At 71.9% G+C, this 115343-nt stretch carries 92 protein-coding genes, 1 tRNA gene and 1 pseudogene (1 of these 94 running past the window's edge); 53 read left to right on the top strand and 41 right to left on the bottom strand.

All coding sequences use genetic code 11. The features are described 5' to 3' along the window. Positions 1 to 56: 56 nt before the first annotated feature. Entirely contained in the window at positions 57 to 1097 is a 1041-nt protein-coding gene (locus WME85_RS31860) for a phosphatase domain-containing protein (protein ID WP_437826792.1), read from the bottom strand. A 415-nt stretch (positions 1098 to 1512) separates the two neighbouring features. On the opposite strand from WME85_RS31860, the gene WME85_RS31855 reads away from it, so the two are divergent. Beyond that, positions 1513 to 3534 carry a M2 family metallopeptidase gene (locus WME85_RS31855; protein ID WP_437826791.1) on the top strand — a complete coding sequence of 674 codons (2022 nt, stop codon included), beginning with the start codon at positions 1513 to 1515 and terminating at the stop codon, positions 3532 to 3534. 17 nt (positions 3535 to 3551) lie between these two features. Continuing rightward, positions 3552 to 4139 carry an RNA 2',3'-cyclic phosphodiesterase gene (gene thpR, locus WME85_RS31850; RefSeq protein ID WP_437302776.1) on the top strand — a complete coding sequence of 196 codons (588 nt, stop codon included), beginning with the start codon at positions 3552 to 3554 and terminating at the stop codon, positions 4137 to 4139. A gap of 39 nt (positions 4140 to 4178) precedes the next feature. Here the strand turns inward: thpR and WME85_RS31845 are convergent, their stop codons facing one another. Beyond that, a complete protein-coding gene (locus tag WME85_RS31845) occupies positions 4179 to 5837 on the bottom strand; it encodes a sigma 54-interacting transcriptional regulator (protein ID WP_437826789.1) in 1659 nt (552 codons plus the stop codon). A gap of 404 nt (positions 5838 to 6241) precedes the next feature. Between WME85_RS31845 and WME85_RS31840 the strand changes: the two genes are divergently transcribed. Beyond that, positions 6242 to 6721: a globin domain-containing protein gene (locus WME85_RS31840; protein ID WP_437826787.1), complete on the top strand. Its 480-nt coding sequence runs from the start codon at positions 6242 to 6244 to the stop codon at positions 6719 to 6721. Here WME85_RS31840 and WME85_RS31835 read toward each other — a convergent pair. Further along, complete coding sequence (locus tag WME85_RS31835; RefSeq protein WP_437826784.1) at positions 6702 to 7115, bottom strand: secondary thiamine-phosphate synthase enzyme YjbQ; 414 nt, start codon at positions 7113 to 7115, stop codon at positions 6702 to 6704. The genes WME85_RS31840 and WME85_RS31835 overlap by 20 nt on opposite strands. A 160-nt stretch (positions 7116 to 7275) precedes the next feature. Here WME85_RS31835 and WME85_RS31830 point away from each other — a divergent pair, with 160 nt between their 5' ends. Further along, positions 7276 to 7638 (top strand): HNH endonuclease signature motif containing protein, encoded by a 363-nt coding sequence (locus tag WME85_RS31830; protein ID WP_437826783.1) that lies wholly within the window; start codon positions 7276 to 7278, stop codon positions 7636 to 7638. Positions 7639 to 7695: 57 nt separating this feature from the next. Here the strand turns inward: WME85_RS31830 and pdxH are convergent, their stop codons facing one another. After that, positions 7696 to 8283, bottom strand: a complete 588-nt coding sequence (pdxH, locus tag WME85_RS31825) for a pyridoxamine 5'-phosphate oxidase (protein WP_437826781.1) — start codon at positions 8281 to 8283, stop codon at positions 7696 to 7698. 276 nt (positions 8284 to 8559) lie between these two features. Here pdxH and WME85_RS31820 point away from each other — a divergent pair, with 276 nt between their 5' ends. The 8 genes from WME85_RS31820 (at position 8560) to WME85_RS31785 (ending at position 19024) form a co-directional block, all read left to right on the top strand. Beyond that, positions 8560 to 10128 (top strand): protein kinase domain-containing protein, encoded by a 1569-nt coding sequence (locus WME85_RS31820; RefSeq protein ID WP_437826780.1) that lies wholly within the window; start codon positions 8560 to 8562, stop codon positions 10126 to 10128. Between the two features lie 29 nt (positions 10129 to 10157). Further along, positions 10158 to 11291: a hypothetical protein gene (locus tag WME85_RS31815; protein ID WP_437826778.1), complete on the top strand. Its 1134-nt coding sequence runs from the start codon at positions 10158 to 10160 to the stop codon at positions 11289 to 11291. Positions 11292 to 11558: 267 nt separating this feature from the next. Further along, entirely contained in the window at positions 11559 to 11756 is a 198-nt protein-coding gene (locus WME85_RS31810; protein WP_437826776.1) for a hypothetical protein, read from the top strand. Positions 11757 to 11797: 41 nt separating this feature from the next. Then, positions 11798 to 13972, top strand: coding sequence for a hypothetical protein (locus WME85_RS31805; protein WP_437842401.1), 2175 nt, complete (start codon positions 11798 to 11800; stop codon positions 13970 to 13972). A gap of 85 nt (positions 13973 to 14057) precedes the next feature. Further along, entirely contained in the window at positions 14058 to 15566 is a 1509-nt protein-coding gene (locus WME85_RS31800; RefSeq protein WP_437826774.1) for an FAD-binding oxidoreductase, read from the top strand. 4 nt (positions 15567 to 15570) lie between these two features. After that, complete coding sequence (ruvC, locus tag WME85_RS31795; protein ID WP_437826772.1) at positions 15571 to 16110, top strand: crossover junction endodeoxyribonuclease RuvC; 540 nt, start codon at positions 15571 to 15573, stop codon at positions 16108 to 16110. A gap of 292 nt (positions 16111 to 16402) precedes the next feature. Next, positions 16403 to 17092 (top strand): LolA family protein, encoded by a 690-nt coding sequence (locus tag WME85_RS31790; protein ID WP_437302764.1) that lies wholly within the window; start codon positions 16403 to 16405, stop codon positions 17090 to 17092. A 330-nt stretch (positions 17093 to 17422) separates the two neighbouring features. After that, complete coding sequence (locus tag WME85_RS31785; protein ID WP_437826770.1) at positions 17423 to 19024, top strand: PrsW family glutamic-type intramembrane protease; 1602 nt, start codon at positions 17423 to 17425, stop codon at positions 19022 to 19024. Positions 19025 to 19189: 165 nt separating this feature from the next. On the opposite strand, the gene WME85_RS31780 is transcribed toward WME85_RS31785, so the two are convergent. Next, positions 19190 to 19759, bottom strand: a complete 570-nt coding sequence (locus WME85_RS31780) for a serine O-acetyltransferase (RefSeq protein WP_437302762.1) — start codon at positions 19757 to 19759, stop codon at positions 19190 to 19192. 237 nt (positions 19760 to 19996) lie between these two features. On the opposite strand from WME85_RS31780, the gene WME85_RS31775 reads away from it, so the two are divergent. The 7 genes from WME85_RS31775 (at position 19997) to WME85_RS31745 (ending at position 27912) form a co-directional block, all read left to right on the top strand. Next, positions 19997 to 20704, top strand: coding sequence for a response regulator (locus WME85_RS31775; RefSeq protein WP_437302761.1), 708 nt, complete (start codon positions 19997 to 19999; stop codon positions 20702 to 20704). A 177-nt stretch (positions 20705 to 20881) separates the two neighbouring features. Next, positions 20882 to 21652 carry an energy transducer TonB gene (locus WME85_RS31770; protein WP_437826769.1) on the top strand — a complete coding sequence of 257 codons (771 nt, stop codon included), beginning with the start codon at positions 20882 to 20884 and terminating at the stop codon, positions 21650 to 21652. A gap of 57 nt (positions 21653 to 21709) precedes the next feature. Beyond that, a complete protein-coding gene (locus tag WME85_RS31765; protein ID WP_437826767.1) occupies positions 21710 to 22420 on the top strand; it encodes a MotA/TolQ/ExbB proton channel family protein in 711 nt (236 codons plus the stop codon). Next, complete coding sequence (locus WME85_RS31760; protein WP_437826765.1) at positions 22371 to 22832, top strand: ExbD/TolR family protein; 462 nt, start codon at positions 22371 to 22373, stop codon at positions 22830 to 22832. Before WME85_RS31765 ends, WME85_RS31760 begins: the two co-directional genes overlap by 50 nt. Before the next feature lie 10 nt (positions 22833 to 22842). Beyond that, positions 22843 to 23274 carry an ExbD/TolR family protein gene (locus WME85_RS31755; RefSeq protein WP_437752057.1) on the top strand — a complete coding sequence of 144 codons (432 nt, stop codon included), beginning with the start codon at positions 22843 to 22845 and terminating at the stop codon, positions 23272 to 23274. A 214-nt stretch (positions 23275 to 23488) separates the two neighbouring features. Further along, complete coding sequence (locus WME85_RS31750) at positions 23489 to 26416, top strand: TonB-dependent receptor domain-containing protein (RefSeq protein WP_437826763.1); 2928 nt, start codon at positions 23489 to 23491, stop codon at positions 26414 to 26416. A gap of 101 nt (positions 26417 to 26517) precedes the next feature. Continuing rightward, on the top strand, positions 26518 to 27912 hold the full coding sequence (locus WME85_RS31745) for a T9SS C-terminal target domain-containing protein (RefSeq protein ID WP_437826761.1): 1395 nt from the start codon (positions 26518 to 26520) through the stop codon (positions 27910 to 27912). Between the two features lie 171 nt (positions 27913 to 28083). Here the strand turns inward: WME85_RS31745 and WME85_RS31740 are convergent, their stop codons facing one another. Then, positions 28084 to 28731 carry a hypothetical protein gene (locus WME85_RS31740; protein ID WP_437826759.1) on the bottom strand — a complete coding sequence of 216 codons (648 nt, stop codon included), beginning with the start codon at positions 28729 to 28731 and terminating at the stop codon, positions 28084 to 28086. 301 nt (positions 28732 to 29032) lie between these two features. Between WME85_RS31740 and WME85_RS31735 the strand changes: the two genes are divergently transcribed. Both WME85_RS31735 and WME85_RS31730 read left to right on the top strand, forming a co-directional pair. After that, complete coding sequence (locus WME85_RS31735) at positions 29033 to 30421, top strand: sigma 54-interacting transcriptional regulator (protein WP_437826757.1); 1389 nt, start codon at positions 29033 to 29035, stop codon at positions 30419 to 30421. A gap of 986 nt (positions 30422 to 31407) precedes the next feature. Next, positions 31408 to 32724: a GRAS family protein gene (locus WME85_RS31730; RefSeq protein WP_437826755.1), complete on the top strand. Its 1317-nt coding sequence runs from the start codon at positions 31408 to 31410 to the stop codon at positions 32722 to 32724. 46 nt (positions 32725 to 32770) lie between these two features. Here the strand turns inward: WME85_RS31730 and WME85_RS31725 are convergent, their stop codons facing one another. The 4 genes from WME85_RS31725 to gltB all read right to left on the bottom strand — a co-directional run bounded on the left by WME85_RS31725 (position 32771) and on the right by gltB (position 40728). Then, the gene (locus WME85_RS31725; RefSeq protein ID WP_437826754.1) at positions 32771 to 33193 is read right to left on the bottom strand and encodes a hypothetical protein; all 423 of its coding nucleotides are present in this window, start codon (positions 33191 to 33193) and stop codon (positions 32771 to 32773) included. Between the two features lie 492 nt (positions 33194 to 33685). Next, positions 33686 to 34681 (bottom strand): MDR/zinc-dependent alcohol dehydrogenase-like family protein, encoded by a 996-nt coding sequence (locus tag WME85_RS31720; RefSeq protein WP_437826752.1) that lies wholly within the window; start codon positions 34679 to 34681, stop codon positions 33686 to 33688. Positions 34682 to 34691: 10 nt separating this feature from the next. Then, on the bottom strand, positions 34692 to 36131 hold the full coding sequence (locus WME85_RS31715) for a glutamate synthase subunit beta (protein WP_437302749.1): 1440 nt from the start codon (positions 36129 to 36131) through the stop codon (positions 34692 to 34694). Then, a complete protein-coding gene (gltB, locus tag WME85_RS31710; RefSeq protein WP_437826750.1) occupies positions 36124 to 40728 on the bottom strand; it encodes a glutamate synthase large subunit in 4605 nt (1534 codons plus the stop codon). Before gltB ends, WME85_RS31715 begins: the two co-directional genes overlap by 8 nt. 230 nt (positions 40729 to 40958) lie before the next feature. Between gltB and WME85_RS31705 the strand changes: the two genes are divergently transcribed. Then, a complete protein-coding gene (locus WME85_RS31705; protein ID WP_437826748.1) occupies positions 40959 to 41807 on the top strand; it encodes a metallophosphoesterase family protein in 849 nt (282 codons plus the stop codon). Continuing rightward, positions 41808 to 42548, top strand: coding sequence for a 4'-phosphopantetheinyl transferase family protein (locus WME85_RS31700; RefSeq protein WP_437826746.1), 741 nt, complete (start codon positions 41808 to 41810; stop codon positions 42546 to 42548). A 27-nt stretch (positions 42549 to 42575) separates the two neighbouring features. Here the strand turns inward: WME85_RS31700 and WME85_RS31695 are convergent, their stop codons facing one another. After that, positions 42576 to 44192 carry a metallophosphoesterase gene (locus WME85_RS31695; RefSeq protein ID WP_437826744.1) on the bottom strand — a complete coding sequence of 539 codons (1617 nt, stop codon included), beginning with the start codon at positions 44190 to 44192 and terminating at the stop codon, positions 42576 to 42578. Positions 44193 to 44457: 265 nt separating this feature from the next. Here WME85_RS31695 and WME85_RS31690 point away from each other — a divergent pair, with 265 nt between their 5' ends. The 6 genes from WME85_RS31690 to WME85_RS31665 all read left to right on the top strand — a co-directional run bounded on the left by WME85_RS31690 (position 44458) and on the right by WME85_RS31665 (position 51508). Beyond that, complete coding sequence (locus tag WME85_RS31690; RefSeq protein ID WP_437826742.1) at positions 44458 to 45693, top strand: YncE family protein; 1236 nt, start codon at positions 44458 to 44460, stop codon at positions 45691 to 45693. Then, entirely contained in the window at positions 45690 to 46445 is a 756-nt protein-coding gene (locus tag WME85_RS31685) for a c-type cytochrome (RefSeq protein WP_437826741.1), read from the top strand. Before WME85_RS31690 ends, WME85_RS31685 begins: the two co-directional genes overlap by 4 nt. A 6-nt stretch (positions 46446 to 46451) precedes the next feature. Beyond that, entirely contained in the window at positions 46452 to 47078 is a 627-nt protein-coding gene (gene nth, locus WME85_RS31680; RefSeq protein ID WP_437826739.1) for an endonuclease III, read from the top strand. 250 nt (positions 47079 to 47328) lie between these two features. Beyond that, positions 47329 to 48381, top strand: coding sequence for a 3-oxoacyl-ACP synthase III family protein (locus tag WME85_RS31675; RefSeq protein WP_437826738.1), 1053 nt, complete (start codon positions 47329 to 47331; stop codon positions 48379 to 48381). 170 nt (positions 48382 to 48551) lie between these two features. Continuing rightward, positions 48552 to 49361, top strand: coding sequence for a class I SAM-dependent methyltransferase (locus tag WME85_RS31670; protein ID WP_437826736.1), 810 nt, complete (start codon positions 48552 to 48554; stop codon positions 49359 to 49361). A gap of 467 nt (positions 49362 to 49828) precedes the next feature. After that, positions 49829 to 51508, top strand: coding sequence for a protein kinase domain-containing protein (locus WME85_RS31665; RefSeq protein ID WP_437826734.1), 1680 nt, complete (start codon positions 49829 to 49831; stop codon positions 51506 to 51508). A 72-nt stretch (positions 51509 to 51580) separates the two neighbouring features. Here WME85_RS31665 and WME85_RS31660 read toward each other — a convergent pair whose 3' ends face one another. After that, entirely contained in the window at positions 51581 to 52525 is a 945-nt protein-coding gene (locus WME85_RS31660) for a BON domain-containing protein (RefSeq protein WP_437826732.1), read from the bottom strand. A 205-nt stretch (positions 52526 to 52730) separates the two neighbouring features. On the opposite strand from WME85_RS31660, the gene WME85_RS31655 reads away from it, so the two are divergent. Then, positions 52731 to 54449, top strand: a complete 1719-nt coding sequence (locus WME85_RS31655) for a MutS-related protein (RefSeq protein ID WP_437826730.1) — start codon at positions 52731 to 52733, stop codon at positions 54447 to 54449. Between the two features lie 55 nt (positions 54450 to 54504). Next, on the top strand, positions 54505 to 55488 hold the full coding sequence (locus tag WME85_RS31650) for an aldo/keto reductase (protein WP_437826728.1): 984 nt from the start codon (positions 54505 to 54507) through the stop codon (positions 55486 to 55488). Between the two features lie 18 nt (positions 55489 to 55506). Here the strand turns inward: WME85_RS31650 and WME85_RS31645 are convergent, their stop codons facing one another. Continuing rightward, positions 55507 to 55866 (bottom strand): phage holin family protein, encoded by a 360-nt coding sequence (locus tag WME85_RS31645; RefSeq protein ID WP_437826726.1) that lies wholly within the window; start codon positions 55864 to 55866, stop codon positions 55507 to 55509. A 228-nt stretch (positions 55867 to 56094) separates the two neighbouring features. Continuing rightward, entirely contained in the window at positions 56095 to 57447 is a 1353-nt protein-coding gene (gene argG / locus WME85_RS31640) for an argininosuccinate synthase (protein ID WP_437826725.1), read from the bottom strand. 182 nt (positions 57448 to 57629) lie between these two features. Here argG and WME85_RS31635 point away from each other — a divergent pair, with 182 nt between their 5' ends. Further along, positions 57630 to 58457, top strand: a complete 828-nt coding sequence (locus tag WME85_RS31635; protein WP_437826723.1) for a GNAT family N-acetyltransferase — start codon at positions 57630 to 57632, stop codon at positions 58455 to 58457. 474 nt (positions 58458 to 58931) lie between these two features. Here the strand turns inward: WME85_RS31635 and WME85_RS31630 are convergent, their stop codons facing one another. From WME85_RS31630 to WME85_RS31620, 3 genes are all read right to left on the bottom strand, one after another. Further along, positions 58932 to 61082 carry an anthranilate synthase component I gene (locus WME85_RS31630; protein WP_437826721.1) on the bottom strand — a complete coding sequence of 717 codons (2151 nt, stop codon included), beginning with the start codon at positions 61080 to 61082 and terminating at the stop codon, positions 58932 to 58934. An 82-nt stretch (positions 61083 to 61164) separates the two neighbouring features. Further along, complete coding sequence (locus tag WME85_RS31625) at positions 61165 to 63318, bottom strand: chorismate-binding protein (RefSeq protein WP_437826719.1); 2154 nt, start codon at positions 63316 to 63318, stop codon at positions 61165 to 61167. A gap of 112 nt (positions 63319 to 63430) precedes the next feature. Further along, positions 63431 to 64717: an isochorismate synthase gene (locus WME85_RS31620; RefSeq protein ID WP_437826717.1), complete on the bottom strand. Its 1287-nt coding sequence runs from the start codon at positions 64715 to 64717 to the stop codon at positions 63431 to 63433. A gap of 449 nt (positions 64718 to 65166) precedes the next feature. Between WME85_RS31620 and WME85_RS31615 the strand changes: the two genes are divergently transcribed. The 3 genes from WME85_RS31615 (at position 65167) to WME85_RS31605 (ending at position 68512) form a co-directional block, all read left to right on the top strand. Continuing rightward, positions 65167 to 66576, top strand: a complete 1410-nt coding sequence (locus WME85_RS31615; RefSeq protein WP_437826715.1) for an ABC transporter substrate-binding protein — start codon at positions 65167 to 65169, stop codon at positions 66574 to 66576. A gap of 114 nt (positions 66577 to 66690) precedes the next feature. Next, the gene (locus tag WME85_RS31610) at positions 66691 to 67632 is read left to right on the top strand and encodes a carbohydrate ABC transporter permease (RefSeq protein ID WP_437826713.1); all 942 of its coding nucleotides are present in this window, start codon (positions 66691 to 66693) and stop codon (positions 67630 to 67632) included. A gap of 1 nt (position 67633) precedes the next feature. Beyond that, on the top strand, positions 67634 to 68512 hold the full coding sequence (locus WME85_RS31605; protein ID WP_437826711.1) for a carbohydrate ABC transporter permease: 879 nt from the start codon (positions 67634 to 67636) through the stop codon (positions 68510 to 68512). Positions 68513 to 68534: 22 nt separating this feature from the next. On the opposite strand, the gene WME85_RS31600 is transcribed toward WME85_RS31605, so the two are convergent. The 3 genes from WME85_RS31600 to WME85_RS31590 all read right to left on the bottom strand — a co-directional run bounded on the left by WME85_RS31600 (position 68535) and on the right by WME85_RS31590 (position 70169). Beyond that, positions 68535 to 69071, bottom strand: a complete 537-nt coding sequence (locus WME85_RS31600) for a hypothetical protein (RefSeq protein ID WP_437826709.1) — start codon at positions 69069 to 69071, stop codon at positions 68535 to 68537. Further along, positions 69068 to 69694, bottom strand: a complete 627-nt coding sequence (locus WME85_RS31595; RefSeq protein WP_437826707.1) for a DUF4166 domain-containing protein — start codon at positions 69692 to 69694, stop codon at positions 69068 to 69070. The genes WME85_RS31600 and WME85_RS31595 overlap by 4 nt, the downstream gene beginning before the upstream one ends. Positions 69695 to 69791: 97 nt before the next feature. Further along, positions 69792 to 70169, bottom strand: a complete 378-nt coding sequence (locus WME85_RS31590; RefSeq protein WP_436622822.1) for a hypothetical protein — start codon at positions 70167 to 70169, stop codon at positions 69792 to 69794. A 404-nt stretch (positions 70170 to 70573) separates the two neighbouring features. Here WME85_RS31590 and WME85_RS31585 point away from each other — a divergent pair, with 404 nt between their 5' ends. From WME85_RS31585 to WME85_RS31565, 5 genes are all read left to right on the top strand, one after another. Beyond that, positions 70574 to 71899, top strand: a complete 1326-nt coding sequence (locus WME85_RS31585) for a hypothetical protein (protein WP_437826706.1) — start codon at positions 70574 to 70576, stop codon at positions 71897 to 71899. Positions 71900 to 71979: 80 nt separating this feature from the next. After that, positions 71980 to 72663 carry an RNA polymerase sigma factor gene (locus tag WME85_RS31580; protein ID WP_437826704.1) on the top strand — a complete coding sequence of 228 codons (684 nt, stop codon included), beginning with the start codon at positions 71980 to 71982 and terminating at the stop codon, positions 72661 to 72663. Then, positions 72660 to 73892 carry a hypothetical protein gene (locus WME85_RS31575; protein ID WP_437826702.1) on the top strand — a complete coding sequence of 411 codons (1233 nt, stop codon included), beginning with the start codon at positions 72660 to 72662 and terminating at the stop codon, positions 73890 to 73892. The genes WME85_RS31580 and WME85_RS31575 overlap by 4 nt, the downstream gene beginning before the upstream one ends. 494 nt (positions 73893 to 74386) lie before the next feature. Further along, positions 74387 to 76294, top strand: a complete 1908-nt coding sequence (locus tag WME85_RS31570; protein ID WP_437826700.1) for a hypothetical protein — start codon at positions 74387 to 74389, stop codon at positions 76292 to 76294. Between the two features lie 455 nt (positions 76295 to 76749). Continuing rightward, positions 76750 to 77478, top strand: coding sequence for a hypothetical protein (locus WME85_RS31565; protein ID WP_437842398.1), 729 nt, complete (start codon positions 76750 to 76752; stop codon positions 77476 to 77478). A 93-nt stretch (positions 77479 to 77571) separates the two neighbouring features. On the opposite strand, the gene WME85_RS31560 is transcribed toward WME85_RS31565, so the two are convergent. From WME85_RS31560 to WME85_RS31550, 3 genes are all read right to left on the bottom strand, one after another. Further along, the gene (locus WME85_RS31560; RefSeq protein ID WP_437826698.1) at positions 77572 to 82509 is read right to left on the bottom strand and encodes a translocation/assembly module TamB domain-containing protein; all 4938 of its coding nucleotides are present in this window, start codon (positions 82507 to 82509) and stop codon (positions 77572 to 77574) included. A gap of 244 nt (positions 82510 to 82753) precedes the next feature. Next, a complete protein-coding gene (locus WME85_RS31555; protein WP_437826697.1) occupies positions 82754 to 83038 on the bottom strand; it encodes a hypothetical protein in 285 nt (94 codons plus the stop codon). A gap of 21 nt (positions 83039 to 83059) precedes the next feature. Beyond that, a complete protein-coding gene (locus WME85_RS31550; protein ID WP_081426868.1) occupies positions 83060 to 83224 on the bottom strand; it encodes a DUF1328 family protein in 165 nt (54 codons plus the stop codon). A gap of 374 nt (positions 83225 to 83598) precedes the next feature. Here WME85_RS31550 and WME85_RS31545 point away from each other — a divergent pair, with 374 nt between their 5' ends. The 4 genes from WME85_RS31545 to WME85_RS31530 all read left to right on the top strand — a co-directional run bounded on the left by WME85_RS31545 (position 83599) and on the right by WME85_RS31530 (position 86507). Further along, positions 83599 to 84906 (top strand): DUF362 domain-containing protein, encoded by a 1308-nt coding sequence (locus WME85_RS31545; RefSeq protein WP_437302718.1) that lies wholly within the window; start codon positions 83599 to 83601, stop codon positions 84904 to 84906. Positions 84907 to 85064: 158 nt separating this feature from the next. After that, positions 85065 to 85331: a hypothetical protein gene (locus tag WME85_RS31540; RefSeq protein WP_437826695.1), complete on the top strand. Its 267-nt coding sequence runs from the start codon at positions 85065 to 85067 to the stop codon at positions 85329 to 85331. Then, the gene (locus WME85_RS31535) at positions 85312 to 85737 is read left to right on the top strand and encodes a type II toxin-antitoxin system VapC family toxin (RefSeq protein ID WP_437826693.1); all 426 of its coding nucleotides are present in this window, start codon (positions 85312 to 85314) and stop codon (positions 85735 to 85737) included. Before WME85_RS31540 ends, WME85_RS31535 begins: the two co-directional genes overlap by 20 nt. Before the next feature lie 410 nt (positions 85738 to 86147). Further along, complete coding sequence (locus tag WME85_RS31530; protein WP_437826691.1) at positions 86148 to 86507, top strand: VOC family protein; 360 nt, start codon at positions 86148 to 86150, stop codon at positions 86505 to 86507. Positions 86508 to 86745: 238 nt separating this feature from the next. Here WME85_RS31530 and WME85_RS31525 read toward each other — a convergent pair whose 3' ends face one another. Both WME85_RS31525 and WME85_RS31520 read right to left on the bottom strand, forming a co-directional pair. Continuing rightward, positions 86746 to 88815, bottom strand: coding sequence for a B12-binding domain-containing radical SAM protein (locus WME85_RS31525; protein WP_437826689.1), 2070 nt, complete (start codon positions 88813 to 88815; stop codon positions 86746 to 86748). After that, positions 88781 to 89803, bottom strand: a complete 1023-nt coding sequence (locus tag WME85_RS31520; RefSeq protein ID WP_437842623.1) for a hypothetical protein — start codon at positions 89801 to 89803, stop codon at positions 88781 to 88783. Before WME85_RS31520 ends, WME85_RS31525 begins: the two co-directional genes overlap by 35 nt. A gap of 4 nt (positions 89804 to 89807) precedes the next feature. Here WME85_RS31520 and WME85_RS31515 point away from each other — a divergent pair, with 4 nt between their 5' ends. After that, the gene (locus tag WME85_RS31515; protein ID WP_437842620.1) at positions 89808 to 90236 is read left to right on the top strand and encodes a hypothetical protein; all 429 of its coding nucleotides are present in this window, start codon (positions 89808 to 89810) and stop codon (positions 90234 to 90236) included. Here WME85_RS31515 and WME85_RS31510 read toward each other — a convergent pair. Then, a pseudogene (locus tag WME85_RS31510) lies at positions 90174 to 90299 on the bottom strand (DUF5615 family PIN-like protein); the annotation flags it as partial. The gene WME85_RS31515 and the pseudogene WME85_RS31510 overlap by 63 nt on opposite strands. A gap of 12 nt (positions 90300 to 90311) precedes the next feature. Next, the gene (locus WME85_RS31505) at positions 90312 to 90560 is read right to left on the bottom strand and encodes a DUF433 domain-containing protein (protein WP_437751996.1); all 249 of its coding nucleotides are present in this window, start codon (positions 90558 to 90560) and stop codon (positions 90312 to 90314) included. 381 nt (positions 90561 to 90941) lie between these two features. Here WME85_RS31505 and WME85_RS31500 point away from each other — a divergent pair, with 381 nt between their 5' ends. Beyond that, positions 90942 to 92774 (top strand): protein kinase domain-containing protein, encoded by a 1833-nt coding sequence (locus WME85_RS31500; RefSeq protein WP_437826686.1) that lies wholly within the window; start codon positions 90942 to 90944, stop codon positions 92772 to 92774. Between the two features lie 3 nt (positions 92775 to 92777). Next, a complete protein-coding gene (locus WME85_RS31495; RefSeq protein ID WP_437826684.1) occupies positions 92778 to 94040 on the top strand; it encodes a sigma 54-interacting transcriptional regulator in 1263 nt (420 codons plus the stop codon). Here WME85_RS31495 and WME85_RS31490 read toward each other — a convergent pair. The 5 genes from WME85_RS31490 to WME85_RS31470 all read right to left on the bottom strand — a co-directional run bounded on the left by WME85_RS31490 (position 93971) and on the right by WME85_RS31470 (position 98044). Beyond that, positions 93971 to 94648 (bottom strand): hypothetical protein, encoded by a 678-nt coding sequence (locus tag WME85_RS31490; RefSeq protein ID WP_437826682.1) that lies wholly within the window; start codon positions 94646 to 94648, stop codon positions 93971 to 93973. The genes WME85_RS31495 and WME85_RS31490 overlap by 70 nt on opposite strands. Then, positions 94645 to 95595: a nucleotidyltransferase domain-containing protein gene (locus tag WME85_RS31485; RefSeq protein ID WP_437826681.1), complete on the bottom strand. Its 951-nt coding sequence runs from the start codon at positions 95593 to 95595 to the stop codon at positions 94645 to 94647. The genes WME85_RS31490 and WME85_RS31485 overlap by 4 nt, the downstream gene beginning before the upstream one ends. 490 nt (positions 95596 to 96085) lie before the next feature. Continuing rightward, positions 96086 to 96157 (bottom strand) — tRNA-Thr (locus tag WME85_RS31480). A 149-nt stretch (positions 96158 to 96306) separates the two neighbouring features. Beyond that, positions 96307 to 97197, bottom strand: coding sequence for an alpha/beta fold hydrolase (locus WME85_RS31475; protein WP_437826679.1), 891 nt, complete (start codon positions 97195 to 97197; stop codon positions 96307 to 96309). Between the two features lie 61 nt (positions 97198 to 97258). After that, positions 97259 to 98044 (bottom strand): peroxiredoxin, encoded by a 786-nt coding sequence (locus WME85_RS31470; RefSeq protein WP_437826677.1) that lies wholly within the window; start codon positions 98042 to 98044, stop codon positions 97259 to 97261. 78 nt (positions 98045 to 98122) lie between these two features. Here WME85_RS31470 and deoC point away from each other — a divergent pair, with 78 nt between their 5' ends. The 3 genes from deoC (at position 98123) to WME85_RS31455 (ending at position 101735) form a co-directional block, all read left to right on the top strand. Then, positions 98123 to 99070: a deoxyribose-phosphate aldolase gene (gene deoC / locus WME85_RS31465; protein ID WP_437826675.1), complete on the top strand. Its 948-nt coding sequence runs from the start codon at positions 98123 to 98125 to the stop codon at positions 99068 to 99070. Between the two features lie 134 nt (positions 99071 to 99204). Continuing rightward, complete coding sequence (locus WME85_RS31460) at positions 99205 to 100749, top strand: aldehyde dehydrogenase family protein (RefSeq protein ID WP_437826673.1); 1545 nt, start codon at positions 99205 to 99207, stop codon at positions 100747 to 100749. Between the two features lie 146 nt (positions 100750 to 100895). Next, positions 100896 to 101735, top strand: a complete 840-nt coding sequence (locus WME85_RS31455) for an aldehyde dehydrogenase family protein (protein WP_437842397.1) — start codon at positions 100896 to 100898, stop codon at positions 101733 to 101735. 24 nt (positions 101736 to 101759) lie between these two features. Here the strand turns inward: WME85_RS31455 and fmt are convergent, their stop codons facing one another. Together fmt and WME85_RS31445 are read right to left on the bottom strand one after the other, a co-directional pair. Continuing rightward, positions 101760 to 102695 (bottom strand): methionyl-tRNA formyltransferase, encoded by a 936-nt coding sequence (fmt, locus tag WME85_RS31450; protein ID WP_437826671.1) that lies wholly within the window; start codon positions 102693 to 102695, stop codon positions 101760 to 101762. 100 nt (positions 102696 to 102795) lie between these two features. Beyond that, positions 102796 to 103620, bottom strand: a complete 825-nt coding sequence (locus WME85_RS31445) for a formylglycine-generating enzyme family protein (protein ID WP_437826669.1) — start codon at positions 103618 to 103620, stop codon at positions 102796 to 102798. Between the two features lie 442 nt (positions 103621 to 104062). On the opposite strand from WME85_RS31445, the gene lon reads away from it, so the two are divergent. Together lon and WME85_RS31435 are read left to right on the top strand one after the other, a co-directional pair. After that, positions 104063 to 106516, top strand: coding sequence for an endopeptidase La (lon, locus tag WME85_RS31440; protein ID WP_437302700.1), 2454 nt, complete (start codon positions 104063 to 104065; stop codon positions 106514 to 106516). A 207-nt stretch (positions 106517 to 106723) separates the two neighbouring features. Continuing rightward, positions 106724 to 107914, top strand: coding sequence for an FHA domain-containing protein (locus tag WME85_RS31435; RefSeq protein WP_437826667.1), 1191 nt, complete (start codon positions 106724 to 106726; stop codon positions 107912 to 107914). 52 nt (positions 107915 to 107966) lie between these two features. Here the strand turns inward: WME85_RS31435 and WME85_RS31430 are convergent, their stop codons facing one another. Together WME85_RS31430 and WME85_RS31425 are read right to left on the bottom strand one after the other, a co-directional pair. Next, positions 107967 to 109070, bottom strand: a complete 1104-nt coding sequence (locus WME85_RS31430; RefSeq protein ID WP_437826665.1) for a hypothetical protein — start codon at positions 109068 to 109070, stop codon at positions 107967 to 107969. 123 nt (positions 109071 to 109193) lie between these two features. Then, positions 109194 to 109901 carry a hypothetical protein gene (locus WME85_RS31425; protein ID WP_437826664.1) on the bottom strand — a complete coding sequence of 236 codons (708 nt, stop codon included), beginning with the start codon at positions 109899 to 109901 and terminating at the stop codon, positions 109194 to 109196. 147 nt (positions 109902 to 110048) lie between these two features. On the opposite strand from WME85_RS31425, the gene WME85_RS31420 reads away from it, so the two are divergent. After that, entirely contained in the window at positions 110049 to 110765 is a 717-nt protein-coding gene (locus WME85_RS31420) for a hypothetical protein (protein WP_437826662.1), read from the top strand. 104 nt (positions 110766 to 110869) lie between these two features. Here the strand turns inward: WME85_RS31420 and tssG are convergent, their stop codons facing one another. The 5 genes from tssG to tssD (WME85_RS31395) form a co-directional block, all read right to left on the bottom strand. Continuing rightward, positions 110870 to 111970, bottom strand: coding sequence for a type VI secretion system baseplate subunit TssG (tssG, locus tag WME85_RS31415; RefSeq protein ID WP_437826660.1), 1101 nt, complete (start codon positions 111968 to 111970; stop codon positions 110870 to 110872). Continuing rightward, positions 111967 to 113736: a type VI secretion system baseplate subunit TssF gene (tssF, locus tag WME85_RS31410; RefSeq protein WP_437302694.1), complete on the bottom strand. Its 1770-nt coding sequence runs from the start codon at positions 113734 to 113736 to the stop codon at positions 111967 to 111969. The genes tssG and tssF overlap by 4 nt, the downstream gene beginning before the upstream one ends. Positions 113737 to 113809: 73 nt before the next feature. After that, a complete protein-coding gene (tssE, locus tag WME85_RS31405; protein WP_437302693.1) occupies positions 113810 to 114229 on the bottom strand; it encodes a type VI secretion system baseplate subunit TssE in 420 nt (139 codons plus the stop codon). A 46-nt stretch (positions 114230 to 114275) separates the two neighbouring features. After that, positions 114276 to 114761, bottom strand: coding sequence for a type VI secretion system tube protein TssD (gene tssD / locus WME85_RS31400; RefSeq protein ID WP_437826657.1), 486 nt, complete (start codon positions 114759 to 114761; stop codon positions 114276 to 114278). A gap of 142 nt (positions 114762 to 114903) precedes the next feature. Beyond that, on the bottom strand, positions 114904 to 115343 hold the 3' portion of the coding sequence (gene tssD, locus WME85_RS31395; RefSeq protein WP_437826655.1) for a type VI secretion system tube protein TssD. Its footprint extends 67 nt past the window's final position; the window shows 440 of its 507 coding nt (coding positions 68-507); its start codon lies beyond the right edge, outside the window; its stop codon occupies positions 114904 to 114906.

The raw sequence follows: 115343 nt of genomic DNA, 5'->3' as shown, positions 1-115343 counted from the left end.
CCTGCCTTCAGCGGATCGCGGCGCGCGCCGAGGTCCCGCGCCGGCGGCGTTCGCGCTCAGCCGCGCGCCGGCACGCGCGCGAGCAGGTCCCGCACCGCCAGCCCTGCCTTCAGCGGATCGCGGCGCGCGCCGAAGTGCCGCGCGTGGTCCCGGACCGCCGCGATCGCCGCCTCGGGGGCGAGGCCGTGGCGGGCGCGCAGCCACGCCGCCAGCACGATGCCCGCGCGGCCGTCGCCGGAGCCGCAGTGCACCACGATGGGCGTGCCGCCGGTCTCCGCGCGCCGGAGCGCGGCGAGCGCGCGCTCCAGGGCCTCGGCCGTGGGGAGCGCGCCCTCCTCGAGCGGCACGTGCGTCACGCGGAGGAACTCGCGCTGGTAGCGGCCGAGGAGCGGGATCCGGTGCAGCGCCAGCTCTCCCTCGTCGAGCAGGCAGAGCACCTCGCGCATGCCCTGCCGCGCCATGAAGCCGAGCCACGCCTCGACGGGCGCGTCGCTCGGATCGGGGCTCGCCCCCGAGCTCGGCGGCACGACGACGGAAGAGCGGATCCCGGAGGTCGCCCAGTTCGCCATCCCGAAGCCGGGGCGCTCCGCGCCGTGCACGACGCGATCGAGCGGCGACGCGGGCGCGAAGTTGAAGGGGGCCGGCGTCGCCTGCTCCTGCTCGCTCCGGTAGAAGAGCTCGAACGCCTCGACCGACGCCTCGAGCTCCGGGTCGTCGATCGAGCCGGGCCGCGCGCGCCGCACCTCGGCGACGGCCTCGGCCGCCGAGCGGCCCAGCGACACGAGGCGGCACGCGAGCACGACGCCGGTGCGCCCGACGCCGCCCTCGCCGTGGACGGCGATCGGCCGCGGCGCCCGGCCGAGGAACGCCACGGCGCGCATCAGGTCCACGGTCGGGATGCGCGTGAAGTCCGCGAGCGGGCAGTGCAGGTGGACGAGCGACCCGAGCGCGTGCGGCGGCGGCGCGCGCCGCGAGAGCGACACGACGCTGCGGAAGCCGAGCTCCGCGAGCTCCTCGAGCGCCCGCTCCGCGTGGGGGTAGGCCATGCCCGCGAGCTCGCCGGGGATCACGAACGAGAAATTCTCGAGCTCACTCATGGCCGCCGCCCGGCGCGCACACGGTCGCGGCTCGCGCCTCGTGGTCGGGCATCAGCCCGCACCGGACCTGATCGCCGCAGCTCGCCGCCACGAGGGGCGCCGCCGCGTCGCGGGGCGACGCGGGCGGGCGCCGCGCCGGGCTCCCGGGCCGCGCTCGTCGCTGCGTCGGCTGGCAAGCGAGGCGGCGGCCGGGGCGGCGGAGGCGGCGAGGCCGAGGACTGCTGGAGGTCGTGGGCCTGGGCGCGAGAGCATTCCTCATGGTGGGGGCGCATTGTAACGGCAGTTCACGGCCGCTTGGCAGCCGTGAGCGCGGCCGGTTCGTCCTGGTCGCGGGTAGGGCGCCGCCGGAGGCGGGCGCGCCGATCGCACGTCGCTCCTGGTTCCCTCGGCACGGTCCGGCGTGTATGAAGGTCCCGTGGTCCGCTATGCCTTCGCCAGGACGGCCATCCAGCGCCCGGTGCTGCTCGTCGCGCTCGGGCTCGGCTCGGCGTGCAGCGGCGCGGCGTCCCCGGCGGCGCCGCCCCCTGCTGGCCAGGAGGCGTCCGCCGCGCTGGCCACGCCTGCGGCGCTGGCCTCGCCCGCGGCGCCGCGGCCCCAGGCCGCCCCTCGGCCGGCGGCGCCCCCCGGCCCGGCCGAGGCGCAGGCCTTCCTGGCCGGCGTGGACCGGGACCTGCGCGCCCTGCGGCTCCAGTCGGCGCGCGCCGGGTGGGTCAACCAGACCTTCATCACGGACGACACCGACGCGCTCTCCGCCTCCGCCGAGGAGGCGAGCATGGAGTACCTCAACCGCACGATGAAGGCGGCGAGGCGCTTCGACGGGCTCGCGCTGCCTCCGGAGCTCGCGCGCCAGCTGACGCTCCTCAAGATCTCGACCTCCCTGCCGGCCCCGAGCGACCCGGCGGAGCGCGCCGAGCTCGCCGCGCTCTCGGTCGAGATGACGAGCCTGTACGGCAAGGGCAAGTACTGCCCGAAGGGCAAGCTCGGGCAGGCCGTGGCCGCGCGGGGCGCAGCGGCGGGCGGCGCGGCGGCCGCAGGAGGCGCGGCGGCGGGCGGCGGGGCGGCGCCGAAGTGCCTGGCGCTGAACGACCTCTCCGACGTCCTGAAGACCAGCCGCAAATGGGACGAGCTGCTCGAGGCGTGGTCGGGCTGGCACGCGATCGCGCCGCCGCTCCGGCCGAAGTTCGAGCGCTATGTGGCCCTCGGCAACAAGGGGGCCGCGGAGATCGGCTTCCCGGACGTCGGCGCGCTCTGGCGGGCCGGGTACGACATGTCCCCGGAGGCGTTCGAGGCCGAGACCGAGCGGCTCTGGGGCAAGCTGAAGCCGCTCTACGACGAGCTGCACTGCTATGTGCGCTCGAAGCTGCGCGGGATCTACGGCAAGGAGAGGATCGGCGACAAGGCCCCGATCCCGGCCCACCTGCTCGGCAACATGTGGGCTCAGGAGTGGTCGAACGTCTACGCGCTCATGGAGCCGTACAAGGGCCAGCCGTCGCTCGACGTGACGCGGAAGATCAAGGCGAAGAAGCTCGACGAGAAGCAGATGGTCTCGCTCGGCGAGCGGTTCTTCACCTCGCTCGGGTTCGACCCGCTGCCGGCGACGTTCTGGGAGCGGTCGCTGCTCAAGAAGCCTGTCGATCACGAGGCCGTCTGCCACGCGAGCGCCTGGGACATCGGCGATCGGGACGATCTCCGCATCAAGATGTGCGTCGAGCCGACCGAGGAGGATCTCATCACGATCCACCACGAGCTCGGGCACGTGTATTACTATCACCAGTACTACAAGCTCCCGATCCTGTTCCAGTCGGGCGCCAACGACGGCTTCCACGAGGGGATCGGGGACACGCTGGCCCTCTCCGTGACGCCGAGCTACCTGAAGACGCTGGGGCTCATCGACAGGGTGCCTGAGGACGAGAAGGGGCTCATCAACTTCCTCTTCAAGAAGGCGCTCGACAAGATCGCGTTCCTGCCGTTCGGCAAGCTCATCGATCAGTGGCGCTGGGACGTGTTCTCGGGCAAGACGAGCCCGGCCGACTACAACAAGGCGTGGTGGGCGCTGCGGCTCAAGTACCAGGGGGTCGCGCCGCCCGTGGCCCGCAGCGAGGCCGACTTCGACCCGGGGGCGAAGTTCCATGTCCCGGCGAACGTGCCGTACACGCGCTACTTCTTCGCGCACATCTATCAGTTCCAGTTCCACCGCGCGCTGTGCAGGGCGGCCGGGCACACGGGGCCGCTCCACACGTGCTCGATCTACGGCAGCAAGGCCGCGGGCGAGAAGCTGCGCGCCATGCTGTCGCTCGGCGCGAGCCGCCCATGGCAGGAGGCGATGCAGGCGATGACCGGCGAGAGCGAGACCGATCCAGGGGCGGTGCTGGAGTACTTCGAGCCGCTCCGGCGGTGGCTGAAGGAGCAGAACAAGGGTGAAGTCTGTGGGTGGTAATCGGGCGTAGGTGAGCTGTGCGCGTCTTCGTCGCTGTCGATCCGGGAGCCGAGCTCCTCGCCAAGGCCGGAGAGCTCCTTCGGGAGCTCTCGCCCCGGGCTCCGTCCGCCAAGTGGGTGGAGCCTGCCGGGCTGCATATCACGCTCGCCTTCATGGGCGAGATCGGAGAGGAGCGCCTGCCGCTCGTCATCGCGGCGGCGGGGAGCGTCGCCGCCTTCCACAGGCCGCTCACGCTGCGCATCGAGAAGGGCGGCGCGTTCGGCACGCGCCGCCGCCCGCGCGTGCTCTGGCTCGGCGTGGGCGGCGCGGTCGGCGCCCTCACCGCGATCCACCGCGACCTGGAGCAGACGCTCTCGATGTCGACGGGCTACGTGCCCGAGGACCGGCCGTTCGAGCCCCACCTCACCCTCGCCCGCTCGCGCGACCCGCGCGGCGACCCGGCGCTCGACGCGTGCGCCCAGGCGATCGGCAACGTGGATTTCGGCGAGACGCGGGTCGAGGAGATCATCGTCTACCAGAGCGAGATGACCCCGAAGGGCGCGCGCTACACGGCGCTCGCGCGCGTCCCGCTCGAGGGCATCGGCAACCCGGAGCCGGGGCGCTGAGCGCCGGCCCGTGAGCGGGCGGGCGCCCTCCCGCGCGCCTCAGCGCCGGCGCGGCTCGGGCGCAGGGATGAGCCCGAGCCGCACCGCCTCCTTGTAGGCGAACGAGCGGCTCACCCCGAGCAGCCGGCCGGCCATCGCGGCGTTGCCGCCGGCCGCCCGGAAGGCGCGCGCGAACGCCTCGCGCCGGGCGCGCTCCAGCGCCTCGACCAGCGGCTCCACCGGCGCCCCTGGCGGCGCGCCCGCGGGCCACGGCCGCTCTCCGGGGAGCTCCCCCGCGGGCCACGGCCGCTCTCCGGGGAGCTCCCCCGCGGGCCACGGCCGCTCTCCGGGGAGCGCGATCCGCGGCGAGCGCGGCGCGCCTGAACGGGCCAGCGCGCCGTGCTGGTCGGCGTCGCCGGCGTCGTCGACGTCCTCGCGGCGGAGGACGAGCGTCCTGCCGGCGGCGCCGGTGCCCTCGGCCATCCTCCGGCGCAGCACGGCGCGCTCCACGGCGTTCTTGAGCTCGCGGACGTTGCCCGGCCAGCCGGCCTCGGTGAGCGCGCGCAGGGCCGGCTCGGCGAAGTCCACCCGCGCGGCGCCGAGCTCGGCCGCGATCTCCGCGGCGAAGCGCTCGCAGAGCGCCGGGATGTCCTCGCGCCGCTCGCGCAAGGGGGGCACGCAGATCGGGTAGACCCAGAGCCGGTGGAAGAGATCGGCGCGGAAGCGCCCCTCGGCGACCTCCCGCCGCAGATCGCGGTTCGTCGCCGCGACGACCCGCGCCTCGACGCGGCGCGCCCGGTCCTCGCCCACGGGCTGGATCTCGCCTTCCTGCAGCGCGCGCAGGAGCTGCGCCTGCGCCGCCAGCGGGAGCTCGCCGATCTCGTCGAGGAAGATCGTCCCGCCGTGGGCCGCCTCGAACCTGCCCGCGCGCGCCGCCGTCGCGCCGGTGAAGGCGCCCTTGCGGTGGCCGAAGAGCTCCGACTCGACGAGCTGCGCCGGTATCGCGGCGCAGTTGACGATGACGAGCGCCCGGCTCGCCCGGGGCGATCGCTCGTGCAGCGCGCGGGCGACGAGCTCCTTCCCCACGCCCGTCTCGCCCGTGACGAGCACCGGCACGGAGAGGGGGGCGAGCACCTCGATCTCGCGCTCGATGCGCCGCATCGCGGCCGAGCGGCCGGGCAGCGCTCCGCCGGACGCGGGGCCGGCCGCGCGGCCGGCCCCCACGGCGAGGGCGGGGCCGGGGCCGACGTCGAGCCGCAGCGCGCCGGCGCAGAGCCCGGCGAACACGCGCGCGTCGTCGTCGCGCAGGCCGCGGAGGCCGTGGGGATCGCAGGCGTCCAGCGTGAGCAGCCCGGCGAGGCGGCCCTGCACGCGGAGCGGGACGGCCATGCAGGCGTGGATCGGGTGGATCTCGCCGGCGCTGCCGAGCAGCCAGCCGCTGTACGGGTCGGGCTCGCTCGGGTCGAGGAACCGGATCGGCCCGGCGGCCAGGGTCGCCCGGCGGAGCCTCGGGTGCTCCGCGGGGTCGAAGCTGAGCCCCAGGGCGGCCGGCGACAGCCCGATCTGCGCGGCGACGCCCACCGACCCGTCCTCCGCGGCCGTGAGCACCGACAGCGCGTCCGCCGCCGTCGCGTGCGCGAGCGCGCGCAGGATCCGCTGCAGCGCCTCGTCGCGGGCGGGCGCTTCGGACAGGCTGAGCACGGCGTCGAGCAGGGTCACGCGGGTTCCTCGGACAGACGGGGGCGACGGCGGTTTCCTGTCGGAAACCACGGCAGGAAACACCGTGGGGTCGGGCGGGGCAAGCGCCCAGGCGGGGGCGGCGCGCGGTCGGGGGCGCCCGAGCGGCCGCGCTCGGCAGCGGGCCCGGTTTCCCCGAGGAGACCGTCGCGGGTCGCCTGGCGCGCTGATCCGGCGGGATCGGCGCGATCCACAGGCGAGGCGCGCCTGGCACGGCCCGTGCAAACCCCGTGCAAACGCCGAACGCCGAACGCCGAACGCCACGAGTCGACGGGCGACGACGACGGCGCGAGCTGACGTGAACGACGTCAGCTCACGTGAGCTGACCGCGACGTGGCGGTCGAGGACGACGCGCGCGCAGCGCAGCGCCCGCTGGGAGGTAGATCATGGGATTGAACGTTGGCTTGCTGCGGGAGAGCTTCGAGCTCGTGCTCGAGAGGGAGCCCAACCTCACGCACCGTTTCTATGGGATCCTGTTCTCGCGATACCCGCAGGTGAGGCCGCTCTTCGGGCGCAACAGCGGGGAGCACCAGGAGAAGATGCTCGCGGAGGCGCTCGTCGCGGTCATCGACCGGCTGGAGGACGCGTCCTGGCTCGAGGAGAAGCTCATGGCGATGGGGGCCAAGCACGTCGACTACGGCGTCACGGACGAGATGTACCCCTGGGTCGCCGACGCGCTGATCTCCGCCATGGCCGAGGTCGCCGGCGCGGACTGGTCCCCGGCGCACCGGCAGGCCTGGTCGGACGCGCTCGGCGCGATCGCCTCGCTCATGCAGCGCGGGGCGAGGGAGCACGGCGCCGGTCGGCCCGACGCGGCGCGCGCCGCGGGCCAAGCCGCCGGCGGCGTCACTCCCCCATCGCCTTGACGACCACGCGCTTGCGCCGCTTGCCGTCGAACTCCGCGTAGAAGATCTGCTGCCAGGGCCCGAGATCGAGCTTGCCCGCGGTGATGGGCACGATCACCTGGTGGTGCACGAGGATCGATTTGAGGTGGGCGTCGCCGTTGTCCTCGCCGGTCCGGTGGTGGTTGTAATCGGGCCCCTCGGGCGCGAGCTGCTGGAGCCACGCCCAGATGTCCTCCCAGAGGCCGGGCTCGTGGTCGTTCACGAACACGCCGGCCGTGATGTGCATGGCGCTCACGAGGACCATGCCCTCCTGGATGCCGCTCGCGGCGACGACGGCGGCGACGCGGTCGGTGACGTTGATGAGCTCGCGCTTGGCCTTCGTCTCGAAGTAGAAATACTCGGTCTTCGACTTCATCGCTCCTCCCGCGCGCGGCCACGGGGCGTGGCGCGCCATCGACATCCGCACGCGCGCCGAGGCCGCCTGTCGCCGCGGGCGCGCGCCGGTTCCGGGGCTCGCATAGCCCACCTTCCGGCCCGGCGCGAACCGCGTGCGGGCCCGGCGCCCCGGGGCTACGATGATCGCCGTGAAGGCCGCGCGGCGACGGTTGATCCTCGACATCGTGGCCGCCGACGCGACGTTCGAGCGCACCGAGATCCGCGGCGAGGCGGCGTGGGTGGGCAAGTGCATCCACTGCCTGTCGCACGTCGTCGTCGGCCTCGACGGCGAGCCGATCCAGCGCGCGACGATAGAGCACATCGTCCCGCGCGTGCACGGCGGCACGGACGCGCTCGACAACCTGGCGCTCGCGTGCGGCCGGTGCAACGCGCTGAAGGGCATGCGGCTCGACGTGCGGCGCCGCGACGACCCGAAGCTCGTCGCGGTCATCGAGCGGCTCAGGGAGCGCAAGGCGAGCCGCCGGCGCGGCGCCGCGACGTAGCCCCCCCGCGTCGCGGCGGCGGGGACGCGCGCCGCTCACCGCGCCGTCCTCGTCGCGTCAGGGGTAGAGCCGCTCGACGCGCCAGCCGTCGCCGTCGCGGTGGTAGACCACGCGGTCGTGCAGCCGGCTCTCCTGGCCGCGCCAGAGCTCGATGCGGTCCGGCACCACCCGGTAGCCGCCCCAGAACTCCGGCCGCGGCACGGGACGGCCGTCGAAGCGGGCCTCGATCTCGCGCACGCGCTCGATGAGCCGCTCGCGCGAGGGCAGCGGCGCGCTCTGCCGCGACGCCCACGCGCCGATCTGGCTGCCCCGCGGGCGGGTCGCGAAGTAGGCGTCCGACTCCGCCTCGGTGACCCGCTCGACGCGGCCCTCCACGCGGATCTGCTCGGCCGCCTTCGCCCAGTGGATGCACAGCGCGGCGAACGGGTTCGCCTCGAGCTCCGCCGCCTTGCGGCTGCCGTAGTTGGTGAAGAACACGAACCCGCGATCGTCGATGCCCTTCAGCAGCACCATCCGCGCCGAGGGGCGCCCGGACGCGTCCGCCGTGGCCAGCGTCATGGCGGTCGCGTCGGTCGGTTCAGTGGTTTGCCGCTGCTCGAGGAGCTCGCGCGCGAGGACGAAGGGATCGGTCGGCTCGGTGGTCATGGCGCAATCGCGGCATGCATATACAAGCAGGGCGCGCCGCTGGCGAACCCGAACGCCTCGTTTCGCCATGCAAGTGCTGGTGTCGCGGCGGCGCGGCGCGCGCGCTCGCCGCCGCGCGCCGGTCGGCAGGGCGCCCTCGCGCGCCCGCGCGCCCGCCGACCGACGCGGCTCCGAGCAGGCGCCGAGGGCAGCGCGGGAGCGCCCATTTCCGGGAAGGCTCGCGTTGTGGCCCACTCCCTGGTTTGATACTAGCGAGGACCCAGAGCGAGGGCGTGCATGGTCGTACCGGTCAGCGTGGGGGACGTCCTCGCGGAGAAATACGAGGTCGAGCGCGTCCTCGGAGAGGGCGGGATGGGCGTGGTCGTCGCCGCCCGCCATCTCCTGCTCGGCGAGCGGGTGGCCATCAAGTTCCTGCTGCCGCAGGCCCGCGAGCGCGCGGACCTCGTGGCGCGCTTCCTGCGCGAGGGGCAGGCCGCGGCGCGCATCCGGAGCGAGCACGTGACGCGCGTGTACGACGTCGGCACGCTCGCCCGGGGCGAGCCCTACCTCGTGATGGAGTACCTCGAGGGCACCGACCTGAAGGCCCTCCTGCGCAACCGCGGCCCGCTGCCGGTCGAGCTCGCCTGCGATTACCTGCTCCAGGCGTGCGAGGCGCTGGCTGAGGCGCACGCGCTCGGCATCATCCATCGGGACCTGAAGCCGGGCAACCTGTTCCTGAGCCAGCGGGCCGATGGCAGCCCGCTCATCAAGGTCATCGATTTCGGCATCTCAAAGATGGCCCTCGCGGCGGAGCCGGCGGCGCGCAAGGAGCGCGACATGACCGAGAGCTCGGCGATGCTGGGCTCGCCGCTCTACATGGCGCCCGAGCAGATGGTCTCGTCGAAGAGCGTCGACGCGCGCGCCGACGTCTGGTCGATGGGCGCCATCCTCTACCAGCTGCTCACGGGCGCCACCCCCTTCCATGGCGACTCCGTGATGGAGATCTACGACCGCATCCTGGAGGGGCCGCCGCGGGCCAGCGCCCTGCGCGTCGACGTGCCGGAGCGGCTCGAGTGGGTGGTGCAGCGCTGCCTCCAGAAGACCCCTGCCGATCGCTTCGGCAACATCGCCGAGCTCGCCGCCGAGCTCGCGCAGTTCGCTCCGCCGCACGCGCAGCACCTGGCCGAGCGCGCTGCGCGCGTGCTGCGGGTCCGCCCCGGCTCGCTCGCCGAGGGGGGCGGCGAGCTCGCGTCGCCGCGGCGCCCGCTGTCCACGTCGCCCGGGCCTCCCGGCGCGACGCCGGCGTCCGGCGGCAACTCCAGCGCGCGCGGCGCGGCAGCGGCCACGTGGGGCGCCCCCACCGAGGTCCTGACGGACGGCGCGGCGACGGATCGCTCGTGGGGCGGCACGCGCGCCTCGTCGGGCCAGCGCCGCGCCGGGGCGCGCGCCCTCGGGATCGTGGCGGCCATCGCCGCGGCGCTCCTCGGCGCCGCGGGGCTCGCGTGGTTCGCGCTCCGCCGCCCCGCGCCGGACGCGGCGTCCGGGGACGCGGCGGCGCCCTCGTCCTCGCTGGAGACGGCGCCCCGCGGCGAGCCTTCGCCGGAGGAGGATCACACGGCCGGCAAGCTCCCCGAGCGCCCCGGCGACGACGCCGCGCCGCAGGCGAGCGCGAGCGCGACGGTGCAGCCGGCGGCGAGCGCGACGGTGCAGCCGGCGGCGAGCGCGACGGTGCAGCCGGCGGCGAGCGGGCCCGCGGCGCCGCGGCCCGCCCCGTCCGTGAGGGGTACGCGGCCGCCGGGGCGGCCCTCGCCGCCGCCCCGGCCCACGTCGACCGCGCCCCAGGACTTCTTTTCCGATCCTCGATGAGATCACCTGAGCCCAGGAGAGGTCCCGCCTTGCGTTGCCATCGTCGTCCGTCGAGCATCAATCCGGGGGCCGGCCAGGTCGCGGCGGCCGGGGGCGCGCGCCGCCGGGCGCTCGCGGTCCTGTCGACGCTCGCCGCGCTCGCCGCCCTCGCGCCTGCCGCGCGCGCCGCCGAGCCCACGAGGGAGGAGCGCGCCGCCGCGGTCGCGCTGTTCGACGAGGGGCGCGCCCTGATGGTCGCGGGCAAGCACGCCGAGGCCTGCCCGAAGCTCGCGGAGAGCCACGCGATCGATCCGGGCATCGGCACCCTCTTCAACCTCTCCGACTGCTACGAGCGCATCGGCAGGACCGCGACGGCCTGGATCGGCTTCCGCGACGTCGCGGCCGCCGCGCTGTCGGCGGGGCAGACGGAGCGCGAGCGGGTGGCGCGCGCCCGTGCCGTCGCGATCGAGCCGCGGCTCTCGCGCCTGCAGATCGTGGTGCCGCCGGAGGCGGCGATCGCCGGGATGGAGCTCACGCGGGACGGCGTCCCCGTGGGGCGCGCGCTCTGGGGGACGGCGGTCCCGCTCGACCCGGGCGAGCATCGGGTCGCCGCCGCGGCGCCCGGACACAGGCCCTGGGAGGCGAAGGTCGCGCTCGACAAGCCGGGCGTGGTGAGCGTCACCGTGCCGGCGCTCGAGCGCGCGCCCGTGTCGAGCTCCGGCGCGGGCGCCGCGCCGAAGGCGGCCGCCGCGCCGCCGCCGGTGGAGCCGCCCGCGGCCGACACGCCCCGGTCGCAGGGCGGGAGCATCCGCAAGCCGATCGGCATCATCGGGGTCGGGCTCGGCGTGGTCGGCATCGGCGTCAGCACGGCGCTCGGCTTCATGGCCAAATCGACCTTCGACGAGGCCACGGAGGGCGGTCATTGCGACGAGGCGGGCAACTGCGTCGATCAGACGGGCCTCGATCTGCGCGATGACGCGGTCAGGACAGGCAACATCGGGACGGCGGTGTTCATCGCCGGGGCGGTCCTCGCCGCCGGCGGGGCGATCCTCTGGATCACGGCCCCCTCCGCGCCTCCGGCCGGGGCGGCGTCCGCGCGCGGGCGCGGGCTGGCCGGCGGCGCGCCCTGGAGCGCGCGCGTCGGGCTCGGCCCCGGGAGCGTGTGGATCGAGGGCAAGCTCTGAGCGGCGCCCCGTCGCCGCGCCGGCTCCAGGAGACGACTCGGCCTCATCCCGCGATCTCGCCTGCGGTCGCGTCCGTCCGGCCGAATCGCGGACGGCGTACGACGTCGCTCAGGGCGAGATCCATTCTCCAGCGCGCCGGAGAGCCGATGTCGCCGGCTCTCCCTGGCGCGAGATCGTTCGCTGCGTGAGGCGCGGGGCCGCTCGCCGCCCCCTACCGAGCGCCCGGTGGATGTGCTTGGCTTGGCCCGCTCATTCAGGAGGAGCCTCATGAAGAATGTATTGACGGTGCTCGTGGCGCTCGGCGCCGTGTGTCTCTTCGGCTGCGAGAACAAGCCCCAGCAGGTGACGCCCGAGCCGCCGAAGCCCGCGACGACGGCCGAGGCCGCGACGCCGGCGCCCAAGGCCGAGCCCGCGAAGCCCGCGCCGGCCGGGACCGCCAAGCCGGCGAGCACCGGCGGCTGGTGATCCGCGCGGCGGCCTCGCCCGCCGCCCTGCCTCCTCGACGCATGGACGCGGTGCGCCTCGCGCTTGCGCTCTCGCTCGGCCTCGCCGCCCTGGCCTGCGACGGCCGCCCCCCATCGCCGGCCCCCGCCGGCGGCGGCGCGCCGGATCCCCTCGAGCCGCTGCGGCAGTTCGAGGCGTCCCGCCGGGCCGCGGCCGATTTCTCCCGCCTGCCGAGCTCCGACCGCCTGCTCGGGCCCGACCCGATCGCGCTCCGCCCCGTGGATCCGCTGGGCCGCCCCGCCGCGCCGGGCGCGCCCGCGCTGCTCTCGCCGCTCCGCGGCCGCGACGCGCTCGTCCTGCTCGACGCGTCGCTGCGCGAGCTCTCCCGCGCCCCCGCGCCCGCCTCGCCGACGGGCGTCGCGGTGCTGCCCTCCGGCGAGGTCGTCGCGAGCGGCGAGGCGTCGCCCGCGCTCTTCCGCTACGCCGTCCGCGGCGCCTCGCTCGAGCCCGTGGGGCGCATCGAGCTCGCGGGGCTCCACGGCGTCCGCGACCTCGCGGCCGGCCCCGAGGGCGTCCTCTATGCGCTCGACGAGCGCGCCGGCGCGCTCCTCACGCTCCGCCCCGGCCGCGCGGGCGCGGACGGGCGCCTCGAGGTCGAGCGCTGGGACGAGCCGGTCGGCGCCGGCCCGTTCCGTGTCGTGCGCCTCGCGCGGCACCTGATCATCGACTGCCTCCTCGATCACACGCTGGTCGTGCTTCCGGTCGGCGCGGACGGCCGCCCGCTGCCAGGCGGCGCGGCGCGGATCCGCCACGACGGCCCGATCTGGAGCTTCGACGCGCTCGAGACGGCCGGTGCCGGAGGCGGGCTCCTGCTCGCCGCGGGCGGGGTCGAGGATCGCCCGCTCGACCGGACCGGCGGCTCGTTCGGCTACATCGACTCGTTCGTCTTCCTCTACCGCGTCGCCGCGGGCGCCCGGCCCGAGGTGACGCGGCTCTCGGCCGTGAACGTCTCGGAGCTCGGCGTCCTCACCCCGAAGGCGATCTCGCTCTCGACGCTCCCGGGCGCGGCCGGCGCGCGCGTGATCGCGACCGGCTACGGCGGCGATCGCCAGGCCGAGCTCCTCTTCCGCGCCACGGCGGCTGGCCTCCCGGCCGCGCCGGAGGTCTCGACCCGCCCGCTATCTCCTGGCGTCGCCGCGATGGCCGTCCTCGATGGCGGCGCGGTCGCCTACGCGAACCCCCTGCTCGACGCGTGGCTGCTCGACGCGGGCGGCGCGGTCGTGAAGAGGCCGGTCCAGGACGACGGCGAGGACGCCCGATCGGAGGAGCTCCGCCTCGGGGAGGCGCTCTTCTTCACGTCGCTGATGGCGCCCTGGAACAGGACCGACGGGCCGCTCAGCCGGTTCACGTGCGAGACGTGCCACTTCGAGGGCTATGTCGACGGCCGCACGCACCACACGGGCCGCGGCGACGTGCGCGCCACGACGAAGCCGCTGCTCGGCCTGTTCAACAACCGCCCCCACTTCTCCCGCGCCCTCGACCCGGATCTCACCTCGGTCGCGGACAACGAGTTCCGCGTCGCCGGCGCGCTGAGCGGTCACGACCCGTGGTTCGCCCTCTCGAGCGAGGGCGCGCCCTGGCTGGCCGACCTCGGGCTCTTCGGCGCCGATCGCGCCGATCTGCCGCCCGAGGCGCTCCGCCGCGCGCTCATGAGCTTTCTGATGGCGTTCTCGCACCGCAGGAACCCCGCCGTCCTCGGCCGCGCGCGCTTCACGCCGCTGGAGCGCGACGGCGCCCGGGTGTTCCAGGACCGCTGCGCGCGCTGCCACGCGCCCGTGCTCCGCAGCGACGACCCCGGCTCCGCGGTGCCTTTCGAGCGCTGGGAGGAGCTCGTGCTCGCGCCCGAAGGCCCGATCGTGTGGGGCAGGGCCGGCTACGAGAAGACCGGCGTCGTGCCGTATGTGCACGAGGACGGCGCGCGGGTGCCATCGCTCCGGCGGCTCTACAAGAAGCGGCCTTATTTCACGAACGGCTCGGCCAGGACGCTGCGGGACGTGCTCGAGCGGGCGCGCTTCGCCGCGCCGGGCAGCGAGCGCGCGACCGGCGCGCCGGGCAGCGAGCGCGCGACCGGCGCGCCAGCCGCTTTTTTTCACGACGGCGCGCCCGCGGGCGAGGGCCTCGCCGCGCTGGATCCCGGCGCGATCGAGGCGCTCCTCGCCTTTCTCGACCTGCTCTGATCCCGGTCCGCCGCGGACCACCGGCGCCGAGGTTGCTCGCGCGGATCCCGCAGCATCGCCGGGCGATCCGCGGTAAATAGGTGCCATGCGACTTCACCCCACGTTCCCCCGCCCGTCGGCGTCGGCCGTCGACAAGGCGCGCCGGCTCCTCGAGCGCGCGCTCGGCCCCTCGAAGGTCATCACGTCGGCCGAGGGCTGCGCCGCCTACGCGGGGGACGAGTCGGATCAGCCGCCGGTGAGCCCGGATGCGGTCGTGCTCGCTTCCTCGGCCGCCGACATCGAGAAGGCCGTGCGGGCGGCGAGCGAGGCGGAGGTGCCGGTCGTGCCGCGCGCGGCCGGCAGCGGCAAATCGGGCGGCGCCGTCCCCGTGGGGGGCGGGATCGTCATCGCCACGATCGGCATGAACTCCATCAAGGAGATCAGCCGCGAGGAGCAGGTAGCGGTCGTCGAGCCGGGCGTCATCCTCGCCGACCTGCACGCGGCGGTCGAGGCCGAGGGCCTCTTCTACCCGCCCGATCCGAACTCGCTGAAGATGTGCGCGCTCGGCGGCAACATCGCCGAGAACGCCGCCGGGCCGCGCGCCTTCAAGTACGGCGCCACGCGCGACTACGTGCTCGGGCTCGACGCGATCCTCATCGACGGCACGCGACTCCGCACCGGCCGGCGCACGGTCAAGGGCGTGACGGGCTACGACGTCACGGCGCTGCTCGTCGGCAGCGAGGGCACGCTGGCGATCACGACGGAGGCGACGCTCCGGCTCATCGCGAAGCCCCCGTCGGTCATGACCCTGCTCTGCCTCTTCCCGGACGTGCGCGCGAGCGGGCGCGCCGTGAGCGCCCTCGTCGCGGCGGGCGTCGTGCCGCGCTGCCTCGAGCTGCTGGACCGCTCGACGCTCGAGGCGGTCCGGGCGCGTGGCGTCGGGGTCGACGAGCGCGCGGGCGCGATGCTGATCATCGAGGTCGACGGCGAGCCCGCGGACTGCGAGGTCCAGACGGAGCGGGTGGGGCAGGTCTGCATGGACGCCGGGGCGCTCGACGTGCTCGTCGCGCAGGACAGGGCGCAGCGCGACCGGCTCTGGGAGGCGCGCCGCCAGCTCTCGCCGACGACGCGCGCGATGGCGCGCCACAAGATCTCGGAGGACGTCGTGGTCCCGCGCGACAAGATCCCGGCGCTGCTCGACGAGGTCGCGGAGATCTCGGCGGCGACCGGCGTCCGCATGCTGACGTACGGCCACGCCGGGGACGGCAACCTCCACGTCAACTTGCTGTGGAATGACCCCGACCTCGTCCCCCACGTTGAGACGGCGCTGTCGCGCCTGTTCCGCGCGGTGATCGGCATGCGCGGCACGCTGAGCGGCGAGCACGGCATCGGCACGTCGAAGGCCGAGTTCCTCGCGCTCGAGCAGTCCCCGGAGCTCATCGCGATCCAGAAGCGGATCAAGGCGGTGTTCGACCCGAAGGGCCTGCTCAACCCGCTCAAGATCTTCCCGCGGCGCGCGCTCGAGGCGGCCGAGCGCGGCGAGCGCGGCGGCGGGACCGAGCGCGCGCCGGGCTTCCCGACCCACGTCGCGGCGCCGTCGCACGGGGCGTGCTGAGCCGATGCGGGTCCTCGGCATCGATCCCGGGTCGCGCCACCTCGGCTGGGGCTTGCTCGTGCGGCACGGCACGCGCGTCGAGCACATCGCGCACGGCGTCATCGACATCGACACGAGCGGGACGTTCGCCGGCCGGCTGGTGGAGATCGACGATGAGCTCGGCAAGGTGATCGCCGCGCACGCGCCCGACGCGGCGGCGGTGGAGAGCCTGTTCTTCGCGAAGGACGCGCAGAGCGCGGCGAAGCTCGGCCACGCGCGCGGGGTCGTGCTGCTCCGGCTGGCGCGGGCCGGCGTGCCGATCTCGGAGTATGCGCCGGCGCTGGTGAAGCGGACCATCGTCGGCCGGGGCGCGGCCGAGAAGGCGCAGGTGGCGCAGGTGATGACCGCGGTCCTGCGCCTCGCCGCCCCGCCGCGGCCGGACGCCGCGGACGCGCTCGCCATCGCGATGACGCACCTCAGCGCCGCGGGCTTCGCGGCCGCGCTGGCGGCGTCCGGCGCGCCCGCCCCGTCCCGGGCGCGGCCGCGGCGCGCGCGCCTGGGCTGAACGTCGGCCCGGCGGGCGCGGTGCCGCGCCGCGCCTGTACGGAACGTCGGCCCGGCGGGCGCGGTGCCTCGCGTCAACCTGGGCCCGCCGGGCGGTCCGGGCGCGCACACCGTGTGCTATGGAGCCTGCATCGGACGCGCCCGCGCCGCGTCCAAGATGAAAAACGGTGCGGCGCGCCCCGGCTTCAGCGAGGGCGGCGGCCGCCAGGGGAACCGGCGATGCATCACTGGCGCCCCTGTCTCACGAAGAGCGGAGGCGACACGCCTCTGGACATCAAAGGAGATCGGGAAGGATGACGCGAACCTCACTTTACCGCCTCGCCGCCGCGTGCCTCATCGGGCTGACGGCGCCCCTCACGGTCGTGGTGGCGACCGAGGGCGAGTCCCAGGCCGCGGGCCCCACCGCCGAAGAGCTCGGCAGGCGCGTCCAGCAGTTCTACGACTCCACGAAGACCTTCAAGGCGAGCTTCACGCAGACGTACACGATCAAGGTCCAGGACGTGAAGAAGGTCTCCACCGGCAAGGTGACCTTCGAGAAGCCCGGGAAGATGAGCTGGACCTACGACGCCCCGAACGGCAATCGCGTCGTCTCCGACGGGGTCACGATCAAGGTCTACGAGAAGGACAACGAGCAGATGTTCGAGACGCCGGTGAAGGGCTCTCAGTACCCGGCGGCGCTCGCGTTCCTGATGGGCAAGGGGCAGCTCACGAAGGATTTCTCGCTGCGCCTGCTCGACCCTGCGCAGATGAAGTTCGAGGGCGGCTATGTCCTCGAGGGGACGCCGAAGGAGGCGACCCCTGCCTACCAGAAGATGCTCCTCTACGTCGACGGGCAGACCAACCAGGTCCGCCGCGTGCTCATCCTCGACGCGCAGGGCAACCGGAACCGGTTTGACTTCACGGCGCCGGTCGTCAACCAGCCTGTCGCGAAGGGCGAGTTCGATTTCACGCCGCCTCCCGGCACGCGCGTCGTCCGCCCCTGACGCCATCCGTCACGTTCCGTCCTCTCGCGCTGGATAGCAGCCGCCGCCTTCATCTCGCCGTCAGCTCAAGGAAGCGGAGCGTCACCGGGCCGTGCGCTCGTGCGGCGCTCGCGCCGTGCCGATGCCGCCGGGATATATGCCCGGCGCGTCTCCGGCGTGGTAGAAATATCGAGTGATGCTTCGATCCGACGGGTGTGCGCGACAGCTCCGAGGCTGCCGTCGCTCGCCGCGGATCGTGGCCGCTTCTGGCGGCTCCGCGTGTGGGGTGGGCATTCGTCGCGGCTGGACGGCCCCCCGCTGTCATGAGGGCATCGCGAGCGCGCTGGATCCATGAACAACCCTCACGGCCATCGTCCCGATTTCCCCGGCGTGCCGCAGCAACCCCGGCCGGCGGAGCGCCCGAGCGAGCACGCACAGCCTGGCAGCGGACAGGCCCCCCCGGGGTATCCGGCGCACGGCGCGAGGCAGATCCCTCCGGGCCAGCCGCCGCACTGGCCGCAGGGGCACGGACAGGGGCCGCAGCTGCACGGACAGGGGCCGCAGCTGCACGGACAGGGGCCGCAGCTGCACGGACAGGGGCCGCAGTTGCACGGACAGGGGCCGCAGCTGCACGGACAGGGGCCGCAGGGCTACTGGCCGCCGGGTCGCGCGCCGATGCCGGCGCAGAGCCATGTCCCGCAGCACGGCGCGCCCGCGCAGCACGCCCTCCCCGTGCGCCCGGGGGGCGGGCACGCGCCGCACGGCGTCCCTCATCCGGCGCAGGCGCACCAGCACGCGGGCTACCCTGCCGTCGTCCGGGTCGCTCGAAGGCCCGACCCGGACCGGCGCCGGCGCATCGTCGGGCTGTGGCTCTGGGCCAACGGCCTCATCGCGGGCGCGGTCCTCAACGTGATCTTCACGCTCTTCGGCGTGCTCGGGTCCGGGGGCAGCATGATGAGCGCCATGGTCGTCGGGGCGCTCTTCGCGTTCCCGCCGCTCGTCATCTACCTCTTCGTCCCGATGATCATCGATCGGTACGATCCGGAGCCGTGGTGGTGTCTGCTGATGGCGTTCCTCTGGGGCGCGCTCGCGGCGACAGGCTTCTCGATCCTGATCAACACCGGCGTCCACGTCGGCGTCTCCAGCAACTTCGGCGAGCCGGTGGGCGAGCTCGTGAGCGCGTCGGTCAGCGCGCCGTTCGCGGAGGAGCTCTTCAAGGGGCTCGGCGTGTTCGGCTTCTTCTACTTCCTGCGCCGGGAGTTCGACGGCATCGTCGACGGCATCATCTACGCCACCTTCTGCGCGCTCGGCTTCGCCGCGGTGGAGAACGTGCTCTATTACGCGCGCGCCTCCATGCAGGGCAGCGACGTGCTCGCGGGCACCTTCGTCCTGCGGGGGGTGTTCACGCCCTGGCTTCACCCGCTGTTCACGTCGATGACCGGCATCGGCTTCGGGCTCGCCCGGGAGTCGTCGAAGACCTGGGTGCGCGTCGCGGCCCCGATCGGCGGCTACCTGCTCGGCGTCGCCCTGCACGCCGTGTGGAACTTCCTCCCGACCGCGCTGGGGCGCGCGATGGGCGACATCTTCATGCCGTGGCTCCTGCTCTGGCTGTGCTTCGTCGCGTCGTTCTTCGGCATCATCGTGGCGCTCGTCATCCGCAAGGGCTGGGTGATCCGCGATCATCTGCGCGACGAGGTCGCGCTCGGCATGCTCACCCAGGACGAGCTCGAGCTCGTCTGCTCGCCGGTCGGCCGGCTCCGGTGCACGCTGGGCTGGCGCGGGGCCACCGGGCGGAGCTTCATCCGCGCCGGCGCGCGGCTCGCGCTGAGCAAGTGGCACACGGCGCGCGCGCTGGAGGGCCGGAACCGGACGCTGAGCGCCGATTTCATCGGCCCGCTCCGCCACGAGATCGCGCAGCTCCGGCAAGAGCTCCTCGCGCGAGCCCCTCGTTGAGCGGCGGGCACCTGCTGCGGATACGGGCCCATCTCGGCGTTTTCGGTGCTCAGCGCACTGGAGTGCGCCTCCGCGCCGAAAACGCCGATCTGGACCCGTCTCCTGTGCGGGTGACCGTCGCTCGGTGAGGGGCGTGCCAGGCGCGGCTGAGGGCGATCGCGCGGGTCAGCTGCGGGAGCCGTTCGTCTCGTCCGCGCTGGGGCGCGCGGCAGCCTGGGCCGCTCGGTCCTCGCGCCGCTGCACGGGCTTCGCAGGGATGCCGACGACCGTCGTGTTCGGCGCGACATCGTGAACGACGACGGCGTTGGCGCCGATGCGGGCGCCGTCGCCGACCGTGACGCCGCCGACGATCTTCGCCCCCGCGCCGATGAAGAGGTCGCTCCCGAGCACCGGCGTCTGCCGCCGATCCGCGCCGATCGTCACCTGGTGCTCGATGAGCACGTTCGAGCCGCCACGGACGTTGCCGTTGATGACGACGCCGTTCGAGTGGATGAGCACGAAGCCCGGCCCGAAATCCGCGCCACGACCGATCACGCAGCCGCCAGCGAGGTTCGTCGCCTTGTTGAGGAGCATCTCGACCACCGGCATCCGGTGGACCCGCGCGGCCTGCGTGAACCGGTAGAGGACCATCGCCGCCGTGCCGTCGGTCGCCAGCGTCTTCAGGATCGTCGGCAGTGGAGCGCTGCCGTAGCACCATGTGGCCTTCTGGCGCACGTCGGCCGCGATGAGTCGCAAGGTCCGCAACATCGCGACGAGGATAGCGCATCTCGCGCCGCCGGTGCGACCTTTCGCAGCCCGCCCGCGCGCCGCCCGCGTGCCGCGACGCCTGCCGCGCAGGCTCCCGCGCTCGTCCCCGGCCGGTCTCCCTTCACGAGAAAAGGCGGCTGTTTGCCGTCAAACGATCCGCCGCACCGCCCTGTTGCCATCCGGTCATCGGGCCGTCACATCGCTCGGGTACACGCGCTGTTCAGCATGGCGCGGATTTTGGTCATCGAAGACGAGCCGGCGCTCCAGAAGGTGCTCGACTACAACCTCAGGCAGGCCGGGCATGAGGTGCTCCTCGCGGGGCAGGGCGGTGAGGGGGTCCGGCTGGCTCTGGACCAGCGACCCGACCTCGTCCTGCTCGACATCATGTTGCCAGACATCTCGGGGACCGAGGTCTGCCGCGCTCTCCAGCAGAGCGAGGGCACCCAGCAGATCCCCGTGATGATCGTGTCGGCGCGCGGAGACGAGGTCGACCGCATCGTCGGCTTCGAGCTCGGGGCCGTCGACTACGTGGTCAAGCCGTTCAGCGTGCGGGAGCTCATCCTGCGCGTGCAGGCCGTGCTCCGGCGCGCCAAGTCCTCCGGGACGGGGGAGCGGAGCATCGAGTTCGGGTGCCTGCGGATCGACGAGGGCGCCCACCGCGTGTGGGTCGACCGCGAGGAGGTCGAGCTGACGCTCCTCGAGTTCAAGCTCCTCGTCGCGCTGTACGAGGCGCGCGAGCGCGTGCAGACGCGCACCGCGCTCCTCGACGGCGTCTGGGGCATCGACGTGAGCATCACGACGAGGACCGTGGACACCCACGTCAAGCGGCTGCGCGACAAGCTGCGCCGCGCGGGCGATTACATCCAGACCGTCCGCGGCATCGGCTATCGATTCGCCGCCTCGCCGGAAGTGCCCGAGAGCCGCAGCGCCTGAGCGCGGTGTCAGGAGATCCACGACAATCGTTGCCTCCACGTCATCTTGTCGCAACGCAACCGAGTTACGGTGCGGGCGTTGGCTCACGCTGTGAGTCACGCCGATGAAGCCCGCCTGTCTCTCGGATGAGATCCGGCGGAGCTCCGGTGTTTTCGCCAGCTGGCGCCGGGAGCCTCGATGCATCTGGAGACGTGGAGTGCGGGGGAGGCCGATCCTGACCGAGCGAGGCGGCTCGCGATCGGGTACGCGGCCGGGCTCCTGCTGTTCGCGGGCATCGCGCTCTTCGCCGCCCGCCTGAGCGGCGCGATCAAGCCTCCTCCGCCCGAGGAGGAGGTCGTCGACGTCAAGCTCGCCACCCAGATCCCCGAGACCCCTCCCGCCGCCCCGGCGCCAGCGCCCCCGCCGCCTGCGGCCGAGGCCCCGGCGCCTCGCGCCGCGGCGCCGCGCCGCCCGGCGCTCGTCGCGCCCACCGCGGTGCCGACGGAGGCGCCGGCCGAGGCGGACCCGGGCCAGGCCAAGGCGAGCGACGACGAGACCTACGGCGAGCCGGGCGGGTCGCCCGGCGGCGTGCCCGGCGGGGTCCCCGGCGGCACGGGGACGGCCGTCGCGGCGGCGCCCCCGCCGCCGCCTCCACCTCCGCCGCCCCCGCCGCCGAACGGGCCGATTCACCTCCCCGAGAACGCGACGCCGCCTGTCGCGCTGTCCAACGCGCTCCCGCCCATCCCCGAGGCGGCGCGGAGCGCGGGGATCGAGGCCACCGTGGTCGTCAGGTTCGTGGTGACCGAGTCGGGCGAGGTCACGAACGTCACCATCGTTCGCGGCCATCCGCTCTTCAACGACGTGGTGCTCGCGACGGTGAAGACGTGGCGCTACCGGCCGGCGATCCACGAGGGGAGGCCCGTGTCGACCTTCAAGACGGTGAGGATCCCCTTCAAGGCGAAGAGATGACGTCGAGCGCGCGGCCGCGGAGGCGGCTCGTCGCGAGAGGAACGAAGGAGTATTGCCATGATGCAGTTTGATCTCGGGCACATCTGGGCGACCATGGGGCTGCTGAGCAAGCTCGTCGCGTTCGCCCTCGTGCTCATGGCGCTGGCGAGCGTCGCTGTCGTGGTGGAGCGGCTCATCGCGCTCGCGCGTCAGGCGTCGGAGACCCGGCGCTTCGCGACGGAGGCGCGGCCGATGATGGAGGCGTGGGACACCGCGCAGCTCGTGGCGGTCGCCGACCGGTATCGCCGCTCGGCGCTCGCGCGCCTCGTCGCGGCGGCGGTGCGCCGCTTCCAGCGCGCCATCGACGCCGGCGAGGGCGGCGTACCCCCGGTGGAGCTCGCGCGCCGCGAGGTGTCGCGGCGCCGCGAGGCGATCTCCGCCGATCTGCGCCGCGGCCTCTCGGTGCTCGCGACCGTCGGCTCGGTGGCCCCGTTCGTCGGGCTGCTCGGGACGGTCGTCGGCATCATCACCGCCTTCCAGACCATCGCCTCGACGGGCTCGGGCGGCCTCGGCGCCGTGAGCGCCGGCATCGCCGAGGCGCTCATCGTCACCGCCCTCGGGCTCGGGGTCGCCATCCCGGCGGTGCTTTGCTTCAACTACCTCACCACCCGCATCGCCTCGGTGGAGCTCGCCCTCGAGCGCAGCGCGGGTGAGCTCATCGACGAGATGGAGAACGAGCATGGGCGTTCGAGCGGAGAGCAATCGCTCCGGTCGGCAGCAGCCGCCTGAGCCGGAGATCAACGTCACGCCGCTCGTCGACGTGGTGCTCGTCCTCCTCATCATCTTCATGGTCATCGCGCCCCAGATGGAGCACGGCGAGCGGGTCGAGCTCCCGGCCGTGTTTCAGCCGGATCCGAAATCGAGATCGAAGCTCGACCCCATCTATGTGACGATCACCGGCGCGGGCACCGTGTTCCTCGAAAAGGAGGCCGTCGCCGACCTCCCCTCGCTCGGAGCGCGGCTGCGGGCCATCCGCGCCGCGGAGCCGGAGCGCCGGGTGGTCATCAAGGGCGACTCCTCCGTGAAGTACGGCCGCGTGCGGGAGGCCTTCGCGCTGTGTCAGGACGTCGGCTTCGCCGGGATATCGCTGCAGGTGAGCCAGCGGGGCGGCGGCGCCTCCCCGGCGCCGGAGGAGGGATAGCGCCGTGGGGATGAGCGTTCCGCAGGGCGGAGGCAGGAAGGGCGGCGTCGCGCCGAGCATGAACGTCACGCCGCTCGTCGACGTGGTGCTCGTGCTCCTCATCATCTTCATGGTCGTGACCCCGCTGCTCGCGAAGCAGTTCTGGCTGAACCTGCCGAAGAAGGATGACTCGGCGAGGCTCGAGCCGCCCCCGGACGACGCCAGCAAGCCCGTGGTGCTCACGGTGGATCAGCGCGGCGTCATCCGCATCAACCAGGCGGAGGTGCAGCGCGGCGAGCTGAAGGAGCGGCTCGCCCGCATCTTCGCGGCGCGCTCGGACAACGTGCTTTATTTCGACGCGGACGACGACGCCGTCTACGCGGTCGCCGTGGAGGCCATGGACGCCGCGCGCATGGGCGGCGCCAGGACGATCGCCGTGCTGACAGAGAAGACCAGGCGCTAGGAAGCGCGGAGATCGGGCCCGGCGAGGCGCCGCCGCGGCGGGCGCCGTCGCCTCGCTACGGTCGCTCGGGCGCGCGCGACGGCGCGCGGCGCACAGGACAGGGCTCCGGGGAGCCGGCTTTCCGCTCTCCTCATCATGGGTCACGGGCGCACGCGCGCCCGGCCATCGACTCGACAGGCGCGCCCGAGCTCGGGACGCGCGAAGGGACAGGTGCATGATTCGCAGAAGGATCTCGGGGGTAGTCGCAGCGCTCGTGACACCGCTCTGCTGGGGGGCCACGGCCCTGGCGCAGGGCGACCCCGGAGCCGCCGCGCCGCCGGCGCCCCCGGGCGCTGCCGCCGAGGCCAGCGCCCCGGCGTCGGAGGACGTCGCGGGGCTCGACGAGCCCAGCCCGTCGCGCCCGCCTCCGGCGGGCAAAGGCGTCGTGTGGGGCGTCGTCACGGACTCCGCCACGCAGGAGCCCGTCCTCGACGCGCAGGTGTCGGTGGTCGGGACGAAGCTCAAGGCCATCGCGGATCTCGACGGGCGGTATCGCCTGGAGCTCCCGCCGGGGAACCATCAGCTCCGCGTCTGGTACGAGGCGCACAGGCCGCAGCGCGTGCAGGACGTGCGGGTGGCCGCCGGGCAGGTGATCCAGGTCGACGTCCGGCTCGAGCCGGAGCAGCAGGCCGAGGAGGTCATCGAGGTCGAGTTCGAGCCGGAGCGCGCGAGCGTCGCGGCGCAGCTGCTGATCCGCAAGAACGCGGCCCACGTGGGCGACGCCATCGGCGCGAAGGAGATCGCGAAGACGCCCGATCGCAACGCCGCGGAGGCCGCCAAGCGCGTCGTCGGCGCGACCGTGGTCGACGGCAGGTACGTGTACGTGCGTGGCCTCGGCGATCGCTACACGAACGCGCTGCTGAACGGCGCGCCGCTCCCGAGCCCGGAGCCCGACAGGCAGGCCGTCCCGCTCGATCTCTTCCCGTCGCTCGTCCTCAGCGACATCACCATCGTCAAGACATTCACGCCCGACATCCCCGGCGATTTCGTGGGCGGCTCGGTCCAGATCAACACGCGCGAGCTCCCGACCAGGTTCCTCCTCCAGGCATCGCTGTCGCTCGCGGCGAACACCCAGAGCACGTTTCGAGATCGCCTGACCTACTCCGGATCGAGCACCGACTGGCTCGGGATCGACGATGGCACACGCGCTCTCCCCGGAGAGATCCCCGACCACAAGGTGGCCCGCGGGATCCGACGGCCCGACGGCACGCTGATCACGAGGGATGAAATCGCGGCCTACGGCAGGGCGATCAACTCGTCGATGGCGACCCGCCGGTCGTTCACCCCGCCGAACGGGAGCGGCAGCGTCGTCGTCGGCGACACCCTGAAGCTCCGCGGCGAGCAGCGCCTCGGCTACCTCGCCACGCTGAGCTATGGCCGGAAGTTCGCCCCGCGCGCCGACGAGATCAGCCGGACCTACGCGTTCGATCCCACGAGCGAGAGCGGCCTGAGGCAGCTCAACGACTCCGCGGTGGACAGCATCCGCGATCAGGTGTCCTGGGGGAGCTTCGCGAGCGTCACCTACACGCCCGATCCGGATCACAAGGTGATGCTCACCGGGCTCCACAGCCGCTCATCGGACGACGTGGCGCTCCAGTCGAGGGAGGTCATCGAGGAGAGCGGCGGGGCGGTGTACCGCGACACGCTGCAGCGCTTCGTCTCCCGGGCGCTCACCCTGGGCCAGCTCTCGGGCGAGCACCGCATCGCGGCGCTCGGGAACGGCACGCTCGACTGGAAGGCGTCCGTCTCCCGGGCGACCTCGGACGAGCCCGACACGCGAGAGAACGTCTACGCCCGGGACGACACGAGCGGCGCCTGGTCGTGGGACGACGGCACGCTGAGCGGCTCGCACGTCTTCATCGACCTGGCGGACACGAACTACGGCGGGCAGCTCTCTTACGCGCTGCCGCTCATCCGTGGAGACGCCCCGACCCGCCTGAAGGTGGGCGGTCTGCTGAACTTCCGAGAGCGAGAGTTCGACGCGCGCCGGTTCCGGTTCAAGACGCTCCGGCTCGCCGACACGACCGTGCTGCGACAGGAGCCGGGCCCGCTGTTCTCGGACGAGAACATCGGCACCATCTTCGAGCTGGAGGAGACCACGCGCGACACGGACGACTACACGGCCAGCACCGATCTCTACGCGGGCTACGTGATGACCGACACCCACATCACGCGGTGGCTCCGGGTGATCCTCGGCGCCCGGGTCGAGGCCTCCACGCTGTCGATGGATGTCCCGGGTGATCCCGAGAAGAACGTCGACGACGACGACGTGGATCTCTTGCCCGCGGCCAGCTTCGTGGTCAAGACGACACCGAAATCGAACCTGAGGCTCAGCGTGACGAAGACGCTCGCTCGTCCCCAGCTGATCGAGCTCAGCCCGGCGCTGTCCCAGCCGGGATACAGCGCGAGGGAGGTGGAAGGCAATCCAGATCTTCAACGGACGAGCGTGATGAACGGTGATGTCCGCTTCGAGCTCTTTCCGACGGCCGGCGAGGTGGTCGCCGCCAGCCTCTTCTACAAGCACTTCGATGATCCGATCGAGGAGATCATCAAACCCAGCAGCGGCAAGGGACGGCTGAGCTGGACGAACGGGGACAGCGGCTATGCCGCGGGCCTCGAGCTCGAGATCAGGAAGAGCCTGGACTTCATCGATCCGCTTTTGCGAGACGTCACGGCGCTCGGCAACATCACGTTCGTGAGCTCGGAGGTCGAGATCAGCCCCGAGCCGAAGGAGGGCGGGGTCGCGATCCAGAGCACCGCGACGCACCCGCTCCAGGGGCAATCCCCCTTCGTCGTCAACCTGGGGCTCGACTACAGCGGCGAGTCGACCGGCACGAGCGCCAGGCTCCTCTACAACGTGTTCGGCGCCCGGCTCAGGACGGTGGGGAAGAACATGCCTGACGAGTACGAGCAGCCGCGGCACCAGCTCGATCTCACGGTCGCGCAGCGCTTCGGCGAGCACGTCGAGCTGAAGCTGGCTGGCGAGAACCTCATCGATGCTCCCGTCCGCGTCACGCAGGGTAAAGAGGGCACAGAGGACAACATCGTGCTCGAGTACAAGGCTGGCACGACCGTCACGTTGAGCGCGGCGCTGACCTATTGACGATATGCCACCCAATCTTCACGTGGCGCTGTTCACGATGTTGCCAGTCGGGACTAGCTTCACCCAGGAGGTGAAGGACCATGAGGACATCGAGGATTGCCTTGGTTTGCGCGTCGGCGCTCGCCGTCGCGATGGCTGCCGCTTGCGGCGATGACGACGGCGGGGCGAGCACGGCCAGCACGTCGACGGCGAGCGGCACCGGTGGCGGCGGCGACGGCGGTGGCGGCGACGGCGGTGGCGGCAAGGGCGGCGGCGGCGACGGCCCTGACTGCGCCGCCCCGGTGGAGATCGCCGAGTCGATCGAAGCAGACGCGACGTGGAGCGCTGACAGCTGCTACCTCATGAAGGGCACCATCTTCGTCGAGGAGGGCGCCACCCTCACCATCGAGCCTGGCACGACCATCATGGGCGACAAGGAGAGCCTCGCGACGCTCGTCGTGAAGCCCGGCGCGAAGATCAGCGCCAAGGGCACCGCCGACAAGCCCATCGTGTTCACGAGCCAGAGCCCGGAGGGCGAGCGCTCCGCGGGCGACTGGGGCGGCGTCATGCTGCTCGGCAATGCCCCCATCAACGTCCCTGGCGGCAAGGCGGAAGTCGAGGGCATCGTCGGCGTCGAGTACGGCGGTGATGTGGAGGACGACAACAGCGGTGTCCTCGAGTACGTCCGCATCGAGTACAGCGGGATCCTGCTCTCCCAGGACAACGAGGTGAACGGCCTCACGTTCGCCGGTGTGGGCTCCAGGACGACGGTCGACCACGTGATGGTGCACCACACGCTCGACGACTGCTTCGAGTTCTTCGGCGGCACCGTCAACGCGAAGCACCTCCTCTGCGCTCAGAACGGCGACGACGGGTTCGACTGGGACCTCGGCTACGTCGGGAAGCTCCAGTTCCTCGCGCTCCAGCAGGATCCCACGGTCGCGGACGACACGAACGGCTTCGAGGGCGACAACGACGCGGATGGGTCCGAGAACACGCCCGTCAGCGAGCCGACGATCTACAACGTCACCCTGTGCGGCAAGAACAAGGACGTCGACAAGCAGCAGTACGGCATGCTGCTCCGCCGCGCGACGAAGGCCCATATCTTCAACACGATCGTGACCGGCTTCGAGGCGGGCCTGGATCTCAGGAACGACGGAACCGAGGTGGAGCTCGCGAGCTCCATCATCTCGGGCAACGTCAACGCCGAGGCGAACATCGCTTACGAGGAGACCGACGCGAACGAGTCCACCGAGTCGACGCTCGACGACGATGACGACGGCGGCGTGGACGAGGTCGCGTGGTTCGAGGGCGAGGCGACCAACAGCGTCGTCGATCCGCAGCTCGCCGACTGCTTCGCGGCCACGCCGGACTTCCGCCCGGCAGCCACGCTCACCGAGAACGCGGCGACCCCGCCCGACGACGGCTTCTTCGACGCCGAGGCGACCTATATTGGCGCCTTCAAGGCGGATGACGACTGGGCGACGGGCGCCTGGGTCTCGTTCGACATGGAGTGAGGCGACGTGGAGCGAGGCGACATGGAGTGAGGCAACGTGGAGCGATGCCGCGCCGTCCGCTCCGGCTCACGGTCGCTCGGGGCGGACCGGATCCGTATCCATGCAAATGACGAAGGCCGGCGCTTCAGCCGGCCTTCATCGTCTCGAGCGTCGCTGCTCCGCCAGAGGCGCTCAGCGCACCCGCGGGGTGAACCCGGACACATGGCTCCGGTGCTCGGCGCATACGCCTCGCGCGTCCGGGCTGTCCTTGAATGACACCCTCCCGCACACTTCACAGATGCAGAGGTGTGCGCGATAGAACTCCCGATCGAGCAGGATGTCGGCAGCGAGCAAGCTGAGCACAATGTCACCGAGGAAGTCGATCTCGCGGGGCGAGGCGACCCAGACGGGACGGCCGCCGACCGCGGCCCGGCGGACCCTGCCCCCGTAGATCGCCGCGTTCAGGAACCGATCGTCGGCGACGGGCGCGATGAGCCCCCTCAGCGCCGTGATGACCCGGCCGCGGACCTTGTAGATCAGCTCCTCGAGGTTGCTGCCGCCGTCGGCGCGCGGGTCGAGCATGACGGGGGTCGCGCCGGGCTCGCGCACGATCTGCGGGCGCTTCATCAGGCCCGGGGTCACGAGGTGGTCGACGAACCAGTCCTGGAGGTCCTTGATGGTCCACTCGGACGCCGGCCACTCCAGGAACTCGAGCGCGCCGCGCAGGCCGGTGATGCTCTGGAGGCCGGGGTGGGTGGGGAAGCTCGGCAGGGTACGAGATGTGTGCAGACGTCGGGGAGAGCGGCGGCCCGCCTCGTCGATGTTGCGGCCGGAACCCATGTTCACCTCGAGGGCAGACCCCCGGTCCCGATGGATGCGAGCTCTTGCAGAGGCCACCATACCGTGCGAATGAAGCACAACTCGTGCCGAACCTGGCGAACGGGGTGACCTGGATTTACCGGGACTTATGCCCAGGAAAATCCGCGCGCTGACGCCGAGCTTGCCGCAAGAAACTCGCGCGGCGACGCTGAGCTTGCTCCCAGGAAACCCGCGCGGCGACGCTGAGCTGCCCCGAAAACCCCGGCGGCGCCGCGGAAGTGGCCGGCCATTGGCCGGCCAGGTTCGAGTAAGATAGCTCCCGATGGACCACTCCACTGTCCGCGTCTCGGTCCCCCCGGAACCCTCGGTCGCCGAGCCCGTTCCCGGAATCGTCCTGATTTTCTCGGGGAATCAGCCGCGATGCGCGCCGATCCCGCTGGACGGTGGCTCCGTGGTGCTGGGCCGCGGGGGCGTGGCCGGCGTGCCCCTCGTGGACGACTCGCTCATGTCGCGGCGGCACGCGCGCATCGCGTACGACGGGGCCGCCTGGACCGTGGAGGATCTCGGCAGCACCAACGGGACCTCGGTCAACGGCGAGCCGATCCGCGGCGAGATCCGGCGCGAGGCGATCCAGGTCGTCGGCGCGGGGACGTCGGTGTTCCTCGCCCTCTCGGACATCCGGCCCTTCTCGCGCGGGGGCGTGCGCGTCGAGAAGGAGAGCGTCCTCGGGCCCAGGCTGCAGCAGACCTACGACACCATCGTCCGCGCGGCCGCCGCGGGCGACAGCCTCCTCGTGACGGGCGAGAGCGGCACGGGCAAGGAGCTCGCGGCGCGCGCCTACCACGAGGCGGGGCCGCAGGCGCGCGGCCCGTTCGTGGCCGTCAATTGCGCGGCCATCCCCGAGGGACTCGCGGAGCGGCTCCTCTTCGGCGCCCGGCGCGGCGCCTACTCCGGCGCGACGCACGACACGGAGGGCTACGTGCAGGCCGCCCATGGGGGCACGCTCTTCCTCGACGAGGTGGCCGAGCTCGACGCGGCCGTCCAGGCGAAGCTGCTGCGCACCATCGACACGCGGCAGGTGCTCGAGCTCGGCGCGGTCGCGCCTCACCCGGTGCAGATCCGGATCTGTGCCGCGACGCACGACCTGCGCGCGCGCGTCGCCCAGGGCCGCTTCCGGGACGATCTCTATTATCGCATCGGCCGGCCCGAGGTCCGGCTCCCGCCGCTGCGCGAGCGGCTCGAGGAGATCCCCTGGCTGCTCGCGCAATGCGCGAAGGCCGTGGGCGCGGTCGGCGGAGGCGCGCCGCCGACGATTCACCATTCCCTGATCATCGCGTGCGCGATGCGGCGCTGGCCAGGGAACCTGCGCGAGTTCGTCGGCGAGGCGCGGCGCGCGGTGACGCGCGCGCTCGACGAGGGGCGGAGCACGGTCGAGGCGAAGGACCTGGACCCGCTCGCGGGCGTCGGGCTGAGCGGGGAAGCGCAAGAGCCGCACGTCCGGCAGACGGGGAGCGACGCCCGCCCGGCGCGCGCGAGCCAGACGCCGCCTGAAGATGAGATCGCCGAGGCGCTTCGCCTCGAGCGAGGCAATGTGTCTCGCGCGGCCAGCAGGCTCGGCGTGCACAGGAATCGAATTCGACGCTGGCTCGAGAAGAATGGCGTGGATCGCTCGCATTTCGCCGAAGGGAGCGATGTGTCCGATAACGACTGAGCCGGGCGCCCGCGGTATGCACAAGCACAGGAGCACGTCAATGCCGGCGCCTCGCGGCGGAGATCTCGCGCTCGCCGCGCGGCGCCTTGATGACGAAGTCTACCCGGGCGTAGGCTGCTGAGCCCGATAGGGCGGTCGTTCCATACATCGTCTCCAGCAATGGCGCTGTGCCTCCTGGAGCATCGGGACGGCCGGGGCGCCCGTCCTTGGACGAGGACGAGACCCGCCGTCGCAGGGTTGCCCTCATCCAGCGACGCAGCGCGGGCTCGATCGACCGAGCACCCATGTACAGGGTATTTACAGACCTGATTATGCAGGATGTAATATGGTGTGTAAGCCCCGTCGCTAGCGAGGTGCTGTCACGACCACGGCCAAGTCAATGAATCCGGCGCGCGCCACGCTGGATCGCGCCAGATTGACGCGCGCCAGCTCGAAGCGCGCGACGCGCTGTGACGCGCAATGCGCCCTATGAGATCAGCGGCGGTGTTCCCCGTCTCCCGCTGCCCGCGCGCTCGTGACGGCGCGCTGCGCGTGGCGGCGGCCGGGGACTGCCACCTGCCGCAAGGCCACCGCGGTCGTCCGGTTAGCCGCCTACGAGAGCCTACGTCTCCCGCCAGGGGGGCTCGGACGGCGCAACCGACACGAGGAAGGAGCGCCACACAGTATGACAATCTTGGACTTGACCGAGCGGGCGGCTTCATCGATGTACAGAGAGTTGTCTGTCGAGCCCTCGTGCGAGCTCAATTTCCATCGCGTCGTTGGCAGGCGCGTGCGCCGCGCCTCGCGGCCTCGCCGCGGGCGCGCTGCTGCCGAGCGTCCGCTCCCTCCTCGCCGTCAGGCTCTCCCGCAACGATGTCAGCAAACATTGAAACCCCCGGCTCCTGCGAGGCGGTCGACGTCATGCGTTCGCGCTTGACGTCTTCTGACCGTGTCGCGGAGAGCCCAGCCAGGACGGCGGGCTGCCTGGCTGAAGAGCCCTGGACACCATGAACGCGATCCGTAGACACGCATCGGCCGAAGAGGCGCCTGTCAGCCTACGAGCGCACGCCGAGGGGCCCACGAGCTCGGCGTCATCGAGTCCCGGGCTGGGACAGCAACCGAGCTCGGGTACGCGACAGACGCATTCCCGGCGCCGTCCGTTCCTGAGCCGCCTCCTGGCCGCGGGCGAGGCGATCGACGCGGGCGATAGCGAGCGCGCGAGGGCGCTTGTGGACGGCATCCTGCGGGCCGAGCCCGACACGGGCGACGCCTCCGAGCGGATCTCCGGCGTGTTCGGCCGGGCGCTGCTCGCCCGCCTGGACGGAGACCGCTCCGGCGACGGCAACCTCTATCTGCGCAGCGCCGGCCCGCGGGACATGCTCGCGGCGTTTCAGCTGCTCGTGCACGCGACGCCGCTCATCCGGTTCGGCTACCTGAGCGCGAACGCGGCCATCGTCGAGGCGTTCCAGGGTGAAGAGGAGGTCCACGTCATCGACATCGGCGTCGGTGGCGGTACGCAGTGGCCGTTCCTGCTACACCGGCTGGCGTCGCGGCCCGGCGGCCCGCCGCGGGTCCGTTTGACCGGGATCGACCTGCCGTGCCGCGGCCCCGATCCCGAGCAGCGGCTGCGCTGGGCCGGCGCGTTCATCGGGGGGTGGGCGGAGCGGCTGAAGGTCCCCTTCGAGTTCCACGGCGTCGCCTCCTCGGTCGAGCGCGTCGACTGGAACCGTATCGCGTCCCGCTCCACGGCCCCCATCGCTGTCAATGCGGCCTTCGCATTGCACCACGTCCCGGACGCGTCGGTGCACCCGACCGGGAACCGCGACACGATCCTCACGAGGATCCGCGCGCTGTCGCCGCGGGTGCTGACGCTCGTCGAGCCGGACGTCGAGCACAACGCGCTCCAGTTCCTGCCGCGGTTGTCCGAGGCGATCGGCCATTACTATGCGGTATTCCAGGCGCTCGAGGCGCTGCTGCCGCCGCATATCGCCGCGCGCGAGACCATCGAGCAGGTCTTCTTCGGGCAGGAGGTGATGAACGTGGTCGTGGGGGAGGGGGCGGCGCGGGTCGAGCGGCACGAGCGCCGGGGCGCGTGGCAGCGCCGCCTCCGCATGAACGGCTTCGAGCCGCTGCGCGTCTCGCCGCACGAGCCGCTCGTCCGCGGAGGGCTCCGCCTGAATCAGGGGTTCGATGTCCGGTCGGACGAGCCGGCGATCCTGCTCATGCGCAACGGGGTGTCCCTCGTGGCCGCGTCGGCGTGGCGACCGCGGCAGGTCCCGCCGCCGTCGCGGTTCATCTCCGGCCTGTTCCGCCGGCTCGGCTGAGCGATCCGCTGCCGGACCACGCCCGCGGCGCGAGCGGCGCCCGGCCTCAACGGCTCAGATGAGCGAGCGCCGCCCAGAGCACCAGCGCGCCGCTCACGAGCGCGACGGCCGCAAGGACGAGCCGCGCTGCGCGGCGGCGGCGCGGGGCGCTCGGCGGGCGGCCCAGAGGAAGCCCCGGCGCGCGCCCGACAGGGCCCTCGGCGTCGAGCGGGGCGCCCTGAGGGGGCAGCGGGCTCAGGCCATGACGCCTGACTATGTCGAAGAGCACCGAGCCGCGCTCCTGGGCTCGCGCGAGCCGCTCCAGCATCTCACGGCGGCAATGGAAGCAGAACATCGACGCATCCTCGTCGATGTCGTCGAGGCCGAGCTCCCGTAGCTTCTGCTGCTCCCAGCTCTCCCTTGCTTGCCGGGCCTCGTGCGGGCCGTCCGCTCGGCGGCCGTGGTGGTGTGGGCTGTCCTTGGCGCTCATCGCTGCTCCTGATTCCTGCCGCAACCTGCGACTCCTACCAGGATCTATTCCAGCTGGCCGGGTGAAATTCTCCTGCGGCGCGCGTGGACGCGTGTCGCGCGCCCCGAATCCCTGCGAGCAAAGCCGAGCATGCGCCTCTCATGAGAGTTCCTCCCTCGCCTTACGGATAGCAGGGGAATTTCGTCACGAAGAGATAGAGACTCTCTGGATCTCGCTCAGGCGTTTCGTGGCGCATCGTCGCCACGAGCTGTATCGCCGGCCGGACAACGACCAATCCCTCAGGCGGCGCCTCCTCGCCTCTGGCCGTCTGCGGGCGAGCGGGAGGTCCATTTCTCAAGGGTATCTTGAGAATTTATAGAAAATAGTTAGTTTTATTACTAATGCGGCCGAGCCACCCGAGACGGTGTGCCTGGCCTCGCGGAACGACGGGCGCGACGCGCCGGCCGGTGGCCCACCGTGAGGTACCGAGGCACCGGCGAGCTCGAGCCGGTCTCAGCGTGTGACGAGCACCTTGAGGGCGCCTGGCGCCGCCGCGGCCCGCAGCGCCTCCTCGGCGCGCTCTAGCGGGAGTCGGGCCGACACGAGCGAGCGGACGTCGACGCTGCGGTCCTCGAGGGCGCGCAGCGCTGGCTCGAACAGCCCGCAGCGGGACCCGACCACGGTGATCTCGTGGACCACGAGCTCCGCGAGGTGGACGCTGGAGAGCCCGGCGACCGTGCTCTTCAGCACCAGCGTGCCGCGCGGCCGGGTCGCGCGAACCGCCCTCGCGAACCCCTCGGCGGTCCCCGTGGCCTCGACCACGAGCTCGGCCGGCTCCCCGGCCCAGGCGGCCGCGGCGGGCGCGCCGCCGGCGTCGACCTGGCCCGCCGCCTCGGGACGGATGAGCTCGGTGGCGATGCCCCGCGCGCGCAGCAAGGCGAGCTTCTCCTCGTGCTTGCCGACCGCGAGGACGCGAGCGCCGGCCTGCTGGAGCACCTGCGCGATGAGCAGGCCGAGCTTCCCGTCGCCGAGCACGAGCGCCGAGGTGCCCGGCGCCACGCGCACCTGCTCCAGGATCGCGAACGCCGCCGCGAGCGGCTCGGTGAACACCGCCTCCTCGTCGCCCACGCGGTCGTCGACCGCGTGGAGGTTCGCGACGGGCACGGCGACGCGCTCCGCCAGCGCGCCGTCGGCGCCGACGATGCCCATCACCGTGCGCGCCGGGCAGTGCCTGCCCAGCCCGCGCGCGCAGGTGCTGCAGCGGCCGCACGCGAAGTTGATCTCGCCCACGACGCGGCGGCCGCGCCAGGCGGCAGGCCCGTCCACGACCTCGCCGACGAACTCGTGCCCGAGGGTGCCACGGAAGCCCATGTACCCTCGGACGATCTCGAGATCCGTGTTGCAGATCCCCGCGCACCGCACCTCGACCACCGCCATGCCGGCCGTGGTCGAGGGGGGGTCGCGGTCGACGACGCGCGCGGCCGTGCCGTCCCAGACGAGCGCTCGCACGGGCCGCGCTCTAGCTCGCCGCGAGCGCCAGCCGGCGCTTCGCCGGCTGCATCAGGTACGCATCGACCGCCTCGGCGGCCTTGCGCCCCTCCGCGATGGCCCAGACGACGAGGCTCTGGCCGCGCGACATGTCGCCCGCGGCGAAGACGCCCTCCACGCTCGTGCGCCCGCCCGGGGCCTTCACGTTGCCGCGCTGGTCCATCGCCACGCCGAGCTGCTCGAGCAGCCCCTCGCGCTCGGAGCCGACGAAGCCCATCGCGAGCAGGACGAGCTCGCACGGGATCTCGAACTCGCTCCCGGGGACGGGCACGAACCTCCCGCCTTCCAGGCTCACCCGCGTGGCCTGGAGGGCGCGGACGTTCCCGCGCTCGTCGCCGAGGAACGCGGTCGTCGACACCGACCAGTCCCGCTCGCCGCCCTCCTCGTGCGAGGACGACGAGCGGAGGATGAGCGGCCACGCGGGCCACGGGTTCGTCAGGGAGCGCTGCTCGGGCGGGCGGGGCAGGAGCTCCAGCTGCGTCACGTGCGCCGCGCGATGGCGGTGGCTCGTGCCGAGGCAGTCGGAGCCCGTGTCGCCGCCGCCGATGACGACCACGCGCTTGTCCGTCGCGAAGACCGCCTCGCTGTCGGGGATCACGTCGCCGGCGACCCGCTTGTTCTGCTGGGTCAGGAAATCCATGGCGAAGTAGATCCCCTTGAGCTCCCGGCCCGGCACCGGCAGGTCGCGCGGCCGGCGCGCCCCGCCGCAGAGCACGATGGCGTCGTACTGCTCGCGCAGCGCGTCGCCGGTGATGTCGACGCCGCAGTTGACGCCCGTGCGGAAGGTCACCCCCTCGGCCTGCATCTGCTCCATGCGCCGGTCGATGAGGTGCTTCTCCATCTTGAAGTCGGGGATGCCGTACCGGAGCAGGCCGCCGATGCGGTCGTCGCGCTCGAAGAGCGTGACGTCGTGCCCCTTGCGCGCGAGCTGCTGCGCGGCCGCGAGGCCGGCGGGCCCCGAGCCGATCACCGCGACCCGCTTGCCCGTCCGCTGCTTCGCGATGACCGGCACCACGAGGTTCCGCTCGAACGCGCGATCGGCGACGCCGCGCTCGACGTTCTTGATCGTGACCGGCTTGCCCTCGATGTTCAGCACGCACGCCGCCTCGCAGGGCGCCGGGCACACCCGCCCGGTGAACTCGGGGAAGTTGTTCGTCGCGTCGAGCGCCGCGATCGCCTCGGGGAGGCGCTCGCGGAACATGTGATCGTTCCAGTCGGGGATCAGGTTCCCGAGCGGGCAGCCGTCGTGACAGAACGGAATGCCGCAGTCCATGCACCGGGCTGCCTGGTCGCGCAGCTCGGCGTCGGGGATCGGGAGCTCGAACTCCTGCCAGTCGTTCAAACGCTCGGAGACGGGCCGCTTCTTGATGTCGACCCGCTGGATCTCGAGGAAGCCTCGTACCTTACCCATGGGCGGCCGACCTCTCTCCCGTGCTCGCGGGACCCGCGTTGGCGGGGATGTAACGTCCAGTGGAAACGTAGGGGGTGGAGGGTGAAAGGAGGGACACGATCCCGTCGGTCGCGTCCGCCCCGTTGGTCGCGGGCGCCGACGCTGCCTCGAGGGCGCGCCGGTACTCGCTCGGGACGACCTTCACGAACTTCGGCAGGACGGCCTGCCAGGAGTCGAGCAGCTCGGTCGCCTTGCGGCTGCCCGTGCGCCGCACGTGCTCCTCGAGCAGCGCCCGCACCGACTCGGCGTCGGCCGCGGTCATCGTCTCGAGCGCCACCATCTCCTTGTTGCAGCGCGCCTCGAAGAGCGCGTCCTCGTCGAAGACGTAGGCCAGACCGCCGCTCATGCCAGCCCCGAAGTTGCGGCCGGTGGTGCCGAGGATGATCACGGTGCCGCCCGTCATGTACTCGCAGCCGTGGTCGCCCACGCCCTCGACGACGGTGGTGGCCCCGCTGTTCCTGACCGCGAAGCGCTCGCCCGCGCGGCCGTTGAAGAACGCGCGGCCGTTCGTCGCGCCGTAGAGCACGACGTTGCCGACGATGACCTGGTCGTCCGGCTTGAACGGCGCCTCGCGCGGCGGGCGCACCGCCACGACGCCGCCCGAGAGGCCCTTGCCGACGTAGTCGTTCGCGTCGCCCTCGAGCTCGATCGTCATGCCCCGCGAGGCGAAGGCGCCGAAGCTCTGGCCGGCGCTGCCGGCGCACTTCACCACGATGCTGTCCTCGGGGAGCCCGGCGCTGCCGTGGCGGCGCGCGATCTCGCCGCTCAGCATCGCGCCGAGCGTCCGGTCCGAGTTCCTCACGCGGGTCTCGATGACGACGGGCGGGCCGCCGTCGATGGTCGCGCGCGCCTGCTCGATTAGCTTGAGGTCGAGCACCCGGTCGAGCTTGTGGTCCTGCGGCTCGACGCAGTGGGTCGGGCTCGTGAGGGCCTCCTTCGGGCGGTAGAGCACCTCGGAGCAGTCGATCTTCCTCGCCTTCGCGTGGAGGCCGGTGCGCCGCTGCACGATGCAGTCGGAGCGCCCGACCATCTCGGTCAGCGTCCGGAAGCCCAGGCTCGCCATGATCTGCCGGAGCTCCTCCGCCACGTAGAAGAAGAAGTTGATGACGTGCTCCGGCGTACCCGTGAACTTCTTGCGGAGCTCCGGGTCCTGGGTGGCGATGCCGACCGGGCAGGTGTTGAGGTGGCACTTGCGCATCATGATGCAGCCCGCCGCCACGAGCGGCGCCGTGGAGAAGCCGAACTCCTCGGCGCCGAGCAGGGCGGCGAACGCGACGTCCCGGCCCGTCATCAGCTTGCCGTCGGTCTGGACGATGGCGCGGCCGCGGAGCCCGTTCATCACGAGCACCTGGTGCGCCTCGGCGAGCCCGAGCTCCCACGGCACGCCCGCGTGGTGGATCGACGTGAGCGGGGAGGCGCCGGTGCCGCCCGAGTCCCCGCTGATCAGCACCACGTCGGCGTGCGCCTTCACGACGCCCGCGGCGATGGTGCCGACGCCCGCCTCGGCGACGAGCTTCACGCTGATGCGCGCCTTCGAGTTGATGTTCTTCAGGTCGAAGATGAGCTGCGCGAGGTCCTCGATCGAGTAGATGTCGTGGTGCGGCGGCGGCGAGATCAGCGTCACGCCGGGGGTCGAGTGGCGCACCTTCGCGATCACCGCGTCGACCTTGTGGCCCGGGAGCTGGCCGCCCTCGCCGGGCTTGGCCCCCTGCGCCATCTTGATCTGCAGCTCGTCGGCGTTGACGAGGTACTCGGCCGTGACGCCGAACCGCCCGGAGGCGACCTGCTTCACCGCGCTCCGCTTGGAGTCGCCGTTCGGCAGCCGGATGAAGCGCGCCGAGTCCTCGCCGCCCTCGCCGGTGTTCGACCGCGCGCCGATGCGGTTCATCGCGACGGCGAGGGTCTCGTGCGCCTCCTTCGAGATGCTCCCGAAGGACATGGCGCCGGTGGCGAACCGCTTGACCAGCGAGGCGGCGGACTCGACCTCCTCGATCGGCACCGGCGGGCCCGCGGGCTTGAAGTCCCACAGCCCGCGGAGCGACATCGGGTGCTCCTGCTGCTCGTTGATGATCGCGGCGTAGTCGGCGTAGCTCTTCGCGTCGTCGAGGCGGACCGCCCGCTGGAGCGTCGAGATCGACTGCGGCGTCCAGAGGTGCCGCTCGCCGAACACGCGGAAGTGGTGGTGGCCGCCGACGTCGAGGTGCGCGCGCGCCCGCTCGCCGTACGCAGCCTGGTGGCGCGCGAGCGCCTCCTCCGCGATCTCGCGCAGCCCGACGCCGCGGACGCGCGACGCCGTGCCGGTGAAGTACGCGTCGATGACGATCTGATCGATGCCGATCGCCTCGAAGATCTGCGCGCCCTGGTAGCTGGAGAGCGCGCTGATCCCCATCTTCGACATGATCTTCAGGATGCCCTTCTTGAGCGCCTTCACGTACCGCGAGCTCGCCGCGGACGGCGAGAGGTCGCCGAGGGTCTTGTCGCGGCACATCGTCGCGATCGACTCGAACGCCATGTACGGGTTCACCGCGCCGGCGCCGTAGCCGATGAGCAGCGCCATGTGGCCGACCTCGCGCGCCTCGCCGGTCTCGACGATGACGCCGGCGCGCGTGCGCGTCCCCTCGTTGATGAGGTGGTGGTGCACGGCGCCCATCGCGAGCAGGCTCGGGATCGGGGCGAGCGTCTCGTCGATGCCGCGGTCGCTGAGGATGAGGATGCTCGCTCCGTCGGCGATCGCGCGGCTCGCGTCCTTGCAGAGCTTCGCGAGCGCGCTGCGCAGGTTGTCCTCCGGGTCACCGTCGACCGAGAAGTACATCGGCAGCGTGGCCGCGCGGAAATCAGGGAAGACGTTCTTGCGCAGCTTGGACAGATCGTCCTGCGTGAGGATCGGGTGCGGCAGCTCGAGCATCCGGCACTGGCGGGGCGTCTCCTCGAGGAGGTTGCCCTCGCCGCCGACGCAGCTCACGAGCGACATCACGATCTCCTCGCGGAGCGGGTCGACCGGCGGGTTCGTGACCTGGGCGAACAGCTGCTTGAAGTAGCGGAAGAGCAGCTGGGGCTTCTCGGAGAGGACGGCGAGCGGGATGTCGATGCCCATCGAGCCCACCGGCTCCTCGCCGAGGGTCGCCATCGACGCGAGGATCATGCGCAGGTCCTCGTCGGTGTAGCCGAAGGCCTGCTGCAGGGTCCGGAGGTCGGCGTGCGGGATGGTGTAGAGGCTCGGCACGTCCTCGAGGGCGCGCAGGTCGATCTTGTTCTCGGCGACCCAGGCCGCGTAGGGCTTCTGCGTCGCGACGCGGCGCTTGATCTCGTCGTCGCTGACGACGCGGCCCTCGCTCGTGTCGACGAGGAACATCTTGCCCGGCTGGAGGCGCCCCTTCTGGATGACGCGCGCCGGCTCGATGTCGAGCACGCCGAACTCGCTGGCGAGCACGACGAGCCCGTCGCTCGTCACGACGTACTTCGCGGGGCGCAGCCCGTTGCGGTCGAGGGTCGCGCCGATGAGGCGGCCGTCGGTGAAGCACAGCGCCGCGGGGCCGTCCCAGGGCTCGATCAGGCAGCCGTGGTACTCGTAGAAGGCCTTCTTCTCGGCCGACATGTCCGGGTCGAGCGCCCAGGCCTCGGGCACGAGCATCATCATCACGTGCGGCAGCGACCGGCCGCTCGCGAGCAGGAAGTCGACCACGTTGTCGAGCGCGGCCGAGTCGGACCCGCCGGGGCGGATGATCGGCTTGAAGTCCTCGATCGCGTTCGCGAAGACATCGCTCTTGAGCAGCGCCTCGCGCGCGCTCATCCACGCGGTGTTGCCGCGGAGGGTGTTGATCTCGCCGTTGTGCGCGATGACCCGGTACGGGTGCGCGCGCTCCCACGTGGGGAAGGTGTTCGTCGAGAAGCGCGAGTGGACCATCGCGAGCCGCGACACGGCGCGCTTGTCGGACAGGTCGGGGTAGAACGCCGAGACCTGCTCCGCGAGCATCAGGCCCTTGTAGACGACCGTCCGCGACGAACAGGACGCGATGTAGAAGTCGTCGGCGTGGGCCGTGCGGCCGGCGCGCTTGCGGATCGCATACAGGACCTGCTCGAAGGACTGGCGAGGCGCGACCCTGCCGATGAACAGCTGGCGGATCGCGGGGCGCGAGTCGCGCGCGACCGGACCGATCGCCGCGTCGTCGATGGGGACGTCGCGCCAGCCGAGGACGCGCTGGCCGTGGTGCACGACCGCCGCCTCGAGGATCGCCTCGCACTGGCGGCGCCGCGCCGGGTTCTGCGAGAAGAACACCGTCGCAACCGCGTAGTCGCCGGGAGCAGGCAGCGTGATGCCCAGGGCCGTGAGGGACGCGGCGTACAGCTCGTGCGGGATCTGGAGGAGGACGCCCGCGCCGTCGCCGGTGCAGGGGTCGCAGCCAGCGGCGCCGCGATGGGTTAGATTTTCGAGGATCTCGAGCGCTTGGCGAACGACCTCGTGCGTCGCTTCACGGCGGAGCGTGGCGACGAATCCGAGACCGCAGGCGTCGTGTTCGAAAGCCGGATCGTAAAGACCTTGTCGTTGGGGCAGAGGCATGGTGCTGACTTCACACGCGCGTAGCACATGTGGCACAAGGATTGGAGCCCTAGTTAATGCGGCGCGCCAGGTCCGGCGGAATCGGGCCTAAATCGGGGGGCTCGCTCCCCCTCTACCCGGGTCCGGGCGGGGGAGGGGGGCGGCGCGCGGCAGTGGACGCCGGTCGCCGCCCGTGGTGAGGGTGGGGCTGGCCGGCCTGCCGGCTCGGCCGCAGGTCACGTAGCATTACGATGAAGCTCTTCGCACTCAGTGATCTCCACGTCGGCTATGCGGAGAACCGGTGGGCCATCGAGCGCATCACGCCGCGGCCGAACGACTGGCTCATCCTGGCTGGAGACCTCGGCGAGACGGAGCAGCACCTGCTCTACGTGCTCGATACGCTGGGCCCGCGGTTCAAGCAGCTCGTGTGGACGCCGGGCAACCACGAGCTCTACACGATGCCGAGTGAGCGCGGCGGGCCGCGCGGGCTGCGCGGGCAGGCGCGGTACGAGCGGCTGGTCGACCTGTGCCGGAGCCGCGGCGTGATTACGCCGGAGGACCCCTACGTGCTTTGGGAAGGCGAGGGCGGGCCGCACGTGCTGGCGCCGATGTTCCTGCTCTATGACTACAGCTTCCGGCCGGCGGACGTCGCCGAGCGCGACGCGGTGGCGTGGGCGATCGAGAGCGGCGTCCTCTGCAGCGACGAGGAGCTGCTCGACCCGGCCCCGCACGCGAGCCGGCCGGCGTGGTGCCGGGCTCGCCTCGCGGCGACGGAGGCGAGGCTCGCCGCGATCGAGGGGCGCTCGACGGTGCTCATCAACCACTTCCCGCTGCGGGAGGAGCTCGTGCGCCTGTGGCGCATCCCGCGCTTCTCGATCTGGTGCGGGACGCGCCGCACGCACGATTGGCACACGCGGTTCCGGGCGCGGGTGGTCGTGTCCGGGCACCTCCACATCCCCCGCACCGACTGGATCGATGGTGTTCGTTTCGAGGAGGTGTCGTTCGGCTACCCGCGCCAGCGCCCCGCCGATCGCACCGCCGACAGCTGCCTGCGGGAGATCTTGCCGGGGCCCGCGACCGCGGCTCCGCTGGGGACGTAGATGCTCGAGCTCGCTCCTGATGTCGCGCACCTCTGGTACGTCTTCTCCGATCCGGTCCGCGACGAGGCCCTGCTTGCGGCGTACCACCGGCTGATGGCGCCGGACGAGGCGACGCAGCAGGCGCGCTTCCTGTTCGCCAACAACCGGCACGAGTACCTGCTCACGCGGGCGCTCGTGCGCACGGTCCTCTCGAAGTACGCGCCGGTCGCGCCCGAGGCGTGGACGTTCGTCCGGAACGAATTTGGCCGCCCGTCGATCGCGGGGCCGGCGGGCGTGCCGCCGCTCCGGTTCAACCTGTCCAACACGCAGGGGCTGATCGCCTGCCTCGTCGCGCTGGACCGCGACGTGGGCGTCGACGTCGAGGACACCGAGCGCTCGAACAGCGCGATGGACATCGCCGACCGGTTCTTCTCGCCCGCCGAGGTGCGCGCGCTGCGCGCGCAGCCGTCGGGGCGGCAGGGAGAGCGCTTCTTCGAGTACTGGACGCTCAAGGAGTCGTACATCAAGGCGCGCGGGATGGGGCTCGCGATCCCGCTCGACCAGTTCTCGTTCCACCTGGACGACGGGCCGGAGATCGGGATCTCGTTCGACCCGCGGCTCGAGGACGACCGCGCGGCCTGGCAGTTCGCGCTTTACCGGCCGTCGGCGCGGCACATGATGGCCGCCGCCGTCCGCAAGGGGGCCGACCCTCCGCTGTCGATCGAGCTCCGGGAGACGGTGCCGCTGCTCGACCGGGGGTGAGCGGCCGCGCGGCGACCGCGCGCGGGATCAGTCTGGCCGCTCGATCGAGAGCTCGACGTTGCGCCACTCGGGCGCGCCGCTGCCGTCGTCGCCGAAGCCGGAGGTGAAGTCCACGATGGCCCGTCGTCGTCCCTCGGCGGCGACCGGGTCGCCGTCGACGGCGTAGTCGAGGGCGACGCCCCGGATGGTGACGAAACCGTTGTCGTCGTCCCAGATCTCGATCACGCGGACCTGATGGGGGTAGTCGGCGAGCGCGGAGGTCTCGAGCTCCCAGTAGGCGTGCCCGCCGGCGGGCGCCACCTCGGTCAGCCGGTGCACGTGCGTGTGCCCTGCGAGGTGGAGGAGCACGTTGTCGTAGCCGCCCACGAACGCCTGCCACGCCTCGGGGCTGAGCGCGCCGGGCACCTTGGGCGCCCCCGTGCCGGCGAAGGAGCCGTCGCCGAGCAGGCGCGACGAATGGTGGGACGCGAGCACGACCCACCTGTGCTCGCGCTGCGCGCGGTCGAGCGCCGGGCGGATGAACCGGTCGACGTCGTCCTGGACGATCACGCCGTTCGCGCCGCCGGTCTCGGCGGCGGTGTCGAGCACGATGACGCGGACCGGGGTGTCCTTCACGTCGAACTCGTAGAACGCCTTCCCGTACGCGCGCGTCTCCGGCCCGATCCCGTGCCCGTCGCCTGAAGCCGCGAGCTGCTCGAGCAGGGCGGGGCGGGTCAGGAGCGCTCTCCTCGGGTCCGGGACGACCTCGCCCGTGATCACCGGACCGCCCGGGAGCGACCAGTCGCGCGTCCCGCCCTCCGAGATGTTCCCCACCGCGAGCTCGGCGCGGCTGTCGACCGGGAAGTTCCCCTGGTGCAGGACGTCGTGGTTGCCGGTCACCCAGCGCCACGGCACGAGCAGCCCCTCAGCGAAGAACGGGTCCTTGGGGTCGTTGTCCGGGCCCTGCACGGGGTCGTCGTCGTCGCCCGAGTCGCACTCGACGCGCTCGGCGCCGTCGAGGATCGACGTGAACCACGAGATCTCGTTGGTCTGCGCGCTGTCGGCGTTGTCGCCGCCGAGCAGGACGAAGTCGAGCGGCGTGCTCCGGTGGAGCGCGTTGATCGTGCGCACGGCGGCGTTGAGGATCCGGCACTCGTGCCCCTCCTGCGGGCGGTACGCCGAGGCGAAGGCGCCGGGCGAGTCGAAGATCGCGAGCCGGGCGGGCGCCTCGTCGTCGGCGAGCTGGGTGTCGGCGAGGTGGATGAAGCGCGTGAGGAGCCGCGACCCCGGGCCGGGCGGCGGCGGCGGGGTGCCGTCGAGCGTCGCCGGCGCGAGCGGCAGGCCCGGCCCGAGGTCGACCTCCCCGTAGCCCTCGGCGAGCATCGTCTCGATCTCGTCCGGCATCGAGGGGTTCCTGTCCGGCGGATCGAGCACCGCGGAGCGCGGGATCAAGGTGAGATCGGTCGTCAGCGGCGGCGCGCCGCGGAGCGCCGGCAGCGGGTTCGGCGCGGGGAGGGGCGCGGGCGCGAGGGACTCCTCCGGCGCGCAGGCCGCGATCGCCAGCGCGGCGGAGAAGAGCGCCGCGGGGCGAGCTCGCCGCGCGCGCGCCGCCAGCGACCTGCAGTGCCCTGCCGTTCCGGTGCCCGCTGCTCGTGTCTGGCTCATCGCTTCCTTACATGACAACACCACCGCGCCTGATCAAGAAATGTTCATTCCCCCGGTAGAGTCGTTGTCGCGCGCTGGCGCCGATCGAGGAAACAAGACTGTCTGAACAAGCGTGGCGCTGGCAACATGGCGCCCTGGCGGGGAACGCCGCGGGGCGTCACGCGGAGGCGCACGGGCGGACTGAACCGTGGTAGGGCGGGGTCCCGGCCTCCGCGCCAGCTGCTGCTAGGATGCGGCGCGTCCGGGCTCCCTCTCGAGGTCATCCATGGTCCTTTTGCGATTCCTGGGCTGCGCGCTCGCGGCGGCGGCGCTGGCGGGCTGCAGCGAGCCAGATCCCATCATCGAAACCCGTTACGGTGCGTACGAGGGGGAGGCCTATCCGAGCCGGCTCCCCGAGATTGTGATCCCGGAAGGGGGAATGGGGGTGGTGAGCGATAGTCGCTCCGACACGGTCTCCCTCATCTCGCTCGCGACGGGGGAGCGGTTCGGCGTTCGCCCCGTGGGCCGCGATCCCGTGACGATCGACGGGCCTCATCATGTGGCGGTGGATCCCTCGCTGAACGCGCTCTATGTCGCGCTGTCGTACCCTGTCCTCGCCGGCACCGTCGGCCCCCACGCGAGCCACGGATCGAGCACGATGGCCGGCTATGTCCAGAAGCTCGCGCTCGACGACATGCGCGTCTTGGGGCAAGTCCGCGTCGAGCCCAACCCTGGCGACCTCGTGATCTCCGAGGACGGCAGCCGCCTCGTCGTCTCCCATTACGATCTGAAGCGCGCGATCGACAACCCGCGCGACATCGATGCGGCGCGCTCGTCGCTCGCGGTGATCGAGCCCGAGCGGGTCTTGCCCTCGGGCTCGCCCGAGCCGGTGTTCGTCCCTGTATGCATCGCCGCCCACGGGATAGCCCTCTCGCGCCCGGACGGCGCCCGCGCCTACGTCGCCTGCTATGGCGAGGACGTCCTCGCGATCGTCGACCTCACGGACCCCGGCGCCGAGGTGAAGCGCATCCCCGTGGGGCCGAGCCCGTCGCGGTTCAACCCGTCCTACGGGCCCTACGCCGCGGTCATGTCCCCGGATCAGAAGACCATCGCCGTGAGCAACACCCACAGCAGGGATGTGCGCTTCTTCGATGTCGAATCGGAGACGTTCAAGGACGCCGACACGAACCTGCCGCTGTTCGGCGCGCCGTACTTCGTGGCGTGGACCCCCGACTCGAGCCGCGTTTACGTGCCGACCCAGGTGCCCGACGCGATCTTCCTCATCGACGTGGCCGACAACAACAACACGCTCGCCCATCGCGATCTCTCCGGGGAATGCTTCAGGCCCCACATCGCGAGCTTCGAGGGGGACGGCGGGCTCTTCCTCGTCTGCGAGGGCGATCAGACCGAGACTCCTGGCAGGGTGCTCCGGCTCGATCCCGAGACGCTGGAGACGCTCAGCGACACCGAGGTGGGCCTCTACCCCGACGCCTTCGCGCGCGTCGCGGCGGAGGCGCCGTGAGGGCGCCCGGAGGCCTCGCGGCCGCGCTCGCCTGCGCGGCGCTCGTTGGCGGCGTCAACGGATGCTCAGGCGATCCCGAGACGAAGATCGTCGACGCGACCGCCGTCGAGCACGGCGCGGCGCTCTTCCGCGACCCATCCGTCGCGGAGACGAGCTTCAACCATTATTCTTGCGCGACCTGCCATGAGGCCACCCCCGGCGAGGCGGGGGACGCCCTGCTCCCCGGCGCGTCGCTCGCCGGCGCGGTGAATCGCCCGCATTACTGGGGTGGGCAGGAGGTCGACCTCCTCGCCGCGATCAACCATTGCCTCTATTACTTCATGACGAAGGACCTGCCCTGGACCGCCGACGACGAGGCGGCCCAGGCCATGTACGCCTATTTGGAGTCACTCCCCGGCGACGGCGAGGCGGCCGAGGCCGTCCCGTTCACGCCGGTCTACGCGCTGAGCCAGCCGCCGCCCGGCGATCCCAGGAACGGCGAGCTCATCCATGAGCGCGCCTGTGCCTCATGTCACGGCCGCGCTCACTCGGGGGAGGGGAGGCTCGTCGCGCGCGCTCCGGCGCTGCCCGACCAGACGCTCGACGAGCACCCGCTCGGCGAGTACACAGAGGCCGATCGGCTGCTGGTCTTCGTCGAGAAGGTCCGGCACGGCGGGTTCGTCGGCTACGGCGGCCAGATGCCGCCTTTCTCTCTCGAGGCCCTCTCCGACGAGGAGTTCGGCGATCTCCTCTCGTTCTACGATCTGCCCTGACACCCCGTGAAGCGCGCCGAGAAAGCCGCGAGGATCGGCGAGGTCCTCGATCGATTGTACCCGCAGCCGGCCATTCCGCTGGCCCACGAGGACCCGTATTCGCTGCTCGTCGCGGTGATGCTCAGCGCCCAGACGACGGACAAGATGGTCAACGCGGTGACGCCGGCGCTCCTGGCGCGCGCCCGGACCCCCGCGGAGATGGCGGAGGTGCCCGTCGAGGAGATCGCCCGGCTCATCCGGACGGTCGGGCTCGCGCCGACCAAGGCGAAGAACCTGAAGGCGCTGAGCGAGCGGATCGCGCGCGAGCACGGCGGCGTCGTCCCGGCCTCGTTCGAGGCCCTGGAGGCGCTGCCGGGCGTCGGTCACAAGACGGCCTCGGTGGTCATGGCGCAGGCCTTCGGCCACCCCGCGTTCCCTGTCGACACCCACATTCACCGGCTCGCGTCCCGCTGGGGGCTCTCGTCCGGAAAGAACGTCATCGAGACGGAGCGCGACCTCAAGCGCGCGTTCCCCCCCGAGCAGTGGAACAAGCTCCACCTGCAGCTCATCTACTTCGGCCGCGAGCACTGCCCGGCGCTGCGCCACGACATGGCGGGCTGTCTCATCTGCAGCTGGGCCGCGCGCCGACGCTGATCGCGGCGCCCGGGCAGCGTGCGCGCCGCCGGACTCGGCCGCGGCTGGCTCCACCGCCGATGCGAAGGGCGCCAGGCTATCCGCGACGCCGGCGGACGTCAAGCAGGGCGCACCGCGCCGACGAGCGCGGGCGCGCGTCCGCCCACGCTGCGTCACACCGCGCGGCACCTTGGCCCGTTTCGGGCGTCGGTCGGTGCGGTTCCCGGTCGCCGCGGGCGTACGGTTCGAGTAAGGCACCCAGGTGGCAAAGATGGGATTTGAGATCATCGGGACGGGGCACTACGTGCCCGGCGAACCTGTCACCAACGACGACCTCGCGCGGGTAATCACGACCTCCGACGAGTGGGTCTACCAGCGATCCGGTATCCACCAGCGGCATTATGCGCCGGACGGCGTCGGGGTGAGCGACCTCGCCTGCGAGGCGGCGAAGCGCGCGATCGAGTCCGCGCGCATCTCCCCCTCGGAGATCGATTACATCCTCTTTGCCACGATGACGCCGGACTACATCTTCCCCGGCTCCGGGGCGCTGCTCGGCGCGAAGCTGGGCATTCCGGGCGTCCCCGCGCTCGACATCCGGCAGCAGTGCGCCGCCATGCTCTTCGGCCTCCAGACGATCGACGGGCTCATCCAGACCGGGGCCGCGAAGACCGTCCTGTTCGTGGGCGCCGAGGCGCACGCCGGCTTCATGCCCTGGGAGGACTGGGGAGCGCTCGACCCGAAGAACGGCAGATCGGCGACGCCGGAGGCACGCGCGCGCGCCGACAGGCACCGGAACCTCGCCGTCCTGTTCGGCGACGGGTCGGGCGCGCTCGTCATCCGCGCGACCGACAGGGACGCGGGCCTGCGCGGCAACAAGATCTGTTCTGACGGACGCTTTGCTGAGCTCCTTTACGTCCCGGGCGGCGGCTTCCGCTCGCGCCCGTACTGGAAGCAGGGGTCGTTCGAGGAAGACGCGCACATCCCCCGCATGGATGGCCGCGAGCTCTTCAAGTTCGCGGTGACCAAGCTCCCGGCGACGGCGCGGGAGCTCTGTGCCTCTCAGGGGGTCACGATCGAGCAGATCGACGTGTTCCTGGCTCACCAGGCGAACGGCCGGATCAACGAGCACATCCGCAAGGATCTCGGCGTCCCCGTCGAGAAGCTCCCGAGCAACATCGACCGATTCGGCAACACGAGCGGCGCCACCGTGCCCATCCTCATCGACGAGGAGCTGCGCGCCGGCAGGCTGAAGAAGGGGCAGCTCGCGATGGTGCTCGCGCTCGGCACCGGCGTCCACTGGGGCTGCGCGCTCTGGAAGCTCTGAGCCGCCGCCGCGGCTGAGCCGCTGCCTGTCCACGAAACACGAACCGCACCGCCGGCCCGGCCGCCTTGCTGGGCCTGGCACCGTTCTCGCTTCGCCTCCGGGCCGGCCGAGGGGTGCGCCGATCTCGTTCGCGCCCGCCCTGGGGGTCAGGCAGGGAAGGAGCACGGGGGGTGCAGCACGCGAGTCAGCTGGTGCGGTCGGTCTACGATCGCATCGCCGAGCGGTACGACGACCGGTGGGGGCGCCACATGAGGACGCCTCAGGATCGGCTCACGGCAGGGCTCGGGCTCGTCCCGGGCGCGCGGTGCGTCGACCTCGGGTGCGGCACGGGGAGCGAGACCGTGGAGATGCTGAGGCAGGTCGCGCCCGGCGAGGTCATCGGGGTCGACTGCTCCGAGGAGATGCTCCGGGCCGCCAGGGCGCGGGCCGCGGCTGCCGGGTTGAAGCTCTCGACGCGGTGCGCGGAGGCCGAGTCTTTCCTCGGCAGCGCCGGGGCCTCCAGCTTCGACATCGTCACCCTGCGCTTCTGTCTGGCCTACCTGGACTGGCGGTCAGCGCTGCCGCGCCTCGGGCGCATCCTCCGGCCCGGCGGTCGCGCCGGGATCCTCACGAACCTCTCGAGCAGCACGCCGCAGGCGTACGCGATCTACTGCCGGATGACGGACGAGCTCGATCTCGGCAGGGTGAAGCTGCCAGTCCCGGACAGCGCCGGGCAGGTCAGCGAGCTACTCCAGCGCGGCGGGCTCTGCAGTGTGGAGGCCTGGACCCACCGGTTTCGGCTCTGGTTCGGCTCCGGAGCGCAGGTGGCCGGGTGGCTTCAGGAGAGCGGGTTCGTGACCCACGCCGCGCTGCGGGAGTTCCCCCCGGAGGTGCTCCAGCCGCTCTGTGACGAGTTCGCCGCCCGGCTCGAGGTGTACCGGGAACCCGAGGGGATCCCGCTCGATTTCGAGCTCGCCGGCGTCATCGCGGCCCGCCCGTGAGCGCCGCCAGGAGCGCCGCAGCGGGGGCTGGACGTAGACAGAGTCGGATTTTCTGCCGTCCGGGCCGCGACAGATTGCACGTGGCGTCGTCCTTGTTACCTTTCTGAAACCGCCCGCGTCGAACTCCGCGTCCGCAGCGCGATCGACCTGGCGCGCCGGCCTGCACAGCGACCAACGCCCGAGCCGGCAAGCAGATCCAGCGCAGTTCCAGCGCAGATCGAACGCAGATCGAACGCAGATCGAACGCAGATCGAACAAAAAGCGCTGCGGCAGCGGCTGCATGGAGGAGCGCGCGCCGACACCCGCGTGAGCGGCTGTGCTCGGATGTCGTCTCGTGCCCTTCTTTCTCACACGGTTCTCGCCCCTCGCGCACTGGGGCATGTTGCCCCGGCGACGACGCCACAAACTCTTCGTATTGAGTATTGACTTGGACCCGCAATTAATGAATTTTGCATACTGAGGTGGGTGTGACCGGAGAACACGGAGCTTCGATCCTGAGAGACACGCCGACCCAGCTTGGTCTCGGCCGCTATCGTCCCATTGCGAAGCTCGGCCGCGGCGGGATGGCCGACGTCTTCCTCGCGATGGCGCACGGGCCGGCCTCCGTGAACAAGCTGGTCGTGGTCAAGCGCCTTCGCAGCTTCGCGGACGAGGAGGACCGCCACGTCCTCATGTTCATGGATGAGGCCAAGCTGTCGGCGCGCATGAACCACCCGAACGTCGTCCAGACCTACGAGGTGGGCAGCGATCAGGAAGGCTACTTCATCGTGATGGAGTACCTGGAAGGCCAGCCGCTGAAGCGCGTCATGAAATCGGCCGCCGACCGGGAGCCGGGCACGGGCGGGCTCGTTCGCGCCACGTGGCTCCGGATCATCGCCGAGGTGCTGCGCGGCCTGCATTACGCGCACGAGCTCTGTGATTTCGATGGAAGGCCGCTCGGCATCGTTCACCGCGACGTCTCTCCGCACAACATCTTCGTCACGTACGACGGCGCCGTGAAGCTGGTCGATTTCGGCGTGGCCAAGGCCGCGGTCAATTCCTCCCGGACGGAGAGCGGCACCTTCAAGGGCAAGCTGACCTATATGGCGCCCGAGCAGGTCACGTCCGGCAAGACGGTGGATCGACGGGCGGACATCTTCGCGGTGGGCGTCGTGCTCTGGGAGCTCCTCGCCGGGAGGCGGCTGTTCGAGGGCGATCAGATCAGCGTGATGCACCAGCTCCTGCTGGGGAAGGTCCCGCGGCTCTCGACCATCGTCCCGGGGATCCCGATCGCGCTCGACCAGATCGCCGCGAAGGCCCTCGATCGCGAGCCGTCGAAGCGCTTCGCCACGGCGCAGGAGATGTGCGACGTCATCGAGAGTTACCTGCAGTGGTCGGGCGAGGACGTGCGCAGCGAGTTCCTCGGCGCCTGCATGCGCGGCATCTATTCGGAGAACCGGGCGACCATACGCCAGCAGATCAGGGCGCAGATCGAGCGGGTGGCCAGCACCTCGATGCTCAGCGAGGCCCCCGGCCCGGTGACGATCAGCGGCATCAGCGCCGCGATGGGTCCAGCGAGCTCGCGCTCGGGCTCCGGCTCGGGGAGCAGGCTCCCCTATCTCGGCGAGCCCAGCCAGCCGGGCTTCGATCGGTCGGGCTCCTCGGGGGTCGCGCTGCCCTCGGGCCTTGCGCGGTCCTCGGTCCTCGAGCGGCCCAGGACCCCCGTGAGCGACTCCGTGAGCCTGCGCGCGACGTCGATGCCGACGCCCACGTCGAGGCGCGGCTACCTGGTCGGGGCGTCCGGCCTGGCCGCGCTCGTCGCGCTCGCCGGGGGCGCGCTCTACGCCGCGAGCAAGGGCGCGCCCGTCGGCGTGGCTCCCATGGCCGTCGCCGCGCGCGGCGCGGAGACCGGCGAGGCCGTCGAGAAGAAGCCCGAGGAAGGCCCGAAGGTGAGCGTGGTGATCGCGAGCGACCCGCCCGACGCGACCGTGAGCTGGAAGGGCAAGACGCTCGGCAAGACGCCGCTCAAGACCGAGCTGCCCGTCGGGACACAGGTCGTCATGGTGTCCAGGTCCGACTGCTTCGATGAGACGATCATGCTGACGCTGACGCCAGCCGAGTCCGTCGAGCGCTCGGTCAAGCTGCGGCCCACCAATTACGCCAAGTAGCCGGGCCGGGCGGAGGCCGCCCCGCCTGGCCCCATGGGCATGGGCGCCATGGCCAGGTGACGAGGCCAGCGGTCACGACTGGGGGTGGATATAGGAGATCACCTTGGTGACCCCCTCGGCCTTCATGGCCTCCTTCACCGCCTCGGTCGCCTCCTTGATGCTGACGACGCTGCCCTGCAGCGTGACGACCCCGTTGCGCACGGTGACGCTGAGCTTCTTCACGGCCTCGTGATCGCTGCCCGCGAGCTTGCCCCCCACGGCGTTGCGGAGCTCCTCGTCGGACGGCCGCTTGTCCGAGTCCTTGGCCTCCTTGGTCGCGACGACGGCCCCGTCGCGGCCGAAGCTGACCTGGTAATCGTCGTCCTTCGCCGCCTGCGTCCAGGCCTCGCGCGTGCTCGCGACGGCGTTCCCTTGTTGCTGCGCCTTCTCCCTGGCGCCACCGGCCTGGCCGGCCTGGTTCTGCTGCGCCTCTCGGCCCTGCGGGCTGCGCGGCGCGGCCTGGTCCCTCGGTGCGGCGGGATGCGCCGTCTGGTCGCGACCGCCCTGGTCCCTCGGCGCGGCGGGCTGCGCGGCCTGGTCGCGGCCGCCCTGGTCCCTCGGCGCGGCGGGCGGCGCGGCCTGGTCGCGGCCGCCCTGGCCCTTGTCGTCCTTGAGGGCGCCGGTCTGCTCGCCGACCTTGTTCATCTGGCTGTTGACCTCGTTGCCTACCTCGCGCCCTCGCTCGGCGAGCTGCTCGGCCTTCTCACCCACCCGTGCGGCCTGCTCGCGCGCCTCCTTGCCGAGCTCCTGGCCCTCCCGGGCGAGCTGCTCGGCCTTGTCGCCCAGCCGCTCGGCATGGTCGCGCCCCTCCTGCCCGGGCGTCTGGCGCTGGCCTTCGGGCTGCGCGCTCCTGTCGCCCGTCCGGTCCCCTGGCTCGCGGACCGCTCCTTCGGCTCTCTCGCTCTCGCTCCTGCAGGCCGTGCCGAAGAGGGCGAGCGCGAGGATGGTTGGGCCGGAGAACCAGCGTATTCTGCTCATCGTGCAGCGGTAGCTCATGGTGTATCTCCGGCCGTCCACCCAGGCAGACGTCGTGCCATGAGCGCGGTCGCACCCGGCTGCTCGGGAACAACCGCGCTGCGCGCTTGTCGGCACGCCCATGCCGAGAACTTCCCTTGCCGCCGCGCGGCGGCGGCACCGGATGCCGGACGAGCGCTCCGGCCTTTCGCGTCGTAGGCTCGAGGCCGTGAGCGCGGCGTCGCCGGAACCCGTCCCGCCCGACGCCCTGCCCGGGCAGCGCGCCGCGCCCGACCTCCTGTCGCACCGGCCGGCGCTGCGGGTCGACGCGCGGGCGGTCAAGGAGTCGCTGACGTTCGCGTTCGCGGGCGGCGCGCCCGGGGGAGCGATCGATCGGCACGTCGAGTCGGCGTCGCTGCCCGCGTCGACGTGGGACCCGACCCGCTTCGCGCAGCACGTCTTCCTCCAGGAGCTCATCGTGGGCTGCCTGCACTTCACGAGCGACGGTCGCACGTACATCCCGAGCCCGGCGCTGCTCGGCCGCGCCCTCTCCCGGCCGCCGAGCGACCGCGACACAGTCGAGCTCCGGCGCGACATCTTCCGGGAGCTCACCGGCTCGGAGGTGCTGCGCCGCGATCTCACGGGCGCGTACGCGGCGCTCCGCCGCTGGGTGGGCCAGCTGGAGACGATCTCCATCTCGCGCCGGGAGGGCAGCCGGCGCCGGCTGGACATCCTCGCCGCCACGAAGGAGGCGATCGACGCGCTCGCCGACGGGTTCGCGGGCGCGCGCTCCGGCCTCGCCCGGCTCCCGGCGTTCGGCGCGGCGGTGCGCGAGACCGAGGCGTACCGCCGCCTCGCGGACCTGCTCGCGTACGACGAGGAGCTCGCGACGCTGGATGTCCGCATCCGCGTCGGCTCCGACGGCCACGTCCGCGACCTCCGCGCCCTGGCGATCCGCGAGAACGACGAGAACCGCTTCTACAAGTCGCCGCTCGGGCGCGTGGTCACGAAGCTCGTGATGCTGTGGCGGGGGTACCGCTTCAGCGAGGACGAGCTGCTCATCCGCTACGTCAACAGCGTGTTCGAGGGCCTCGAGGACGAGCTCGTCGCGCTGGTCCAGCTGCTCGGAGATCTCGAGTTCTACCTCGCCGGCCTCGCGCTGCGCGAGCGCGCCCGCGCGGCCGGGCTCGCCGTCTGCCTGCCCGAGCTCGCCTGGCCAGGCGGCCCCGAGATCGCCCGGCCAAGCGGCCCGCGCGACGAGGCCCCTGGGCGCGAGCTCAAGGGGCTGTTCAACCCGCTCCTGCTCGCGAGCTCGGCGAGCATCGTCCCGTGCGACATCGCGACCGAGCACCACGACGCGACCGTCATCGTGACCGGGCCCAACTCGGGGGGGAAGACGCGGCTGCTCGAGGCGCTCTCGCTCGCGCAGATGCTCGGACAGGCGGGCTTCTTCGTGCCGGCGGCGGAGGCGCGCCTCTCGCCGTGCCACGGGCTCTTCGTGTCGCTGATCGAGCAGGCGCAGGCCGACCAGAGCGAGGGCCGCCTCGGGATGGAGCTCCTGCGCATCCGGTCGCTGTTCGAGGCGATGCAGGTTGGCGACATGGTGGTGCTCGACGAGCTCTGCTCCGGCACGAACCCCTCCGAAGGGGAGGAGATCTTCCAGCTCGTGATCTCGCTCCTCTCGGAGCTCCGCCCTCAGGCCTTCATCACGACCCATTTCCTGGAGCTCGCGGCGCGGCTCGAGCGGGAGCGGCCGGTGGATCGGCTCGTGTTCCTGCAGGTCGAGCTCGATGCGCAGCAGTGGCCGACGTACCAGTTCGTGGGCGGGGTCGCCCGGACCTCGCTCGCGCAGCGGACCGCGGCGCGCCTCGGGGTCACGCGCGAGGAGCTCGTCGCGCTGGTCGAGCGCAGCAAGCGCGCGCACCGCCGGCGGGTCGAGCCCGGCTGAGCGCGCGGCACGGCGCGCTCGCCGCGGCTGGAAAAATCTGGTTGTATGCGCCGCCATGGAATATCGATCTCTTGGCAGAACGGGTCTCCGCGTCTCCTCGGTGAGCTTCGGGGCCTGGGCGATCGGGGGCACCTGGGGCGACGTGGACGACAAGGAGTCGCTCGCCGCGCTGCACCGGGCCGCCGACCGCGGCGTGAACTTCTTCGACACCGCGGACGTGTACGGCGACGGCCGGAGCGAGCAGCTGCTCGCGCGCCTGCGGCGGGAGCGGCGCGAGGAGATCGTCATCGCGACGAAGGCGGGCCGGCGGCTCGACCCGCACAACGCGGCCAGCTACAAGGAGCAGAACCTCACTGCCTTCGTCGAGCGCAGCCTGAAGAACCTCGAGACAGAGGCGCTCGACCTCCTCCAGCTGCACTGTCCCCCCACGGACGTCTATTATCGGCCCGAGGTGTTCGATGCGCTCGATCGGCTGGTGAAGGCGGGCAAGATCCGCTTTTACGGCGTCAGCGTCGAGCGGGTCGAAGAGGCGCTCAAGGCCATCGAGTACCCCGGTGTGCAATCGGTGCAGATCATCTACAACGTCCTCCGGCAGCGCCCGGCCGAGCTCTTCTTCCCGGAGGCGAAGCGCCGGCAGATCGGGATCCTGGCGAGACTGCCCCTCTCGTCGGGGCTGCTCACCGGGAAGATGAGCGCCGCGACGAAGTTCGCCGCCGACGATCACCGCAACTTCAACCGCGAGGGCGCGGCGTTCGACAAGGGCGAGACGTTCTCTGGCGTCGACTACAAGCTGGGCCTCGAGGTCGTCGAGGAGCTCCGCCCGCTCGTGCCGGCCGGCGTGAGCATGGCCGCCTGGACGATGCGCTGGATCTTGATGGAGGACGCGGTGACGTGCGTCATCCCCGGCGCGAAGCGCCCTGACCAGGTGGACCAGAACACGAGCGCCGCGGACCTGCCCGCCCTGCCGCAGGAGACGATGGCGAAGATCCGCGAGATCTACGACCGGCGGCTCCGGCCTGCGGTTCACCAGCTCTGGTGAGGCCTCGCGCCGGTAGGCTCAGAGGATGCGCGGCAGGAGCCACCCAGCGAAGGAGATCAGGGCGGCCGTGCCGAAGAGCGGCCCGAGCCCCCGGATCTCGAAATCGTCGATGAGCTTGTCGGTCGCGTAGAGGAGCACGGAGTTCACGACGAGGCCGAAGAAGAGATAAGCCAGGCCGAGCGTGAGGATGGCGGCGGGCAGGAGCGCCACCGCGACCAGGAACTTCACGAGCCAGCCGAGCAGGAGGTTGAGGAGCGTGAACACGGCGGCGACGACGACCGCCGTGCCGGTCTTGCGGATGCGCACGCCGGGCATGAGCTTCGTTCCGATGAGGACCGCGATGCCCGCGGCGAGTGCCTGGATGATGAGCGTCTTCATGACCACCTCCCTGGGCCGGCGCCGCTCGGGGCGGGCCGACGTTCGCCCGTTCTTGGTGACCCAGGCGCGGGCGGGGCGCAACCTCGCGCGGTGAGGGAGGGGCCTCGCCCCGTTCACGATGGATGGTTCAGGTGAGCAGCCGGGCAGCGGGTCGGCCGGGCTGCTGCGCGTCTCGCGCAGAGCGCGCCGGGGCGGCGCGGGCGATCTCGTTTCAGCCGTCGTTCCCGCTCACTGCTTCGGCTTGTCGCCGCCGAGCAGCTCGCCGATGGCGGGGGCGCCGCCCGGACCGAGGGCCTGGGTGCTCTCGATGAGGTGGATCAGGAACTGGCGGTTGTCCGTGACCGAGAGGTTCTGGAGCTCGAGCGCGCCGATGCGATCCTCCGGGGTGAAGTAGGCCTCCTCGACCTTCTCCATCGAGAGCTTGTGCGGCGCATAGGCCATGTAGTCCGCGCGCGTGTTGACGAGGCTGTAGTCGTCGCCGCGGCGCAGCTCGAGCGTGACCTCGCCGGTCACGCCGGGCGCGATCCAGCGCGAGAGCGCGTCCTTCAGCATCATCGCCTCCGGGTCGTACCACTTGCCCTCGTAGAGCAGGCGGCCGAGGCGACGGCCCTGGGTGAAGTACACGTCGAGGGTGTTCTCGTTGTGAATGGCGGACAGGAGCCGCTCGTACACGGCGTGGAGGAGCGCCATGCCGGGCGCCTCGTAGATGCCGCGGCTCTTCGCGTCGATGACCCGGTTCTCGATCTGGTCGCTCATGCCGAGCCCGTGCCGCCCGCCGATCCGGTTGCACTCGACGAACAGGTCGAACAGGGAGTTATAGCGCTTGCCGTTGATGGTCGTCGGGACGCCGCGCTCGAAGCCGAGCGTCACCGTCTCGGCCTCGATGGCGACCTCCGGCCGGAACGAGGCGACGCCCATGATCGGCTGGACGATCTTGATCCCTGTGTCGAGGCGCTCGAGGTCCTTCGCCTCGTGCGTCGCGCCGAGCACGTTGGCGTCGGTGCTGTACGCCTTCTCCGTCCCCATGCGGTAGGGCAGCCCGTGGCGCTCGAGGTACTCGCTCATCTCCTTGCGCCCGCCGAGCTCCCCCACGAACTTCGGGTCGAGCCAGGGCTTGTAGATCTGGAGCGAGGGGTCGACGAAGATGCCATAGCGATAGAACCGCTGGATGTCGTTGCCCTTGTGCGTGCTGCCGTCGCCGAAGACGTGGACGTCGTCCTCGCGCATCGCGCGCACGATCGCGGTCGTGGTCACCGCGCGGCCGAGCGGCGTGGTGTTGAAGTACTTCTTGCCGCCCGTCGAGAGGTGGAAGGCGCCGCACTGGATGGCGAGGATGCCCTCGCGCACCAGCGCCTCGCGACAGTCCACGAGCTTCGCGGAGACCGCGCCGTGCTGCAGGGCGATCGGCGGGATGTCGCCGGGGGAGTCCTCGTCCGGCTGCGCCAGGTCGGCGGTGTACGCGTGCACCTTGAGCCCGTTGCGCGACAGCCACGCCACCGCGCAGCGCGTGTCGAGGCCGCCCGAGAACGCGATGCCGAGGTGGGTGCCGGCCGGGGGGAGGGAACGGAAGATCCTGCTCATGGCGGCGCAGCATAGTCGCAACGCCCGCGGACACGCGAGCGTAGATCGTGGGGCAGGGGAGCGGCGGAGGGCGCCGGCGGCGAGCGTGCTCGCCGGCGCGAGGCGGCGCGGGGCGGGGCTCATCGGACTAGGATGGCGGACACCGTCTCACGCAACCCTCCTTGCCGATTGAGGTGCAGCCCATGCCGAAGCTGTCGTACGTCGAGATCGCCCGGATCGAGGAGCGCCGGCTGGCGCTCGCCACCTCTTCCGTGGTCGCCTGCGCGGAGCCCATCGCGGGCGGGTGGATGGCCTTTGATGGAGACGGCTCCTGGGGCAACTTCGCCGTGGGGCTCGGGCTCGACGGCCCCGTCGCCGGCGAGGAGCTCGATCGTCTCGTGGCGTTCTACACGACGCGCGGCGCGGAGCCGCAGATACAGGTCTGCCCCTTCGCGCACGAGTCGCTGGTGCGCGGCCTCGCCGAGCGCGGGTTCGTCCTGCGCGAGTTCGAGAACGTGCTGGCGCGCGAGATCGCGCCGGACGAGGAGCTCCGCGCGCTTTCGCCGCGCGGCGGCCCCGCGGGGCTCGAGATCGTGCGCGTCGATCCTGGCGATGAAGCGCAGGTCCGGGTGTTCATCGAGATCGCGACGAGCGGCTTCCGGCCTGCCGACGAGCCGATCGTACCCGCGCTCTTCGACATCACCCGCCGCGTCGTCGTGCACCCCCGCTGCGACTCGTATCTGGCGCTCGTCGATGGCGAGCCCGCCGGCGGCGGCAGCGTGGAGCTCGCCGGCGGCGGCGCCGCGCTCTTCGGCGCCTCGGTGCTCCCCCACTACCGCGAGCGCGGCATCCAGCAGGCGCTCATCGTCCGCCGGCTGGAGCGGGTGCGCGAGCGCGGATGCGACCTGGCGTGCATCAGCGCGAGCCCCGGCATCCCCACGGAGCGCAATGCCATGCGGCTCGGTTTCTTCATGGCGTACAGCAAGGGTGTTTTTGTGCGACAACGCGAGAGTCCACAGGGCTCAACCTGAGCGCTCTGTAGCGTCCTGGATCGACGCCGCGCATTTGCAGACGTGCAGCTCCGTCCTTTCAAAAATGAAATAACCGCCCTGGACATCCATTCGAAATGCCCGATAGCGGCGGAACCAACCCATGGCATGCCCGATGCTAATAAAGCACTCAGCGTCGCTGGCGTGGCCTTCCCCCCCCAAGGCCCCGGCGGCGCTTTTTCATTTTGTGGCCTGAACCGGTCGTGTTCAGCGCTCTGCTGAAGACAACCTCCTCTGGCCCGGATCACCCGACTCCAAAGCTGCGCGGGGCCGCCGGAGAGGGAGCCCGCCGCGCGGCGCGCGGCGCGCGGCGCCGGGCCGCTATCGAGCGGGTCACGAACGAGACCACGGTAGGCTCCCGGAGAGGGAGTCTCCGCGTCGCGCGGCGGACTCCCTCCCCGGCGGCCGAGCCCCCCGGAGCCCCCTCCGAACCCCGCCCGCTCTACCGCTCCCCGCTTACCGCCCGCCGCTCCTGCGCAGCTCGGTGACGGCGTTCCGCACGAGCCGGAGCCCCACGTTGTCGTCCTGCGACAGGATCGACTCGGGGTGGAACTGCACCGCCGCGACCGGCAGCTCCGCGTGCTCGATCGCCATCACGACGCCGTCCTCGCTCTCGGCCGTGACCTTCAGGGAGGAGGGCAGCGCGTCCCGCAGCGCATACAGCGAGTGATAGCGCCCCGCGCGGAACTCGCGCGGCAGCCCCTCGAAGAGGCGCCCCCCGAGCACGCGGACCTTCGAGGCCTTGCCGTGCATCGGGTAGTCGAGGATGCCGAGCTTGCCGCCGAAGTGCTCGACCATCCCCTGCAGCCCGAGGCACACGCCGAAGACGGGCAGCCGCCGCTCGAGCAGCGCCGAGAGCGTCCCCGAGAGATCGAAATCGCTCGGCGACCCAGGCCCGGGCGACAGCACCACCAGGTCCGGCGCGTACGCGTCGAGCTCGCTGTGCGGGAAGCCGGCGCGGAGCGTCACCACCTCGGCGCCCGTCTGCCGGAGGTAGTTGGCCAGCGTGTGCACGAACGAGTCCTGGTGATCCACGAGCAGGACCTTGAGCCCGCCCCCCACCGCGCTGATCGCCGCGGGCGCCTGCGCGGGCACGCCCCGCGGCCTCCGGATCGCGTCGAGCAGCGCCGACGCCTTCACGTGCGTCTCGCGCTCCTCCTCGTCGGGATCGGAGTCGTAGAGCAGCGTCGCGCCCACCCGGACCTGAGCCACGCCGTCCTTGACCCGGATCGTGCGCAGCGTGAGCCCCGTGTTCATGCTGCCGTCGAAGCCGACGATCCCGACCGCGGCCCCGTACCAGGCGCGCGGCGAGCGCTCGTGGTCCTCGATGAACTGCATGGCCCACGCCTTCGGCGCCCCCGTGACCGTCACCGCCCAGGTGTGCGCCAGGAACGCGTCCAGCGCGTCGAAGCCCTCGCGCAGCCGGCCCTCGATGTGATCGACCGTGTGGATCAGCCGCGAGTACATCTCGATCTGCCGGCGCCCGATCACCCGGACGCTCCCCGGCACGCAGATGCGGGACTTGTCGTTGCGATCGACGTCCGTACACATCGTGAGCTCCGACTCGTCCTTCGCGGACGCGAGCAGGCGCGCGATCTGCGCCGCGTCGGCGATCGGGTCGCTGCCGCGCGGGATCGTGCCCGAGATGGGGCAGGTCTCGACGCGGTCGCCCTCGACGCGCACGTACATCTCGGGCGAGGCGCCGACGAGGTACTCGGCGTCGCCGAGGTTCATCAGGAAGCCGTAGGGCGCCGGGTTGCGCTCGCGCAGCCGGTAAAACAGCTCCGTCGGCGCGACAGGGCACGGCTCGTACAGCGTCTGGCCCGGGACGACCTCGAACAGATCGCCCCGCTTGAAGGACTCGCGCGCGACCCGGACGAGATCGGCGTACTCGCCCGGCGCGTACTCGTTCTGCGGCGCGCGATCGGCGCCGACGTAGGCGCGCGCCGCGCCCTCGCGCGGCAGCCCGTCGGTCGAGCGATCGCCGCACGTGAGCTCGTAGCGCGTGCGCGTCGCGCGCTCGCGGCGGTGGTCGACGGCGACGATCTCGTCGGGCAGGTAAAGGACGAGATCCCGCTGGTCGGCCGGGCGCTCGAGGCGGAGCCGGATCGGCTCGAACTGGAAGGCGAGATCGTACGCGAACGCGCCGTAGAGCCCGAAGAGCGGGTCGCCCGGGGTCCTGAAGACCTCGATGAGCCGCCGCAGCACCGAGAAGATCGACGGCTGGCGGCTGCGCAGCTCCTCGGGCACCCGCTCCCCCGGCGGCCTGACCGCGCCGACCACCTCGTCCCCGCGGCGCTCGACGCCCGCGACGGCGTCGAGGTCCCGGAGCGCCTCGTCGATGGCCGGCAGGATCACGCGCCCGCGCTCGTTCAGCGCCGTGAAGCGGAAGTCGCGGCCGCGGGAGACGAGCACGAGCGGCGGGTCGATGAACCCGATGTCCCAGCGCGTGTACCGGCCGGGAACCTCGTAGCTGGACGCCAGGACGACGCCGAGGTGGCTGTCGAGCGCCTCCACGATGGGCTGGATCGCGCCGTCGACGGCGAGGTCCTCGACGACCCGCCGCACCGCGACTCCCTTCCGCGTAACGTTGCTCTCTCGTTTCAAGACCGCGTCTCCTCCTGCGCGGCGAGTATATGCGGTGCGGCATGCGCCCGGCACCGGCTTCTTCGCCGCGGGCAAGTGTTCGTCAGGCACGTCCTCCGCGCGGCGCCCTCGTCGAACGCGGGCCCGGCGCGGACGCTCGGGCGTCCACGGCGCGCTCCGCGAGGTACACGGCGCGGAGCAGCGGGAAGCTTTTGACGAGGACCTCCTCGTACTCGGCCTCGGGGCTCGACTCCGCGACCACCGCGCCGCCGCTGCCGAAGCTGACCCCCTCGCCGTCGGCGACGAGGGTCCTGATGGCGATGTTCATGTCCATCGGGCCCTCGAAGGCGAGGTACCCGATCGCGCCCGTGTACACGCCGCGCGCGCGCCGCTCGAGCGCGTCGATGATCGAGATCGTCCGGTGCTTCGGCGCTCCCGTGATCGAGCCGCCGGGGAAGCACGCCTCGAGCGCGTCGAGCGCGTCGCGGCCCTCGCGCAGCGCGCCCGTGATCACCGCGGAGAGCTGGAGCAGGGTCGCGTGCTCGGTGATCCGCTGGAGCTGCTCGACCGCGATCGAGCCCATCGCGCAGACCCGGCTGAGGTCGTTGCGGACCAGGTCGACGATCATGAGGAGCTCGGAGCGATCCTTCTCGCTCGTCTCGAGGTCGCGGCGCAGCGCCTGCGTCTCCGCCTCGGTGGCGCCCTTCGGCCGCGTCCCCTTGATCGGCTCGCTGCGGACCCGCCGCGCCCGATCGACCGAGAGGAACCGCTCCGGCGACGACGAAAGCACCGCGCCCGCCGGCAGCCTGAGGTAGGCCGAGAACGGCGCGGGGTTCGTGCGGCGCAGGACGCGGTAGAGGGCGAACGGGTCCAGCGAGGTGCGCACGTGGAACTCGTTGGTGAGGCACACCTCGTACGTCTCGCCGTCGTGGATCCCGGCGAGGATGGCCTCGACGGCGTCGAGGTGCTCCCGGCGCGAGAGCCGCTGCGAGGGCGCGACGCGGTCGGCGAAGCCCTCCGGGACCGGCGGGAGGACCGGCTCGGCGAGGTCCGGGAGCTCGCGCAGCCGCGCCGCGATCTCGTCCAGCCATGAATCGGACGTGGGCGACGCGGGCGACGAGGACGGCGAGGGCTCGCCCGCTCCGATCGCGCACGCGTACACGGCGCGCTCGACGTGGTCGAAGGCGAGGAGCCGCCGCGCGACCATCATCGCGCTGTCCGGGAGCGCGCGGCGCGGGTGGGCGGACGCGCCGAAGCCGAGGTGCTCCTTGAGCTCGTAGCCGAGGTAGCCCACGAGGCCGCCGGTGAAGTGGAACGGCAGGCCGCTCGGCTCGAGCGACACCGCCGCGAGCTCCCGCCGGAGCGCCGCGAAAGGGCTCCCCTCGGACACGGCCGGGGTGAGGCGCTCTTCCGAGCTCCCGCCGCTCCAGCGCATCACCGTGGCGCCGTGGCTCTCGATGGCCTCGACCGCGCTCCCCATGAACGAGAAGCGCCCGTCGCCGCCGGGAGCGCTCGAGTCGAGCCAGAACGCATAGGGAGCCGCGGAGAAGAGCCCGGCGAACGCCCGCTCGGGATCGACCCAGGGGAGCCGGAGGTGGCGCACGCGGCCGCGCCCCCGCGCGCCCGCCAGCGCGCCCCCGGCCAGCGCCGGAGCCCGCCGGGCGCGCGCCGCATGAGCGGCGATCTCGCGGAAATTGCTGAGGATTTGCCGGCCGTGCTCGGTGCCGATCGACTCGGGGTGGAACTGCACGCCGTGGAAAGGCCGGCCCTTGATCCGGAGGGCCATGATGAGCCCGTCGCCGCGCGTCCGCGCGGTCACCTGGATCTCGGCCGGGAGGTCGTCGTCATCGACGATGAGGGAGTGGTAGCGCACCACCTTGAACGGGCTGGGCACGCCGAGGAACAGCCCGGTGCCGTCGTGCTCGACCTCCGCGACCTTGCCGTGCATCACCCGCGGGGCGTGCCGGACGCGCGCGCCGAACCGCGCCGCGAGCCCCTGGTGGCCGAGGCAGACCCCGAGGATCGGCGTGTCGGTCAGCGCCTCGATCACCTCCGCGCAGACGCCGAAATCAGCCCGGCGCTCGGGGCGGCCAGGGCCGGGCGAGATGACGATGCTGTCGATCTCCAGGTCCCTGATCTCGGCGAGCGAGAGGCTGTCGTTCCTGACGATGATCGGCTTCTCGCCGTTCACCTCCCAGAGGTACTGCCCGAGGATGTGGGTGTACGAGTCGTAGTTGTCGATCAGGAGTGTCTTCACGGCGAAGCTCCCCTGGGGGCCCGCGAGGACGCGGTCAACGTGGGCAACGTGGGCAACGCAGGCGGTACGGGCGAGCCGGCGCGGGCGAGGCGCCCGGGCAGCGGCCCTCGCCTCAGGGGCGGATGATGGCGGCGAGCATGGCCTGGAGCTTGAGCTGCGTCTCCACCAGCTCGGCCTCGGGGCTGGAGCCCGCGACCACCCCGACGCCGGCGACCATCCGGGCGCGCGCGCCGTCGACCGTGGCGCTGCGGATGCCGATGAACCAGTCGCCGTCGCCGCGGGCGTCGACCCAGCCCACGAGCCCCGCGTAGAGCCCGCGCCGGATCCCCTCGTGCGCGACCAGCCAGGCCTCCGCGGCGCCGCGCGGCGTGCCGCAGACGGCGGGCGTCGGGTGCAGCCGCGCGGCCAGCGTGAGCGCGTCCGGCGCCGTCTCCCTGAGCTGGCCGTGGATCGACGTGCCGAGGTGCATCACGTTGCGGAGGCTCAGGATCGACGGCTCGCTCGGGACGTCGAGCGACGCGCACTCCGGCCCGAGCGCCGCGGCCACGGCCTCCACCACGAAGCGGTGCTCGCGCTGGTCCTTGGCCGACTTCCGCAGGACCTCCGAGAACCGGCGGTCGGCGTCGACGTCGGCGGAGACCGCGTAGGTGCCGGCGAGCGGGTGCGAGGAGACCGCGCGCGCGCGGCGCGAGAGCAGGAGCTCCGGGCTCGCGCCGAGGAAGCCGTCGAAGTGGAAGATCGCGCACGAGGGGTACAGCGCGGTCAGGCGGCGGAGGACCTCCTCGACGACGATGGGCCGGTTCGCCTCCACGTCGACCGCGCGCGCCACCACGACCTTGGAGAGATCCCCGCGCTGGATGTCCGCCACCGCGTGCGCGATGCGCGCGCACCACTCGTCGTGGGGGAGCGCCGACCTCAGCGTGAAGCTGTCGGGCGAGCGCCGGTGGGCTTCGGCCCGCGCCCGCTCGAGGTGCGGCGCGGGGGCGGCGCCCTCGCCGATGGTGGTGACCCACGCGGTCCCGTCGGGCGCCATGCCGACGAGCTGGGCAGGCACGATGAGCGCGGCCGGCTCCGTCCGATCGAAAGGAAGCGCGCCGAGCGCCACCGGGCCGCAGCCCGGTCGGCCCACGGCGTCGGCGGCGCCGATCGACGAGAGCACCTCCCGGATCCACGCCACGCCGCCCTCGACGCCGTGCGGCAGCTCCAGGCGGGCCGCCACCCCGTGCGCGATCAGCTGCGCGCTGGGGTGCATCCAGACGCGCGCGTCGTCCCCCGCGAGCGCCGAGACGCCGCCGGGCAGCCTCGCGAGCGTGTCGGCGTCGAGCCGGATGGTGCGGGCGACCAGCCGCGCTGCCTCGCGCGGGGCATCGGCCGAAGAGGAGAACGTCAGGGGAGTCATGCACCGCCGTGCGCAGGCCGGTTTGAGCTCGTCCTGCTCGGCAGGAACAGTCTGGAGCCAGCAGGCCAAGCGCCCGCGGCGCCATGCCGGATCGCGAGCGCCGGCCGCGCAGCGTCGGCTCTACCGCCTCCGGATGGGCTCCGCAAGCGCAAAGCAGCCTGCGGAAGACGCACGCTGGACGGATCTAGCCGTGGAATCGCGCCGCAGAGATCGCGCGATGCGCGCCGCCTCGCCGACTGCTTGCCGCGAGCTTGCCGCGCGCCTGTCCACGCATGAGCCCGGGGATCTGTCGCGGAGCGGCGGTGCGATCCCTTGCCCCGGAGCGCGCATCTGTTCGATGCTGCCGCGGGCCTCACCCGTCGCGGCGCTCGTGAGCGGCGCGTCTCGATGTACCGAGTGCCCCCGGGCACGCGGAAACCCTCGGAACAGAGCTCAGAAAGGATCCTGCGATGGACCTGACTCCGCAGCACGACCTCCGCGCCCTCCGCACCACGGCGCTGGTCCTCTTCGTCGTTGGCCTGTGCGCCTGCCGCGGCGGCGAGAAGAGCCCGCCCGCGGGCGAGAGCCGCCCTGGCGCCGCCCCGACGGCGACCGCGGCCGCGGTCGCGGAGGCGCCGGGCGAGAAGGTGATCAAGCTGCAGCCCCCCGCGGTGCCGAACGCCGCCGAGGCGAAGAAATACGCCGGCAGCAAGCTCAAGTATTACAGCGAGCCGCTGGGCGTGGGCGCCGAGCTCGACAAGGTGATGGTCAAGCAGTTCCAGCAGGACACCGGCATCGAGGTGACCATCATCCCCCGGCCCAAGGACGCGACCGAGACCTACGCTGTCTATCAGCGCCTGTTCCAGGCGCAGTCCGGGGACGTGGACGTCATGATGCTGGACGTCATCTGGCCCGGCGCCTTCGCCCAGAACCTCGTCGATCTGAAGGAGAAGCTCGGCGAGGCGGCGAAGCAGCACATCGAGAGCATCGTCCAGAACAACACGATCGACGGAAAGCTCGTGGCGATGCCGTGGTTCACCGACTTCGGCCTGCTCTACTCCCGCACCGATCTGCTGGAGAAGTACGGCTTCCAGAAGCCGCCGGAGACGTGGGACGAGCTCGAGCAGATGGCGAAGAAGATCCAGGAAGGCGAGCGGGCGAGCAACCCGAACTTCCTCGGGTTCGTCTGGCAGGGCAAGGCCTACGAAGGGCTGACCTGCAATGCGCTGGAGTGGATCGCCTCGCACGGCGGCGGCGCGATCATCGAGGGCGGCAAGATCACCGTGAACAACCCGGGCGCCCAGAAGGCGCTCGCGCGCGCCAAGGGCTGGGTGGGCTCGATCTCCTCGGCCGGCGTGACGAGCTACGAGGAGGAGGACGCCCGCAACACGTTCCAGGGCGGGAACGCCGCCTTCATGCGCAACTGGCCGTATGCCTACGCCGCGGGCAACGCGGAGAAGTCGCCGATCAAGGGGAAGTTCACCGCGGGCCCGCTGCCGCACGAGCCCGGCCAGAAGAGCTCGGGCACCGTCGGCGGATGGCAGCTCGCCGTCTCGAAGTTCTCGCCGCAGAAGGACGCGGCCATCGAGCTCGTGCGCTACCTGACGAGCCCTGAAGCGCAGAAGTTCCGCGCGACCGCCGGCTCGTTCATCCCGACGATCCCGTCGGTGCAGCAGGACGCGGAGGTGGTGAAGTCGCTGCCCTTCCTGGCGAACGCGAAGGACATCGCGCTCGTGCCGCGCCCCTCGAACACCACCGGCGCCCGGTACAACGAGGCGTCGATCGCGTTCTTCCAGGGCGTCAGCCAGGTCCTGCAGGGCAAGGATCCGAAGGAGGTGCTCGGGCAGGTGGAGCAGCGCCTCACGCGCGCGCTCCGGTGATCCTCCTGTGAACGCTCGGCCGTGCCGGCCGCGTGGAGGCGCCTCGACCCTCCCGCGGCCCGCGCGCCGCTCCCGAGCCCCCGGCCACACCACTTCGCGAGGACGGATGATCTCATGAGCACGCCGGCGAACATCAAGTCCACGAGCGCCACGAGCGCGGCGGCCCGCGCCGACAGCACGTCGTTCGAGGCGCGGCGCCGGCGGCGCGCCTGGCTGTTCCTCCTGCCGACGCTCGTCGTCGTCGCCTTCATCGCGCTCTATCCGCTCGCCGAGACGTTCTACCTGAGCTTCACGAACGCGCGCCTCGGCACCGGGGAGCCCGCCAGGTTCGTCGGAGCGCAGAACTACGCGGACCTCGCGCAGGACAGCTATTTCCACGACGCCGTCCTGCTCACGGTCCTCTTCACGGTCGTCACCGTGCTGAGCGAGCTCGCGCTCGGGCTCGCCGTCGCGCTCGTCGTGAACTCCCAGTTCAAGGGGCGCTCGGCGGTGCGCGCGGCCATGCTCATCCCCTGGGCCATCCCGACCGTCATCTCCGCCCAGATGTGGAAGTGGATGTACAACGACGTCTACGGCGTCTTCAACGACCTCCTCGTCCACCGGCTCGGCGTCCTGGACCGCAACGTCGCCTTCGTCGCCGATCCCGACGTGTCCTTCTGGGCGGTGGCGCTCATCGATATCTGGAAGACGACGCCGTTCATGGCGCTCCTCCTGCTCGCCGGGCTGCAGCTCATCCCGAGCGATCTCTACGAGGCCGCGCGGGTCGACGGCGCGACGGCGCTCCAGCAGTTCACCCGCATCACCCTGCCGCTCCTCAAGCCCTCGATGCTCGTCGCGCTCATCTTCCGCACGCTCGACGCGCTCCGGGTCTTCGACGTCTTCTTCGTCATGTTCGGCAACCGGCCGGACATGCAGACCATGGCGACGTACGCCCAGCAGACCCTGGTCAGCATCTCGAACATCGGCTACGGCTCGGCGGTCTCCGTCGCGCTCTTCTTGATCATCGCGGTGTTCATCATGATCTATCTCGCGGTGTTCCGCACCGAGGAGGCGTGAGATGAGCGCCTCTCCGCGCGACTCAGGGGCGCGTCGCTCGCCGGGACAGGGCGCCTTGCGGGCCCTGTTCTACGTGCTCGTCGCCTCGATTGTCGTGTTCACCGTCTTCCCGTTCGTCTGGGCGTTCATCTCCTCGATCAAGCCCGACGACGAGCTCTTCACGACCCCGGTCCGCTACTGGCCCGGCCGCGTGACGCTCGACAACTACCGGCTCGTGCTGGAGAACGGCGAGTTCCAGACGGCGCTCCTCAACAGCGTGATCGTCGCCGTCTCGGTCACGGCGGTGTCGCTCGCCGTCGGCTCCCTGGCGGCCTATGCGCTCGGGAGGTTCCAGTTCCGCGGGCGCAGCGTGGTGCTCTACACGGTCCTGGCGATGACCATCTTCCCGCAGATCGCCGTCCTCGGCGCCCTGTTCGAGATGATCAACTTCTTCAAGCTCTACAACCAGCTCCCCGCGCTGATCTTGACGTACCTCATCTTCACCCTCCCCTTCACCGTGTGGGTGCTGACCGGCTTCCTGAAGGCGATACCGCGCGAGGTCGAGGAGGCGGCGTACGTCGACGGCGCGACGCCCTGGCAGGTGTTCACGAAGATCATGCTGCCGCTCTCGGTCCCCGGGATGGCGACGACCGGCATCCTCGCCTTCATCGCCGCCTGGAACGAGTTCCTCTTCGCGCTCTCCTTCACCCAGACGCCGGACAAGCGCACGGTGACCTACGCGATCCAGGCGTTCTCGACGTCGACCAGCGGGGTCTACGAGATCCCCTGGGGGCAGACGATGGCGGCGTCCATCGTCGTGACCGTGCCGCTCGTGGTGCTGACGCTGGTCTTCCAGCGGCGCATCCTCGCGGGGCTCACGGCCGGCGCGGTGAAGGGCTGAGCCGCGCGGCGGGGGCGGCAGGTCACGCGCGCCCCCACGGGAAGCGGAGCCAGCGAGGGCCGTAGACGGCGCCGAGATCGCGCAGCCCCGAGAGCAGCACGCCCGCGGCCATCGCCGGCAGGATCACGCGGAGGAGCAGCGGCGCCTCCCAGCGGGAGAAGCCGGTGGGGGCGAGCGACCACCGCCAGAGCTCGGGGAGGAGATGGGCGAGGGCGCCTCCGTAGATGATGCCCATCACGGCGTGCATCACCCGCTCTCCCGCGTAGACGCCGCCGAGCGGCCTGCGGACCGAGTCCTCGACGACGAAATCGCGCAGCGTGATCGCGATCTCCGCGAGGAGGAGCGCCGCGAGCCCCCACGCCGCGAGCCCCTCCCAGCGCACGAAAGGCAGCGTGGCGAAGAGCACCGCGTACAGGAGGTCGCGGACGCCGTGCAGGAGCAGCTCGGGCGCGGTGCCGGGCACGCCGCCGGGCAGGCGCGCGCGCCACTCGTGGTAGTAGAGCGTGTCGAAGGCGCCGAGCGCCCCCTGGACGGCGAGGAGGACGAGCGCCGTGATCATGCGCCCTCGCCGGCGCGCGCGGAGGGCGTCGCGCCTTCGCCAGCGCGCGCGGAGGGCGTCGCGCCCTCGCCGGCGCGCGCGGTCGCGCCCTCGCCGGCGCCCGTGACGCGCCCTTCGTACGAGACGAGCAGCCCGGCGATGGGCGCGAAGATCCGCACGTCGACATGCACCTCCTCGCTCGCTGCCTCGGCGCGCCCCTCGACCCTGGGAGCGAGCCACCGGGGCAGCGGCAGCCCGAAGCCGCGCAGCCCGAACGTCGAGCCGACCTGCTCGAAAACGAGCGCTCCGCCGTCGGCGCGGAGCCGGAACCAGCACTGGACGAGGCCGAGCGCCTCCACCAGCAGATCCCCCGAGCGCCACTGCGACGAGCGGAGCAGGCGAGCCCCGAACGTGCGGATCCACCGCTCGCCGTCGGCCGACGGCTCGACGACGAGCGTCACGGCCACGTCCTCCGCGGCCTCGGGCATGCGCAGCAGGGCGGCGAGCAGGCGCGCCGCGAGGCCGCGACCGCGGCGCACGCGGAAGCGGCCGCGAGCGCGCGCGCCGCCCGCGTGGAGGCGCTGGACCGGCAGCGCGAGAGCGGCCCACGCGGCGCCGAGGAGGGCAGGGTAGAGGGCAGGCATCGGAGCATCGCGCCTCGCTGGCTCAGGCCGTGGGCGCGCCTCGCGCGAGGGCTCTGCGTATCGACGACGCACGACGCGCGACGCGCGACGGCGAGGGTCAGCCGTCCTCCGGGAGCATCTCGCGCGGCAGCGCGGGGCTCCTCGGGGCGACGGCCGCGTCGGCCAGGTCGCGGACCTTGACGAGGATCGCCTGCTCCGCGTCGCTCTCCGCCTCCTCGCAGAGCGACCGGATCTGCCAGAGCAGCTTGCGCGTGCGCCGCAGCTCGAACACGAGCCATCGGGTCTCCGGCCGCGCCTCCAGCGGGTGACGCTCCAGCTCGACCTCGATCTCGCGGATGCGCTCCTCGATCTGCTCACCCGTCGGAAAGATGCGGCCGTTCCCGTGACAGTCCTTGCACAGGTAGGGTCCGGAGTCCGTGTTGATCTCGCCTTCGCCGTAGCAGCTCGCGCACGTGATCAGATCGTAGGAGTTCATGGCCGGCACTCTATCCGATCCTGCGGCTGCCGGAGGCAGCGCAGCTGCGCCCGGCGCGCGAGGGCGCCGAGGACGCGCGAGCGCGCGCCTGGAGCCCGCGCTTCCTTGGCGCCCGCGCGCGCCGCAGCGACGCCGCGGGCGCGGCGCTCGCGGCCGTCGTCTTCGTGGCTCGTGGCTCGTGGCTCGTGGCGCTATCGATCGCGGCCGCGGTGCGCTATCGAGCGCGGGACGTTGAGGACGCTCCTTCACGAAGCGCGCCGAGCGCAGCGGCAGCCCGAGATCGCGGGCCTGGCCGGCAGCGGACCTGGCCCGGCGCGCGATCGCGGCGCCCTGGCCCAAGCTCGCCGCGGTCCGCGCGTCCTACCTCCGCTTGCGTCGTTCCTTGCGATAATGGGAGGCCTCCCGTGACCTGCCCTCGTCCCTCGCGCTGGGGCGCGCTCTGCGTCCTCGCCCTGTGCGCCGTGTCCCTCGGCTCGCCACGCGTCGCCCAGGCCGCCCCGCCGTACCCGCGCCTCGCCGTCCACCGGGCGCCGTCGGCAGAGGGCTGTCCCGACGCGCTGTCGCTGGCGGCAGCGGTCGAACTCCTGATGAAGCAGCCCGCCCTCGACCCGGTGAGCTCCCCCGCGAGCGCCGGCGGCGGCCCGGCGGCCCCCGGGGGCGATCCAGCGAGCGCGGGAAACGATCCGGCGAGCGGCGCCGCGGCGGCGACTATCGGGGGCCCTTCGGGCGGAGCCGCGGCGGCGAACACCGGCGCGCCCTCGAGCGCCGGGGCCCCTTCGGGCGGCGCGGCGGCGGCGAACACCGGCGCGCCCCCGAGCGCCGCCCCTGCTGCAGCCGCCATTCCGCCTTCGAACGGCGCCGGTGCAGTCAGCGGCGCGCCTCCGGGCGCCGTCGCCCCGGCGAGCGCCGGCGGCGCCGCGCCCGAGTACGAGGTCCACTTCCTCCGCACCGAGTCCACCTACACCGCGATCCTCCAGGCCGGAGGCCGCGCCCGGCAGCTCTCGTCGGAGCCAGGGGCGGCCTGCGACGAGCTCGTCGGGGCGCTGGCGCTGACGATCGCCATCCTGCTCGACAGCGAAGCAACCCCGGCGACCACGCCGGCCCCTGTCGCGCCGGCCCCTGTCGCGCCCGCGCCGGTCCTGCCCGCGCCCGCGCCGCCGCCCCCGTCGCGTCCGGCGCCGGGCTGGGACGTCTCGGCCGAGCTAGGCGCCGCAGGGACCGTGGGCGTCCTCGACCCCCTCCAGCCGGCCGTCATGGGCGAGCTCTCGCTCCGGCGCCGCGCCTGGTCGGCCGGCCTCGGCGCCGTGTGGCTGCCGCGCCAGGAGATCGACGTCGTGCCAGGCGCCGCTTCGATCGGGCTCGTCGCCGCGGCTGCGCGCGGCTGCGCGACGATCACCGGCGAGCTCGACGGCTTCCGGCTCTCGGCCTGCGCGGCCTCGCTGCTCGGCGCCGTCCACGGCGCGGGCAAGGGGCTCGCCACGGATCGCCAGGCCTCCGCGCCCTGGTTCGCCGTCGGCGGCTCGGCCATCGCCGAGGGACCTCTGTTCGGCACGCGCGCGCTGGGCTGGTCCGCGCGCGCGACGCTCCTCGTGCCGGTCGCGCGGGCGCGCTTCACGGTCGACCGCCGCTCCGGCAGCGAGGCCGGCGCGCCCGTGACGACGGAAGCCGTGCTCGACCCCTCGCCGGTGGGGTTGCTCGTCGGCCTGGGCGCCCGCGTTTCGATCTTCTGAGCCCGCGTGTCGATTTTCTGATGGCCCGGGAGGAGACCCTCCACAGACGGGGTGAGCATGACGAGAAGCGGCAGGACAGAATGACCTTCGGGGAGGTCTATGCGCAGCATTTTCGGTTCGTGTGGCGATCGCTGCGCCGGCTCGGCGTGCCCGAGAGCGACGCCGCCGACGCGGTCCAGGACGTGTTCCTGGTCGTCCACCGGCGGCTGCCCGAATTCGAGGGTAGGTCAAAGATTACTACCTGGCTTTACAGCATCTGCTTTCACGTCGCCCGCGACCGGCGCAAGCTCGCGCACATGAGGCGTCGCAGCCACGACGACGAGCCGCTGCTCGACTGCCCCGACGACAGGGCCGACGTCGGCGCCCAGGCGGAGCGGCGGCAGGCGATCGCGATGCTCGAGGTCATCCTCGACGAGCTGCCCCTCGAGCAGCGCGCCGTGTTCACGCTCTTCGAGCTCGACGGTATGGGCGGCGAGGAGGTCGCGGAGCTGCTCGACGTCCCGCTCGGGACCGTCTATTCGCGCCTCCGCCTTGCGCGGGACGCGTTCCGCCGCGCCGTCGCGCGCCTGAACGCGCGCGACCAGTTCCGCGTGGGCGGGCCCCAGGTCACGAAGTCGCAGCCCGTGCTGAAGGCGGCGGCCGTCGACGCCGGGATCTCGGCCGTGGAGCGCGCGCCTGCCGCGCTGGGGCCCTCGTCGAATGTCCTCCCTCTGCCCGGGGTCGAGCGGCAATCCGTCTGGAAGCGCGCGGGAGGGGAGCGATGAGCGATCCCTTGCGCTGGCTCGACGCCGAGGTGAGCGCCCTCGAAGCAGAGCGCGAGCTCCTTCGCGCAGCTCCGCCGGTGGACCCACCCGACGGCGAGCAGGAGCGGATATGGGCCGCGATGGCCGCGCAGATCGGCATCGCCGCCGGGGCGGCCTCTCTCGGCGGGGCTCAGGGCGCCGGGGGAGGGGCGCTCTCGGGCAACGCGGTCGGCGCGGGGAACGCGGTCGGCGCGGGCAACGCGGTCGGCGCGGGCAACGCGGTCGGCGCGGGGAACGCGGTCGGCGCGGGCAATGCGGTCGGCGCGGGCAACGCTGCGGGCGCGGCCGCGGCCGGCGCTGGCAACGCTGCGGGCGCGGCTGCGGCAGGCGCGGGCAAGGTCGCCGCCGCCGCGGCTGCGGGCAAGGCGGCGGCGGTCGTCACGGGAGGCGGGAGCCTCGCCAGCGCTGCCGGGGTCGCGGGCGCTGCCGGCGCGGCGGGGATCGTGAAATCGATGCTCCTCGGCGCGGCCGGCGGGGTCCTGTTCCTCGCCGGCTACGCGGTCGTGGTCCCGTCGGCCGAGGCGCCGCCGGCGCAGGTCGTCGAGGCCGCGCCGGCCGACGCCCCGCCGGTCGTCGCGCCCGCGGCGCAGCCGGCGAGCCGGAAGCCGGTCGCGGACGCGGGGGCGGCGGCGCCTGTCGAGGCGCCTCGACAGGTCGTGGCGGCGCGGCCAGTGGCGGCGCCGCTGCCGGAAAGGGCCGTCGTGCCGGCCTCGCGCCGCGTGACCGCGGCGCCCGCGCCCCCCAGGCCGGGCGCGCCGCGGCCAGAGCGCGCCGAGAGCGCGCCGCCTGCGGCTGCGCCAGCGGCGGACGGCACGGACGCCGCGCCCGCGCTGGAGGCGGACAGCACCGGCGCAGCGCCAGCGGCGGAGACCGCAGGCGCCCCGCTCGGCGCGGACGGCGCGTCCAGCCCGGCGGCCCTGCGGGAGAGCCGGATGCGCGAGGAGCTGAAGCTCCTCGGTGACGCGCGCGCGGCGCTCCGGGGCGGCGACGCCGCCGGCGCGCTGAGGATCATCGAGCAGGCCCGGCTCCGCTTCCCGGGCGGCGCGCTGGCGCAGGAGCGGGAGGCGCTCACCATCGAGGCGCTCTGGCACAGCGGCCAGCGCGCGGCAGCGGCGCAGCGCGCGTCGGCGTTCCTCCTCGCCTATCCCTCGAGCCCCCACGTCTCTCGCCTCCAATCCTTCACCCACTAGAGAGGGGGGCGCCCGCTTCGGATACGGGCCCATCTCGACGTTTTCGGTGCTCGGCGTCCTTTCGTACGCCTGCGCGCCGAAAACGCCGATCTGGGCCCGTCTCCTGTGCGGGCGCCCCCCTCTCTGCGACGGCGGAGCAGTAAAGAGAGATAGGGGGTCGGGGCTAAGGGGAGAGAGCGCCGCCGGGGGCCGTGGACGCTGTGTCGGCTGCATTCCGTATGGTCAAGGGATCTTTGTTTGAGGCACTCCGAGATGCTCGGGGGCGGATACGTGCGCCATCGAGAGACGCGATGGGCGGGGGGCGCGGAGGGTTGTTGGGGGAGATGCTTTTTTTGAAATGGGAAGGTGGTCGAGCGCCCATTCACGCTCTGTCATAGCCGGTCTTCGGCGGCGCGCTCGTCGGCTCCGCTCAAGGAGGGATCATGTCATTCAAACTCTCACGAACCTTGTCGCCGTGCCTCGTCCTGGGCGCCATCGCGCTCACAGCATGTAAGGTGGATGTGTCTCTCGGCGGGGCAGGGGCCAGCTCGAGCTCGGGAGTCGGCGGCGCCGGGGGCGCAGGCAGCGGGGGCACGGGCGGCATCGACCCCAGCACCAGCGTCACCAGCAGCGCCACGGGCATAGGAGGCTGGGAGCCGCCGGAGTTCACGCCGGACAAGGTCGACCTCCTGTTCGTGATCGACAACTCCGGCTCGATGGCGGACAAGCAAGAAGTCATGCGCCTGGCGCTCGCCGACTTCGTCTCCGGCATGACCAACCCGACCTGCGTGGACCCGACCGGCTCCCCGGTGAACGAGCAGCCCTTGAGCGGGCTGAGCGCATGCCCGGAAGGCTCGCTACGTGTGCGCACCCCCGTGAACGACATGCACATCGGCGTCATCAGCAGCAGCCTCGGCGGCCACGGGTCAGGCGCCTGCCCGCAGGCTACGTCCCGCTCGAATGTGGATATGGCCCACCTCCTTGCCCGCTCCAATCCGGACGGGGAGAACGATCTGCCGACCTACCAGGACAGGGGCTTTCTCGTGTGGGACGCGACCGGGAGCCACGATCCCGCAGGGGACTCCGATCCGGTCGCGCTCGCCACCAAGCTCGGCAACATCGTGCAAGGGGTCGGGCAGGTAGGGTGCGGCTTCGAGGCGCCCCTCGAGAGCCTCTATCGCTTCCTCGTCGATCCCGAGCCGTACCAGACGATCTTCGTCCAGTCGGACGTCGCCGTGCCGGAAGGGATCGACCAGACGGTCCTGCAGCAGCGGAAGGACTTCCTCCGGCCGGACTCGCTCCTGCTCATCGTGATGCTCTCCGACGAGAACGACTGCTCGATCAGGGAGGAAGGCAGGAACTTCCTCGTCGCCGAGACGAGGAACGGCTTCCGGATGTGGCGGCCGCGGAGCGAGTGCGCCACCGATCCGAACAATCCGTGCTGCAGATCCTGCTCTCAGGATCAGAGCGGCTGCCCCGTGGACCCGACCTGCGCCGGCGCTGACGGCTTCCCCGCCAGGCTGTCCCAGGAGGAGGACCCGGTGAACCTGCGGTGCTGGGACCATAAGCGCCGCTTCGGGTTCGACTTCCTCTACCCGATCGAGCGGTACACCCAGGCGCTCTCGTCGCCCACCGTGCTGGACCGGAGCGGGAACCTCGTGCCGAACCCGATCTTCTCCGACCTCGATCCCGAGGACGACAACTCGCGGACCCGCGGGCCCCAGCACATCGTGTTCACCGGCGTCGTCGGCGTGCCGTGGCAGGACCTCGCGCGCCTGAACGCGAACGGCCAGCCCGATCTGCTGGACGGGCTCAATCAGGACGGCCTGCCGGTCGGCGGCAACAAGAGCGCCGCGGAGCTCGGCGATCCGCTGCCCGGGGGCAGCGTCAGCAGCACCTGGCGGGTCATCCTCGGCGATCCGGCGAGCAACGTCTCGCCCGCGGATCCGTTCATGGTCGAGTCGAGGGCACCTCGGTCGGGCGCGAACCCGATCACCGGCGATCACACCGTCCCGCCGTCCGCCACGGGATGGAACGCGATCAACGGCCGCGAGTACACGATCCCGCAGGGGAGCACTGGAGATCTCCAGTACGCTTGCATCTTCAACCTCCACGAGGAGCGTGTGTGCGACGAGATGGCCCAGAGCTGCGACTGCAGAAGCATCATCGGCCAGACCAACGACAGCCCGCTTTGCGAGCCTGAAAGCGGGAACGATCCGGAGGACCCCCTGCCCCGGACCACGACGCAGGTCAAGGCCAAGGCCTACCCGGGCATCCGCGAGCTGCAGCTGATCCAGAGCCTCGGCGATCGCGGCGTCGCCGGCTCGATCTGCCCGGCGCAGATCGAGGACGCCTCCTCGCCCGACTACGGCTATCGGCCGATCATGAACTCGGTGCTCGACCGGCTCTCCACCGCGCTCTGAGCGCGACGGCGAACGACCGAAGCGACCCGTGCACGGGGCGGCGCGCTGCATGCAGGCGCCGCCCCGGCGCACAAGGGGCGAGGACCTCCGCGCATGAGGTCCGCCGATCCTCCAGCCAGACCGTTGGCACAACCGAGCCACGGCGAGACATCGCGATCGCGGTGCCCGCGCCGGGGACCGCGAGCTCCGCGCGAAATCCTGCGGTTTCCAGTGGCACCGAAGCTGCTTGAAGGCGGACGGGAGCGCGGGACGCCGCTCCTGGACGCTCCGCGGGCGAGCGCAGACCCCACCAGCTCAGGCGGTGGTCTCGACGATCGCACCGGCGGCGCTTCCCTCGGCGGCGCCCGCGCGCCAGGTTTGCCGCGCGGCCGCCCGTCCGGGGGCCGCAGCGGGGTTCGGACAGGTTCACTACGGAGGTTCTGATGCGCCACAAAGGACTGGCACTCTTGCTTATCGTGATCGGGCTCGTGGGCTGCGCCAAGGAGGACGGCGGCGACACAGGGGAGACGCAGGAGCCGCACGAGGCAGAGTCGTGCGGAGGGTTCCTCGGGACGGGCTGTCCAGAGGGGCTCGAGTGCGTCGACGATCGCTCGGACGACTGCGACCCGGCGCACGGCGGGGCGGACTGCCCAGGCGTGTGCGTCGAGGCGCGGCCGACGTTCTGCGGCGGGTTCGCGGGGATCGAGTGCCCGGAGGGGCTCGAGTGCGTGGACGACCCGAGCGACGACTGCGACCCGGCGCACGGCGGGGCGGACTGCGGCGGGATCTGCGTGGAGCCGAAGCCCACCGCGACGTTCTGCGGCGGGTTCGCCGGGATCGAGTGCCCGGAGGGGCTCGAGTGCGTGGACGACCCGAGCGACGACTGCGACCCGGCGCGCGGCGGGGCGGACTGCGGCGGGATCTGCGTGGAGCCGAAGCCCACCGCGACGTTCTGCGGCGGGTTCGCGGGGATCGATTGCCCGGACGGGCTCTTGTGCGTCGACGACCCGGACGACGGCTGCGACCCGGAGCACGGCGGGGCGGACTGCGGCGGGATCTGCGTGGTGGCGGAGCCCGCGGCGCCGTTCTGCGGTGGCATCGCCGGGATCGAGTGCCCGGAGGGGCTCGTGTGCGTGGACGACCCGAGCGACGACTGCGCCCCGCCGACCGGCGCGGACTGCGGCGGGATCTGCGTGAAGCGCTGAGCCGGCGCGCGCAGGCGGCGCGCCGTCCCGAGGGACGAGCGCGCTCCCTGCGCCAGGGCGCTCCGCGAGGGAGCGCCCCGCGCGGGTGGGCGCTCAGTACCGGTGCTTCCAGAGCAGGTCGAGGGTCGTCGCCGGGTTCTCACCCGTGGCCATGCCGGCCCGCACGGACCAGTCCCGGCGAAAGCGCCACTCGAGGCTCACCTCGGCGCGCGCCTGCGTGCCGGGGGCGTTGCCGGGCGCGGACCCTGCCCCCTGCTCGTTCCCCGTGGATGCCGCCTCGTAGCTCGCGCTCGCGGTCACCCGCTGCCCGAGCTGGTAGCCCACCGTGGTCTTCAGCGCGCCTTGGTCGGTCGTGTCCAGCTGCGTCTCGAAGTGCTGGAGCGGGCCGATGCTCTGGAGGATCATGTTGATCTGCGCGGACGCGAGCCCGGTGCCCACGCCGGCCGCGACCCCTCCCGCGGCGCTGCTGCCGCCGCCGGAGCCAGGCTCCTCGGTGGACGTGCCGCCCGCCAGCGTCCCCTCGGCGTACTGCTTGCCGAGCAGGAGCTCGGCGATCACCTCGTTCTCGGGGCGCGGGGGCTCGGAACGGAAGGTGATCTTCTCCTCGGTGATCGGGTTGAGCTCTCCGACGTAGTCGATGTAGATGCGCGTCCCCTCCGGCGTGTCGTGGAACGCCTTCACGTTCAGGTACGGGTTCGACGGATCGCCCTGCAGCGCGACGACGCCCGGCTCGATCTCGAACTCCTTGCCGATCACCTCGAGCTTGCCCGAGAGGACCTTCACGTTGCCCTGGATGCTGGTCTCCCCCGCGACCTTGATGCGCAGCGGGTGCGCCGGATCGCCGGACAGCGAGGCCTCCACCATGTCGCCCTCGACCTCGATCCTGCCGAGGTGGACGTCCATGAGAAGCGGCGTGCCGCCCGTGTTCTGCTTCGCCTCTTCCGTCGGCTCCGCCGGCGCCCGCCGCGCCTCGTACTCTTCCTGGCTGAGCGGCGCCGAGGTGGCGATGTCCTCGTTCTCGTCGAGCGGCTGCACGCTCCGCCCGATCGTCGGCGGCAGCGTCAGGTTGAGCGTGGGCACGTCGACGCGGACGGCGATCTGGTCGTCCCGGCTCTGCGCCGCGAGCACCAGCTTGCCGCGCACGTCGCCCATCGGCACGCCCTCCAGCGCGATCGGGAGATCCCGGTCCTCCGGGATCTCGAGCTCGGCGCGGGCGCTCCGGAAGGCGAAGCCTTCCATCTGGAGCGTCGCCTTCCCGCGGACCTGGCCGCTGCCGGCCTCCGCGCGGATGTCGTCGATGCGGAGCTCGCCGGAGGGGCTCGCGGTGACGCGGAACGAGGCGTTCTCGAACGGCTGGCCGATCGTGGCCACGTGGACGAGGCCCTTCGTGAGCCGCATCTCGCCGGAGAAGCCGGCCTGCGCGCCGAGCCCGAGCCGCACGTCGCCGTCGAGCACGCCGTCGAGCCGGTTCACCGAGCCCTGGACGAACGGCTCCAGCGCCACCAGCCGGAAGCGGTCGACCGAGAGCGACACCTCGGCGTTCTTGTCGTCCGTGAGCGTCGGGATCGCGTTCGCCTCCCACACGACGGGCGCCTCCGCCTTGGCCTCGAGCCGCCCGCCGCCGCGCCCGACGAGCCGCACGCCGGCCACGGCCGCCGTGCGCCCGGCGGCGCCCGGCGGCGCGATGTCGAATGACACCTCGGCGGTCTCGTACTGCGCGTCGGGGCCGAGCTTCAGGCCCGGGAACTCGAGGCGCGCGGCGACCTCGGGGGCCGCCTCAAAGAGGCCCCGCACCGTGACCTCGCCGCGCGCCTGGCCGCTGACCTGCATGTCGGCGAGGACGGGGATCTCGGCGAGCGGGAGGTCCGCGATCTTCGCCTCGAGGCTGCCGTCGCTGAGGAGCCGAGCGCCGTCTGCGCCGTTGAGGAGCGCGGCGGCGTTCGCGCCCAGCTTCGCCGTCGCGGTCAGGTACGTGCGCGGGCCGCGGAAAGCGTACGCGTCGAGCTGGGCCTTTCGCCCGTCGTAGACGAGCAGCGTGTCGAGCCGGAGCTTGCCGAGCGGCGAGGGGCTCCCGGTGCCGCCCACGTTCGCCGCCGTCGCGCGGGCCACGAGCCTGGGCTCGGCCATCGTCCCCGCGAAGTACACGTCGACCCCCGCGCCCCCGGACAGCACCGGGGTCCGCTTCCCGAAGGCCGCGAGCTCGGCGAGGTCGTTGAGCCGGCGGCGCGGCACCTGGAGGTGCGCCGTGACCGGCATGCGCGGGAGCGCCGCCGCCGGATTCGCCATGAGCGCCGGCAGATCCGCGTCGAACGCGGCCGAGAGCTCCGCCACGAGCTGGCGATCGAACACCGAGAGCGTGACGTTCGCGTCGCCCGTCTTCGCGTCGAGGTCGCCAGCGACCCGCGCGTCGAGCTTCCTCGACACCCACTCGGGCGCGCCGGTCTTCTCGTCGATGGGCCCCGCCGCGCGCAGGCCCTCGGTGCGGACCAGGAGGTTCCGCACCGACGGGAGCCGCTGTCCGGCCTCGCGCACCACCGCGAGGCGCGCGGTGAGCCGGCCGGCGAGCTCGCTCAGGGCGAGCTTCACCGGCGAGGCCTGCGCCAGGCACCCGAGCTGCCACGCGTCGGCCTCCATGCGCGCCGAGCCCGTGAGGGTCTGCCAGGTGCGCTCCGACATCAGCGAGCCGCGCAGGTTCGCCGCGCTCCCGTCGACGAGGACCCGCGCGATGGCGCCGTGGCACACAGGCGGCGGCGGCGTCTTCGGGCGCTTCGCCAGGTCGCCGACCGTGGCCGACGGCTTGCCAGGCGCCGCGCCCTGGCGCTGGGCTTCCCGCGACCGCGCCGGCGGCGGCTCGGGCGGCGCGATCAGGCGGACGAGGCCGTCGGCCTTGAGCGCCTCGCCGTCGACGCGCGCGGTCATGTTCATCGAGAGCCGCGGCGCCACGCCGGCCATGGATCCGTCCTCGAGCTCGACCAGCACGTGCCCGGCGCGGCGCTTCCCCCGGCCGTGCATCGACACGTCGAGGTTGGCGAGGCCGCCGACCCCGAGCGGCACGCCGGCGACGTCCGCGATGCGCTCGAGGTGGAGCGCCGTGCCGCGGAGATCGCCCTCGATCTCGTCGCCGACGAGCGACAGGCTCCCCTGGAGCTCCCCGACGCCGTCGCCGCGCAGCGCGAGCTCGCGGACGGCGATGCCGCGATCCCACGCGACGCGGGCCGCCTGCGCGACCATCTCGTCGTCGCCGCGCGCCACCTCGACGCGGACCCGCCGCGCCTCGCTCCGCGCGATGTCGAGATCGGCCGAGGCGGAGATCCGGCGCTCCGCGCTGGCGAGCGACGCGCGGACGCGCGGCGCGGTGACCGGCCCGGCGGCGCTCGCCGCGACGCTGTCGAACGCGTACTGCTGCGCGCGGAGGTCCGCCCCGCGGAACGCGCCCTCGATCGTGAGCTTGTCGAGGGGCCCCGTCGCCTTGGCCCTGACCTCGCCGCGCCCGAGCTGCAGATCGGAGCCGACGCGGAGCCCGGCGACGCGCACGGTCGCCTTGGCGTCGAGCTGGTCGTCCTTGAGCGCGCCCTCGACGTGGAGCGCGGCGCTGCCGTGGATGCCGCTCGGGACGTGCCGCACCGCGCTGAGCGACGGGATCTCGCTCCGCGCCTCGAACTGGATCTCCCCCTCCTTCGAGAGGGCGACGGTCGCCTCGATCGGCGCGCCGGGCTCGCGGATCGTCGCGGCGGCCCGCAGCGCCCCGCGCTCGAAGGTCGCGCGCGCCTCGGTCGCGGGCACCTGCTGCCCGACGACGAGGAACGGCTCGGTCCTGGCCTCGGCGACGATGCGCGGCCCGCCCTCCTCGTCGAGGGTGATGTCGCCGCGCGCCTCCGCGCTCACCCGCGCGGCCGGGGCCGCCGCGCCGACGAAGGCGCGCGGGTCGAGCTCGGTGATCCGCACCTCGGCCGTGATGCGCTTCGGATCGAGCGCGTCGAGCCGCGCGCGGGCGGAGATCTCGCCGGTCACGGCGTCGTCGCTGACGAGCGGATCGAGCACCGCGACGCGCGCGGTGACGGAGAGGTCCGAGAGCGGCCCGTCGGCCGTGACGAGGACCGAGAGCGGCCGCGCGAGCGGCACGCTGGGGTCGATCGCGAGGGCCGCCTCGGGCGTCACGCGCGCCGACGAGACCCGCGCCGAGAGGCGCTCGTCCTTCAGGGTCCCCTCGGCCGTGATCGGGATGGCGCCGACGCTCCCCTCGAGCTTCGCGGTGAGCGCCATGGGCGCGTCGGCGGGGACGTCCACGCTGCCGGCGACGCTGGTCGCCTCGACCGGGACCGGCAGCAGGCGCCGCTCGGTGATGCGCACGCGCTCGAGCGCGTACTGGCTCTGATCCGCGACGACGATGGCGCCGGCGAAGTCCTCGATGGTGGCGTCGATGGGGCTCTCCGGGGCGACCGTGCCGTGGACCGCGGCGCGGTCGAGGACGATGCGCGAGAGCTCGAGGCGGAGCGGCCGCCCGTCCTCGGCGGGCGGCTCCTCCGACGGCTTCGGCGTGAACGCCTGCGCGAGGGTGAGGGCGCCTTGCTGGTCCTGCTCGAGCAGGACGTCCGCGTCGCCGACGCGGACGAGCGGGATCGTGATCGCGAGGTCCCCGTCGCCGAGGAGGAGCTCCTTCACGATCGAGAGCGCGTTGAAGTCGGCGTGCACGCCGTTGACGCGCAGGAGCTCCGTGCCGCTGGGGTGGCGCACCGTGACCGTGGAGACATCGGCGGTGAAGAGGCCGAGACGATCGATGTGCGCGATCTCGATCTGTCCCTCCAGGCTGGACCGCAGGATGTCGTTGACGAGCTGCCTTGTCAGGTTGCGCGTCGAGGCGGCGTTCAGGTGAACGACAGCGCCGACACCCACGGCGGCGACGAACACGCCCCCCAGGCCGAGCACGGTGGCCGACACGGCGGCCGTGCGGGCGAGCGCCCGGCGAAAGCGGCCCTGCCGGTGCGGGCCGGCGGCGTGGGACACAGGAGGGGGAGGGGGCTCTTCGGGCATGGTGATCAGCTAGGGATGGCGGTGAGGACCGCAGCGCCGCGAGGCCAATGAAACACTAAATACGGAGAGACCTGATGGCCTCATGCAGAGCTCCCCGAGGGCGCGACACATGGCGGGGCGGCGAGGGGGAAGCAGGGGCCGCCGGCGGCAAAGCCCGCGCTGCCGGAAGCCCGAGCGCGCCCGCCGTCGACCGACGGCGGGCGCTTGCGTCGTCGCACGCCACGGGTGCGGAGCTCCGGCCCGCCTACGGTCCTCCCTGCGCGCGCGGGAAGTCGTGGCGCGGGACCTCGTAGGGCGAGGGATCGGGGATCTCGTGCGTGTGCGTGGGAGCGGGCACCTCGGGCTGGTGATTCCCCGGATCCCCTCCGGGCCGCGCCGGCGTCGTCCCCGGGAGCTGGATCTCGCGATCCGGCGACGTCTGGCCGGGCGAGCCCGGCGTCTCCGGCTGTTCGCCGGGAGGGCTCATCATCGGCTGCGCCACGCCGGGCCTCCAGGGCTCGCCGTTCGCTGGTTGAGAGGCGTTTCTCATGGCTTCACCCGTTCCTTTGCGTCACGACGGGACACGGCGCCCGAGGGCGAGCGAGATCACGGCGAGCACCAGGAAGGCGACGAACAGGATCTTCGCGATCCCCGCGGCGCTGGCGGCGATACCGCCGAAACCGAAGATGGCAGCGATGATCGCGATGATGAAGAAGGTGACAGTCCAGCCGAGCATGTTGTCCTCCAAGGTTTCTCAGGGGGTCGATCCGTTGTCTCGTGGAGACGACCTCAACGTGTGTCGTAGGTCGCAGGTCACGATTGCACCCTCCGTGCCGAGGGGCCGCAGAGGTCGGCGGCTGGCGCGCTCCGCGGCGTTCTGGCCCGGATGAGCCGGCCCGCGTCGGGCACGGCGCCGCTGTTTCCGTCCCGGGACGTGAGCGGGTCCCCATTTCGTGGGGCATGATGCCTCGACCGTGACAGGGTGGACCTGTGCGGGCGCGGAGACCTGGGCGCGCGGCGCCGGCGGCGCCGCGCTGCACCGAGCCTCCACGGGGACGCCCTACAACTTCCCGGATCGGGCGACTCGGGACGAGCTATAAGGACCTGGCCATGCCGAAATCGAAGGTTGCTGTCATCCGCACGTCCCCCGCGACGGTGCTCTCGGACTACCACCGGCTGATGAACCTGGCCGGTTACCAGGACGTTGTCGCCAAGGACGCGGACACGGCGCTCAAGGTGAACATCTCCTGGCACTTCTTCTACCCGAGCTCTTCCACGACGCCCTGGCAGCTCGAGGGCGTCATCCGGGCGATGACGCAGGACGGGTACTCGAAGGACCTGATCCACGCCTGCCACAACCGCACGGTCGTCATCGACGCCCACCTGGGCGAGCGGGAGAACAAGCAGGTCGACGTGGTGCAGGCGCACGGCCTACGCAACGTGCACCTCTACGAGGGCGAGGAGTGGATCCCGATCGGGGACGCGGTCGGCGATCTGCGCAAGAAGTTCCTCTGTCTGAACGAGGTGTACCCGAAGGGGTTCTCGATCCCGAAGCGCTTCATCGGCGAGAACATCATCCACCTGCCCACGGTGAAGACGCACATCTTCACGACGACCACGGGCGCGATGAAGAACGCCTTCGGCGGCCTGCTCAACGAGCACCGGCACTGGACGCACCCTGTCATCCACGAGACGCTCGTGGATCTCCTGATGATCCAGAAGAAGATCCACCGCGGGGTCTTCGCGGTGATGGACGGCACCTTCGCGGGCGACGGGCCGGGGCCGCGCTGTATGGTGCCGCACGTGAAGAACGTCCTGCTCGCGTCGGCGGATCAGGTGGCGATCGACGCGGTGGCGGCGAAGCTGATGGGGTTCGACCCGATGCGCGACTGCAAGTTCGTGCGCCTCGCGCACGACCTCGGCCTCGGGACGGGGGACGTGCGCGACATCGAGCTCGTGGGCGACCTGGACGCGGCGAACGAGAACTGGAACTTCGATGGACCGTTCAAGGAGATGACGTTCGCCTCGCGCAACCAGCACCGCATCTACTGGGGGCCGCTGAAGAAGCCGGTGGAATGGTCGCTCAAGACCTGGCTCGCGCCCTGGGCCTACGTGGCGTCGGTCACGTACCACGACATGTTCTGGTACCCGCGCTATGCGAAGGAGAAGATGGCGCCGGTGCTGGAGAGCCCGTGGGGGCGGCTGTTCGCGAACTGGGGCAAGGTGCAGCCCGACGCCGAGGGGCAGGGGTATCCCGACGTGGGGCAGGCGAGCCACGAGCTCGTCCGGACCGGGGTGCGGCACTTCCTGGAGGGCATGCGCCTCGTGGGGATGGCGGTGGCGGAGTCGCCGGAGATCCAGGTCCGCAAGCGGGCGCGCGCGCAGGCGGCCGGCGGGAGCGGGGCGCCGGCGGTGTAGGGGCTCCTGGGGGACGGTGCCAGGGAACGGCTGCGGGCGCGTGATCGGCGCCCGCAAGCCATCCGGCGGATGGCTCGCCAGCGTGCGCACAGGGAGCCCGTTCACCCTCTCGGGCCGGGCTATACTGGGCCGTGGTTGCCTGAGCAGGAGGTCAGCCTGTGACCGACGTGGATCAAATTTTTCAGGCCATCCAGGGCCTCCCGGTCCAGGAACGGCTGCGGCTCATCGAGCGCGTGGTCCATGAGCTCGCAGGCGGATCCGCCAGCGGGGGACTGCCCCGTGAGGCAGGCGAGGCGTCGTCCATGCTCGGCCTCTTCGCCGACGACCCCGAGGGCGTCGACGCGATGATGGAGGTCGTCCGGGAGAATCGTCGCTCTTCCACGTTGCGCGACGTCGAGGAGGAGGATGAGAAAAGCTCTCCTTGACACGGATATCCTGTCCGAGGTCACGAAGGCCAAGAACCCGGCTGTCGTGGAGCGCGCGCGCACGTACATCGCTATCTATGGCCGGTTCACGTTCTCCGTCGTCTCCGTCATGGAGATCGTCTCCGGCTACTCGTATCGGCAAGCGGAAGAGAAGACGAGGCGGTTCCTGGAGATGGCGCACCGGAGCGAGGTCTTGCTCCTGGACGGGACGGCGGCCGAGCTCGCTGGCCGCATCCTGGCCGATTTACGCAGGGCCGGCACGCCGATCGGTGTACCGGATACGATGATCGCTGCGACCGCGATCCATCGAGGGCTGCCCCTCGTGACAGGCAACGCGTCCGACTACGCCCGTGTTCAGTCGGCCGGCTATCCACTGCTGGTGGAGAACTGGAGGGAGCCGACGTGAGCCCCTCCCATCGCGGCGGGTATGGGATCACCCGCATGCGCTCCCGGCGTCCCAGCGGCGCGAGAGCGTGGGCGCTGCTGATCGCAGTGCGGCACGCGCGAGAGCTCTGACCTGCATCGCTCCGTGTGCGCTGCTTGACGTGGCCGACAGGATGCGCTTTCATAGAAGCACGTCGAAAAAGGCGGACCGGTTCGGTGAGCCCCGGTCGCTTCCGTCAGGAAGTTTTGTCCGACGCACAAGCGCCAGGACCCACGACGAACAGGGCGCAGTTTGTGCTGCGCTCTGGTCGGGCGTCCATGGGCGAGCACATCCATCACCAGCATCTTGCGGGAGCGCGTGTCGGCGCACGTCGGCACCGGAGCGTTCGCGCATGGCGGGCCCGACCTTTCATCCACCTGAAAGGACCCGACATGCATCTCAACCATCTCGATCTCTGCGTACCCAACGTCCGGGAGACCAGCGAGTTCTTCGAGCGGTTCTTCGGCTTTCGCTGCCAGCGGGAGAAGGGGCGCGACGCCCTCGCCATCCTTCAGGACGAGGCCGGCTTCACGCTGGTCATCAGCCGGCTGCGCGCGGAGGACCCGACCAGCTATCCGGCCCAGTTCCACGTCGGCTTCCTGCTCGAGAGCGAGGCAGCGGTCCACGAGGCGCATGAGCGCATGAAGGAGGGCAGCGCCGACGTCTCCGCGGTGCGGGAGGTCCGCGGCGGGCCAGCCTTCTACACGCGCGCTCCCGGCGGCGTGCTCGTCGAGGTCAGCCACCGCGGCTGACGGGGCCGAGCGAACGGGATCGCCAGGTGTCAGGGACATGAAGACTCCCTTCCTGTCGATGTCGAGCACGCCTTGCCGATTCCGTCGTTGCCGCGGGTGATGAGCGCGACTTGGCCTTCCACCATCCCATGTGGATGGCTGCCGATCTGCGGGTGTGATGATTCAAAGGCTGCGGCACGCGGCTGGGCGTTCGGATGAGGAAGGCGGCCTTTGGGGCGGGCTTCGGCGAGCGCGGCGCTCAGCGCGCCGCGCTCGCCGCGTGCGACGGCCGCCGCCCGGACGTCACCGCCGGCGCGGCGCCCGCGGTGAACCGGACGCGCACCGGCCGCGGTCGGAGCGGCGGCAGCGATCGCGCGAGCGCCTCGTAGGCGTCGCGCCCCACGCGCCGCTCCTCGTGGACGAGCGTCGCCCAGATCTGCGCCTCGCGCGCCTCGGCGTGCTCGGCCGCGCGCGGGTCGAAGCGCAGCCCCCGCTCGAGGACGGTCGCTCCGTTGAGCGCTATCGCCACGCCGTCCTCGGGGCGGCGCGCGGCGCGGTCGCGGAAGACGCCGGGCCCGAAGCGGTCGTACTGGAGGATCGTGTGCGCGGTCGACACGGCGCCGGCCCACGGATAGCTGCGCAGGGTCCAGCCGCGCGACAGGTCGGCGAGCCGCTCGTCGACGTCGGCCCGCTCGGCGTCGGTCTTCCACGGCTCGCGCGGGACGAAGAAGAGGCCGAGCCCGAGCTCGTCGCCCTCGAGCTCGAACACCTCGTCGATGCCGAAGCGCTCCGGGGTCTGCGCGACGAGCGAGCCGTGCGTGAGGCCGAACTCGCCGACGATGTAGACCGCGAGCGCCTCGCGCCGCGCGCGCAGGAAGTCGAGCGTCGCGACGGCCTCGGCGTGCGTCTCCGTGGGGAACTCGGTGAAGCACATCGCCTCGGCGGCCACGCCCGCGGAGGCGAGGTGATCGATGACGTCGGAGACGACCTCGACGGGCGCGCCCTTGTCGATGAGGCCGAGGACGCGCGGCGACGCGGACTCGACGCCGAGCGCGCACGCGACGGCGCCCGCGCGGCGCAGCACGTCCGCGCGCTCCCGCGTGAGGTACTTCTCCGGCTTGAGGTCGGTCGCCCACCGGACGTCGAGGCCGGCGTCGATGATCGCCTGCGACATCTTCACGAGCGTCTTCGGCGCGACCGAGTCCTGCGACAGGTAGAAGTGGCGCGTGCCGTGCCGCGCGGCGAGCGCGCCGAGGTGCGCGACGATGGTCTCGACGGCGCGCTCGCGGTACGCCGCGGTGCCGACCTCCGCGAGGCCGTAATGGCAGAAGGTGCACTTGCCCCAGTAGCAGCCCCGCGTCGGGTCGTACGGGAGCACGAGCGACGGCGCGAGGTACGCCTCCAGCGGGAGCCCGTCGAAGTCGGGCGCCGGGAGCGCCTTCAGGTCCTCCATGCCGTGCCCCGACAGCCAGCGCGCGCCGAGCAGGCGATCGCGGACGACGACGTTCGGCACGTCGCGGAGCGGCCGCCGCTCGTCGAGCGCGCGCGCGAGGGCGAGCAGGGTGCGCTCGCCCTCGAAGAGGCACGCCGAGTCGAACGGGCCGAGCGCTCGGGCGAGCCGCTCGCCCGAGAGCCGGAGGAGCATCTGCGTGACGCCGGGGCCGCCGCACGTGACGTGCACGGCGGGCAGCGCTTCCTTGATCTTGTGCGCGAACGCGTACGCCGGCTGGAGCTGGCCCGGGAAGCACACGGAGAGGCCGACGATGTCGGCGCGCGCGTCGCGGAGCCGGGGCACGAGCACCTGCTGCACCCAGGCGTCGAACGGGTCGTGCTCCGGCCGGCTCGACCGGGCGATCTCGTCCATCGACATCAGGCCGAACGGCGTCCGGTAGGCGGTGAAGTCGAGCTTGAGGGGGTGATGGGTGGCGGACACGACGCCGAGCGCCGCCTCGATCGTCGCGACCGCGCGGGCGTAGGCGTCCGCGTCGTAGAAGGCGTCCACGGAGCGGAGCGCGGCCTTGGCGGTGTCGACCGCGCCCGGGGCGGCGACGGCGTGCGCGTCGCCGCGCGCGCGGGCGAGCGCGAGGTACTCGAGCTGGTCCACGTGGGGGAGCGAGGGGCGGCGGTCGAGCTCGCCGAGGCGCGCCTCCAGCCGGTCGAGGAGCCCGGCCATGCTCTGCGACGTGAGGAGCGCGTCGAACGCCTCGATGTTCGCGTCGATGGGCAACACCTCCACGCCGTTCGCGCGGAGGAAGCCGGTCAGCATCGGCACCGCGAGGTAAGGCGCGGTGGGGTCACAGGTCGGCGGGTAGACGAGCGCGATGCGCATTCGGGCGGCGGTGTAGCACGGGGCGGGGGGAGCGTCCGGCCCCGCCGTTTGCGGCGTGGCGGCGTGGCGGCGTGGAGACGCGGCGGCGTGGAGGCGCGGCGGACCGGCCCTTGGTGACGCGGCGGCGCGGCGGGCCGTGGCGCTGCGCGCGGTTCAGGGCGTGACGTAGCAGACGTCGAGCCTGGGATGCGCGTCGCTTCTCGCGTGCTCGCTCGACCGGAAGCTGTGCTTGCTCGGCCCGGGCTCGCGCAGGAGCACGCCGTGATTCGGGAGGGACCCGTCGACCCACGCCTGGGCGAGGGCGGTCACGTCGCACGACTGGCGCGCGTCGATCCCGGCCGGGGCGACGAACGACGCCTCCACGGCGGGGCCGAAGGCGCCGCCGAAGTTCTGAGGAGGTGACGGTCGCTCCGGGCACGCCGTCCTGATCGGCGTCGCCCTGGCCGGCGTGATCGAGCTGCGCCAGCGCGAAGAAAGAGAGGCTGTCCGTGCTCGCGCAGAGGACGTTCGCTTCGATGTCTGCTTCCACCTCGTCGAGCTCGGTCATCACATGCCATCCGGGGTCGTATACCCCGTTAGCGGTGCTGTCGGCGAAGCGCAGCATTCTCAGGTCAGTCTCGTTCGACGCGGTCAGCTCGGCCTGGGCGTACGAGAGACAGACCCGGAAAGGCGGCGTGAACTCCGCCTGCGTGGTGATGCTGTGATAGACGATGGGCGCTCCGCCCACCGTCGTCATGAACCCAGGGGGCGGGGCCGGGCCGACAGGCGACGCGGTCACCGCGACGGGGCCGGGCGCGTCGATCTGCCCGAAGTCCAGTGACGCGGCGTGCTCGGGGTGGTCCGGGACGAGCTCGGTGAACGCGACCAGCGGGGCGTCGCCCCCGACCTCCAGGGTGATCGGAGCCTCGATGCGGAACGGGAAATGCGCGAGCGTGATCATGGATCCCGCGACGGTCGCAGACGCGTACACGTCGTAGGTGCCGGGCAAGGCGATGATCTGGAGCGTCGGATTGAGCAGCTCCGCCTCGCTCCCGATCGCCTGGATGGACGTGCCGTTCTCTGCTTCCCGAGATCTCCACGGCGCCGTCCAGGATCATCGGGAGCGAGAAGCTCGACGTGCCGTCCTTGGCCGAATACGTCGAGTAGTACTCACCACCTTCATTCGCGCTGGCGATGATGGTGTAGCTGCTCACCGCGCCTCCGATGACGTTGATCGTGCCGGAGATGCGCGCGACATCGTAGGAGTCAGGAGGAGAGACATGCCTGCTGTGACAAAGACGAAGAAGCGCTCGCTGACCGCGGCGGGAGCGGAACACGCGCTCCCCGAAATCCGTATCGTTGGTGATCAGGATGCGGTCCTCGCGGACAGCCAGCGCGAGCACGCTGGTGTCGTCCAGTCCACGGGCCCCTTCGTAAACTGAGAAGACGTCGTGCTGCTGGTCGCGCAGCCAGCTCGCTACGCACGGTCCAGTGCATTCATCCACGAGGAACCGCCCTCAGATCGCTTCCCTCAAGCTCGGCAGGAACGACGTCTGCTCCAGGGAGCGACTGGCGAAGAGCAGGCAGGCCTGGATATCTTCGCGGGTCAGGCCTTCGTACTCCTCGAGCAACTCGTCCACGGTGGCGCCGTGGGCGAGCAGGCCCAAAAGGAACGGTACCGTGAGCCGAGTCCCACGCACGACCGGCTTTCCGGCCATGATCTCGGGCTGGGCGGTGATGCGCTCGAGCAGGCTCTGGTCCGTCATGATGATCCCTGACGGCTCTACCTTAGCAGGTCAGGCGCCATCGAGCGGCTGTTCACGAAGCGGCCATCGGCGAGTTCGTCCTCTGCGAGGCAAGAACAGCGGCAGCGCGGAGAAGCCGGGTCTCGTGCCTCACCCGGACCTCGCGCCAGAGAGCCCCGCCCGCTGATGATTGTGCTGGTCCCAGCCAAGCCGTACCATGCCAGAGATCCTCGCCGATCGACGATGGCCAACCTGAGCAGTGATACCGGCGCCTGGGCCCTGGCAGGCGCGCTCTCTGCGCCGCTGGGCATGGATGAGCGCGTGCCAGCGGCGGGCGCTGCCTTCCTCGTGGAGCGTGACGGGTCGCGGCCGATGTGCCCGACGCGCGGTTGAGGCGACGGCGTGCTGCTCCGTCCAGGCGATCGGATCGACCACTACACGCTGGTGAAGCCGCTCGGCGAGGGCGGCCAGGGCTCGGTGTGGAAGGTCATCGATCCCCGGGAGGGCGGCGTGGTGCGGGCCCTCAAGCTCGTTCGTCTCGAGGACGCCGGGCGGCAGCGCTTCGACCGGGCTCGGCGCGAGGCGAAGATCCTCGCGTCGGCGAGGCATCCGGCGCTCGTCGTCTGCCACGCCTTCTTCGAGGACCTGCACGCCGGGGTCGTCGGTCTGGTGATGGATTTCGTGCGCGGCCGCTCGCTCGCCGATGCCGCGGCGGAGGAGCTCCTGGATGGCGAGCGCGCGCTCGTCGCGCTCGAGCAGGTCGCCTCGGCGCTGGCGTACGTGCACGGCGCGGGGCTCGTGCACCGCGACTTGAAGCCGGACAACGTGCTGCTCGCGGACAGCTTCTGGTCGAACCCGCGGCGGCCCGGCGCCGTCAAGCTGGTCGACTTCGGCATCGCGGCGTCTGCGGGCAATCCGCGGCCGTTGACGTCGCTGGGGGCGGTGGTGGGCACGGTCCCGTACATGGCGCCGGAGCTCGTCGATCCAGCGACGTGGGGGCGAGCCGAGGGGCCCTCGCGCGATCTCTTCGCGTTCGGCGTGATGGCGTGGGAGGTCCTGTTCCGCGGTCACCCCACGGGGCTCGCGCCGAGCGCGACCATGGTCGACTACGCTCGTGCTTACAAGGCCGCGCAGGTGGGCCGCATCGCCTGGCCACCGCGGGGGCTCGCTGGGCCGTGGGGCGCGGCGGTGGACGCCAGCCTCGCGCTGTCGCCGCTCCGTCGGCCGGCGAACGGGGCGGCGCTGCTGGAGATCCTGCGGACGGGAGCTGCGCCATCCATGCCAGCGGCAGCGGAGACGCCCTCGGGGGTGCTGTCGGCGCCGACCTCGCCGCACCGGGTGTCGACGATGCCGATGAAGCCGCCGCCGGCGCAGCCAGTGGCCGTCACGCAACCGGCGAGCATGGCGGTGCCGCCGGCGCAGCCAGTGGCCGTCACGCGACCAGCGGACAAGGCCTCGCTGCCGGCTGCGATCGTGGCCGTCCCACAGCCGGAGAAGACCTCGCCGCCGGTCCCGTCCGAGCACGTGCCACCGCCTGCAGGACGGCGGGGCGCGTGGAGGCTCTCGGCGCTGGCGCTCGCGGCCTCGATGACAGGCACTGCGGCAGCGCTGATCGCGAGCGGTTGGATCGCGCCGCTCGTCTCCGCCATCACCTCCCAGGACGAGCCGATGGCCCGGGGTCTCCTGCCGCCCGCGCCAGCCTCCAGCACGCCGGCGCCGCTGCCAGCGAGCGCGCCGGTGTCGCTCCAGCCGCCGGCCGCGAGCAGCCCGGAGATCGAGGCTTGTTGCGCTTTGCGCATGACGTGCACAGGGCCGACGAAGTTCCGCTGTCCTCGCTGCGCCGGCAAGGCTCCGCCGCTGCCGAGAGGGGGGACGTGGTGGCTGCGCCTGTCGAGCGTGATCGACCCTGGCACCAACCAGGACATGACCACGTCCCGCCGCTCCTCCACGGTGTGTATGCGCGTCGGCGACCGGACCGCGTGCGCGCCCTTCGTCAAGATCGGCTCGCCGCGCGGCGATGAGGACGATCGCCTTCCCGTCACCACCGAGGACATCGAGGACATGAGGATCCAGTTCTCCATCGACGGCGGCGCGTACCTGCCCGGGCGCGTGAACAGGCCGCCTGTGCTCGTCTCGGCGCTGTGCGGAGGGCTCTACGTGCACGTCGACGACCCCGCGGGGGACAACCTCAGGCTCTCCGTCTATCTCGACGCCAGGACGGGCGAGGTGCCCTGAGCGATGCGCGCCGGCGGACCTTCCCAGCCCACCACCGACGAGCACCGGCCCCCGTCGGCCGGCGACGGCGGGTGCGGTCGCCCCGTCCTCCTCGCCGCCTTCCCGGGGCTCGCGGCCTGCTCGATCCCCGCTTCCGGCGAGGTCGTCGGCCGCGCCTGGCTCTTGTCGGCGGGCATCCCCGACACGGAGGTCTCCGGGCAACACCTCAGCTTCTCCCGGACGGGCGGTCGCCTCCAGATCGAGGACGTCGGCTCGCGCAACGGCACGTACCTCAACGGCGCGCCGCTTCGCGCCAGGCAGCGCGTTGGCCTCGACGACGGCGACGTCGTGCGTCTCGGGAGGACGCTCCTCGTCTACCGAGAGGCCTTCACCGGCGCCCTGTCGCCGGCGCCGCCGCTCGGCCGCCTCGTCGGCCCGTGGGGCCTCACCGCGGTACGGGCCGAGCTCCTCGGCCTGGCCGCGCGCCGCGAGCTCAACGTCCTGCTGCAAGGCGAGACCGGCACGGGCAAGGAGCTCCTCGCCGAGGCCGTCGTCGAGGCCCTCGGGCGCGGGGGCAAGCCGTTCGCGGCCGTCAACGTGGCGGGGATCCCGGCGAGCGTGTTCGAAGGGCAGCTCTTCGGCTGGAAGAGGGGCGCCTACTCCGGTGCCGTGGGGGACAGCCGCGGCGTGCTCCGGGCGCACCAGGGGGGCGCCGTGTTCCTGGACGAGATCGGCGAGCTGCCGCTCGAGGTGCAGCCGAAGATCCTGCGTCTGCTCGAGAACCGCGAGATCCTCCCGGTGGGCGAGGACCGTCCGGTCCGGGTGGAGGTGGCGCTGATCGCCGCCACGAACCGGCCCCTGGAGGCGATGGTGGAGCGGGGCGCGTTCCGCCGCGACCTCCTGGCGCGGTTCCTCGTCCGGATCGATCTCGCGCCGCTGCGCGAGCGGCCGGAGGACGTCTTCGCCGTGCTCCAGGCGCTGCGCGAGCGGCGGGGCGCCCCCTTCGACGCGCGGGCGGCCGAGGTGGAGGCGGTCGAGCGGCTCCTGCTGGAGCGGTGGCCGGCGAACGTGCGCGACGTCGATCGCCTCGCGGCGATGATCGATCGCGCTGCGCCGCTCACGCAGCACGCGGTCGAGCGGGTGCTCGGCCCGCCTGCCGCCCGGGTGGCGCTGACCCGGGAGGCGGCGGAGCAGGTGCTCGCGGAGTGCAGGGGCAATCAGTCGGAGGCGACGCGCCGGCTCGGCGTCTCGCGGGGCAAGCTGCGCAGGCTGCTCGGGCTGGCCTGAGGTTGCGCGGGGGGCGCGGCGCGGGCGAGCGCGGCGGCGCTCGCGAAGTCGCTCGCGAGCTGCCGTGAGATGCGCTCGAAGTGGAGCTCACCCTTCGTGGCCCGGTCGGTCCAGTAGCAGCCACGGAGCTCTGTCGGCCTGGGGCCGTGGACCCGGAGATACACGGCCCCGCGGTGGACGCGGCTGCGGTCCTGGAAGCGCAGATCCGGCTCGTTGCGGTAGATGGCCGCGAGCAGGAAGTCGCCGTCCACCTCGTCGAGGCGCGCGGCGATGCTCGCGGAGCGGGACTCGGCGGTGAAGGTCCGGGTCTTGACCGTGGAGAAGGTCTGCTCGACGACGAGGAAGATGGGGAGTGGCTCGCCCTCCGCGGGGGTGAGCTCGCCGCGCCAGGTGCCGCGCAGGACGGGCTGGCTCAGGGGCCATGGGTGCAGCAGGCCGAGCCGCCACAGCCACGCGTCCCACAGCAGCAGCAGGGCGGACAGCCCCGATACCACGGCCGACAGCGGCGCGAAGAACGACAGCGGCACCAGCCAGCCATGCCCGAGCAGGGAGAGCGCCCAGAGCGCGGCGCCGGCGAGCACGAGGATCGTGAGCGGCGCGCGGCTCATCGGGGGAGCGCCTTCGCGCCGAAGATCCGCCTCCATCCCGCCTTCAGGAACGCGTACGCCTGCTCCGGCGTGCGCCGCGCCGGTCCATGGAAGAGCGGCTTCATCCCGCTGACCTCCATCAGCTTGGAGCTGTCGGCGCCGTGCTGCGTGGCGCGCAGCAACCAGCTCAGGACGGCCTCCGTGTCCTTGAGATAACCGCCTTGCTCCAGGTTGAAGCACGCGTCCGGAGCGTTGTAGACGAGGCACTCGAGGACGAACGCGCGCACCTGTCCGGCGGCGCTCCGTTGCTCGTCGTCCCCCTGATCGGCCATGTCCGCGCGCAGGTGCTTGAAGATGCGGACCATGCGCTTGAAACGCCTGTTGGTCGCGTCGTTCTTTGCGACTCCGCGTTCGTAGTGCTGGTCCGGCCAGTTGATGATGCGCTCCGCGGGCGCGTTGCGCGGGCGCATCTCGACGCCCTCGAAGTACTCCCACGCTCCGCTCGCCGTCCTCTTGCCGGTGTAGCGGCGGTGCCTCAAGAACACCGCCACGTCGGCGTCGAGCCGGTCGCCTGAGGCGTGGACGTCGTACGCCTTGTTGCCAGCGGTGACGTTGCCGGCGCCGAACCGGTCCTTCAGCGCCGCCCCGACGTCGTCGCGGAAGGAGTCGAAGGAGTAGTCGGAGTCCCGGAGCCCGAGCATCTCCCGCGTCACCGGGCCATCGGCAGGAAACTCGTAGAAGGCGACGTCTCGCAGGACGACGGCCACGTCGATGTCGCTGTCACCCCGCGTGTTGGTGTTGTTTCGGTAAGAGCCGGTGACGGAGACATCGATTCCCTTCTGCGCGAGCTTCGGCGCGCTGCGAATCGCCTTCTGGATCGCCTCGCGAGCGCCGTTGCCCCGCTCCTCATCGGTGGCGTTGATCGTCTCGGCCCACTTCTTGAGCGTCTCATCCCAGTTCCTCGGCATGGTTCACCCCATCGGGGTGCGCGGGGTCGTCACGGAGCGCCTACCGCTCCGACGGAGGTACGAGCCCCGTCGCGCCCAGCCGGGCTCTTCAGCACCCGCCGTGCCGGCTGGATCATGGGCGAATCGCAGGGAAACGCTGCCCCTGGAGAGGGCTTGAGGCGGATCGCGATCAGGCGGCGCGCTGGCCGCGATCAGCGCAGGGCCGCAGGCGAGGCGCCGCCGCGTGGGGGCGCGCTGTGCCGGCAGGCGTCCCGAGGCGACGTTCAGGGGCGGCGCTCGACATGGGGCGACAACAAGGCGGCTGCGGCGGCGCGACCCGCTGAGGAGGCGCTCCAGAAGCGTCACTCGACCGAGCAGCGGTTGCCTGAACCGAAGGCCGCAAGTCCACAGCTCCAGGCGAGGGAGCTCGCCGCGCGCTGCGCAGCGCCACCCAGGCCAGCGGTCTCCTGCTCACCCCGCAGGGTGAGCGCACTCGCTGGCAATTTCTTTGAGCCACCTTCGGGACTTGAACCCGAGACCTACGGTTTACGAAACCGTTGCTCTACCACTGAGCTAAGGTGGCACGCCTCTCGTTGAGGAGGCGCGCAGATTACCCATTCGCCCTGCCAAGTCAAGCGCTTTTATTCGCGCCCCTTGGAGCAGCCTCGCCTTCCCCGTCACGTTCCCCGGGCCTCCCCGGTTCCAGCTCCCCGCTGCGCCGGGCCCGAGCCTTCACTGGCCCGAGCCCTCACCACCGCCGCGGCCGAAGAACTCCCGCAGCCGCTCCGCCAGCTCGCTCGCCGCCGACCAGTGCATCATGTGCCCGGCCTCCGGCAGCTCGACGTGCTCGGCGCGCGCGAGCCGCGTCACCCGCTCCGCCTCATCCGGCGGGTGCCATCCGTGTGGCCCGCCGCTCACGACCAGCGTCGGGCACGCGATGCGCTCCAGGAACGCCTTGAACGCCTCGGCGTGGAACATCATCGGCGACGTCGTCCGGTGCACCGGATCGTACGCCCACGCGAGCCCGCCATCCGGCTCCTCCCGCGTGAGCAGCGGCGCGCGCGTCACCAGCACCTCGCGCGGCACGCGCGCGTGGTTCGCCACGAGCCGCGCGATGGCGTCCTGCATCGACGAGAGCCGCCGCGGCCTCCGATCGAGCCCCTTCATCTCGCGCAGCCACGTCTCCAGGCGCGTGACGGCCAGCTCGGGCGCGTTCGCCGGCGGCCCCATGCCCTCGAGCAGCGCCAGGCGCTCGACGCGGCCGGGGCACGCGCCCGCGTAGTACACCGCGACAGCGCCGCCCATCGAGTGGCCCACGACGCCGAGCCGCGCCGGCGCGAGCGCGTCGACGAGCGCCGCCACGTCCGCGATGTAGTCGGGGAAGTGGTAGTAGCCGCCCTCGCCGACGCGTGCGCTCCGGCCGAAGCCGCGCAGGTCGGGCGCGACGACGTCGTGCCCCGCCTGCGCGAGCGGCTCGGCCACGAGATCCCACGTGCTCCCGGCGTCGAGGAAGCCGTGGAGCAGCAGCAGCGTCAGGCCGGTCGGCCGCGCGCCCTCGTCGCGGAAGCGATGGACGCACAGCTCCAGCCCGTTGACCTTCCAGGTATCCGATGACCTACGCACCACGCGCGTGCTCTCGCGTGCTCATGCTCGCGTCAACTCCCCCCGCGCGAGCGCGGCGCCGTCACCTCTTCGCCGGCGTCGGCGCCGGCGCCGCCGGAGGCAGCATGGCCCCCGTCGCCACCGGCACGGCCGCGCCCGGCGCCGCTCCCGAGGGCGCCGCTCCCGCCGGCGCCGCTCCCGCCGGCGTCGCGCCCGCCGGCGCCGCGCCGTCCGCGCCCGCCGGCGCCGCGCCGTCCGCGCCTGCCGGCGCCGCGCTCCCCGAACCCGCGGCCGGCGCCGCCGGGAGCGCGGCGCCCGTGAGCTGCGCGGCGTCCTTCAGCACGTCGTCCGCGTGCACCCCCGGATCCACGTCCGGGTACACCTTCGCGATCTTGCCGTCGGGATCGATCAGGAACGTCACGCGCGCCATCGTCCCGAGCCGCATGGGCACGCCGAACGCGGTGGCCCACGTGCGATCGGTGTCGACCAGGATCGGGAACGGCAGCCGGTGCTCGGTCGAGAACGCCTCGTGCGACTCGCGGGTGTCGGCCGACACGCCGAAGACCTGCACGTTCGCCTGCTTGAAGCGATCCCACGCGTCGCGGAACGCGCACGCCTCCTCCGTGCAGCCAGGCGTCCCGTCCTTCGGATAGAAGTACACGACCACGGCCCGACCCCGCTGGTCCGACAGCCGCTGGATCGCACCGTGCTGATCGGCGGCGAACACGTCGGGCGCCGGAGCGCCGACCGGGAGTAGCCCTTGTCCACCATCGGGTCGCTCGGCCGCGCCACACGCGAGCAGCGAGACAAAGGCAAAGACGACAGCAACAACGACAAAAACGAGGGCAGTCGGGAAGCGTCTCTTCATCAGAGCGCCACGTTACCACGCACTCGGTAGGATCGATCCGACGCTTCTGATACGTTGCGCCGACAGGAGACGAGACCGATGGCGAGCTTCGGACACGGCAGCGGCGCCGGCGCGGTGCGCCAGGGCAGGGGAATCACCTACCCCGATTTCTCCTCGCCTACCGTGGATAAGGTCATGGTCGAGGAGCGTGCAGGCGGGCTCGGCAAAAGGAGCATCAAGGGCCCGGCCAAGGTCGCCGGCCTCAAGCTCGCCATTTCCATGATGGATCTCACCACCCTCGAGGGGAAAGACTCGCCGGGGAAAGTCCAACAGCTCTGCCAGAAGGCGCTGCGCCCCCACGAGCGCGCGGACATACCTTCGTGTGCGGCGGTGTGCGTCTATCCCAAGCTCGTGCCGGTCGCCAAGCGAGCGGTCGAGGGCTCGACCGTCAAGGTGGCGAGTGTGGCGACGGCGTTCCCGAGCGGCCTGTCGACCCTGGAGGTGAAGCTGGCCGACGTGCGCCAGGCGGTCGAGCTCGGCGCGGACGAGATCGACATGGTCATCGACCGCGGCGCCATGCTCGCCGGCGAGTACGCCGCGGTCTTCGACGAGATCGCCGCCACCAAGGAGGCCTGCGGGCGGGCGCACCTCAAGGTGATCCTGGAGACGGGCGAGCTCGGGAGCTACGACCGCGTCCGCAAGGCGAGCCGCATCGCGATGCTCGCCGGCGCCGACTTCATCAAGACCTCGACCGGGAAGATCACCCCGGCGGCGACGCCCCCGGTCACGCTGGTGATGCTGGAGGCGATCCGCGATCACGCGCACGCGACCGGCCAGCGCATCGGGATGAAGCCAGCCGGCGGCATCCGCACCGCGAAGCAGGCGCTCCACTACCTCGTGATGGTCAAGGAGACGCTCGGCGACGCCTGGCTCAGCAGCGACCTGTTCCGCTTCGGCGCGTCCACGCTCCTGAACGATGTGCTCATGCAGCTCGAAAAGGAGCGGACGGGCGCCTACCAGAGCGGCGACTATTTCAGCAAGGACTGACCGCGCGCGGCGCGATGCCCCGCGGTGCGCGCGGCGCGGCGCGGCGCGGTGCGTGCGGCCAGCTGCGCGCGGCGCCGCCCGCTCCGGTGTTCAACCCCCGGCCGCGGGCGTCGACGTGGAGTAGAGTGCGCGGCATGAGCGACAAGAGCACCGCCGCGGCAGGCGGCGACGGGGGCTCGCCCCGGGGACCGAGCGCCGCTCGGGACGCGAGCCCCGCGCGCGACGCTGCCGTCGTGTTCGGCGACGCGTGGCGCTACGCGCCGGCGCCCGAGGGGCGCGACCACGTGAAGATCGCGCCGCGTTACGACCTCTTCATCGGCGGCGCGTGGCGCGCCCCGGAGTCGGGCCGCTACCTCGACAGCGTCAACCCGTCGACGGAGGAGAAGCTCTGCGAGTTCGCCGAGGCCTCCGAGCGGGACGTCGACCTCGCCGTGCAGGCGGCCCGGGCTGCGTACGAGAAGCACTGGTCGCGCCTGCGCCCGCTCGATCGCGGCAAGTACATCTACCGCATCGCCCGCGCCCTCCAGGAGAAGGCGCGCGAGCTCGCGGTCGTCGAGTCGCTCGACGGCGGCAAGCCCATCAAGGAGTCCCGCGACGTCGACCTGCCGCTCGCCGCCGCGCACTTCTTTTACTACGCGGGCTGGGCCGACAAGCTCGATCACGCCTTCCCCGGGCGCGACCCGCGCCCGCTCGGCGTCGCGGGCCAGGTGATCCCGTGGAACTTCCCGCTCCTCATGGCAGCCTGGAAGCTCGCCCCCGCCCTCGCGGCGGGCAACACCTGCGTCCTCAAGCCCGCCGAGACGACGCCGCTCACCTCGCTCCTCCTCGCGAAGATCATCGAGGAGGCCGACCTCCCGCCCGGCGTCGTCAACGTCGTCACGGGCGCGGGCGCGACGGGCGCCGCGGTCGTCGGCCACCCTGGCGTCGACAAGGTCGCGTTCACCGGGTCGACCGAGGTCGGCAAGCGCATCCAGCGCGCGCTCGCCGGCACCGGCAAGAAGCTCACCCTCGAGCTCGGCGGCAAGGCGGCCAACATCGTCTTCGAGGACGCGCCGCTCGATCAGGCCGTCGAGGGCATCATCGGCGGCATCTTCTTCAACCAGGGGCACGTCTGCTGCGCGGGCTCGCGCCTCCTCGTCGAGGAGAGCGTCCACGACGCCCTCCTCCTCAAGCTGCGCGAGCGCATGGCGACCCTGCGCGTCGGCGATCCGCTCGACAAGAACACGGACGTCGGCGCCATCAACTCGCGGGCGCAGCTCGAGAAGATTCAGGAGCTCGTGGCGGCGGGCGAGCGCGAGGGGGCCGCGCGCTTCTCGGTGAGCTGCGCGCTCCCGCAGCGCGGCTACTGGTTCGCGCCGACGCTCTTCACGGGCGTCGCGCAGTCGCACCGGATCGCGCGCGAGGAGATCTTCGGCCCCGTGCTGTCCATCCTGACCTTCCGCACGCCCGAGGAGGCGATCGAGAAGGCGAACAACACGATGTACGGGCTGTCGGCCGGCGTGTGGACCGGCAAGGGCTCGAAGAGCTTCTGGGTCGCGCAGCGCCTGCGCGCGGGCGTCGTCTGGGCGAACACCTTCAACAAGTTCGACCCGAGCTCCCCGTTCGGCGGCTACAAGGAGAGCGGCTTCGGCCGCGAGGGCGGGCGCCAGGGGCTGCTCGCCTACCTCGAGGTGGACTGATGGCGCTCGGTGATCAGGACAGCGGCGGTGACGAGGGGCGCGCGTCGACGGGCGCCGGCGAGGCGGCGCGCGGCGTGGCTGATGACGTGCGGGCGGGCGGCCTCGCTGACGCGGGCGCGCGGGTCGGCGTGCGCAAGGCGTACAAGATGTTCGTGGGCGGCGCGTTCGTGCGCTCGGAGTCCGGGAGGTACACGCAGGTGCGCGATCAAGGCGGCGCGGGCGCGGTCGAGAACATCCCGCGCGCGTCGCGCAAGGACGGGCGGGACGCGGTGCTCGCCGCTGCCGGCGCGCTCGGCGGCTGGTCGTCGCGCTCCGCCTTCAACCGCGGGCAGATCCTCTACCGCCTGGCCGAGATGCTCGAGGCGCGGCGCGCGGAGCTCGCGGCCTCACTCGAGCGCGGCGGGCTCGACGCCGTCGCCGCCGAGCGCGAGGTCCTCTCGTCGATCGATCGCGCGGTCGCCTACGCGGGCTGGGCCGACAAGTACCAGAGCCTCTTCGCGAGCCTGAACCCCGTCGCCGGCCCGCACTTCACCTTCACGGTGCCCGAGCCGATGGGGGTCGTCGTCATCGCGGCGCCGCCGCGCCCGGCGCTCCTCGGGCTCGCGAGCTCCCTCCTGCCGGTGATCACCGCCGGCAACACCTGCGTCGTGCTCGCGAGCGAGGCGGACCCGCGCACCGCCCTCATCTTCAGCGAGGCGCTCGCCACGAGCGATCTCCCGGGCGGCGTGGTCAACATCCTCACCGGCCAGCTCGCGGAGGTGCTGCCGCACCTCGCCGCGCACATGGAGGTCGCGGCGCTCGATCTGCACGGCGTGGACGCGTCGCTGGCGCGGCGCCTCGAGGAGGCGGCCGCCGCCACGGTCAAGCGCGTGCGCGCCCGCTCGCTCGACGAGGCCGCGTGGTTCGACGACAGGGCGGCGACGTCCCCCCGCTGGATCGAGCGGTTCGTCGAGATGAAGACGATCTGGCACCCGGCTGGCCCGTGACGCTGCAGGCGCGCCGCGCGCGCCTCAGCTGCCGAGCACCATCCCCGTCTGCAGCGTCCGCCCGGCGACGAGATCCGCCGCCGCGAGCGGCTTCCGTCCCTCGGCTTGCGCCCGCAGGATCTGGATCGCGCCCGCGCCGCAGGCGACGATCACGACGCCGCGGCCGGCCATGACGACGGTGCCTGGCGGCGCCTCTTCGCGCGCGGCCTCGCTCTCGACGCGCGCGGCCAGCACCTTGAGCGCCTTGCCGTCGATCGTCGTGAAGGCGCCCGGCCACGAGGTCATCCCCCGGATGTGATCGTGGATCTGCCGGGCGCTCCGGTCCCATCGGATGCGCCCGTCCTCCTTCTTCAGGAGCGGCGCGTGCGTCGCCGCCCCGTGGTCCTGCGGCGTCGCCTCGATCTCGCCGCCGACCGCGCGGCGGAGGTCCTCGCGCACGACGCGCGCCGCGAGCGCCCCGAGCTCGACCGCGAGCTCGTCCGCTGTCGTGTCCGGGCCGATCGGCGTCCGGTGCACCGCGTAGACCGGCCCCGTGTCCATGCCCTCATCCATCTGCATCAACGAGATGCCCGTCTCAGCCTCGCCCCCGACGATCGCCCAGGTGATCGGCGCGGCGCCGCGGTAGCGCGGCAGGATCGACGCGTGCAGGTTCATGCAGCCGCGCCGCGGCGCCTCGAGCACCGCCTTCGGCAGGATGCGCCCGTAGGCGATCACCAGCGCCACGTCGGCCTCGGCGTCCTTCACCCACGCGGCGAACTCGGGCGTGCGGATCTTCTCGGGCTGCACCACCGGGACGCCGAGCTCCGCCGCCTTCGACTTCACCGGCGGCGCCTTCAGCTCGAGCCCGCGCCCGGCCGGCCGATCCGGCTGGCAGACGACGCCGACGACGTTGGCGATCGACGCGAGCGCCTCGAGCGAGGGCACGGCGATGGCGGGGGTTCCGAAGAAGAGCGCGCGCACGCCGTAGCTCTAGCAGGAGCTGCGCTCCGCCAGGCCGCCTTCTTGCTCCGCGGCGCGCTCCTGACGCCCCGCACGCCCCGCACGCCCCGCCGCCGCGGCGTCAGGGGCGCGCCGCTGGCCTGCCGCTGCCGTCTCCGCCCGTGTCGCCCCCCGCCGCGCCCGGCGCGGGGCGAGGATCCGCGCAGCAGCGGAAGCCGGTCTCGTAGAAGACGAAGCTCGGCTCGTGGGCGTCGTTCGTCCCGCGGCAGCCTGTCCACGGCTTCGCCCAGAAGCCGCCCATGAGCGCGCCTGGCCACCGGCGGCCGCGGCGCGAGGCGACCCACTCCTCGACGTTGCCCATCATGTCGAAGATGCCGAACGTCGAGGCGCACCCGGCGTGGGAGCCGCTCGGGGCGCCCTGCCAGAGCCGCTCCACCTCGCGCCGCGCCACCTCGCCGGAGGCGCCGAGCTTCCGCTCGTCCACTTGCCGCCAGGCCTTGCCGCTGTTGCAGACCGCCTTGTCGACGCGCCAGCCGTAGACGAGGGGGCGCCGCTCGGGGCCCTCGCAAGCGAGCTCCCACTCCTGCTCGGCGCAGACGCGCTTGCCGCGCGCCCCGCACCAGGCGGTCGCCATCTCGAACGACTGCATGACGAGCGGCTTCGCGCCCCGCTGGTTGGGCGCCTCGAACTGGTCCATGCACACCGAGATCTCGGTCGTCGGCCCTTCCTCGGCGGTGATGCCCTCCCAGTACGCGAAGCAGTGCGTGGCCTTGCCGCTCTTGACCGGCTCGACGCAGACATGCTGCACCTCGTCGTGGTGCGTGCCGGTGACGAGCCGCATGTCCGCCGGGCACGCCGCGCTGGGCCCGGGGTCCAGGGAAGGGGCCGCTGGCAGGCCGAGCATCGCGATCGCGAGCGCGCCGAGGCCGAGCAGGGGATCGATCATCGTTCAGCGAGGGCTCCGTGATCGCTCCGTTCCGAGCGCCGCGTCGCCCTGGCTGCGCCGCGCGCGGCCTGGCTGGCGGTCGGCGGCGCGCGATGACGAGACGCGCGTCTCCTCCACCGCGGAGGAGACCCTGCGCTGCGTCGCGCGCGTGCGCCAGGTGAGTGGCGTGACGGGCGCGACGGGCGAGCGCTGCAGGTCGGAGCTGACCGCAGCGTATCCTCATTCAAAAAAATGGCCAGGGCTGTGGCACGCGGCATGCGCCGTGTCTATGGTGAGCTCCCGTAGCCTCGCGGGCTGTGTTCGCCAGCAGGCTCCGCGTCGCACCATTCTCATCCGTCTGGATGCAAGCCAAGATGACCGGGGCGCGCGTCGATCGCGCGGCCCGGCCGCCGGTTCATGAAGGGGTTTACCTCCCCCGGTCGGGTGCCTAGAGGAGATCGCCATGTCCGAGAAAAAGAACCCGCCGATGCCGCCGCGCTCCGAGGAAGAGGTCGTCTTCGGCGACGAGCTGCCGGTCCTGCCGATTCGCAATGCGGTCCTGTTCCCGGGCGCCGTTGCGCCCTTCGATGTCGGCCGCGAGAAGTCGGTCGCGCTCGTCGAGGATGTCGACAACCTCCCCGGCCCGGTCATCGCGATCTTCGCCCAGCGCGATCCGTCGACCGACGATCCCGGGGCGGAAGACCTGTACCCGATGGGCTGCGCCGCCCGCGTGCTGAAGGCGCTCAAGCACAGCTCCGGCAACTACTCGCTGATCCTGCAGGGCCTCACGCGGATCCGGCTCGACACCGTCACGGCGCACACGCCGTACCTCCGCGCCAAGATCCGCCGCATGGATGAGCCGGCGACGGAGGACGTCGAGGCGGAGGCGCTCGCGATGAGCCTGCGCGACATCGCGAAGCAGGTCATCCAGCTGATGCCCGAGCTCCCGCGCGAGGCGGGCTCGCTCATCGACTCGATCCAGGCGCCCGGCGCGCTCGCCGACCTCGTCGCGGCCAACCTCGACGCGCCGGTCGAGGAGAAGGCGCAGCTCATCGAGACGATCGACGTCAAGGAGCGCATCCGCAAGGTGCTCCGGCTGCTCACGCGGCAGCTCGAGATCCTGAAGATGCGCGAGCGCATCAACTCCCAGATCAAGGAGGAGATGGGCAAGAACCAGCGCGAGTACGTGCTCCGCCAGCAGCTCAAGGCCATCAAGGAGGAGCTCGGCGAGGACGACGGCGATCAGGGCGACCTCGACGGGCTCGAGGACCGCATCGCGAAGGCGAACCTGCCGACCGAGGCGGAGACCGTCGCGAAGAAGCAGCTGAAGCGGCTGCGCACGATGCAGGTCGGGTCGGCCGAGTACACCGTCGTGCGGACGTACCTCGACTGGATCCTCGACGTGCCCTGGACGCAGTCGACGCAGGACAACCTCGACATCGGGAGCGTCCGCAAGGTGCTCGACGAGGATCACTACGGCCTGGAGAAGGTCAAGAAGCGCATCCTCGAGTACCTCGCGGTCCGCAAGCTGAAGCAGGACAAGAAGGGCCCGATCCTCTGCCTGCTCGGCCCGCCCGGCGTCGGCAAGACCTCGCTCGGCCGGAGCATCGCGCGCGCCCTCGGCCGCAAGTTCCACCGCGTCTCGCTCGGCGGCGTGCACGACGAGGCGGCGATCCGCGGCCACCGGCGCACCTACGTCGGCGCGCTCCCTGGCCAGATCATCCAGGGCATGAAGAAGTCGGGGACGATCAACCCGGTCTTCATGATGGATGAGGTGGACAAGATCGGGCACGACTTCCGCGGCGACCCCTCGGCGGCGCTGCTCGAGGTGCTCGACCCGGAGCAGAACAACACGTTCGCGGATCACTACCTGGAGATCCCGTACGACCTGTCGCACGTGATGTTCGTCGCGACCGCGAACGTGGCGGACCCGATCCCGCCGCCCCTCCGCGACCGCATGGAGATCCTGGAGATCCCCGGCTACACGCGGAAGGAGAAGCTCGCGATCGCGCGGCAGCACCTGCTCCCGAAGCAGCTGTCAGAGCACGGGCTCACGACCGAGCAGCTCGAGGTCACGGACAAGGCGCTGGAGGAGATCATCGATCACTACACGCGCGAGGCCGGCGTCCGCTCGCTCGAGCGGCAGATCGCGGGCGTCATCCGCGGCGTGGCGGTGAAGGTGGCGGAGGGCGACACGCAGAAGCGGCGCGTCGACAACGAGGACGACCTGCACGAGTTCCTCGGCCCGGCGAAGTACACGAGCGAGGTCGCCGAGCGCACGGCCGAGAGCGGCGTCGCGACGGGCCTCGCGTGGACGAGCGTCGGCGGGGAGATCCTCTTCATCGAGGCGACGCGGATGTACGGCACGGGCAAGCTCCAGCTGACCGGCCAGCTCGGCGACGTGATGAAGGAGTCGGCGCAGGCGGCGCTGTCCTTCGTGCGCAGCAACGCGGCGAAGTACAGCATCGCGAAGGACTTCCTCGAGAAGAGCGACCTGCACATCCACATCCCCGCCGGCGCGATGCCCAAGGACGGGCCGAGCGCGGGTGTGACGATGTTCACGGCGCTCGTCTCGCTCCTCACCGGGATCAAGGTCCGCCACGACGTCGCGATGACGGGCGAGATCACGCTGCGCGGCCGGGTGCTCCCGATCGGCGGCCTGAAGGAGAAGGTGCTGGCGGCGCACCGCGCCGGCATCAAGCGCATCATCGTCCCCGAGCGCAACCGGGCGGACCTCGAGGAGGTCCCGAAGGAGGTCGTGGACGAGCTGCAGTTCTTCTTCGTCAGCCGGATGGAGCAGGTCCTGGAGGCCGCGCTCGAGCGGCTGCCTGAGCCCGCGCCCGTGACCGAGGAGTCGAAGGACGGCGAGAAGAAGGATCTCGAGAAGTCGGAGAAGAGCTCGATCGCCAGCAACTGATCCCTGGGCGATCCGTCTCCGTGAGCGCCGCGCGGCTTGAACGCGCGGCGCTTTTTTTGTCGGTCTGTGCTTCCACGAGAGCCGCGGGGCGGTGACTGCCGTCCTCCGCGGGATGCCGTCGCCTCAGCCGCGCTCCGCGGGGCATCTCCGCGTCTCAGCCGCTCTCCTCTCGACGGATGTCAAGCGAATCGGTAGCCTCGTCAGCGCATGAGGCCGTGTCCGAACTGCGCGTGGATGCTCAAGGAGACCGACGCAGCCTGCACGATGTGTGGCGCGAGCGTGGCGGGCGCAGCGCCTGGAGCCTCTGTCCCGGTCGCGGCTCCGCCGCCGGTGCAGGCGGGAGGGGCCTATGCGCCGCCCGGCCCTGCGGGCTATCCGGGGCAGCCGGTCATCTCCGGCTACGGCGGCGCGGTGCCGCAGCCTGTGTCGCCGGGCTACGCCGCCGTGGGAGGCGGGCAGGGCGCGTATCCGCCGCCGCCTCAGCCGGTCGGGATCGGGGCGCCTGGCTCGCCGGGGGGCGGCGTCCCGTTCTCGACGGGCGCGGACGCGCCCTTCCCTGTCTCTCCCTGGGCGCGCGCAGCGCCGTCGGCGGGGCTCACGTCGCAGCCGTCGTCCCCCCCGGTGAACGCGCCCGGGGTCATGCCGGCCCAGCCGCCGCTTGCGTCGCCCATCCCGGGAATCGTGCCTGGCGCGCCGGTCGGCGGGGCGATGGGGCCGCAGCCCGTGTCGCAGGCGCCGGTCTTCGGCGCGCCGCCGCAGATGGTCGCGCCCCCGCCGATGGTCGTGCCGACGGGGACGCCGGGGATGGTGGCGCCTCCCCCGATGGTGCAGGGCGGAGCGGTAGCGCCGCCGCCGATGGTTCAGGGCGGGCTGCCTGGGGTCGTGCCGACGGGGACGCCGGGGATGGTGGCGCCTCCCCCGATGGTGCAGGGCGGAGCGGTAGCGCCGCCGCCGATGGTGCAGGGCGGGGTACCCGCGGCCGTGCAGGGCAGGGCGCCGGCGATCGTCGCGCCGCCGGTCGTTCAGGGCGCGGTCCCGGGCGTGGTGCAGCCGGTCTCGGCGCAGCCCTCGCGCGTCCTCGTCGGCTTCATCGTGACGTTCCAGAACGATCCTGGGGGCAGCTTCTGGCCGATCTACAGCGGCCGCACGCAGATCGGGCGCGCCGGGGCGGACCCCGCGACCGAGATCGGGCTCCCCGACGCGAGCGCCTCCTCGCGCCATGCGTCGCTCCACGCGGACCCGACGACGGGTCAGGCCTTCATCGAGGACGACGGCTCACGGAACGGCACCTTCGTCAACGAGCAGCGCCTCGCGCAGGGCGAGCGCCGTCAGCTGCGCGACAACGACCGGCTGCGGCTCGGGAGCACGACGTTCGTGGTGAAGGTGCTGGTGGCGTGAGGGGAGAGGGGCGCGAGGTGGCAGGCGCCCCAGCTCTATAGCTACGCGGAGGCTACTGTCCGCCTGCGCCGGCGGTACCGTCTGTGCCGCCAGCGCCGCCAGCGCCGCCAGCGCCGCCAGCGCCGCCAGCGCCTGTCCCCACCTTTTGGCACTTGCGGAAGCCGTCCTCGACTTCGCAGATCTCAGACGTGCAGTCGGCAGCCGAGATACAGGACTGTCCGTCTTCGCAACGCGCTTCGCAGAGCGTCCCACCGCAGTCAACATCGGTCTCCAGCCCGTCCTTCTCCCCGTTGAAGCAGAGTGGCGCAGGGGCCGGAATGCTGCAGTCGAAGTAGTTGACCGTATCGGCCTTGGTGCTCGTGCCGTCTGCCGCCGTCGCGCTCGGAGGGTAGTGGACGCTGAACCTGATGAAGCCTGCGAACTCCTCCGTAGCTGTCGGATCCATCGTCGGTGGGGGCTGATTCCCTGGACTCACCTCGAGCACCGCCTTCGGCAGCAGGTCCACCTGGTCGCTGCACTTCTTCTCGGCGTCGATCCGGTTGAAATGGTGCGACGTGCCGTCTGCGCAGCTCACATCGAGGGTGTCCCGGCCTTCCGGCGTCGTGATGGCGACTGTCCCACCGATCACGCTGACAGCACTGGCAGCGCCGCCGCCGCTACCGGTGCCTCCTCCGGCGCTGCCGCCGCCGCCGTCTTGACCGCTGCCGTCGTCGCACTGAGGGAGGGCGCCCCCGGCGCCTCCCGCGCCCCCGGCGCCCCCGGCATTCTCGGGCTCGCCGCACGGATTGATCGTCACCGAGTAGGTGAACTCCCCCGAGTAAGTGAATGTGCCGCACTCCCGCGCCTGGGCGTCGATGCGCTTGAAGGAGACGGTCGTCGGGGGGAATGCCGCGATGTCGAGCGGCGGATCGAAGACGACCTGTCCACCGCTGGTCAGGAAGCAGACGTCAAGGGTCTCTCGGCTGGCAAAGGTGCCCTTCAGCGTCTGCCCTTCACCCTGTAACCCGCAACGATCGTCGATCTCGCGATGAAAGTCCGCGTAGCAGCTGTTCGGATCCTGGAGGAACGCGCAGATGTTCTCGAACTCCTCGCCGCAGCCGGGCACGGTGACGGCTGCGGCCGCGACGAGGAGCGGAGACACGGCGGCGGCGAGCATGACGTAGCGGCGCATGGGCGCAGTCTACGCGGTCTCCCCGCGGGTGGGCCAGATCCGCCGAGGTCGCCAGGCAAGGTGGCGGCAGCGGCGCGCGCCGCCGCCCCCCCGCGCGGGCGCTCCCTCTCACAGCTCGGCGTAGGGCCCCGGGACCACGTACGCGTCGTCGTTGCCCGCGTAGGTGAACACCCCCCAGCAGACGAGCTTGTACTTGATCGCGAACGCCATCGCCTCCCGCAGGCTCGCCTTCGGCGCGAGCACGGCGAGGTTCGAGCGGCGGACGCCCCACCAGCCCGGCCCATGCTGGAGCACGGCGTCGTGAAGATCCTGCGTCGCGTGCTTCGAGTCCTCGAGCACCGCGAGGCGCAGCCGGACGAAGGACTTGTCGCTCGCCGGGAAGTCGAACCAGTACAGGTTCGACCTCGCCTGCTTCGGGGCGATGCTCCCGGCGCCCTGAGCCGAGAGGAAGCGGCTGAGATCCTCGGGCGAGAGCTTCTGGGTGACCGGGTGCGTGTCGACGTCCTTGCACGTCTCGGGGCCGACCTTGAACCCGCCCAGCGTGAGCGAGGGATCCGGGCCGTTCTCTGGCGTCAAGAGGAACCGATCGGGATCGGGCAGGTCGCTCGGGTACTCCACGCCGGCGTCGATGCCGCTGCACGCCGGGACCCCCAGCGCGAGCGCGAGGGCCGCTGCGCGCGCTGGGCGTCGGGGCGCGCGGCGGCTCGGCGCCGGACGCTCGCGATGGGGGCTCATGCGGAAGGGGGGGCACGGCGCGCTCGCCGCCGGTGCTCCGGCGGGCGCGCCCTCGCGGCTCGGTTTGCTTTCGTTCGACATGGCTCTCTCGCGGCACCTGGGGCACCGCCTCGATCGGCGGGCGCAGCGCTGCCCGGGCCGGGCAATCATTCAATGCCGGGCGCCCCGAGGGCAAACTCCTCTGCGAACATTTGGCTGGCGCGCCCCCGCTGGCCTAGAGTTCGCTTGATGAGGCACCTCGGAATGCCGATGCTCGCGCACGCCCTCGCCCTCCGCGCCCGGCGTCCGCCCGCAGCCACGCCAGCCGCCCCAGCGCGCGCCGGAGCGTCCTGCGCCGCCGTGGCCGCGATCGCGCTGCTCGCCGGCTGCGGCGGGTCGCCCACCGCGCCGAAGCAGGACGACGTTTTCTACCTCCACGGCGCGGCCGGCGTCCTGAGCAAGGACTCGAGCTTCGAGGTGTACTTCCCGCCGCTCGACGCCCCGGCGACGGAGCGGGTTCCCCGCAGGATCGGCGTGGGCCTCATGAACGGCGACGTCCGCATGAGCCGCCCGATGGACTGGAACGTCGGCGGCGCGGACTACACGCCAGAGCGCCGCTTCATCACGTACCAGTCGCCGCGGCAGTTCCTGTTCTCGATCTACGAGCGCATCGACAGCCCCGAGGACCCGTGGCCCGACGTGCTCAAGCGCTACGAGGCAGACCTCGAGGAGCAGGGCGCGCAGATCCTCTCCGGCCGCGCGCCCGTGGCGACCGCGAACACGCAGGGGCGCAGCTACCTGGTCAAGGCGAAGATCCCCTCGAAGCCGGTCTCCGAGGCCTTCGCCCACGAGGTACTCATCCGGAGCCCCCGCCGTGTCCTGCTTGTGCAGATCGTGCACCACCAGAACGTCGACGCGAACGCCGACGAGATCACGGCGGCGCTGCAGAGCCTCACCGTCTACTGAGCGCGCGGCGACGTGAGCGCCGCGCCCGCCGCGCGCCGAGCGCCGCACGCGCCGCGATGGCCGTCCCCGGCCCGGCGGCCCGACGCGGCTCCGCCCGGCGTCGCTCACATCGGCGGGGGCTCGCCCCGGTCCTCGTCGTCCGCGTCGTCGCCGCCCGCGAGGTGCTTGTCGTCGAGCGGGATCGTGATCACGAGCCGCTCGGCCGCTGAGCCGCCGATCCACGCGGTGCGCTTGAGCGTCGCGGCGCGCGGCGAGCCGAGCTGGAACCGAGGCGCTTCTTCCGTGTCCACGTGGATCTCGAGCATCACGTCGTGGATGCCCGGCGTGAACGTCTCGATGACGCCGCGGACGAGCTCCTGGCGATGGCCCCCGGGCAAGAAGGAGAGGTACTCGTCGTAGCCGACCGGACCGAGCACGACCTTGTAGCGGCCCGACCCGTCGAACACGTAGCGCCCCAGCGTCAGGCTCTCGCCGAGCTGGTGGTTCATCACGCCGAGCTTGTTCCTGAACGGCTTCTCGATCTTCGTCCAGTGTCCGATGAACTGCTCGATGCGCACGTCGATGTCGCCGAGCATCTCGGACAGCACGGTCTCGAGGTTCCTCGCCGAGCGCGACTTCGAGGCGAGGATGGGCGCGTAGCGGAGGAAGAAGAAGCGATCGAGCGGCGTCTCGTAGTCGCGGAACCCGTCGAGGCCGACCGCGCAGAGCATCCGCCGCGAGAAGGGGTCGGCGCCTTGCTTGCGGTAGGTGACCGGCAGCCGGTACTTGGTCCACGCGCGGTAGAGGAGCGACAGGAGCCGGTGGTGGAAGACGTCGAGGAGCTCGCGGATCGGCTGCGGCCCGCCCTGGTAGTCGGCCAGCGCGATCTGCTCGATGAAGTACGCCGGCAGCGGCGACACCGAGCCGTACAGGCCGAGGAACGTGGTCGAGACGCGCGCGCGCTGGACCGCGTCCGGGGACTTGACGACCGCGAGCTCGCTCACGTCGCTCGACGCGAAGACGAGCGACGGATCGCTGCGCAGCCGGATGCGCTCGTCCTGCACGGGCCCGAGCTGGCCCACCGGCGGCGAGGCGGGGAAGGTCCGCTCGAGCAGGTAGATGAGGCGGTAGTACGAGAAGCGCGGCGCGGTCGCCGCGAAGCGCCCGATCGCCTCCAGCGCGGCGGGGTCGGCGCCCGCGGCGCCCCTCGGCGCAGCCGCCTTCATATCAGGGTCAGGCTGCCGCTCTTCGGCTCCCATTTGTGCACCACGCGTGTGTTCGTGCCGGTGACCGTCAGCTGCGTGAACGAGTTCAGCGAGACGTAGGACCCGAGCATCTCGTTCAGGATGCTCGCGAACAGGTACATCTCCCCCTCGCCGACGAACCCGCCCTCGTCGAGCTCGATGTCGACCGCCACGCCGCGGACGGGCGCTCCACGGTACAGCCGATCGGTCGGACGCACCCGGATCGACTTGATCGCGGCCAGGCGGAGCTGGTTCGCGCGCGCCGCCTGGCGGTCGACGATCGCCTGGAAGTTGTAGAGATCGACCGTCGCTCGGAGCACCTCGAGCTCCGTGATCGAGCGGTAGCTCATCGCCATGTGCGCCAGCACGCGCCACTGCAGCTCGCGCCCTATCGGCGGCGGGAGCGGCGCGGTGACGCCGGTGAGGTTGGTGAAGCTCGCCACGGCGGGAGAGGTCGCCGTCGGCACCCTGAGGTCGCCCATCTTCAGCTGCGCCGGCAGGCGGCGGTTCGTGCTCGTCGCCTCGATGCTGATCACGTCGAACTCGGGGAGGGCCCCCGCGTCCTGCGGGGAGCCGAACGACAGGTACATGTCGATGCCGTCCCCGATCGCGGCCGGGCGGAGGTGCGCCTGGTAGAAGATCGTCCGCGCGGCGGCCTCGGGATCGAGCTCGTGCTGGAAGCTGAAGAACGAGGGGATCTCGACGCGCTGGCTCGTGCGCCGGGCGATCCCGACGACCTTGTCGATGCTGTGGATCTCGAAGGCGGAGGGGGCCGCGCCCGCCGGGCGGCAGAGGTACTCGTGCTTGGTGGCCTCGGGCTTGATCGGGTCGCTCGTGTGCTCGAACAGGTTCACGACCGGCGAGCAGAACAGCCGGATGTTCTCCTTGCCGACCCGGGTCCCCGGCGGGAGCCCGTCCTTGAACTGCAGCAGGATCGCGAACCGATCGGAGATCCGCTCCGCCGAGATGGCCTGCAGGCCGGTCACCTCGAAAAACGCGAACTTCTGCGGGAGGGTGAAGAACTCCTGGAGCAGCCGGAAGCCGGGGTAGACCGTCTTCGGGTACGGGATCAGCGCCTCTTCGTCGGTGAAGCCCGTGAGCCGCACGGAGCGCGCCGGCAGCGACGCGATCGTCGTGTCGCGCCCCGCGGCGTCGACCGCGGCGAGCGCGACGCCGTCGACGTGCGCGCCGACCCAGAGGCGGAGATCGTCCTGGAGCCTGCGCTCGCCGTGGATGTAGAAGCGGAGCGAGGAGAGCGACAGGCCCGAGAGCGCGGCGCCCCCGGTCAGGCGGAGCTCGATGCGGAGCGTCTGCGCGAGCTGCGCGCCCGTGTCGACGCGCACGTCCTCCACCGCGAGCGGGACGAGCTCGACGTCCTGGGTCGTGCGGAAGCGGCACGAGACGCCGTCGACCGGCACCGACCCGACCTCCGCGTGCCGGCCCACGACGAGCTTCTCGCGCACCACGTTCGGCAGCGGCGTGAACTCGATGATCGACGTCGCCGGGATCTGACGGAGGTAGTGCGGAAAGAGCAGCGACGCGACCGAGTGGATCACCTCGGGGAGCTCGTCGTCGAGCTTCTGGCGGATCTTGCCCGTCAGGAAGGCGACGCCCTCCAGCAGCCGCTCGACGTCGGGGTCGCCGCCGCGCTCCGCGAGCATCGGCGCGATCCCGGGATAGGCGGCCGCGAACTCCCGCCCCAGATCCCGCAGGTAGGTGAGCTCGTCCTGGTAGTACTTGTTGAACATCCTCTCGCCACCGCCAGTCGACCGCCGGGGCCGGAGCCTGTCAACCGCCGTGAGCCCGGCCGCCGGACAGACGCTACGTCATCCGGACGTTGCCGCTCTGGTCCACCGCGGCGCCGAGCCGGAGCGCCTGGCGCCGGCCGTCGGGAAACTGGATCTGCGCGGTGATCTCGAACTCGAGGATCATCGACTGCACCGAGTCGCTGCGCATGTGCCGGACCTGCACGTTCTTCAGCCGCGGCTCGTAGGTCTGGATGCAGTTCTTGAGCGAGCGCTGCACCAGGCCGATCGCCTCGGGGAACTCGTGCAGCACCTCGGAGACCTCCATGAGGCCGTAGTCAGGGCAGGTCAGCGAGCTGCCCTGGCGCGTGTTCAGCATCTGCCCGAGGTGCGTCAGGATGGCCGACTCGAGGTCGTGATCCCGGTAGGTGCGCCGCTCCGTCGAGTGCGGGTCGGCCGCGTGCGTGATCCGGGTGAGGAGCGATGCGCCAGCCACGGCGCCAGCGTAGCTCAGCCCGCGCCTCGAGCGGAAGCCCGCCCGCTCAGCGCGGCGTGAGCCAGTCGTCCTCCGCCGAGACGCCCCCGTCGTTCCAGGTCCAGATGATCCTCTGGTACGTGAACGCGACCTCCTCCTGCTCGGGCATCCGCGCATGAGTCCGGTTCCGCACGTTGAGCATGTGGAAATGGATGCTCGAGATGTTCGCGTTCGTGAGCTGGACCGTGAAGACCGGCCGCTCGACGCCCGTCGCCATCGACCTGTAGAACTGGAGCTCCCAGCGGTCGATGTTCTCGTTGTGGCTGAGGATGCTGAGGAGGAGAGGGGTGGACCGATCGAGGTCCTTCGTGATGACGAAGGGCTTGTGCATGCGCTTGCCCGTCGGGCGCCCGGTCACCGGATCCCGCGGGCCTACCAGGCTGTGGAAGACCCCGGTGACCAGGATCGTGCCTTCACGGCCCTTCTGGGTGACGGAGCCCCTGACCTCCCCCTGCCTTGTTCCGACGATTCTGAGGTAGGCGTGGAGGGCCATGCCAGGGTTCTGCTCCTACTGCGCGTGATGGCCATCCATGAACATGAGAGCCCCAACCCTGGCCGGCCTGCCCGGTACGACAAACGTGGCCGGGCGACCCGAAGGCCGCCCGGCGCGAGAAAACATCAGAGGCGGGCAGCGATCACTGCGGCGTCTCCCAGTCGTCCGTCGCCTCGCGGGCGCCGTCGCCGTCGTCGAACGACCACACGATCTTCTGGTACGTGAACGCGACCCGCTCGTACTCCGGGACCTGCGCCTCACCCGGCTTGCGGGTGTTCTCCATGATGAAGTCGATGCTCGCGACCGTCGCGTTGATGAGCTTCACCGTGTAGTGGTTCTGCTCCTTGCCGACGTTCGACTGCGCCTTCATGCCCGGCGTGTAGAACTTGAGCTCAAACTCCGTGATGCTCTCGTTGTTGACCAGGGCGTTGTAAAGAAGGGGGGTCGACTTGTCGAGCTCCTTCGTGATGACGAAGGGCTTGTGCTGCCGCTTGCCGCTGGGCATGCCGGTCGCCGGATCACGCGGGCTCACGACCGAGTGGTGCACCTGGATGACACCGATGGTCTTCTCGCGACCCTTCT

Origin of the sequence: Sorangium sp. So ce1153, assembly GCF_051521595.1 — a bacterium.
Lineage (GTDB): Bacteria > Myxococcota_A > Polyangia > Polyangiales > Polyangiaceae > Sorangium.
This window is presented reverse-complemented; position numbering and strand designations above follow the sequence as displayed.

Bases quoted from the DNA above. Each gene is read 5' to 3' on its own strand.
- WME85_RS31495 (WP_437826684.1), top strand. From the start codon at position 92,778: ATGCGCGCCGGCGGACCTTCCCAGCCCACCACCGACGAGCACCGGCCC.
- WME85_RS31455 (WP_437842397.1), top strand. From the start codon at position 100,896: ATGTTCGTGGGCGGCGCGTTCGTGCGCTCGGAGTCCGGGAGGTACACG.
- WME85_RS31460 (WP_437826673.1), top strand. From the start codon at position 99,205: ATGAGCGACAAGAGCACCGCCGCGGCAGGCGGCGACGGGGGCTCGCCC.
- WME85_RS31860 (WP_437826792.1), bottom strand. From the start codon at position 1,097: ATGAGTGAGCTCGAGAATTTCTCGTTCGTGATCCCCGGCGAGCTCGCG.
- WME85_RS31785 (WP_437826770.1), top strand. From the start codon at position 17,423: ATGAACAACCCTCACGGCCATCGTCCCGATTTCCCCGGCGTGCCGCAG.
- WME85_RS31420 (WP_437826662.1), top strand. From the start codon at position 110,049: ATGAGGCACCTCGGAATGCCGATGCTCGCGCACGCCCTCGCCCTCCGC.
- WME85_RS31470 (WP_437826677.1), bottom strand. From the start codon at position 98,044: ATGAAGAGACGCTTCCCGACTGCCCTCGTTTTTGTCGTTGTTGCTGTC.
- WME85_RS31615 (WP_437826715.1), top strand. From the start codon at position 65,167: ATGGACCTGACTCCGCAGCACGACCTCCGCGCCCTCCGCACCACGGCG.
- WME85_RS31765 (WP_437826767.1), top strand. From the start codon at position 21,710: ATGATGCAGTTTGATCTCGGGCACATCTGGGCGACCATGGGGCTGCTG.
- WME85_RS31535 (WP_437826693.1), top strand. From the start codon at position 85,312: ATGAGAAAAGCTCTCCTTGACACGGATATCCTGTCCGAGGTCACGAAG.
- WME85_RS31760 (WP_437826765.1), top strand. From the start codon at position 22,371: ATGGGCGTTCGAGCGGAGAGCAATCGCTCCGGTCGGCAGCAGCCGCCT.
- WME85_RS31695 (WP_437826744.1), bottom strand. From the start codon at position 44,192: ATGAGCCAGACACGAGCAGCGGGCACCGGAACGGCAGGGCACTGCAGG.
- WME85_RS31515 (WP_437842620.1), top strand. From the start codon at position 89,808: ATGATCTGGAGCGTCGGATTGAGCAGCTCCGCCTCGCTCCCGATCGCC.
- WME85_RS31790 (WP_437302764.1), top strand. From the start codon at position 16,403: ATGACGCGAACCTCACTTTACCGCCTCGCCGCCGCGTGCCTCATCGGG.
- WME85_RS31805 (WP_437842401.1), top strand. From the start codon at position 11,798: ATGGACGCGGTGCGCCTCGCGCTTGCGCTCTCGCTCGGCCTCGCCGCC.
- WME85_RS31490 (WP_437826682.1), bottom strand. From the start codon at position 94,648: ATGAGCCGCGCGCCGCTCACGATCCTCGTGCTCGCCGGCGCCGCGCTC.
- WME85_RS31560 (WP_437826698.1), bottom strand. From the start codon at position 82,509: ATGCCCGAAGAGCCCCCTCCCCCTCCTGTGTCCCACGCCGCCGGCCCG.
- WME85_RS31820 (WP_437826780.1), top strand. From the start codon at position 8,560: ATGGTCGTACCGGTCAGCGTGGGGGACGTCCTCGCGGAGAAATACGAG.
- WME85_RS31445 (WP_437826669.1), bottom strand. From the start codon at position 103,620: ATGATCGATCCCCTGCTCGGCCTCGGCGCGCTCGCGATCGCGATGCTC.
- deoC (WP_437826675.1), top strand. From the start codon at position 98,123: ATGGCGAGCTTCGGACACGGCAGCGGCGCCGGCGCGGTGCGCCAGGGC.
- ruvC (WP_437826772.1), top strand. From the start codon at position 15,571: ATGCGGGTCCTCGGCATCGATCCCGGGTCGCGCCACCTCGGCTGGGGC.
- WME85_RS31595 (WP_437826707.1), bottom strand. From the start codon at position 69,694: ATGCCTGCCCTCTACCCTGCCCTCCTCGGCGCCGCGTGGGCCGCTCTC.
- WME85_RS31505 (WP_437751996.1), bottom strand. From the start codon at position 90,560: ATGACGGACCAGAGCCTGCTCGAGCGCATCACCGCCCAGCCCGAGATC.
- WME85_RS31705 (WP_437826748.1), top strand. From the start codon at position 40,959: ATGAAGCTCTTCGCACTCAGTGATCTCCACGTCGGCTATGCGGAGAAC.
- WME85_RS31635 (WP_437826723.1), top strand. From the start codon at position 57,630: ATGCCGAAGCTGTCGTACGTCGAGATCGCCCGGATCGAGGAGCGCCGG.
- WME85_RS31645 (WP_437826726.1), bottom strand. From the start codon at position 55,866: ATGAAGACGCTCATCATCCAGGCACTCGCCGCGGGCATCGCGGTCCTC.
- WME85_RS31575 (WP_437826702.1), top strand. From the start codon at position 72,660: ATGAGCGATCCCTTGCGCTGGCTCGACGCCGAGGTGAGCGCCCTCGAA.
- WME85_RS31830 (WP_437826783.1), top strand. From the start codon at position 7,276: ATGATCGCCGTGAAGGCCGCGCGGCGACGGTTGATCCTCGACATCGTG.
- argG (WP_437826725.1), bottom strand. From the start codon at position 57,447: ATGAGCAGGATCTTCCGTTCCCTCCCCCCGGCCGGCACCCACCTCGGC.
- WME85_RS31545 (WP_437302718.1), top strand. From the start codon at position 83,599: ATGCCGAAATCGAAGGTTGCTGTCATCCGCACGTCCCCCGCGACGGTG.
- WME85_RS31810 (WP_437826776.1), top strand. From the start codon at position 11,559: ATGAAGAATGTATTGACGGTGCTCGTGGCGCTCGGCGCCGTGTGTCTC.
- WME85_RS31755 (WP_437752057.1), top strand. From the start codon at position 22,843: ATGAGCGTTCCGCAGGGCGGAGGCAGGAAGGGCGGCGTCGCGCCGAGC.
- WME85_RS31605 (WP_437826711.1), top strand. From the start codon at position 67,634: ATGAGCGCCTCTCCGCGCGACTCAGGGGCGCGTCGCTCGCCGGGACAG.
- WME85_RS31530 (WP_437826691.1), top strand. From the start codon at position 86,148: ATGCATCTCAACCATCTCGATCTCTGCGTACCCAACGTCCGGGAGACC.
- tssF (WP_437302694.1), bottom strand. From the start codon at position 113,736: ATGTTCAACAAGTACTACCAGGACGAGCTCACCTACCTGCGGGATCTG.
- pdxH (WP_437826781.1), bottom strand. From the start codon at position 8,283: ATGACCACCGAGCCGACCGATCCCTTCGTCCTCGCGCGCGAGCTCCTC.
- WME85_RS31525 (WP_437826689.1), bottom strand. From the start codon at position 88,815: ATGCGCATCGCGCTCGTCTACCCGCCGACCTGTGACCCCACCGCGCCT.
- WME85_RS31425 (WP_437826664.1), bottom strand. From the start codon at position 109,901: ATGTCGAACGAAAGCAAACCGAGCCGCGAGGGCGCGCCCGCCGGAGCA.
- WME85_RS31690 (WP_437826742.1), top strand. From the start codon at position 44,458: ATGGTCCTTTTGCGATTCCTGGGCTGCGCGCTCGCGGCGGCGGCGCTG.
- WME85_RS31700 (WP_437826746.1), top strand. From the start codon at position 41,808: ATGCTCGAGCTCGCTCCTGATGTCGCGCACCTCTGGTACGTCTTCTCC.
- WME85_RS31600 (WP_437826709.1), bottom strand. From the start codon at position 69,071: ATGATCACGGCGCTCGTCCTCCTCGCCGTCCAGGGGGCGCTCGGCGCC.
- WME85_RS31800 (WP_437826774.1), top strand. From the start codon at position 14,058: ATGCGACTTCACCCCACGTTCCCCCGCCCGTCGGCGTCGGCCGTCGAC.
- WME85_RS31835 (WP_437826784.1), bottom strand. From the start codon at position 7,115: ATGAAGTCGAAGACCGAGTATTTCTACTTCGAGACGAAGGCCAAGCGC.
- WME85_RS31770 (WP_437826769.1), top strand. From the start codon at position 20,882: ATGCATCTGGAGACGTGGAGTGCGGGGGAGGCCGATCCTGACCGAGCG.
- WME85_RS31430 (WP_437826665.1), bottom strand. From the start codon at position 109,070: ATGCTCGCCGCCGCCGTGTCTCCGCTCCTCGTCGCGGCCGCAGCCGTC.
- WME85_RS31840 (WP_437826787.1), top strand. From the start codon at position 6,242: ATGGGATTGAACGTTGGCTTGCTGCGGGAGAGCTTCGAGCTCGTGCTC.
- WME85_RS31435 (WP_437826667.1), top strand. From the start codon at position 106,724: ATGAGGCCGTGTCCGAACTGCGCGTGGATGCTCAAGGAGACCGACGCA.
- WME85_RS31735 (WP_437826757.1), top strand. From the start codon at position 29,033: ATGGACCACTCCACTGTCCGCGTCTCGGTCCCCCCGGAACCCTCGGTC.
- WME85_RS31725 (WP_437826754.1), bottom strand. From the start codon at position 33,193: ATGAGCGCCAAGGACAGCCCACACCACCACGGCCGCCGAGCGGACGGC.
- WME85_RS31675 (WP_437826738.1), top strand. From the start codon at position 47,329: ATGGGATTTGAGATCATCGGGACGGGGCACTACGTGCCCGGCGAACCT.
- tssD (WP_437826657.1), bottom strand. From the start codon at position 114,761: ATGGCCCTCCACGCCTACCTCAGAATCGTCGGAACAAGGCAGGGGGAG.
- WME85_RS31555 (WP_437826697.1), bottom strand. From the start codon at position 83,038: ATGAGAAACGCCTCTCAACCAGCGAACGGCGAGCCCTGGAGGCCCGGC.
- WME85_RS31660 (WP_437826732.1), bottom strand. From the start codon at position 52,525: ATGAGCAGAATACGCTGGTTCTCCGGCCCAACCATCCTCGCGCTCGCC.
- lon (WP_437302700.1), top strand. From the start codon at position 104,063: ATGTCCGAGAAAAAGAACCCGCCGATGCCGCCGCGCTCCGAGGAAGAG.
- tssG (WP_437826660.1), bottom strand. From the start codon at position 111,970: ATGAAGGCGGCTGCGCCGAGGGGCGCCGCGGGCGCCGACCCCGCCGCG.
- WME85_RS31580 (WP_437826704.1), top strand. From the start codon at position 71,980: ATGACCTTCGGGGAGGTCTATGCGCAGCATTTTCGGTTCGTGTGGCGA.
- WME85_RS31750 (WP_437826763.1), top strand. From the start codon at position 23,489: ATGATTCGCAGAAGGATCTCGGGGGTAGTCGCAGCGCTCGTGACACCG.
- gltB (WP_437826750.1), bottom strand. From the start codon at position 40,728: ATGCCTCTGCCCCAACGACAAGGTCTTTACGATCCGGCTTTCGAACAC.
- WME85_RS31620 (WP_437826717.1), bottom strand. From the start codon at position 64,717: ATGACTCCCCTGACGTTCTCCTCTTCGGCCGATGCCCCGCGCGAGGCA.
- WME85_RS31610 (WP_437826713.1), top strand. From the start codon at position 66,691: ATGAGCACGCCGGCGAACATCAAGTCCACGAGCGCCACGAGCGCGGCG.
- WME85_RS31550 (WP_081426868.1), bottom strand. From the start codon at position 83,224: ATGCTCGGCTGGACTGTCACCTTCTTCATCATCGCGATCATCGCTGCC.
- WME85_RS31740 (WP_437826759.1), bottom strand. From the start codon at position 28,731: ATGGGTTCCGGCCGCAACATCGACGAGGCGGGCCGCCGCTCTCCCCGA.
- WME85_RS31650 (WP_437826728.1), top strand. From the start codon at position 54,505: ATGGAATATCGATCTCTTGGCAGAACGGGTCTCCGCGTCTCCTCGGTG.
- WME85_RS31590 (WP_436622822.1), bottom strand. From the start codon at position 70,169: ATGAACTCCTACGATCTGATCACGTGCGCGAGCTGCTACGGCGAAGGC.
- WME85_RS31715 (WP_437302749.1), bottom strand. From the start codon at position 36,131: ATGGGTAAGGTACGAGGCTTCCTCGAGATCCAGCGGGTCGACATCAAG.
- WME85_RS31775 (WP_437302761.1), top strand. From the start codon at position 19,997: ATGGCGCGGATTTTGGTCATCGAAGACGAGCCGGCGCTCCAGAAGGTG.
- WME85_RS31730 (WP_437826755.1), top strand. From the start codon at position 31,408: ATGAACGCGATCCGTAGACACGCATCGGCCGAAGAGGCGCCTGTCAGC.
- WME85_RS31485 (WP_437826681.1), bottom strand. From the start codon at position 95,595: ATGCCGAGGAACTGGGATGAGACGCTCAAGAAGTGGGCCGAGACGATC.